General features: G+C 60.2%; 107 protein-coding genes, 1 tRNA gene, 1 pseudogene and 1 riboswitch (2 of these 110 running past the window's edge). Of the genes and pseudogenes, 51 read left to right on the top strand and 58 right to left on the bottom strand.

From position 1 onward, the window contains the following. From ACQZ48_RS02315 to ACQZ48_RS02295, 5 genes are all read right to left on the bottom strand, one after another. Positions 1 to 149, bottom strand: the beginning of a protein-coding gene (locus ACQZ48_RS02315) for a disulfide bond formation protein B (RefSeq protein ID WP_191216699.1). The gene continues 367 nt to the left of window position 1, outside the view; only the first 149 of its 516 coding nucleotides appear in the window; its start codon is at positions 147 to 149; the stop codon falls past the left edge of the window. Positions 150 to 483: 334 nt separating this feature from the next. Next, positions 484 to 2,025 (bottom strand): sugar ABC transporter ATP-binding protein, encoded by a 1,542-nt coding sequence (locus tag ACQZ48_RS02310; protein ID WP_191216698.1) that lies wholly within the window; start codon positions 2,023 to 2,025, stop codon positions 484 to 486. Between the two features lie 4 nt (positions 2,026 to 2,029). Continuing rightward, positions 2,030 to 3,007 (bottom strand): ABC transporter permease, encoded by a 978-nt coding sequence (locus ACQZ48_RS02305; RefSeq protein ID WP_191216697.1) that lies wholly within the window; start codon positions 3,005 to 3,007, stop codon positions 2,030 to 2,032. Between the two features lie 10 nt (positions 3,008 to 3,017). Beyond that, the gene (locus ACQZ48_RS02300) at positions 3,018 to 4,004 is read right to left on the bottom strand and encodes an ABC transporter permease (protein WP_321186449.1); all 987 of its coding nucleotides are present in this window, start codon (positions 4,002 to 4,004) and stop codon (positions 3,018 to 3,020) included. 192 nt (positions 4,005 to 4,196) lie between these two features. After that, positions 4,197 to 5,237 carry a sugar ABC transporter substrate-binding protein gene (locus tag ACQZ48_RS02295; RefSeq protein WP_173990930.1) on the bottom strand — a complete coding sequence of 347 codons (1,041 nt, stop codon included), beginning with the start codon at positions 5,235 to 5,237 and terminating at the stop codon, positions 4,197 to 4,199. A 152-nt stretch (positions 5,238 to 5,389) separates the two neighbouring features. Between ACQZ48_RS02295 and ACQZ48_RS02290 the strand changes: the two genes are divergently transcribed. The 6 genes from ACQZ48_RS02290 to ACQZ48_RS02265 are packed head-to-tail and all read left to right on the top strand — an operon-like array spanning position 5,390 to position 11,444. Next, the gene (locus ACQZ48_RS02290) at positions 5,390 to 6,139 is read left to right on the top strand and encodes a GntR family transcriptional regulator (RefSeq protein ID WP_142912037.1); all 750 of its coding nucleotides are present in this window, start codon (positions 5,390 to 5,392) and stop codon (positions 6,137 to 6,139) included. A 22-nt stretch (positions 6,140 to 6,161) separates the two neighbouring features. Beyond that, positions 6,162 to 6,902, top strand: coding sequence for an SDR family NAD(P)-dependent oxidoreductase (locus tag ACQZ48_RS02285; protein ID WP_149742896.1), 741 nt, complete (start codon positions 6,162 to 6,164; stop codon positions 6,900 to 6,902). Between the two features lie 18 nt (positions 6,903 to 6,920). Continuing rightward, a complete protein-coding gene (locus ACQZ48_RS02280) occupies positions 6,921 to 8,393 on the top strand; it encodes a mannitol dehydrogenase family protein (RefSeq protein ID WP_448728453.1) in 1,473 nt (490 codons plus the stop codon). A 3-nt stretch (positions 8,394 to 8,396) separates the two neighbouring features. Continuing rightward, positions 8,397 to 9,590 (top strand): mannonate dehydratase, encoded by a 1,194-nt coding sequence (uxuA, locus tag ACQZ48_RS02275; RefSeq protein WP_191216694.1) that lies wholly within the window; start codon positions 8,397 to 8,399, stop codon positions 9,588 to 9,590. Next, positions 9,587 to 10,576 (top strand): aldo/keto reductase, encoded by a 990-nt coding sequence (locus tag ACQZ48_RS02270; protein WP_077985159.1) that lies wholly within the window; start codon positions 9,587 to 9,589, stop codon positions 10,574 to 10,576. The genes uxuA and ACQZ48_RS02270 overlap by 4 nt, the downstream gene beginning before the upstream one ends. 25 nt (positions 10,577 to 10,601) lie before the next feature. Continuing rightward, positions 10,602 to 11,444, top strand: a complete 843-nt coding sequence (locus ACQZ48_RS02265) for an amidohydrolase family protein (RefSeq protein WP_077985322.1) — start codon at positions 10,602 to 10,604, stop codon at positions 11,442 to 11,444. Positions 11,445 to 11,505: 61 nt separating this feature from the next. Here the strand turns inward: ACQZ48_RS02265 and ACQZ48_RS02260 are convergent. Then, positions 11,506 to 11,590, bottom strand: a tRNA-Leu gene (locus ACQZ48_RS02260). Between the two features lie 357 nt (positions 11,591 to 11,947). Between ACQZ48_RS02260 and uppQ the strand changes: the two genes are divergently transcribed. After that, positions 11,948 to 12,601: a polysaccharide biosynthesis GNAT family N-acetyltransferase UppQ gene (gene uppQ, locus ACQZ48_RS02255; protein WP_448728452.1), complete on the top strand. Its 654-nt coding sequence runs from the start codon at positions 11,948 to 11,950 to the stop codon at positions 12,599 to 12,601. Positions 12,602 to 12,655: 54 nt separating this feature from the next. On the opposite strand, the gene ACQZ48_RS02250 is transcribed toward uppQ, so the two are convergent. The 5 genes from ACQZ48_RS02250 to secA form a co-directional block, all read right to left on the bottom strand. Next, positions 12,656 to 13,927 carry a GNAT family N-acetyltransferase gene (locus tag ACQZ48_RS02250; RefSeq protein WP_077985157.1) on the bottom strand — a complete coding sequence of 424 codons (1,272 nt, stop codon included), beginning with the start codon at positions 13,925 to 13,927 and terminating at the stop codon, positions 12,656 to 12,658. An 8-nt stretch (positions 13,928 to 13,935) separates the two neighbouring features. Next, positions 13,936 to 15,351, bottom strand: coding sequence for a Wzx-type polysaccharide biosynthesis protein UppV (uppV, locus tag ACQZ48_RS02245; RefSeq protein WP_191216693.1), 1,416 nt, complete (start codon positions 15,349 to 15,351; stop codon positions 13,936 to 13,938). A gap of 57 nt (positions 15,352 to 15,408) precedes the next feature. Next, positions 15,409 to 16,611: a glucans biosynthesis protein MdoC gene (mdoC, locus tag ACQZ48_RS02240; RefSeq protein WP_191216692.1), complete on the bottom strand. Its 1,203-nt coding sequence runs from the start codon at positions 16,609 to 16,611 to the stop codon at positions 15,409 to 15,411. Between the two features lie 81 nt (positions 16,612 to 16,692). Then, entirely contained in the window at positions 16,693 to 17,586 is an 894-nt protein-coding gene (locus ACQZ48_RS02235; protein WP_137411494.1) for a DMT family transporter, read from the bottom strand. 135 nt (positions 17,587 to 17,721) lie between these two features. Further along, positions 17,722 to 20,430, bottom strand: a complete 2,709-nt coding sequence (gene secA / locus ACQZ48_RS02230; protein WP_142912028.1) for a preprotein translocase subunit SecA — start codon at positions 20,428 to 20,430, stop codon at positions 17,722 to 17,724. 242 nt (positions 20,431 to 20,672) lie between these two features. On the opposite strand from secA, the gene ACQZ48_RS02225 reads away from it, so the two are divergent. The 6 genes from ACQZ48_RS02225 (at position 20,673) to ACQZ48_RS02200 (ending at position 24,837) form a co-directional block, all read left to right on the top strand. After that, a complete protein-coding gene (locus ACQZ48_RS02225) occupies positions 20,673 to 21,536 on the top strand; it encodes a peptidylprolyl isomerase (RefSeq protein WP_077985321.1) in 864 nt (287 codons plus the stop codon). Positions 21,537 to 21,621: 85 nt separating this feature from the next. Beyond that, positions 21,622 to 22,863: a bifunctional glutamate N-acetyltransferase/amino-acid acetyltransferase ArgJ gene (gene argJ, locus ACQZ48_RS02220; RefSeq protein ID WP_191216691.1), complete on the top strand. Its 1,242-nt coding sequence runs from the start codon at positions 21,622 to 21,624 to the stop codon at positions 22,861 to 22,863. Positions 22,864 to 22,881: 18 nt separating this feature from the next. Further along, positions 22,882 to 23,658, top strand: coding sequence for a GNAT family N-acetyltransferase (locus ACQZ48_RS02215; RefSeq protein ID WP_448728451.1), 777 nt, complete (start codon positions 22,882 to 22,884; stop codon positions 23,656 to 23,658). Continuing rightward, positions 23,655 to 24,068 carry an 8-oxo-dGTP diphosphatase MutT gene (mutT, locus tag ACQZ48_RS02210; RefSeq protein WP_003522547.1) on the top strand — a complete coding sequence of 138 codons (414 nt, stop codon included), beginning with the start codon at positions 23,655 to 23,657 and terminating at the stop codon, positions 24,066 to 24,068. The genes ACQZ48_RS02215 and mutT overlap by 4 nt, the downstream gene beginning before the upstream one ends. 171 nt (positions 24,069 to 24,239) lie before the next feature. Next, a complete protein-coding gene (locus ACQZ48_RS02205; RefSeq protein ID WP_077985150.1) occupies positions 24,240 to 24,554 on the top strand; it encodes a hypothetical protein in 315 nt (104 codons plus the stop codon). 94 nt (positions 24,555 to 24,648) lie between these two features. After that, entirely contained in the window at positions 24,649 to 24,837 is a 189-nt protein-coding gene (locus ACQZ48_RS02200; protein WP_077985149.1) for a Flp family type IVb pilin, read from the top strand. Between the two features lie 19 nt (positions 24,838 to 24,856). Here the strand turns inward: ACQZ48_RS02200 and ACQZ48_RS02195 are convergent, their stop codons facing one another. Next, positions 24,857 to 25,738: a methyltransferase domain-containing protein gene (locus ACQZ48_RS02195; protein ID WP_191216689.1), complete on the bottom strand. Its 882-nt coding sequence runs from the start codon at positions 25,736 to 25,738 to the stop codon at positions 24,857 to 24,859. Between the two features lie 143 nt (positions 25,739 to 25,881). Between ACQZ48_RS02195 and ACQZ48_RS02190 the strand changes: the two genes are divergently transcribed. The 4 genes from ACQZ48_RS02190 to ACQZ48_RS02175 are packed head-to-tail and all read left to right on the top strand — an operon-like array spanning position 25,882 to position 28,305. Further along, entirely contained in the window at positions 25,882 to 26,673 is a 792-nt protein-coding gene (locus ACQZ48_RS02190) for a ComF family protein (protein WP_077985147.1), read from the top strand. 58 nt (positions 26,674 to 26,731) lie between these two features. Continuing rightward, a complete protein-coding gene (grxC, locus tag ACQZ48_RS02185) occupies positions 26,732 to 26,986 on the top strand; it encodes a glutaredoxin 3 (RefSeq protein WP_191216893.1) in 255 nt (84 codons plus the stop codon). A 33-nt stretch (positions 26,987 to 27,019) separates the two neighbouring features. Continuing rightward, complete coding sequence (locus tag ACQZ48_RS02180; protein ID WP_191216688.1) at positions 27,020 to 27,880, top strand: carbon-nitrogen hydrolase family protein; 861 nt, start codon at positions 27,020 to 27,022, stop codon at positions 27,878 to 27,880. After that, positions 27,877 to 28,305 (top strand): DUF1178 family protein, encoded by a 429-nt coding sequence (locus ACQZ48_RS02175; protein ID WP_191216687.1) that lies wholly within the window; start codon positions 27,877 to 27,879, stop codon positions 28,303 to 28,305. Before ACQZ48_RS02180 ends, ACQZ48_RS02175 begins: the two co-directional genes overlap by 4 nt. A 38-nt stretch (positions 28,306 to 28,343) precedes the next feature. Here the strand turns inward: ACQZ48_RS02175 and ubiG are convergent, their stop codons facing one another. Beyond that, on the bottom strand, positions 28,344 to 29,096 hold the full coding sequence (gene ubiG / locus ACQZ48_RS02170; protein ID WP_191216686.1) for a bifunctional 2-polyprenyl-6-hydroxyphenol methylase/3-demethylubiquinol 3-O-methyltransferase UbiG: 753 nt from the start codon (positions 29,094 to 29,096) through the stop codon (positions 28,344 to 28,346). Positions 29,097 to 29,353: 257 nt separating this feature from the next. Between ubiG and ACQZ48_RS02165 the strand changes: the two genes are divergently transcribed. Continuing rightward, positions 29,354 to 30,076: an SH3 domain-containing protein gene (locus ACQZ48_RS02165; RefSeq protein ID WP_321186448.1), complete on the top strand. Its 723-nt coding sequence runs from the start codon at positions 29,354 to 29,356 to the stop codon at positions 30,074 to 30,076. 137 nt (positions 30,077 to 30,213) lie between these two features. Here the strand turns inward: ACQZ48_RS02165 and ACQZ48_RS02160 are convergent, their stop codons facing one another. Beyond that, a complete protein-coding gene (locus ACQZ48_RS02160; RefSeq protein WP_191216685.1) occupies positions 30,214 to 30,471 on the bottom strand; it encodes a DUF2934 domain-containing protein in 258 nt (85 codons plus the stop codon). A gap of 284 nt (positions 30,472 to 30,755) precedes the next feature. Here ACQZ48_RS02160 and ACQZ48_RS02155 point away from each other — a divergent pair, with 284 nt between their 5' ends. From ACQZ48_RS02155 to ACQZ48_RS02135, 5 genes are all read left to right on the top strand, one after another. After that, positions 30,756 to 31,826, top strand: coding sequence for an enoyl-CoA hydratase/isomerase family protein (locus tag ACQZ48_RS02155; RefSeq protein ID WP_191216684.1), 1,071 nt, complete (start codon positions 30,756 to 30,758; stop codon positions 31,824 to 31,826). A gap of 169 nt (positions 31,827 to 31,995) precedes the next feature. Continuing rightward, positions 31,996 to 32,982 carry a thiosulfate ABC transporter substrate-binding protein CysP gene (cysP, locus tag ACQZ48_RS02150; RefSeq protein ID WP_137411504.1) on the top strand — a complete coding sequence of 329 codons (987 nt, stop codon included), beginning with the start codon at positions 31,996 to 31,998 and terminating at the stop codon, positions 32,980 to 32,982. 57 nt (positions 32,983 to 33,039) lie between these two features. After that, on the top strand, positions 33,040 to 33,879 hold the full coding sequence (gene cysT, locus ACQZ48_RS02145) for a sulfate ABC transporter permease subunit CysT (RefSeq protein WP_077985140.1): 840 nt from the start codon (positions 33,040 to 33,042) through the stop codon (positions 33,877 to 33,879). A gap of 3 nt (positions 33,880 to 33,882) precedes the next feature. Next, a complete protein-coding gene (gene cysW / locus ACQZ48_RS02140; protein ID WP_191216683.1) occupies positions 33,883 to 34,770 on the top strand; it encodes a sulfate ABC transporter permease subunit CysW in 888 nt (295 codons plus the stop codon). Between the two features lie 5 nt (positions 34,771 to 34,775). Further along, on the top strand, positions 34,776 to 35,801 hold the full coding sequence (locus ACQZ48_RS02135) for a sulfate/molybdate ABC transporter ATP-binding protein (RefSeq protein WP_191216682.1): 1,026 nt from the start codon (positions 34,776 to 34,778) through the stop codon (positions 35,799 to 35,801). A 7-nt stretch (positions 35,802 to 35,808) separates the two neighbouring features. On the opposite strand, the gene ACQZ48_RS02130 is transcribed toward ACQZ48_RS02135, so the two are convergent. Continuing rightward, entirely contained in the window at positions 35,809 to 36,906 is a 1,098-nt protein-coding gene (locus tag ACQZ48_RS02130; RefSeq protein ID WP_191216681.1) for a DNA alkylation repair protein, read from the bottom strand. Positions 36,907 to 37,142: 236 nt separating this feature from the next. Beyond that, positions 37,143 to 38,579: an NAD-dependent succinate-semialdehyde dehydrogenase gene (locus ACQZ48_RS02125; RefSeq protein ID WP_142912017.1), complete on the bottom strand. Its 1,437-nt coding sequence runs from the start codon at positions 38,577 to 38,579 to the stop codon at positions 37,143 to 37,145. A gap of 606 nt (positions 38,580 to 39,185) precedes the next feature. Here ACQZ48_RS02125 and ACQZ48_RS02120 point away from each other — a divergent pair. The 4 genes from ACQZ48_RS02120 to ACQZ48_RS02105 all read left to right on the top strand — a co-directional run bounded on the left by ACQZ48_RS02120 (position 39,186) and on the right by ACQZ48_RS02105 (position 43,572). Beyond that, entirely contained in the window at positions 39,186 to 39,692 is a 507-nt protein-coding gene (locus tag ACQZ48_RS02120; protein WP_137411509.1) for a putative pterin-binding protein, read from the top strand. A gap of 21 nt (positions 39,693 to 39,713) precedes the next feature. Then, a complete protein-coding gene (locus ACQZ48_RS02115; protein ID WP_321186447.1) occupies positions 39,714 to 41,636 on the top strand; it encodes an EAL domain-containing protein in 1,923 nt (640 codons plus the stop codon). Positions 41,637 to 41,798: 162 nt separating this feature from the next. Continuing rightward, positions 41,799 to 42,494 carry an FkbM family methyltransferase gene (locus ACQZ48_RS02110; protein WP_077985134.1) on the top strand — a complete coding sequence of 232 codons (696 nt, stop codon included), beginning with the start codon at positions 41,799 to 41,801 and terminating at the stop codon, positions 42,492 to 42,494. Positions 42,495 to 42,735: 241 nt separating this feature from the next. Further along, positions 42,736 to 43,572 carry an alpha/beta fold hydrolase gene (locus ACQZ48_RS02105; RefSeq protein ID WP_077985133.1) on the top strand — a complete coding sequence of 279 codons (837 nt, stop codon included), beginning with the start codon at positions 42,736 to 42,738 and terminating at the stop codon, positions 43,570 to 43,572. A gap of 44 nt (positions 43,573 to 43,616) precedes the next feature. On the opposite strand, the gene ACQZ48_RS02100 is transcribed toward ACQZ48_RS02105, so the two are convergent. The 7 genes from ACQZ48_RS02100 to ACQZ48_RS02070 all read right to left on the bottom strand — a co-directional run bounded on the left by ACQZ48_RS02100 (position 43,617) and on the right by ACQZ48_RS02070 (position 50,988). Beyond that, entirely contained in the window at positions 43,617 to 45,008 is a 1,392-nt protein-coding gene (locus ACQZ48_RS02100; protein WP_191216679.1) for an FGGY-family carbohydrate kinase, read from the bottom strand. Beyond that, positions 45,005 to 45,328 carry an L-rhamnose mutarotase gene (rhaM, locus tag ACQZ48_RS02095; protein WP_137411512.1) on the bottom strand — a complete coding sequence of 108 codons (324 nt, stop codon included), beginning with the start codon at positions 45,326 to 45,328 and terminating at the stop codon, positions 45,005 to 45,007. The genes ACQZ48_RS02100 and rhaM overlap by 4 nt, the downstream gene beginning before the upstream one ends. A gap of 3 nt (positions 45,329 to 45,331) precedes the next feature. Further along, positions 45,332 to 46,342, bottom strand: coding sequence for an ABC transporter permease (locus ACQZ48_RS02090; RefSeq protein WP_077985130.1), 1,011 nt, complete (start codon positions 46,340 to 46,342; stop codon positions 45,332 to 45,334). Next, positions 46,339 to 47,340 carry an ABC transporter permease gene (locus ACQZ48_RS02085; protein ID WP_137411513.1) on the bottom strand — a complete coding sequence of 334 codons (1,002 nt, stop codon included), beginning with the start codon at positions 47,338 to 47,340 and terminating at the stop codon, positions 46,339 to 46,341. Before ACQZ48_RS02085 ends, ACQZ48_RS02090 begins: the two co-directional genes overlap by 4 nt. A gap of 14 nt (positions 47,341 to 47,354) precedes the next feature. Further along, positions 47,355 to 48,890, bottom strand: a complete 1,536-nt coding sequence (locus ACQZ48_RS02080) for a sugar ABC transporter ATP-binding protein (protein WP_448728450.1) — start codon at positions 48,888 to 48,890, stop codon at positions 47,355 to 47,357. Positions 48,891 to 49,099: 209 nt separating this feature from the next. Continuing rightward, positions 49,100 to 50,110 carry a rhamnose ABC transporter substrate-binding protein gene (gene rhaS / locus ACQZ48_RS02075; protein ID WP_077985128.1) on the bottom strand — a complete coding sequence of 337 codons (1,011 nt, stop codon included), beginning with the start codon at positions 50,108 to 50,110 and terminating at the stop codon, positions 49,100 to 49,102. A 47-nt stretch (positions 50,111 to 50,157) separates the two neighbouring features. After that, positions 50,158 to 50,988 carry a DeoR/GlpR family DNA-binding transcription regulator gene (locus ACQZ48_RS02070; RefSeq protein ID WP_448728449.1) on the bottom strand — a complete coding sequence of 277 codons (831 nt, stop codon included), beginning with the start codon at positions 50,986 to 50,988 and terminating at the stop codon, positions 50,158 to 50,160. A 201-nt stretch (positions 50,989 to 51,189) separates the two neighbouring features. Between ACQZ48_RS02070 and ACQZ48_RS02065 the strand changes: the two genes are divergently transcribed. After that, positions 51,190 to 53,286, top strand: coding sequence for a bifunctional rhamnulose-1-phosphate aldolase/short-chain dehydrogenase (locus ACQZ48_RS02065; RefSeq protein ID WP_448728448.1), 2,097 nt, complete (start codon positions 51,190 to 51,192; stop codon positions 53,284 to 53,286). A 51-nt stretch (positions 53,287 to 53,337) separates the two neighbouring features. Further along, positions 53,338 to 54,630 carry an L-rhamnose catabolism isomerase gene (gene rhaI, locus ACQZ48_RS02060; protein ID WP_448728447.1) on the top strand — a complete coding sequence of 431 codons (1,293 nt, stop codon included), beginning with the start codon at positions 53,338 to 53,340 and terminating at the stop codon, positions 54,628 to 54,630. A gap of 196 nt (positions 54,631 to 54,826) precedes the next feature. On the opposite strand, the gene panB is transcribed toward rhaI, so the two are convergent. The 8 genes from panB to ACQZ48_RS02020 all read right to left on the bottom strand — a co-directional run bounded on the left by panB (position 54,827) and on the right by ACQZ48_RS02020 (position 63,716). Further along, positions 54,827 to 55,666 carry a 3-methyl-2-oxobutanoate hydroxymethyltransferase gene (gene panB, locus ACQZ48_RS02055; protein WP_448728446.1) on the bottom strand — a complete coding sequence of 280 codons (840 nt, stop codon included), beginning with the start codon at positions 55,664 to 55,666 and terminating at the stop codon, positions 54,827 to 54,829. Next, positions 55,663 to 56,541 (bottom strand): pantoate--beta-alanine ligase, encoded by an 879-nt coding sequence (gene panC, locus ACQZ48_RS02050; RefSeq protein ID WP_448728445.1) that lies wholly within the window; start codon positions 56,539 to 56,541, stop codon positions 55,663 to 55,665. Before panC ends, panB begins: the two co-directional genes overlap by 4 nt. A 150-nt stretch (positions 56,542 to 56,691) precedes the next feature. After that, positions 56,692 to 57,462 carry an enoyl-CoA hydratase-related protein gene (locus ACQZ48_RS02045; RefSeq protein ID WP_448728444.1) on the bottom strand — a complete coding sequence of 257 codons (771 nt, stop codon included), beginning with the start codon at positions 57,460 to 57,462 and terminating at the stop codon, positions 56,692 to 56,694. Further along, complete coding sequence (locus ACQZ48_RS02040; RefSeq protein ID WP_448728443.1) at positions 57,452 to 58,378, bottom strand: hydroxymethylglutaryl-CoA lyase; 927 nt, start codon at positions 58,376 to 58,378, stop codon at positions 57,452 to 57,454. The genes ACQZ48_RS02045 and ACQZ48_RS02040 overlap by 11 nt, the downstream gene beginning before the upstream one ends. A 1-nt stretch (position 58,379) precedes the next feature. Further along, positions 58,380 to 60,371, bottom strand: a complete 1,992-nt coding sequence (locus ACQZ48_RS02035) for an acetyl/propionyl/methylcrotonyl-CoA carboxylase subunit alpha (protein WP_448728442.1) — start codon at positions 60,369 to 60,371, stop codon at positions 58,380 to 58,382. Positions 60,372 to 60,378: 7 nt separating this feature from the next. After that, positions 60,379 to 61,980, bottom strand: a complete 1,602-nt coding sequence (locus ACQZ48_RS02030) for a carboxyl transferase domain-containing protein (protein WP_448728441.1) — start codon at positions 61,978 to 61,980, stop codon at positions 60,379 to 60,381. Positions 61,981 to 61,989: 9 nt separating this feature from the next. Next, positions 61,990 to 63,162, bottom strand: a complete 1,173-nt coding sequence (locus ACQZ48_RS02025; RefSeq protein WP_448728440.1) for an isovaleryl-CoA dehydrogenase — start codon at positions 63,160 to 63,162, stop codon at positions 61,990 to 61,992. A gap of 80 nt (positions 63,163 to 63,242) precedes the next feature. After that, positions 63,243 to 63,716, bottom strand: a complete 474-nt coding sequence (locus tag ACQZ48_RS02020; protein ID WP_077985119.1) for an Lrp/AsnC family transcriptional regulator — start codon at positions 63,714 to 63,716, stop codon at positions 63,243 to 63,245. A 327-nt stretch (positions 63,717 to 64,043) separates the two neighbouring features. Here ACQZ48_RS02020 and ACQZ48_RS02015 point away from each other — a divergent pair, with 327 nt between their 5' ends. From ACQZ48_RS02015 to gpmI, 5 genes are all read left to right on the top strand, one after another. Next, positions 64,044 to 65,171 (top strand): acyl-CoA dehydrogenase family protein, encoded by a 1,128-nt coding sequence (locus ACQZ48_RS02015; protein ID WP_142912000.1) that lies wholly within the window; start codon positions 64,044 to 64,046, stop codon positions 65,169 to 65,171. A gap of 44 nt (positions 65,172 to 65,215) precedes the next feature. Further along, entirely contained in the window at positions 65,216 to 66,454 is a 1,239-nt protein-coding gene (locus ACQZ48_RS02010; RefSeq protein ID WP_142911999.1) for a 3-methyl-2-oxobutanoate dehydrogenase (2-methylpropanoyl-transferring) subunit alpha, read from the top strand. A gap of 3 nt (positions 66,455 to 66,457) precedes the next feature. After that, complete coding sequence (locus ACQZ48_RS02005; RefSeq protein WP_374637457.1) at positions 66,458 to 67,471, top strand: alpha-ketoacid dehydrogenase subunit beta; 1,014 nt, start codon at positions 66,458 to 66,460, stop codon at positions 67,469 to 67,471. A gap of 2 nt (positions 67,472 to 67,473) precedes the next feature. Then, the gene (locus ACQZ48_RS02000) at positions 67,474 to 68,748 is read left to right on the top strand and encodes a dihydrolipoamide acetyltransferase family protein (protein WP_448728439.1); all 1,275 of its coding nucleotides are present in this window, start codon (positions 67,474 to 67,476) and stop codon (positions 68,746 to 68,748) included. Between the two features lie 213 nt (positions 68,749 to 68,961). Continuing rightward, positions 68,962 to 70,479 carry a 2,3-bisphosphoglycerate-independent phosphoglycerate mutase gene (gene gpmI / locus ACQZ48_RS01995; protein WP_077985115.1) on the top strand — a complete coding sequence of 506 codons (1,518 nt, stop codon included), beginning with the start codon at positions 68,962 to 68,964 and terminating at the stop codon, positions 70,477 to 70,479. Positions 70,480 to 70,556: 77 nt separating this feature from the next. Here gpmI and ACQZ48_RS01990 read toward each other — a convergent pair whose 3' ends face one another. From ACQZ48_RS01990 to ACQZ48_RS01960, 7 genes are all read right to left on the bottom strand, one after another. Continuing rightward, positions 70,557 to 70,994: a DUF6691 family protein gene (locus tag ACQZ48_RS01990; protein ID WP_448728438.1), complete on the bottom strand. Its 438-nt coding sequence runs from the start codon at positions 70,992 to 70,994 to the stop codon at positions 70,557 to 70,559. Further along, positions 70,991 to 71,398, bottom strand: a complete 408-nt coding sequence (locus ACQZ48_RS01985; RefSeq protein ID WP_120649316.1) for a YeeE/YedE family protein — start codon at positions 71,396 to 71,398, stop codon at positions 70,991 to 70,993. Before ACQZ48_RS01985 ends, ACQZ48_RS01990 begins: the two co-directional genes overlap by 4 nt. Continuing rightward, complete coding sequence (gene bigR / locus ACQZ48_RS01980) at positions 71,395 to 71,751, bottom strand: sulfite-sensing transcriptional repressor BigR (protein ID WP_077985112.1); 357 nt, start codon at positions 71,749 to 71,751, stop codon at positions 71,395 to 71,397. Before bigR ends, ACQZ48_RS01985 begins: the two co-directional genes overlap by 4 nt. Then, positions 71,745 to 73,040, bottom strand: a complete 1,296-nt coding sequence (gene blh / locus ACQZ48_RS01975) for a bifunctional sulfur transferase/dioxygenase Blh (RefSeq protein WP_448728437.1) — start codon at positions 73,038 to 73,040, stop codon at positions 71,745 to 71,747. Before blh ends, bigR begins: the two co-directional genes overlap by 7 nt. Before the next feature lie 264 nt (positions 73,041 to 73,304). Next, positions 73,305 to 73,790 (bottom strand): hypothetical protein, encoded by a 486-nt coding sequence (locus ACQZ48_RS01970; protein ID WP_077985111.1) that lies wholly within the window; start codon positions 73,788 to 73,790, stop codon positions 73,305 to 73,307. A 13-nt stretch (positions 73,791 to 73,803) separates the two neighbouring features. After that, positions 73,804 to 74,595 carry an SDR family NAD(P)-dependent oxidoreductase gene (locus ACQZ48_RS01965; RefSeq protein ID WP_443387667.1) on the bottom strand — a complete coding sequence of 264 codons (792 nt, stop codon included), beginning with the start codon at positions 74,593 to 74,595 and terminating at the stop codon, positions 73,804 to 73,806. Positions 74,596 to 74,621: 26 nt separating this feature from the next. Further along, on the bottom strand, positions 74,622 to 75,449 hold the full coding sequence (locus ACQZ48_RS01960) for an alpha/beta fold hydrolase (RefSeq protein ID WP_077985109.1): 828 nt from the start codon (positions 75,447 to 75,449) through the stop codon (positions 74,622 to 74,624). Between the two features lie 128 nt (positions 75,450 to 75,577). Between ACQZ48_RS01960 and ACQZ48_RS01955 the strand changes: the two genes are divergently transcribed. After that, complete coding sequence (locus tag ACQZ48_RS01955; RefSeq protein ID WP_374637469.1) at positions 75,578 to 76,561, top strand: GlxA family transcriptional regulator; 984 nt, start codon at positions 75,578 to 75,580, stop codon at positions 76,559 to 76,561. Between the two features lie 90 nt (positions 76,562 to 76,651). Then, entirely contained in the window at positions 76,652 to 77,383 is a 732-nt protein-coding gene (locus tag ACQZ48_RS01950) for a FadR/GntR family transcriptional regulator (protein ID WP_077985108.1), read from the top strand. Between the two features lie 27 nt (positions 77,384 to 77,410). Here the strand turns inward: ACQZ48_RS01950 and ACQZ48_RS01945 are convergent, their stop codons facing one another. Then, on the bottom strand, positions 77,411 to 78,046 hold the full coding sequence (locus ACQZ48_RS01945) for a LysE family translocator (protein WP_374637472.1): 636 nt from the start codon (positions 78,044 to 78,046) through the stop codon (positions 77,411 to 77,413). After that, the gene (locus tag ACQZ48_RS01940; RefSeq protein ID WP_374637474.1) at positions 78,039 to 78,326 is read right to left on the bottom strand and encodes a hypothetical protein; all 288 of its coding nucleotides are present in this window, start codon (positions 78,324 to 78,326) and stop codon (positions 78,039 to 78,041) included. Before ACQZ48_RS01940 ends, ACQZ48_RS01945 begins: the two co-directional genes overlap by 8 nt. A 10-nt stretch (positions 78,327 to 78,336) precedes the next feature. Here ACQZ48_RS01940 and ACQZ48_RS01935 point away from each other — a divergent pair, with 10 nt between their 5' ends. From ACQZ48_RS01935 to ACQZ48_RS01920, 4 genes are read left to right on the top strand one after another with little or no spacing between them, the layout of a single operon-like run. Beyond that, a complete protein-coding gene (locus ACQZ48_RS01935; RefSeq protein ID WP_020012032.1) occupies positions 78,337 to 79,359 on the top strand; it encodes an ABC transporter permease in 1,023 nt (340 codons plus the stop codon). Further along, positions 79,359 to 80,246, top strand: a complete 888-nt coding sequence (locus ACQZ48_RS01930; RefSeq protein WP_191216660.1) for an ABC transporter permease — start codon at positions 79,359 to 79,361, stop codon at positions 80,244 to 80,246. Before ACQZ48_RS01935 ends, ACQZ48_RS01930 begins: the two co-directional genes overlap by 1 nt. Before the next feature lie 4 nt (positions 80,247 to 80,250). After that, the gene (locus tag ACQZ48_RS01925) at positions 80,251 to 81,087 is read left to right on the top strand and encodes an ABC transporter ATP-binding protein (RefSeq protein WP_077985104.1); all 837 of its coding nucleotides are present in this window, start codon (positions 80,251 to 80,253) and stop codon (positions 81,085 to 81,087) included. Continuing rightward, positions 81,087 to 81,845, top strand: coding sequence for an ABC transporter ATP-binding protein (locus ACQZ48_RS01920; protein ID WP_077985103.1), 759 nt, complete (start codon positions 81,087 to 81,089; stop codon positions 81,843 to 81,845). The genes ACQZ48_RS01925 and ACQZ48_RS01920 overlap by 1 nt, the downstream gene beginning before the upstream one ends. Before the next feature lie 234 nt (positions 81,846 to 82,079). Here ACQZ48_RS01920 and ACQZ48_RS01915 read toward each other — a convergent pair whose 3' ends face one another. From ACQZ48_RS01915 to ACQZ48_RS01900, 4 genes are all read right to left on the bottom strand, one after another. Then, on the bottom strand, positions 82,080 to 83,678 hold the full coding sequence (locus tag ACQZ48_RS01915; protein WP_137411538.1) for an ABC transporter substrate-binding protein: 1,599 nt from the start codon (positions 83,676 to 83,678) through the stop codon (positions 82,080 to 82,082). 81 nt (positions 83,679 to 83,759) lie between these two features. After that, positions 83,760 to 84,389: an SGNH/GDSL hydrolase family protein gene (locus ACQZ48_RS01910; protein WP_173990857.1), complete on the bottom strand. Its 630-nt coding sequence runs from the start codon at positions 84,387 to 84,389 to the stop codon at positions 83,760 to 83,762. Positions 84,390 to 84,395: 6 nt separating this feature from the next. Then, positions 84,396 to 85,544, bottom strand: coding sequence for a mandelate racemase family protein (locus ACQZ48_RS01905; protein WP_077985100.1), 1,149 nt, complete (start codon positions 85,542 to 85,544; stop codon positions 84,396 to 84,398). Positions 85,545 to 85,951: 407 nt separating this feature from the next. Next, complete coding sequence (locus ACQZ48_RS01900; RefSeq protein WP_374637480.1) at positions 85,952 to 87,277, bottom strand: NAD(P)/FAD-dependent oxidoreductase; 1,326 nt, start codon at positions 87,275 to 87,277, stop codon at positions 85,952 to 85,954. A 230-nt stretch (positions 87,278 to 87,507) separates the two neighbouring features. Here ACQZ48_RS01900 and ACQZ48_RS01895 point away from each other — a divergent pair, with 230 nt between their 5' ends. After that, positions 87,508 to 87,984: an Lrp/AsnC family transcriptional regulator gene (locus ACQZ48_RS01895; RefSeq protein ID WP_003506856.1), complete on the top strand. Its 477-nt coding sequence runs from the start codon at positions 87,508 to 87,510 to the stop codon at positions 87,982 to 87,984. Between the two features lie 43 nt (positions 87,985 to 88,027). On the opposite strand, the gene ACQZ48_RS01890 is transcribed toward ACQZ48_RS01895, so the two are convergent. From ACQZ48_RS01890 to ACQZ48_RS01860, 7 genes are all read right to left on the bottom strand, one after another. Then, positions 88,028 to 89,683 carry an ABC transporter ATP-binding protein gene (locus tag ACQZ48_RS01890; protein WP_173990853.1) on the bottom strand — a complete coding sequence of 552 codons (1,656 nt, stop codon included), beginning with the start codon at positions 89,681 to 89,683 and terminating at the stop codon, positions 88,028 to 88,030. Next, positions 89,683 to 90,534 carry an ABC transporter permease gene (locus ACQZ48_RS01885; protein WP_077985097.1) on the bottom strand — a complete coding sequence of 284 codons (852 nt, stop codon included), beginning with the start codon at positions 90,532 to 90,534 and terminating at the stop codon, positions 89,683 to 89,685. The genes ACQZ48_RS01890 and ACQZ48_RS01885 overlap by 1 nt, the downstream gene beginning before the upstream one ends. Further along, positions 90,534 to 91,484 (bottom strand): ABC transporter permease, encoded by a 951-nt coding sequence (locus tag ACQZ48_RS01880; RefSeq protein WP_077985096.1) that lies wholly within the window; start codon positions 91,482 to 91,484, stop codon positions 90,534 to 90,536. Before ACQZ48_RS01880 ends, ACQZ48_RS01885 begins: the two co-directional genes overlap by 1 nt. Positions 91,485 to 91,575: 91 nt before the next feature. Next, on the bottom strand, positions 91,576 to 93,186 hold the full coding sequence (locus tag ACQZ48_RS01875) for an ABC transporter substrate-binding protein (RefSeq protein ID WP_077985311.1): 1,611 nt from the start codon (positions 93,184 to 93,186) through the stop codon (positions 91,576 to 91,578). 93 nt (positions 93,187 to 93,279) lie between these two features. Further along, positions 93,280 to 93,993 (bottom strand): HAD-IA family hydrolase, encoded by a 714-nt coding sequence (locus ACQZ48_RS01870; RefSeq protein ID WP_137411544.1) that lies wholly within the window; start codon positions 93,991 to 93,993, stop codon positions 93,280 to 93,282. 256 nt (positions 93,994 to 94,249) lie between these two features. After that, positions 94,250 to 95,623: an aminotransferase class III-fold pyridoxal phosphate-dependent enzyme gene (locus tag ACQZ48_RS01865; RefSeq protein WP_448728436.1), complete on the bottom strand. Its 1,374-nt coding sequence runs from the start codon at positions 95,621 to 95,623 to the stop codon at positions 94,250 to 94,252. Between the two features lie 14 nt (positions 95,624 to 95,637). Continuing rightward, positions 95,638 to 96,474 (bottom strand): GNAT family N-acetyltransferase, encoded by an 837-nt coding sequence (locus tag ACQZ48_RS01860; protein WP_137411546.1) that lies wholly within the window; start codon positions 96,472 to 96,474, stop codon positions 95,638 to 95,640. Between ACQZ48_RS01860 and ACQZ48_RS01855 the strand changes: the two genes are divergently transcribed. The 3 genes from ACQZ48_RS01855 to ACQZ48_RS01845 are packed head-to-tail and all read left to right on the top strand — an operon-like array spanning position 96,439 to position 98,753. Next, on the top strand, positions 96,439 to 96,798 hold the full coding sequence (locus tag ACQZ48_RS01855; RefSeq protein ID WP_165691333.1) for a hypothetical protein: 360 nt from the start codon (positions 96,439 to 96,441) through the stop codon (positions 96,796 to 96,798). The genes ACQZ48_RS01860 and ACQZ48_RS01855 overlap by 36 nt on opposite strands. Next, a complete protein-coding gene (locus ACQZ48_RS01850; RefSeq protein ID WP_077985092.1) occupies positions 96,795 to 97,463 on the top strand; it encodes a haloacid dehalogenase type II in 669 nt (222 codons plus the stop codon). Before ACQZ48_RS01855 ends, ACQZ48_RS01850 begins: the two co-directional genes overlap by 4 nt. 15 nt (positions 97,464 to 97,478) lie before the next feature. Further along, positions 97,479 to 98,753 (top strand): NAD(P)/FAD-dependent oxidoreductase, encoded by a 1,275-nt coding sequence (locus ACQZ48_RS01845; protein WP_077985091.1) that lies wholly within the window; start codon positions 97,479 to 97,481, stop codon positions 98,751 to 98,753. Between the two features lie 93 nt (positions 98,754 to 98,846). On the opposite strand, the gene ACQZ48_RS01840 is transcribed toward ACQZ48_RS01845, so the two are convergent. From ACQZ48_RS01840 to argE, 6 genes are all read right to left on the bottom strand, one after another. Then, positions 98,847 to 100,304, bottom strand: a complete 1,458-nt coding sequence (locus ACQZ48_RS01840; RefSeq protein WP_077985310.1) for an NAD-dependent succinate-semialdehyde dehydrogenase — start codon at positions 100,302 to 100,304, stop codon at positions 98,847 to 98,849. Between the two features lie 15 nt (positions 100,305 to 100,319). Then, positions 100,320 to 101,363, bottom strand: coding sequence for a tartrate dehydrogenase (locus tag ACQZ48_RS01835; protein WP_448728435.1), 1,044 nt, complete (start codon positions 101,361 to 101,363; stop codon positions 100,320 to 100,322). A gap of 13 nt (positions 101,364 to 101,376) precedes the next feature. After that, complete coding sequence (locus tag ACQZ48_RS01830; protein WP_448728434.1) at positions 101,377 to 102,840, bottom strand: aldehyde dehydrogenase family protein; 1,464 nt, start codon at positions 102,838 to 102,840, stop codon at positions 101,377 to 101,379. 189 nt (positions 102,841 to 103,029) lie between these two features. Next, positions 103,030 to 103,386, bottom strand: a complete 357-nt coding sequence (locus ACQZ48_RS01825) for a cupin domain-containing protein (RefSeq protein ID WP_137411552.1) — start codon at positions 103,384 to 103,386, stop codon at positions 103,030 to 103,032. A gap of 27 nt (positions 103,387 to 103,413) precedes the next feature. Further along, positions 103,414 to 104,337: a 2-hydroxyacid dehydrogenase gene (locus tag ACQZ48_RS01820; protein WP_077985087.1), complete on the bottom strand. Its 924-nt coding sequence runs from the start codon at positions 104,335 to 104,337 to the stop codon at positions 103,414 to 103,416. 23 nt (positions 104,338 to 104,360) lie between these two features. Then, positions 104,361 to 105,485 carry an acetylornithine deacetylase gene (argE, locus tag ACQZ48_RS01815; RefSeq protein ID WP_173990841.1) on the bottom strand — a complete coding sequence of 375 codons (1,125 nt, stop codon included), beginning with the start codon at positions 105,483 to 105,485 and terminating at the stop codon, positions 104,361 to 104,363. Between the two features lie 203 nt (positions 105,486 to 105,688). Between argE and ACQZ48_RS01810 the strand changes: the two genes are divergently transcribed. From ACQZ48_RS01810 to ACQZ48_RS01790, 5 genes are all read left to right on the top strand, one after another. After that, positions 105,689 to 106,567, top strand: a complete 879-nt coding sequence (locus tag ACQZ48_RS01810) for a GNAT family N-acetyltransferase (protein WP_448728433.1) — start codon at positions 105,689 to 105,691, stop codon at positions 106,565 to 106,567. 39 nt (positions 106,568 to 106,606) lie between these two features. Next, positions 106,607 to 106,841, top strand: a riboswitch (cobalamin riboswitch). 158 nt (positions 106,842 to 106,999) lie between these two features. Continuing rightward, positions 107,000 to 108,031 (top strand): ABC transporter substrate-binding protein, encoded by a 1,032-nt coding sequence (locus ACQZ48_RS01805; RefSeq protein ID WP_077985084.1) that lies wholly within the window; start codon positions 107,000 to 107,002, stop codon positions 108,029 to 108,031. 71 nt (positions 108,032 to 108,102) lie between these two features. After that, positions 108,103 to 109,056 carry a FecCD family ABC transporter permease gene (locus ACQZ48_RS01800; RefSeq protein WP_244634983.1) on the top strand — a complete coding sequence of 318 codons (954 nt, stop codon included), beginning with the start codon at positions 108,103 to 108,105 and terminating at the stop codon, positions 109,054 to 109,056. Beyond that, a complete protein-coding gene (locus ACQZ48_RS01795) occupies positions 109,053 to 109,853 on the top strand; it encodes an ABC transporter ATP-binding protein (protein WP_077985082.1) in 801 nt (266 codons plus the stop codon). The genes ACQZ48_RS01800 and ACQZ48_RS01795 overlap by 4 nt, the downstream gene beginning before the upstream one ends. Beyond that, positions 109,850 to 110,329, top strand: a complete 480-nt coding sequence (locus ACQZ48_RS01790; protein WP_077985081.1) for a pseudoazurin — start codon at positions 109,850 to 109,852, stop codon at positions 110,327 to 110,329. The genes ACQZ48_RS01795 and ACQZ48_RS01790 overlap by 4 nt, the downstream gene beginning before the upstream one ends. A gap of 12 nt (positions 110,330 to 110,341) precedes the next feature. Here the strand turns inward: ACQZ48_RS01790 and ACQZ48_RS01785 are convergent, their stop codons facing one another. Beyond that, a complete protein-coding gene (locus tag ACQZ48_RS01785; protein ID WP_077985080.1) occupies positions 110,342 to 111,166 on the bottom strand; it encodes a class I SAM-dependent methyltransferase in 825 nt (274 codons plus the stop codon). A 113-nt stretch (positions 111,167 to 111,279) separates the two neighbouring features. Here ACQZ48_RS01785 and ACQZ48_RS01780 point away from each other — a divergent pair. Beyond that, positions 111,280 to 112,413, top strand: a pseudogene (locus tag ACQZ48_RS01780) (ABC transporter substrate-binding protein). A 96-nt stretch (positions 112,414 to 112,509) separates the two neighbouring features. After that, on the top strand, positions 112,510 to 113,379 hold the 5' portion of the coding sequence (locus ACQZ48_RS01775) for an ABC transporter substrate-binding protein (protein WP_077985078.1). Its footprint extends 270 nt past the window's final position; the window shows 870 of its 1,140 coding nt (coding positions 1-870); it begins with the start codon at positions 112,510 to 112,512; its stop codon lies beyond the right edge, outside the window.

The raw sequence follows: 113,379 nt of genomic DNA, 5'->3' as shown, positions 1-113,379 counted from the left end.
GGATCGCGCTGCAGCAGGCACAGCGCGCAGGGCGTATAACCGCCAATATGCTGAAAACCGAGGGCGGAGCCGACGGTGAAGATCATTCCCGCCGTGACGCCGAGAGCGGCGAGCGTGCGGCTGTTGTCGGCGGTGGTCGCATTGGCCATGTTGTTTTCCTCGAACTTCGAAAGGAAGCAGATATCCCGGACGGGCTTTCAAAAAGGCGGGCGTGATGGCGAAATTAAGTCGCCGGTTTCCACGGTGTAACGGGATTCGTCTAATCCAGTCCGCTGCGTCTGGCAAATGAAAGCCCGGCACTATTGGCGGGATGAACAAGCAAAGTTTTGTGAGGGTTGCGATCGCGGCTGTCATGACGGCGCCTTTTCAAGGGCTTCGTAAAGCGATCGAGGTCCGCGTCGTTACACAAAGCGGGCGCGCACCGCAGCCGCCCCCTTTCCGGGAGGCTGAAACAAGGGCCGACCGTAAGTCTTCGGCGAAGCGTCATGCCGTGAGGAGGCCGGCCTCGCTCTCCTGCGGATGGTGAATGTGTGCCATGATGTGCTGGCTCATATCGGCATAGATGCCGTTGTTTTCGACGATGCCCTTCACCCTGTAACGGTCCATCACGACGATGCGATCCGCCAGTGCCACCATTTCCGGCATGTCGCTGGTAATGATGAGAATGGCGGTGCCGCTATCTGCCAGCTCGCGCAGCAGATCATGCAGATAGGCCTTGGTCTTGATGTCGATACCAACGGAGGGTTCATCGACGATCAGCAGTTTGACATCGGCGGCGAGCCATTTGGCGACACTGATTTTTTGCTGGTTGCCGCCCGATAGATTGCCGACCGTCTGGCTGAGGCTTGGGGTCTTTACTTCGAGCTTTTTAAGGAAAGGCGTCACCGCCGCGCGGATGCGCCCATCCGAAAGCACGCCGAACGCATTCGCGAGCTTGCGCCAGATGGGAACGCCCGCATTGGCAAGAACGGAGTGCTGGAGAATGAGGCCATCGCCCTTGCGGTCTTCGCTGACATAACCGACACCATAGTCGTGGATCGCTTCGGCAACGGAGCGGATGCGTGCCGGCCGGCCCGAAATACGCAGGTCGCCGGCCGTGACCGCGAATTTGCCCATGATCGATTTTGCAAGTTCGGTGCGACCGGCGCCGACCAGCCCGTAAAGGCCGACGATCTCGCCCTTGCGCACGGACAGGCTGACATCGCGGTGACCGATCGCGGTCGATACGTCTTCAAGTTCCAGCACCATCGGATTGTGTTCGACCGTACGTTTGCGCCAGCCGCCGCCGCTTTCGGCACGCCCGATCATCAGTCGCACGAGATCTTGACGTCCAAGCCCTTCCATCGAGCGGCTTTCGCAGGCGTTTTCGCCATCCCGCAGCACCGTCACCCGGTCGCAGATGTCGAGAACCTCCTCCAGCTTGTGGCTGACGAAGACAAGGCTTGCGCCATCGTCGCGCAGGCGGCGCAGAATGCGGAAGAGATTGTCCGTCTCGCTCGGCGTCAACGAGGTCGTCGGTTCATCGAGGAGCAGCACACGACTTTGCAGTGAAAGCGCCTTGGCGATTTCCACGAGCTGCATCTGCGCAACGGAAAGCTCCGATACCGGCGTTGCCGGATCGGTTTCCAGATTGAGCGCCTCAAGCCAGCGGCGCGCATCGCGGTTCAGCGCGGCGTAGTCGATAGGTTTGAGATAATGCGCGCCGAGCTTTTCCATGTGGATATTTTCGGCAATCGAGAAGCGCGGAATGAGGTTGCGTTCCTGATGGACGACACCGATGCCGCGGGCAATCGCCTCGCGCGGATTACCGAAGCGCACTTCCTGCCCATCAACGAGAATCTGGCCGCTGCTTTGATGATGGACGCCGGTGATGATCTTGATCAGGGTGGACTTCCCGGCACCATTTTCACCGAGCAGGGCATGGATCGAGCCGGGTTGCAGCGAAAGATTGACGCCCTTGAGAGCTCTGACGCCGGGAAAGACTTTTTCGACGTTTCGCGCCTGAAAAACGGGTTGTTTGTCCATGATGTCAGGCCTTCCCTGTCTTTTTGCCGAGATGCGTTTCGCGCAGGCGGTTGATGCCGACGGCGGCGAGGATCAGTGCGCCCAGCACCACCTGCACGAGGAACGGATCGATGGAGAACAACACGAGCGCCTGGGTGATGATGGCGACGATGACGACGCCGAGCAGGGTCGCCCCGACGCTGACATGTCCGCCGGCCAGCACGGCACCGCCGATGACGGGGGCGGCAAAGGACAGGATGAGCCAGTCATCGCCGATGGAAGGCTGGCCGATCTGCAGACGTGAAACGAGCAGAATGCCCGCTACCGATGCCAGAAGGCCGGAAATACCATGCGCCACGATCACCGTCATGCGCACCGAAATGCCGGAAAGCTCCGCCGCATGGCTGTTGCCGCCGATGGCAAGGATGAAGCGGCCTATCGGCTGGCGTCGCAGCATGAACCACAGGGCGAAAGCGATGGCGATGGTCGGAGCTGCGAGCCACGGAATAGGCCCGGCAATGAGGGCCGAACCGAAGGCTTTCACCGAGTCGGGTATGCCGTAGAATGGTTCCGCCCGCGTGATGCCGAGGTTGATGCCTTTGTAGATCGACAGGGTCGCCAATGTGATGACGAAGGCGGAAATGCCGGTGATGGCAATCAGCAGGCCGTTGAGCATGCCGCAGACAATACCGATCAGCACGGCGGCAATGGCAGCCACCGGTGCCGGAAGCCCCCAGACCTGCATCAGTCCTGCAAAGGAGATTGCCGCAAGGCCGCCGATTGCGCCGACGGAGAGGTTCATCTGGCCGATGGCGATGATGATCATCTGTGAAAAGGCGATGAGCGCATTGACCGAAATGGCCAGAAGCAGGATCTGGATATTGAAGGAAGACAGGAAGTTGGGGCTGAAGCCACGGATCAGCACAATTGCCAGCACCGTGACCAGCAGGGGGCCGAACCAGTCGGTTCTGGCAAGGCGAAGAAGGGTGTTGTCGGTCGTCATCGTCCAGTCCTCAAGCCAGGTTGCGCCGGGCGAGATAGCTTCGCCGCGCCTTGTCCATCAAAACCGCCAGCAACAGCAGCAGGCCGAGAAATGTCTGGACCCAGAATTCACCGAGCTGGAGCAGCAGCAGGCCGCTGGTCAGCATGGTGACCAAAAGTGCGCCGAGACAGGTGCCGAGAACCGAAACCTTGCCGCCCTGCAACAGCGTGCCACCGAGGACAGGCCCCAGGAAGGCTGGCAACAGCCAGTCCTGCCCGAGTTGGCCGGCCATGGAAGGAATGGCGGCGCCCGTGCGGGTTACCAGCATCAGGGCAGCAAGTCCGGCAAGCAGGCCCGACAGCATGTGGCACGCAATAAAGATGCGGTCGACACGGATGCCGGAAAGTTCCGCCGCTTCCGGGCGTGCGCCTGCTGCCAGCATTTCGCGGCCAAGAACGGTGCGCCGGTAGAGAAAGGACAGGGCGAGGGCCGTTGCGAGCGTGACGAGAAGCAGCGGCGAGAAATAGGTCGCGAGCTTCATCTTTCCGAAGGCTGCGAAGATCGGCGGCAGGCCGCGATAGGCCTCGGCCCGCGTCAGGAAGATCATCACCCCGAAAAAGATGCTCATGGTGGCAAGCGTGATGATGAAGCTGTGCAGCCCCGTGCGAATGACGGTCCAGCCGTTGATGAAGCCGAGCGCTGCACCGGTGGCGAGACCGCCAATAACAGCGAGCGGCCATGGCATGCCAAGCACCTCGATCAGATAACCGCAGGCCATGGCTGCCGAGACGCCGATCGCTCCAACGGCAAGATTGAGGCCGCCGGTCACGATCACCGCCATCATCGACAGGCCGATCATGATGTTGATTGCGGCACTGCGGCCAAGCGTGAACAGATTGAAAGGCGAAAGGAAGCCGCTGGCTGCCACGCCAAAAATGATGGCGAAAACGACGATCAGCAGAATGAGGCCGAATTCATTGGTGAGGAAAAAACGGCTTTGCGAAATGCTCGAGCGCATGCGTTCCTCTGTCTCCTGCGCGCCTTTTGTAAGCAAACTATCGTTCACGGTCATGAAAATGTTCCGGTATTTGTTTGGCCCGCAGACCTCGGCGGTCCGCCTTGACATTGCGCTGCCGCCGGAGCGGGCTTTCGACGACGCGGGATTGCCGGGCGTGATCGCGGCCCGCCCGGCAGGTGTTAAAAAGCCTGATTATTTGCAGCTCAGATACGTCGCATCGAAGTTCGCAAGCAGCTTTTTGGTCTCGGCGCGCATGGCATCGACATAGTTATCGACCTTACTGGCATCGACATAGGCGGTGCCGGAATCGATGAACTTGGTCGTCAGTGCGTTGGACTTGAACGGCGCGTCCGCCTTCACCTTGCAGCCGGACTGAAGTTTGCTCAGTGCAAACGCGCCGATATAACCCTGGCCATAGGGGTTCTGAAGCATCGTGCCGTCGACGAAACCGTCCTTGATCGCTTTCAGCACGACTTCGTCGTGGTCGATGCCGACCATGTGGATGCGCTTGTCGCCGATCTTGCGCAGCGCGTTGGAAGCAACGACCGCCGGAACCCAGGCCGTGGTGACGATGCCATCCACTTCCGAGGCATGGGCGGCGAGGTAAGCGTTGATCTTTTCCTCGGCCGGTTCCGGCGCGTCGATATCGGCGATGACCTGAACGACCTCGGCGCCGCCTTCGTCAGCCGCCTTCTTCACGGCATCGATACGAAGCTGGGTGTTGGGGTCAACAAGGAAGCCGGTGAAATGGGCGATGCGTTTTTTGCCCGTTCCCATTGCCTTTATGAGTTCCTTGGTGCCGAGATAGGCCGAATTGCCGGTATCGGTGCCGAGGCAGAAAGCGGCAGGCGAAGGGTCCTTGAAGCAGCCGGCGCCGGCAATCACGTTTGCGCCGTTGCCGGTCAGTTCCTCGGCTGTGGAGACCGCGCCGACGGGATCGCCGGGGAAAATCAGGAAGCCGTTATACCCCTGGCTCAGAAGGCTTTCTAGAAGCTGGTTCTGCTGTGCCAGTTCCCATTTCTGCGGCACCTTATAGTCGGCGCCCGCCAGACCGAAGTCCTTGGCGGCGTCCTTGCCGGCCTGCTCCCAGGCAGAGAAATAAGGGTGCGGACCGCCTGGAACGAGGGCGACCTTGCTGGCGTCCGCCGCCTGCGCAACACCGCAGGCTCCAGCGCCGATGATTGCGGCAGCGACGAGGCTGCGCATGAAATGCGTCATGTTTTTCTCCTCCATGAAACGGCCTGTTTCTTTAAAAAAGCGACTGGAACCTCCCTTAATCGCTTTTTCTCCCAACAGCCGACTTGCGTAAGCACCATGGACACTAGTATACTTGTATCCAAGTTGCAATCAGATTTTCACGGCGGCCTTTCAAAAGGGGAGCGTTCATGACGAAAAACACCAATGCCGGCTTTGCCGGACGCGGCGGCCATCAGGAGGCCTCGGGCCCTGGAATCGAAAGCGTGGAGCTTGTGGTCAACCGCTATGGATCCGTGGCCGATCAGGTTCATGCGGCCCTGCGTCAGGCCATTGTCGAAGTGCGGCTGGCGCCCGGTGCGCCAATCAGCGAGAACTCCATCTGCCGTCAGTTTTCCGTGTCGCGCACGCCGGTGCGCGCCGCCATCCAGCGCCTGTCTGAAGAGGGGCTTGTGGATGTCTATCCCCAGCTCGGCAGCTTCGTCGCACCGATCAGGCTCGGTGAAATCCAGGACAGCCATTTTATCCGCCGTTCGCTGGAAGTGGCGCTGCTGCGCGAAGTTGCGCCGAAATGGACGAAAGAGATGAGCCGGACGATGCGGGATGTCATCGCCGAGCAGGAAAGGGTCATCGCCGCCAACGACGCCAACGGCTTTTTCCACGCCGACGAGGCGTTTCACCGGCTGCTCGGCACATTCTCCGGCCGCGAGGGCGTCTGGCAGGCAATCCTTGCCGCCAAGGTGACGCTGTCGCGGTTCCATCGCTACTGGGCGAAACCGGAGCGCCTGCCCGCCGTGATCGAGGAGCACCTGGCGGTCGTCGACGCCCTCGATCAGGGCGATGCCGACGCCGCGGAAAGGGCGCTGGTGACGCATCTGGATATGGTTTTCGTGATCTACGAACAGTTGCCCGAAGAAGAGCGCAAGCATTTGTCCATTTGATAGTGGACGTGGAGGAGACGGAATGGAACTGAAACACAAGACCGCGCTCGTGACGGGCGCGTGCGGCGGCATCGGCCGCGCCGTGGTTGCGGCGCTGGTGGCGCAAGGGGCAAGGGTGCTCGCCTTCGATCGCGATATTGAGGCTGTTACAGCGCTCGCGGAGGGGTTCGGCAACGCCTGTGACCCCATTGCCGTCGATCTCGGCGATGCGGCGGCACTCCAGGCCGTCATGAAAGATGTCGCCAATCGTTTCGAAGTCATCGACATTCTCGTCAACAATGCCGGTGTGCTGTCTCCGCACAAACTGGCCGCGACCACGCTTGACGAATGGCACAAGTTGATGGCCGTCAATCTCGATGCTGCCCTGCTGCTGACGCAGGCCGTCGTTCCCGCCATGAAGGAGAACCGCTGGGGGCGGCTGATCAACATCTCGTCTTATGCCTGGAAGTCCGGCGGCCTGACGGCGGGCACGGCCTATTCGGTGTCGAAATCGGCAATGGTCGGCCTCACCTACTCGTCCGCTCGCGAACTTGCGCCCTTCGGCGTTACCGCCAATGCAGTCGCACCGGCCTATGTGGTTTCGCCGATGATCATGGAGCAATTGTCCGAGGAAGACCGTCAGCGGCAACTCGCAGCCATTCCCGTCGGGCGGTTCTGCCAGCCGGAAGAGGTGGCGCATGCCGTGCGTTTCCTTGCCTCGCCGCTGTCCGGCTTCATGACCGGCACTGTCGTCGACATGAATGGCGGCCTGCAATTCGGCTGAGATACGGAGATAACAAACGTGACCAATCGTCTTTCTTCCCTTGCACTGTCCCATCTGCCGCAAGACGTGCTCGTGCAAGCTTATGACCGCAAAGCGGTCACACCGGGCATCGTGCATCTCGGCGTCGGCGCCTTTCACCGCGCCCATCAGGCCGTGTTCATCGATGATTGTCTCGCGCGTGGCGAAACCGGCTGGGGCATTGTTGCTGCCTCGCTGCGCAGCCCCGATACGCGCGATGCCATCGCGCCACAGGACAATCTCTATACATTCTGCCTGCGTGACGGTGAAAACGAGACGCTGCGGATTGTCGGTTCCATCCTCGAGACCATCGTCGCCCCTGAGGAACCGGAGCGGCTGCTGCAAGCCATGATCGATCCGCGTGTCAGGATCGTCACTTTGACGGTGACGGAAAAGGGTTACCTCGCCGATTTGTCGGCGGGCGCGCTTCTTCGTGACCATCCCGATGTCGTTCATGATCTGGTGCATCCACAAAAGCCGCGCTCCGCGCTCGGTTTTCTGCTGGAAGCAACAAGACGCCGGCGGGCCGCCGGGGCTGTGCCGCTGACTTTGCTCTCCTGCGACAATCTTCCGTCCAACGGACGCATCCTGCACCGTCTTCTGGTGGAGATGGCTGGTCTCACCGACAAGGATCTCGCTGCGTTCATCGCGGAAAATCTCTCCTGCCCCTGCGTCATGGTGGACCGCATCGTGCCCGCCACCACGGCTACCGACCGTGAGCGTGTGACGGCGCGTCTCGGCTGTGAGGATGCCTGGCCGGTAATTGCGGAACCCTACTTCCGCTGGGTGATCGAGGATCGCTTTCCGCATGGTCGCCCTGGCATCGAGCTGTCAGGTGCCGAAATCGTTGACGAGGTCGAGCCCTATGAGCATATGAAGCTCAGGATGCTGAATGGCGCCCACACCGCCATGGCCGCAATCGGTCAATGCAGCGGGCTTGAGACGATCGCCGATATCTATGCCGATCCGCGTGTCCGCGGTTACATCGACCGCTACTGGCGGGAGGTCGGTTCGACCTTGAGCCCGGCCGTCAACGGTCCGGACTATGTTGCCGGTCTGCGCCAGCGTTTCGCCAACCCCGCCCTTCGTCATCGCGCCGCCCAGATCGCCTCTGACGCTTCACAGAAAGTGCCGCAACGCATTCTCGCGCCGCTTGCGGAACTGCGTGCCGCAGGCGCGCCGAATACGGCCGCTCTTTTTGCGGTTGCGATGTGGATACGGTCCTGCGCAGCGCTGAACGATAAGGGAGAGGCAATTGTCATGGCCGATCCGGCCTTTGCGGAGTGGGGTGCGACCACCGGGAGCGGCGAGGAGCCGGATGCGGTCATCGACCGGTTTTTAACATTTCGTCGCGTCTTCGGGCCTGAATGGCAGGCGGACGAGGCGTTCGTTACGGCGCTTCTAGCCGCCTATCGCGACATCGTCGAATACGGGGCGCTTGGCGCCATCGAACGGCATTTTTCGGAGGAATAGACTATGAAGGAAACTTGGCGCTGGTTCGGTGAATCGGACCCCATCACCTTGGAGCATGTGCGGCAGACGGGTGCGAGCGGCGTTGTAACGGCGCTGCACCAGATCCCCGACGGCACGGCGTGGCCAGCCGAAGAGATCGCCAAACGCAAGGCGATGATCGAGGCGGCCGGTCTGGAATGGAGTGTCTGCGAATCCATTCCCATGGAACAGTCCGTCAAGCGTGGTGATGCCGATGCCCCGAAGGCGATTGCGCGCTGGAAGGATACGCTCGCCCGTCTCGGCCGCGCTGGCGTTCCCGTCGTTTGCTACAATTTCATGCCTGTTGTGGACTGGACGCGCACGAACCTACGCTGGCAGGCACGTAATACCGGATTGGCGCTGCGCTTCGAAATGGCAGATTTCGTCGCTTATGATGTCTTCATCCTGAAGCGTGTTCATGCGGCGGAAAATTACGATCCTGCGCTGGTTGCGCGCGCCGAAGAGCGTTTTGCGCACATGAGCGAAGAGGAGCAGTTGCTTCTAGAGCGAAACATCATAGCAGGGCTGCCAGGCGGCGCGCTGGTGCAGACGCGCCAGTCCATCGCCGCGCTGATTGCATCGTTCGATGGTATCGACAGCACGACCATGCAGGGCAATCTTCTCGCCTTTCTGCGGGAAGTCGTGCCAGTTGCGGAAGAAGTGGGCGTGCATCTCGGCATCCACCCTGACGATCCTCCATTCTCGCTGTTCGGCCTGCCGCGCGTGGTCTCGACACCTGCCGATATCCGCACCATCCTCTCGGCCGTTGAAAGCCCGAACAACGGCATTACCCTTTGCACCGGCTCCTACGGCGCGCGCAGTGACAACGATCTCGTGGCAATGGCACGGGAGTTCGCGTCCCGCGTCAATTTCGCCCATCTTCGGAATGTGACCGTTGAAGCGGATGGTTCCTTCTTTGAGGACGATCATCTTGATGGCGGAACGGACATGATCGGCGTCATCGAGGCATTGTTGCGCGAGGAGCTGGCCGCCGCCAAGGCTGGCCGCCGCACCAATATTCCAATGCGACCTGACCACGGCCATCTGCTGGGTGATGACATCACCAAAAAGACCAACCCCGGCTATTCCTATATCGGCCGCATGAAGGGTCTCGGCGAACTCCGTGGTGTCATCCGCACCGTCGAGCGCCAGCTTCGCCGCGAGGAGGGGGCCGCATGAAAACCCGCAAACTTGGCCGCACGGCGCTGTCGCTGAGCGAGCTTTCTTTCGGCGCTGCCGGTATCGGCAATCTCTACCGCAGCGTCAGCCGCGAGGATGCGATGGCGACGCTGCAAGCCGCCTGGGACGCCGGTATCCGTTATTTCGATACCGCACCCTATTACGGGCAGGGCCTCTCCGAACGACGCGTCGGGGATTTTCTTCAGGGCAAACCACGCGACGAATTCGTGCTGTCCACCAAGGTCGGGCGGATCCTGAAACCGGCTGAAGCGGGCGTGACACCGGATTACGGTTTTGTCGACGCGCTGCCTTTCGTGGTGGAATACGACTACAGCTATGACGGCATCATGCGCTCACATGAGCAGAGCCTTGCCCGGCTTGGTCTCGGTTCGGTGGATATTCTCTATGTTCACGATCTGGAGGAGACCACGCTTGGAGAGGAAGCCTATCGCCATCATTTCGGAATATTCACCGAAAGCGGCATCGAGGCGCTGCACGAGTTGAAGGCGAAAGGCCTGATCGGCGCGTTCGGCCTTGGTGTGAACGAGGTTCCGGCCTGTCTGAACCTCATGGAGATAGACGAGATCGACTGCATCCTTCTGGCGGGCCGTTATACGTTGCTCGACCGGTCGGCGGCGGCGCGGCTGCTTGGGCGTTGCGCGGAAACCGGCACCGCGCTTGTGATCGGCGGTGTCTTCAACTCGGGCATTCTTGCAACCGGTGCAAAGCCGGGCGCGACCTTCAATTACAATGAAGCCGCGCCTGAAGTCATGGAGCGGGTGCGCGCCATGGAAGATCACGCCGCCAGCCACGGCGTCGCGCTCGCGGCGGCCGCTTTGCATTTTCCGCTGCAAAACGCCGATGTCGCCAGCGTGCTGATCGGCACGGCGAAACCGGACAGCCTCCGGCGCAATCTATCCATTTTCGAAACGGCCGTGCCGGACGCCGCCTGGGCGGGTTTTGACGCGCTCGCTCTTGAAGATTGACGGGCACGACAGGGAGAAGGACGCCATGGACCTCATTGATACCCACCAGCATCTGATCTTGCGGGGCAAACTCGGTTATGCCTGGACGCGCGGCGAGCCGAGCCTTGCGGGAAGCTTCACCCGGGCGGACTATGCAGCTCTTGTCGAGGGCAGCGGTGTCGTCGGCACGATCTTCATGGAAACCGGGGTCGATGACAATGATTATAGGGCGGAAGCCCGGCTTGTGGCCGGCATGGTTGGGGAAGGGACCTTGCCGATGTTCGGCCAGATCGCCAGCTGCCGGCCGGAAACGGATCAGGGGTTCGACGCCTGGCTGGAGGAATGCCGCGACCTCAAAGTGGTCGGGTTCCGGCGTATCCTCCAGGTTATGCCCGACGATACCAGCCGTGCGGAAAACTATCGCCGAAATGTGCGCAAGATCGGCAAGGCCGGGTGGCCGATCGATCTGTGTTTTCATTCCCGTCAGCTGGCCATTGCCGCCGAACTTGTCCGTGCCTGCCCCAATGTCCGCTTCATGCTTGACCATTGCGGCACGCCTGATATCGCCGGAAACGATTTTTCCGCCTGGAGCGAGCGCATGGCCGATCTGGCCCGCCTGCCCAATCTCTTCGTCAAGCTTTCGGGTGTCACCGCCTATTGTGCGCCGGGGCAAACGACTCTGGAAAACGTGAGACCTTACGTGGAAACCGTATTGACGCTGTTCGGCCCCCAAAGAATGGTCTGGGGCGGCGACTGGCCGGTGGTCGATCTCGGTTCCGGCCTGCCGGAGTGGATCGCCATGACGAGAGCATTTCTGTCGGCGCTTTCACCGGATGAGCAGGCAGATATCGGCCATGGCAATGCCAGACGTTTTTATCTGGCGGCATAGCATGATCCTTGACCGGATATGGTCTCGTTCATGCCGATAAAGTCGTGCAAATCGTAAGAGGTGGTGCGGGTGGTCGGGGTCGAACCGACACTCCTTTCGGAACCGGATTTTGAGTCCGGCGCGTCTACCAATTCCACCACACCCGCATTTCGATGCCGATTGTGTTTCAGGTCACTGAGGCAATGCCACGGCGTCTATCACGGGCGAGACCTTGCGTGCAAGCCCAAAAGCAGGAAATTTGCCTTTACGAAAGGCTATCCCAGCGCGCGGTGGCGTAGGGCGAAAATCACGAGCCGACATTTAAAAAAATCGGCGAAATTGCTGTGGCACAGGCATTTCAATCAGTCTCACCTGTTTCAAAACAATACACCTGGGGTTGAATTATTCGGATAATTTTAGATATATCTAATAAAATGGCATATACGCAATTACTAATTGAAACTATGATGCCGATGTGGAGTTTCCACGCGGGGCGGGAGTAGCCAACTCATAGGGAGGAAATTATGAGGGCTCTTTCTCGCAATTTGTTACTGTCTGCCTGCCTGATCCTACCGGTCAACGCCCATGCGCTGGATATCGGGATCGGCGGAGAGAACGGGGTTAATGCTAGCGTGGGTAGCAATGATAGCGGTGGTCTCGGTGTCGGCGCTTCCGTTGGCGGCAGTGGGGGGGGTAATGCCGGTGCTGATATCGGAGGCCGCAGCGGCGGCGGGCTGGGTGCGGATGTCAACGCTTCGGTCGGTGGCAGCAATGGGGTCAATGCGGATGTCAACGCATCCGTCGGCGGTTCCAGCGGGGTCAATGCCGGCGTGAATGCCTCCGTCGGCGGTTCCAACGGTGTCAACGCAAATGTCGGAGCCAATGTGGGCGGATCAAGCGGGCTCGGTGTCGATGTCGGGCTGGGCATTGGCGGCTCAGGTTCGCCGAGTAACCCTGGCAATCCGGGGAACCCGGGAAATCCTGGCAATATCGGAAATCCGAACAATCCCGGCCGGCCGATGACGCCTCGCGCCATGCGTCAGGTCATCCAGTCCTATAACGACATGTCGCGCACGGAGCAGATAAAGCTTGCCCGCCGGTGCGTCGATATTCTAGGTGGCGGATACGATGCCGCTTTGACGCAATTGTGCAAGATGATCAGGACGGCCTCGCGCTAAGACGGGTCCCATCCGCGTCCTGAAATCCGAAGGGCGCTGCCAGCGCCCTTCGGATCAATTGCCCTTGCGTCCGAAGGACAGGATTTTCTGCCGCAGGCTGCGGGCGAGGTTGCGGGTGTTGCGGTACATGTCCACCTGGGTGGAAACCTGCCGCACGTCCCGGTCGCTATTCTGGGCAAGCCCGACAACCAGCGTGCCCATTTCCTGCCGTTCCTGCCAGAAGCGGCTCATGATCGGATGATCGGGCACGGCGCAGCTGTCGCTGCGCAGAATATTGGCGTCATCCAGATGCCAGTCGGTCAGTCTCTGCACCAGCAGCTTGCCGGGAGAAAATTGCGCATAGTTTTCGTCGAAAGCGGTCTTCCACGTATAGGCTTCGCCGGCTGCGATGAAGACGACCATGGAAGCAATCGCGCTGCCGTTGAGATCGATGGTGTGGATACGCACCGCATCCGCTTCGGCCAGATTGGTGATCGCCTCGCGGGCGAAGGCGGCGCGATAACGGTCATTGACCAGCGCGGTGCGCTTGCGGCCTTTCCAGCCGCTCGCCTCCAGCGCCAGAAACTCCTCCATGCGGTAGCGCACGTCCGCTGGCTGGCGGGTAACGGTATAGGAGAGGGGCCCAAGTTTTTCGAGCTGACGCCATTGCCTGTTCATTTCGCGCAAATGGTGCGGCGCAAGGGCGTTTCGCAGATACGCCTTGCCGTCGAGAAGGCTTTCCAGCATCGGCCGGTAATAATTGCCCGTCGTCGTCACCGGCAGGTTGCGGCTGAGCGCGATGGCTTTGAACATTCGGGCAAACGGCCCTTCCAGCCGGACATCCGGCAGAACCAGAACATTCGGCAGACGCATGTTGCTGTCGGACAGCGCATCGAAAAGATTGTCGAGGGTTTCGGCAGCACCTTCGGTGTCGACCAGCGGCGTGCCGAGCGGCCCGAATGGATTGGCCCAGACGCGAATGATGGAGGGACCGATGGAAAAACCCGGCTTTTCCACGGTAAAGGGCATCAGGAAGCGCATGCGGCTTCTGGCGCCGTTCTCGTCGCGAATGAGGGCGAAGCGCACGGACTTGTCTTCGATGCGCGGCATGGCGGGTGCGAGAAGCCTTCCGGTGAAGAAGACATTCGCCTCCATGACGCGATTGGACAGAAAGTCGAGTTCTTCCTGCATGTCATAACCGAGCTGACCCGGATAGATACAGAATTCCCGGCCATCGCGGCCCACGCGTCGGCTGCTGTCGGCCACGGGACGGTCACGCTCCGCAGACGCCATCAGCGCCGCGATGCGCGGATCCTGAAAATCCGGATTCTTTGGATCGCTGGACATGCTTATCGTTACACCGCCTTCCCAGTGTTTTGACCCGCCCGGGGATCGTTGAAGGCAAAAAGGACGATCCCGAGTGTGCGGCGAATGGCAATATGCAATAGCACAGCTTCTATGCACATGGCTATCGCCACTGCTGCCGCGGCCCCTGTCAGACCATAGACCGGAATGAGCGCCATGTTGAGTGCAATGTTGCAACCAAAGATGATAATATAAAGCGCGACGCACAATTTTTGTTTGCCGGCCATGTTCAGCAATGTTTCTCCCGGGCCGATCAGCGCCTTGGCGAGGAAGCCTGCGAAAAGGAAGAACATCAACTCATAGCCCTGAACGAAGCCGGGGCCGAACAGCGACAGCAGGAACGGGCCGGCCAGAAGCACCACGCTGCCGACGGCGAGCGACGGCCAGAAAGCCCAGCGCGCGGCCTGGCTGGCGAAACCGGCAAGCCCCTGCCTGTCATTGGCCGACATCAGGGCGGCCAGGCGCGGGGCGGCGGCCGCCTGCACCGAGAAAAACACAAATTGCATCAGCACGATGGTCTTGGCCGCGGCAAAATAAATGCCGACCTGATCCGGCGGCAGGTAAAGGCCGACGATCACCACATCGGAATTGGTCATCAAAAAACCGATGCCGTCGATCAGGAACATCGGGAAGGCGAAGCTTATCCAACGGCGGAAATGCACCCTGCGGGCCGTGCTGCGGAAATGCCGGTTGAGCCGGCGGTTCATGAAGACGAAATGGAAAAGCGTGGTGACATAGGTGGCAAGAAGCGCCGTGAGCATGGCTGTCGTTGCGGTTTTTCCCGCGCCAAGACCGATTGCCGCCAGCATGAACAGTAGGATAAGCACCGGGCGAACGATGTAGGTGGGGCTGAGAGCGGAGACCGCCCAGCCATTTGCGCGCGCCGTGCCGTTCAGCACATCGCCCAACGCAACCATGGGCAGGGTGAAAAGCGCCAGCGACATGGGAATGAGATAGTAGGAAGCGATGCGCTCGCCGAAGAAATACAGGAAAACGAAGCCGAAGATCGCAAGCGCGCTGGCCGAAAGCATGGCGAAGACACGCGCCGTCGAGGTCAGTCCCATGATCTTGTCGTGGGCGTCCTCCAGACGATAGCCGGGTAAAAAGCGTATGACCGTGGTGTGAAAACCGAGACAGGAAAGATTGCCGAACAGGATCACCAGTACCCAGACAAATGCGAACAGGCCGTATTCGAATTCGCCCATCAGGCGGGCAAGAATGATCTGGGAAATGAAGGCGATGCCGGCGCTGACGATGCGCACCGCAAACGCAACGAGCGCCATACGCTGCGCACGGGAGAGCTCATCTCCGCCGGAAAGAAGAACGGCGACTTTCGTTACCAGCGGCGAAAGCTTCGCGCGCAGGTCTGCGGGTAGGGCTTTTTCCGCCGTGTTGAGGATAGCCATGATCCACACGCCATCATTTCCAGTTGAATAGGCAGGCCGATCATACCCGCTCCATCCTTAACGAAGGGTTTGGGACGCGGCGGCCCGTGTGCCAATATCGTCCATCACGCGTGGCTTGCGGATGCCGTTGAACAGGAAAAGGGCGAGCGGGCTGCAACGTATTGCCTGATGCAGCATATAGGCCACCGCCGTGGTGGCCGCGACGATGATGGTGAATTCCAGGATGGGCGGCAGCGCAATGAGGATGAACAGCGTTCCGAAGGCGTAGATGAGCGGATGGTGAAACAGGTAGATAGTGAAGGATGCATCCGTCATGCCTCTGGCAATCCGGTTCGGCCTGTCGAAATAGCGGCAGGCGAGATCGATCAACAGACGGCTTGTCGCCACCGCCGCAACTGCCGACACCAGCACCAGCAGCGCCGAATTCGAAAAGGGATGTTGCAGGCGCAAGGTCACCGCCGTCGCGATGGCGCCCGCCGCGACGATGCCGGTGGGAAGACCCGTCTGGCGAAAGCGGTGAAAGAGGGCGCGGTCACGCTGCAGAAGCGCGCCGATGAGGAAAAATGGCAAGTAACGCGCATAGGGGTCGGAGGCGCGTTCATAAAGAAGAAAAAGGGGGCTTCCGCTCTTTGCCGCAAGCAGGCCGGATCCGTAGATCGTCAATTCCCATAAAACAGGCAGGATGCACAGCGCCGCAAAAAACAGGGCGGCATGCCGCTGGCGCAGGCTGCCGAACCAGTGTCTGATATGTGCCAATGGCGGACGTTCCGCGAGAAACAGCAGGCCGGCAAGCAGGATCGAATAGAAGATAAGGGCCGGCAGGAACCAAAGATGCATGATCCATTCTTCGCTCGGACGCAGCAGGCCGGGTAGGCTTTCAAGCAGCCGGTCGGCCGGGATGTCGCCTTTGGCGACGCCGGCCAGTTGCAGCAGGAAAAGCTGTGATGGCCCGAGCAGAAGGACCGCCACGACAAAGGGCACGCCGAGACGCAGGAAACGTTGCCTCAGCCAGCGCATCTTGCCCTTCTTGCCGATGACCATGGTGGAGAAGTAGCCGGCAACCAGAAAGAATGACGGCATACGGAAGGTGACGAGCGCAGCACCCAGCGCGCTCAGAAGCGGGCTGGTGTCGAAATCCTTGATGTCCCATGGCAGAGCATGGCTGTAGAGTAGGGAGGCGTGATAAGGGATGCCGAGCAGCATGAGGAGGGCCCTTAGCGGGTCCCAGTAATGCTCGTAATCTGATTTGCCCGGTTGCATTTTCCCCTCGCGCCGTAAGCGCGATCCCGTTTGATCAGTAATGACCAGCACGACTATTGGTGGAAAACGCTAACAAACCCTTCACGCCCCGGAGGGTGTGGGCGGAGCCTTTTTCCTGGGCAGGAGATCGAGAACCAGGGCACAGCCTAAGATGATGATGCCGGCGCCGAAAAGCTGGGGAAGCGAAAGCGGTTCATCCAGCACCAGTGCGCCGATGAGAACCGCCACGACGGTCACGGCGAATTCCACGCTGATCGCCCTGGTTGCACCGATCGAGGAGACAAGCCTGAAATAGGTGATGTAGGTAAGTCCGCTCATGACAACCGCCTGTATGAGCAGATAACCGTAATCGATGAAGCGCGGCGCTCCAGGCAGGGGCACGGCCAGAAGAAGCGGTAAAGTCATCAGCCCGCCCGTGAGGAAGGAGCCGATGGTGATTTCCCACGAACCCACGCCCTTGAGATGGCGGCTGGCATAGTTGCTGCCATAGGCGGCGCAGATGCAGGCGGCAACGCAGGCGGCGCAGCCGATGAAGAAGCTGGTTGTGACGGGAACCGCGGGAAAGCCGACGAGCAGGATAATGCCGCCGAAACCGATGACGAGACCGGCAAAGCCCCGCTGCGTCAGACGCTCAAGACCCCATAGCTGTGAGATGAGCATTGAAAAGAGCGGGATGGTGGCCACCAATATGGCCGCCATGGCGGTACCGACCAGCGGCGTCGCATAGGAAAGGCCGATCAACTGTCCCGCGACGGTTGTTGCGCCGACAACGGCAAAGGCGCGCCAGCTGGCGGAAAATGCAAGCTTTCGGCGGGCCGTAATCGCGATCAGAAACAGGGCGACGGCGGTGACAAGCGAGCGAAGCGTAACCGCGCCGATCCAGCCGAAGGCCTCCACGACATGCAAAAGCAGCAGGAAAGACATTCCCCACGCGAGTGCGAGAAAAACATAAGACGCAAAGTCGCGAGGAGCCATGAAAGCGTTTTCCGAAAGACGATGAGGCTCCCATATTGGAAATTGCCGATATCCGTCAACAGCGATCAAGTGGCACAACGAAAATCGCCCGCAACTGAAGATGCGGGCGATTTCGTTTGACTGTCGGGAACTGCTTCAGGCCTGTTCGTAAACGCCGTGGCAGTGCTTGTATTTCTTGCCGGAGCCACAGGGGCACATTTCGTTGCGGCCGATACGGCCCCAGGTGGCCGGGTTTTCCGGATCACGATCCCCCGCCGGCACGAAAGCGGCCTGCGCGTTCTGTGCCATTTCATCTTCACCTGTGAGAGGGTCGAGATGATGCGCCGTCATTTCCGGCAGCTCGGGCTGCTGCGGTTCCTGCTGCACGAGTTCAACGCGCATCAGCTGGGCGGTGACGGCCTCGCGCAGATTGGCGAGCAGGGCCTGGAACAGTTCGAAGGCTTCCGCCTTGTATTCCTGCAGCGGGTCGCGCTGGGCATAACCGCGGAAACCGACGACAGAGCGCAGATGGTCGAGATTGACGATATGTTCGCGCCACAGATGGTCGATCGTCTGGAGAATGACCGAGCGTTCCACATAGGTCATGATCTCGGGGCCGAAACGTTCCGCGCGCTCGGCGGCGTATTTGTCGGCGGCCTCGGTGACGCGCTGGAGAATATCGTCCTCGGCGATGCCTTCTTCCTTCGCCCATTCCTCCACCGGCAGGTCGAGATTGAGGAACTGCGCGACACCGGCCTTCAGGCCTGCAATATCCCACTGTTCGGCATAGGCATTTTCCGGAATATGCTTGGTGACGAGCGTTTCGATCACTTCGTGGCGCATATCGGCTGCGGTTTCGCCGATATTGTCTGCTTCCATCAGTTCGAGACGCTGCTCGAAGATCACCTTTCGCTGGTCGTTCAGCACATCGTCATATTTCAGAAGGTTCTTGCGGGTCTCGAAGTTGCGGGCCTCGACCTTCTTCTGGGCGCGTTCCAGCGCCTTGTTGATCCACGGATGGACGATTGCCTCGCCTTCCTTGAGGCCGAGCTTCTGCAGCATCGAGTCCATGCGCTCGGAACCGAAGATGCGCATCAGGTCATCCTGAAGCGACAGGTAGAATTTCGAGCGACCCGGGTCGCCCTGACGGCCGGAACGGCCACGCAGCTGGTTGTCGATACGGCGGCTTTCGTGGCGCTCGGTGGCGATGACGTAAAGACCGCCGGCGGCCAGCGCCTTTTCCTTCAGCACCTTGATTTCGGCGCGGATAGCCTCTTCCTTCGCGTCACGCTCAGGGCTGGACTCCATGCCTTCCAGCTCGCGCTCGAGGCGCATGTCGACGTTGCCGCCGAGCTGGATGTCGGTACCGCGACCAGCCATGTTGGTGGCGATGGTAACCGCGCCCGGAACGCCGGCCTGCGAAACGATATAGGCTTCCTGCTCGTGGTAACGGGCGTTCAGAACCTGGAAATCGGTAAAGCCGGACTGACGCAGCATATGGGCCAGAAGCTCGGATTTCTCGATCGACGTCGTACCCACCAGAACCGGTTGACCGCGCTCATGCGCCGCCTTGATCTCGGTGATGATCGCCTGGAACTTCTCCTCGCCGGTGCGATAGACCTCGTCGTCCTCGTCGATACGCTGGATCGGAAGGTTGGTCGGCACTTCGATGACGTCGAGACCGTAGATATTGCCGAATTCTTCCGCTTCCGTCGATGCCGTACCGGTCATGCCGGCGAGCTTGGAGTACATACGGAAATAGTTCTGGAAGGTGACGGAAGACAGCGTCTGGTTTTCCGGCTGGATCTGCACCTTTTCCTTGGCTTCGAGAGCCTGATGCTGACCTTCGGAATAACGGCGGCCCGGCATCATACGGCCGGTGAACTCGTCGATGATGACGATTTCGTCGTTACGGACGATATAGTCCTTGTCGCGGGTGAAGAGCTTGTGGGCCTTCAGCGCATTGTTGATGTGATGGACGATGGCGACGTTTTCGACGTCGTAAAGCGATTCGCCCTTCAGCAGGCCCGCCTGCCGCAGCAGGTTCTCGAGCTTTTCGGTGCCGTCTTCGGAGAAGTTGGCCGAGCGCTGCTTTTCATCGATTTCGTAATCTTCCGGCGTCAACAGCGGAATGAAGGCGTCGATGGTGTTGTAAAGGTCGGAACGGTCGTCCAGCGGACCGGAAATGATGAGCGGCGTGCGCGCCTCGTCGACCAGGATCGAGTCGACTTCGTCGACGATCGCGTAGTTGTGGCCGCGCTGAACCATCTGGGCGCGGTCATACTTCATGTTGTCGCGCAGATAGTCGAAGCCAAGTTCGTTATTCGTGGCGTAGGTGATGTCGCAGGCATAGGCCTCGCGGCGCTGGTCGTCGTCCAGCCCGTGGACGATGACGCCAGTCGTCAGGCCGAGGAAACCGTAGAGCCTGCTCATGGTGGCCGCGTCGCGCTTGGCGAGATAGTCGTTGACGGTGACGACATGCACGCCCTTGCCGGCGAGCGCGTTGAGATAGACCGCAAGGGTCGCCACCAGCGTCTTGCCTTCACCGGTCTTCATTTCGGCGATAGCGCCTCCATGCAAAATCATGCCGCCGGTCAGCTGCACGTCGAAGGGGCGCATATGCAGAACGCGGCGCGATGCTTCGCGGGCAACGGCGAAAGCCGGGATCAGCAGGTCGTCCAGCGTCTTGCCATCGGCAAGCTGCTGGCGGAATTCCGCCGTCTTGGCCGCCAGCGCTTCATCGGAGAGCGCCTTGGTGGCCTCTTCCAGCGCATTGATGGCTGCGATCTTACTTTTATAGGAGCGGACGCGGCGGTCATTTGCCGAACCGAACAACTTGCGGGCTATTCCGCCGAGACTGACCATATTACTGGCCCTTTCTGAAATTCCGTTTTGCCGGGCGCTTTTCTCCGTCACGCCGATTTCAGCATAAATGACGGACTTCGCCCTTCAACGTATCTGGACGCGAGGTTGCGTGACAGATAAGAGGGGGGGCAAATGATGTCAACGGTTCTGCCCGTTACAGAATGGCCACAATCCGGTGTTTGGAAGTTTTTTCAGAGCCGGAAACCATGTCTGGAGCCGGCATTGTCCCCGAAAGGTTCAAAATGTTGCGCTATAATAAAATTGCGGCTGCGGTGATTGTGGCCACGCTCGGCCTCCAGCTTCCGGCTTTTGCACAGGAAGACAAGGTTGTCGCCAAGGTCGGCGATCTGGAAATCCACCAGTCCGAACTCGACCTCGCCATGAGCAATCTCGACCCGCAGCTCGCGCAGCTTCCCGATGAGCAGAAGAAGGTTGCAGCCTTGTCCGGTGCGATCGACGTCAAGCTTCTGGTGAAGAACGCCAGCGCCGAAGGGCTGGAAAAGACTGAAGATTTCAAGAAGCGCATGGAATTCATCCAGGACCGTGAGCTTCACAACGCCTATTTCCGCAAGCACGTGGTCGACGCCGTCACCAATGACGAAGTAAAGGCCCGCTACGACAAGGAAGTCGCAGCCCTGCCGCAGGAAGAGGAAATCAAGGCCGCGCACATTCTCGTCGCCAGCGAGGACGACGCCAAGGACATCATCAAACAGCTTGATTCGGGCAAGGATTTCGCCGCGCTCGCCAAGGAAAAGTCGACCGATTCCAACAAGGATGACGGCGGCGATCTCGGCTGGTTCGGCAAGGGCCGCATGGTGCCGGAATTCGAAGAGGCCGCTTTCGGCCTCGAAAAGGGCGCCTACACCAAGGTTCCGGTGAAGACCCAGTTCGGCTTCCACGTCATCAAGCTTGAAGACAAGCGTATCGCGCCGCCGCCGGCTTTCGAGCAGGTCGAGCCGCAGGTTCGTCAGCTTGTCATGCGTGACAAGTACGTTGCCCTCATCGAAAAGGCAAAGGCTGACCAGAAGATCGAAATCATGGATGAGACGCTGAAGAAGGGCTACGACGAAGCCACGAAGGAACAGCAGGCTCAGCCGCAGCAGTAAAGACAAATGTTACGGGGCGGCTATGGGCCGCCCCGTTTCATCTCAGGCATTCCAGACCCCTTTTCCAGAATTTCAGGCGCTTCCCATGTCCGTTGCCGTTTCCCCGCTCGCTCCGAAATCCTATCCCGACATGCCGGCGCTGCGCGGCGTTCGCATGGCGACGGCCGCCGCCGGCATCAAGTACAAGAACCGCACGGATGTTCTGTTGATGGTGTTCGACAAGCCTGCAAGTGTTGCCGGCGTCTTCACCAAATCGAAGTGCCCCTCCGCCCCGGTCGATTTCTGCCGCGCCAATCTCGGCGGCGGCGTGGCGCGCGCCGTGGTGGTCAATTCCGGCAATGCCAATGCCTTTACCGGCCTCAAGGGCAAGGCGGCGACCGAATTGACGGCGAAATCCGCCGCCGCCGCCGTCGGCTGTGCTGAAGGCGAGGTCTTTCTCGCATCGACGGGCGTGATCGGCGAGCCGCTGGATGCAACGAAATTTGCCGGCGTGCTCGGTGATATGAATGTCAGGGCGGAAGCCGATTTCTGGCAGGAAGCCGCCAAGGCGATCATGACGACCGACACCTATCCCAAGGTCGCGACCCGCACCGCCGAGATCGGCGGCGTGGTCGTCACGATCAACGGCATTTCCAAGGGCGCCGGCATGATTGCCCCCGATATGGCGACAATGCTCTCCTTCGTGGTGACGGATGCGGATATCGAGCCCGCCGCCCTGCAGTCGCTGCTGTCTGCCGGTGTCGGCCCGACCTTCAATTCCGTGACGGTTGATAGCGATACCTCCACTTCCGATACTCTGATGCTGTTCGCCACGGGTGCAGCAGCGGAAGACGGCCAGGTTAAGGTGACGAGCGCCGATGACGAGCGCCTGTCCTCGTTCCGCACGGAGCTTAACGATCTCCTGAAGGATCTCGCGTTGCAGGTGGTTCGCGACGGCGAAGGCGCACGCAAGATGGTGGAGGTCACCGTGACTGGTGCGGAAAACGACGCCGCCGCCAAGAAGATCGCTCTTTCCATCGCCAATTCGCCGCTGGTGAAGACCGCGGTTGCCGGCGAAGACGCCAATTGGGGCCGCGTCGTCATGGCTGTCGGCAAGTCCGGCGAGATGGCAGACCGCGACCGTCTCGCCATCTGGTTCGGCGGCGTGCGCGTGGCCGTCAACGGCGAGCGCGACCCGGATTATTCGGAAGCGGAAACCAGCGCGGTGATGCGTCTCGAAGACATTCCAGTGAAGGTGGATATCGGCCTCGGTCAGGGAACGGCCACCGTCTGGACCTGTGACCTGACGAAAGAATATGTTGCGATCAACGGCGACTATCGGAGCTGACCGTTGGAGCCGAAGAGAATGCAGGACAATAAAGCCGTCAATCTGCCGTTGGTTCGCCGTCTGGAAGCCGTCAGCTTCCGGGCATGGCCCGCGTCGTCAGTGATTTATGACGGCAGCTGGCAAATCCGCCTGACGGGTTCACACCCCTCCAAACGCATTAACTGCGTGGTGCCGCTCGATCCATCCGATTACGGAAACAGCGCGCTGCGGCTGGAAAAGGCACGCAAGCGTTTCGAGGATTTCGGCCGGCCGCTGGTGGTACGCGAAACGACACTGATGCCGCGGCAACTCGTGGATTTTCTGTCTGCTGATGGCTGGTCTGTCTTCGAAGAGGTCATGGTTATGACGGCCGATCTCTCCAGCGTGGAGCTGCCGGAAACGCTGGTCAGTCTTCCGAGCCACGATATCGGCCGGTTTGTCGAAGCCAGCATCAAGGTCAGCGATGGCGATCCGGCGCTGCGCCCGGCAATCGCTGAAATCGTCAGTTCCATCAAACCGATGCTCGGCCTTTTCATCAACGAGGAAGTGGAGGGTAACCCGCTCGCCACCATGATCTGCGTGCAGGATAACGATCTTGCCGGCGTCATCTCGCTTGATGTCGAAAAGTCGCAACGTAAAAAGGGGCTGGGCACGCAGGTTCTGTCGTCGGCACTGCGCTGGGCCAGAATAAGCGGCGCAAAAACCGCCTGGCTGCAGGTCGTCTCCACCAATGCGCCTGCCATCGCCCTTTATCAAAAATTCGGCTTCTCTGAGGCTTATCGTTATCGCTACTGGCGCAAGGGTTCAGGTGAATGAGCGAGGCGGGAAAAAAAATCCTGCTGGTCGCCGCCTGCGCACTTCTCGATCAGGACGGCCGCATTCTTCTGGCGCAGCGTCCCGAAGGCAAGTCGCTTGCGGGCTTATGGGAATTTCCAGGCGGCAAGGTGGAGCATGGCGAGACGCCAGAGGAAACCCTTGTCCGTGAACTGGACGAGGAACTGGGTATCAAAACCAAGGTCGCCTGCCTCGCGCCGCTGACATTTGCCAGCCATACCTACGAGACCTTTCACCTCCTGATGCCGCTTTATGTGTGCCGTCGCTATGAAGGCATCGCCCATGGCCGGGAAGGGCAGGCGATTAAATGGGTCAAACCCCAGGCGCTGCGCGATTACCCCATGCCGCCGGCCGATGAGCCGCTCATCCCCTTCCTCCAGGATTTGCTGTAGAACCGAGGGGGCACTACGGCCCTCCTGCCTTATCCCGTCACAGCTTCGTGAAAACACCTCTCTTCCAGTGCTTTACCGTGCCAAAACGGGGCTTCGTTAAGAGATCGTTCAGCACCCTCTGGCAGATTGTTAAGCTAAAGAAGCGGTAAACTGCGCGAGACGAGGTTGGTCATGAACGAGGATTTCTGGAAGACGGTGGAAGGTCGTCACTCTTATCCTGACAAGTCCCGTCGCACCGGCGTGCTCAATGTGGCGCTGCTTTTCGGCACGGCGGTTATCGCGCTCTCGCTGATCGTCACTCCCATGCTTGCCGGAAAATCCTCCACAAGGGTGGCGCAGTTTCCTGACAATTACGACATGATCAGCACGGGCTCCATCAAGAAGACCGATGTGGGCAAGACCTATTCCATCCGTCGCAGCATCACCCAGCCGATGCCGGAAACGCCCTGCGTGGTCATGGGTTATAGCAACGAGAGCGGTTGCTGATCGTTTACCATCAACGGTAACGGATTCCTCACATCGCCGGCCTAATATAAAGCTGATTTCAACAGGGTGGACGCCGGTTGTCGCAACGCGCCGGATGGCGGATGGGGAATATCCTGTGCTGCATTTTCTTATCAATCTCTGCAAAAACGAAAACGGTGCGACAGCGGTGGAGTACGGCCTGATTGTCGGGGTGATTTCCGCTGCCCTGATCGTTGGCGCAGGCAGCATCAGCAGCAACATCAATGACGTGTTTCAGTTCATCGCAGACACTTTGGCCGAGTAGAAACCTTTTGGCTGATCGCTCAGGACAGCTTCACCTCTGTTGTCTTCAAGGCATCGGCAAGCCGCACCTTGGCGGAACCGGGTTTAAGCGGTTTCTGCTGGCTTTCATGCGGCGCCCAGCCTGATACGTAAATAACCGAAAATGTCGCCCTTATCCGTCCGTCAGGATCGGAATATCGCTCGGCGTAAAGCTCTGCCGCGCGCAGAAAAAAAGCGCGGTTGAGCGGCTTTCTGCTGCGGCTTGCCAGTGGGTTGGCCATGCCCATGGCGCGCAGGTCGCGCATCAGCGGGAAAATTGAATCGTAACGCACCGTATAGCTTTCCGCATCGGTCACGGGGAGCGCAAACCCGGCGCGCTGCAAAAGCGCGCCGACGTCTCGTACATCGGCGAAAGGAATGACACGTGGGCTGGCACCTCCGGTCAGTTCGGCCTCTGCGGTCAGCAGCACGTCGCGCAGTTCCTGCAGGGTACCGCTGCCTGGAATGGCGCCGAGAAACAGGCCGTCCGGTTTTAATGCCCGCCGGATCTGGATCAGCGCGCCGGGCGTATCGTTGGTCAGGTGCAGGGCAAGCGGTGAAACGATGAGATTAGCGGAGGCCTCCTCAAGCGGCAGATGCTCCATGGAGGCGGCCTCGGGAGTATTCGCATCCGTCGCGAAAGAGCTCTCGGTTTCGATACGGCGAATGGTATCCACCTTGCCGGTCTCAGCCAGGCGTCGCGCCGTGACGCCGGTTCCGCCGTGAAGTTCGATCGCGGTCTCGAACTGGCGCTCGACGATGGCAAGCCTGTCGGCCAGCTCTTCGGCTGCCATATCGAGAAGAAACAGGGCCTTGTCGTCGCGCCTGGCCCACGCCCGGTGACGGTTTTGTTCGATCAGGGCCTGGTCAAAGAGAATATCCATCGTCTTGCCTGCTCGGCCTCAAGCGCCTTTGAGATCGGCGGGCCGTATCGTTGGTCTCATGCCGCTTGGGGCATCGTTTTCCCGGTGTCGGGAGGAAACTATCGCTCTCGCAAAGGCACCCGTTCGGCGGTAAAGTCAACCTCATGGGTGCTGGTGAAAGTCTGTTTTCGGGTTTGCTGTCGAAGTCTGCGGCCGTGCCGGCGGCGGCGGGAGACATGTGGCGTGCGGTCTTTCGTATGGTCTATCCGCCAACCTGCGCGGGCTGCACCCGCATGACCGGCGGCGAGGGCGCCTTATGTGCGGATTGCTGGCGGGATGTGGCCTTTATCGATCGTCCTTTTTGCGAGGTTCTGGGCATTCCCTTCGCGCGGGATCACGGAGACGGTTTCGTGAGCGCGCAGGCGATTGCCGAACCGCCGCCTTTTGACCGGCTGCGCGCCGTCGCAAGCCATGAGGGAACCGCCCGCAAACTCGTGCACCGGCTGAAATATCAGGACCGGACCGATCTCGCCCGCCTGATGGCGCTGTGGATGCTAAGGGCAAGCGACGGAACGGTGGATGCCTGCGATTGCATCGTGCCGGTTCCATTGCATCGCAACCGTTTCCTGCGCCGCCGCTTCAATCAATCCGCCGAGCTGGCCCGGCATCTGGCCAGGGTCGCCGGCAAGCCCTTGGCTGCCGGCACGCTGCTGCGTGTGAAGCCGACGGAGCGGCAGGTTGGGCTTTCCGCACTTGCCCGGCGCGACAATGTGCGCGGCGCTTTCTCGCTTGCGCCCGGCCGTGAAGGTGATTTCCATGGCAAGCGCGTGGTGCTGGTGGACGACGTCTATACCACCGGCGCGACGGTGGGTGCGGCAAGCCGCGCCCTGCGCAAGGCCGGTGCCGCGGATGTGACGGTTTTGACCTTTGCAATGGCCATTTCCGGGCCTATATGAAACCTGAATGACGACTTTATCGTGCGTTTTACCGCACGTTTGCGAGGGCTTCGAGAACATGGCACCGGTGACGATCTATACGCGGGATTTTTGTGGTTATTGCGCGCGCGCCAAGGCGCTGCTGGACAGCAAAGGCGTGGATTACGCCGAATATAACGCCACGACGACACCGGAATACCGGCAGGAAATGATCGACAAATCCGGCGGAACGACCTTCCCGCAAATCTTCATCAACGGCCAGCATGTCGGCGGCTGTGACGATCTGCACGCGCTGGAGCGCGCCGGTAAACTGGACGCGCTGCTGGCCGCCTGATCGGCCGCGATTCTCGCGGGTATGGAGGATGTGATGAGTTTCAAGGCTGCCGCCATTCAGATGCGCTCCGGCGTCGATCCGGCAAGAAACGCCGCCGATATGGAACGGCTTGTGCGCGCGGCCGCGGCCGAGGGCGCCGTTTATGTGCAGACCCCGGAAATGACGGGTGCGATTCAGAAGGACAGGCAGGCGCTGCGTGCGCAATTGCGTGATGACGATGGCGATATCATCGTTGCGACGGCCGCCCGTCTCGCCGGTGAGCTCGGCATTCATGTCCATGTCGGCTCGACCGCGATTGCCCGGCCGGATGGGAAGATTGCCAATCGCGGTTTTCTCTTCGCGCCGGATGGTTCGCGCATTTGCAGCTATGACAAAATCCACATGTTCGATGTCGATCTCGACAATGGTGAAAGCTGGCGTGAAAGCGCCGCTTATCACCCCGGCGAAGTCGCGCGTATCGCCGAACTTCCGCTGGGGAAATTCGGCTTCGCAATCTGCTACGACGTCCGTTTCCCGCAGCTTTTTCGCGCTGAAGCGCTGGCCGGTGCAGAAGTTCTGACGATTCCGGCGGCTTTCACCAGGCAGACGGGGGAAGCCCATTGGGAAATCCTATTGCGCGCCCGCGCCATCGAAAATGGCGCTTTCGTCATCGCCGCCGCGCAGGCCGGCGTGCACGAGGACGGGCGGGAGACCTTCGGCCACTCCATCATCATTGACCCATGGGGCAAGGTTCTGGCCATTGCCGGCGGCGCTGGCGAAGAGATCATCTTCGCCGAGATCGATACGTCGATGGTGGCTGCCGCGCGTGGCAAAATTCCCAATCTGCGCAATGCCCGCGAGTTCGGACTGGACACTGTCATTCCCTTGAAACCTGCTGGAGGTGAAGCGGCGTGATCCGTTATGCGCTGGCCTGTGAAAAGGGCCATGAGTTCGAAGGCTGGTTTGCCGGTAGCGACGATTTCGACAATCAGTTGCAGCGCGGTTTCCTGTCCTGCCCGGTCTGCAATTCCGTGCAGGTATCAAAACTACTGATGGCGCCTTCGGTCTCTACCGCCCGCAAGAAAGACGAACGCCAGACGCTCGCCATGGATACGGCCAGAAAAGAGGCGATGGCGAAAATCCGCGAGGCTGTCGCCAATATCCGCGCCAGTACCGAGGATGTCGGCGATAAATTTCCGGAAGAAGCCCGCAAGATCCACTATGGCGAAGCGGATGAGCGCGGCATCATCGGCAATGCCTCTGCGCAGGAAGCCAGGGCCCTGCTGGATGAGGGTATCGAGATCGCGCCGCTGCCGGTCTTGCCTGATGACGTCAACTGAATTTCTTTAGAACGACATCACTCAGATCGCGCCCGGCGTTAGCCTTGCGCCGGTCGTTTCGCCAGCATCATGTAGTTGACGTCCATATCCGGTGAGAGATTCCAGCGATCCTGCAGCACGTTGTAAAAGACGCCGGTGCGGTGGATGATATCCATGCCGCTCGCCACCAGCGGCCGCTCGAGTTCTTCCGGGCGGACCAGCTTTTCATACTGGTGTGTGCCGCGCGGCAGCCAGCGCAGAACGTTTTCGGCGGCGAAGATTGCCAATGCGCGGGCTTTGAGCGTGCGGTTGATGGTGGCCGCGAACATCAGGCCGCCGGGTCGTACCATTTTCGCGCAGGTGGTGACGAAAAGATCGACATTGGCCACATGCTCGACCACCTCCATGTTGAGGATGACGTCGAAGGTTTCGCCGGCTTCCTGCAACTGTTCGGCGGTCATGGCGCGGTAGTCAACGCTTACCCCGCTTTCGCGGGCGTGGGTGGAAGCGATGCCGATATTCTTTTCCGAGGGATCGGCGCCCACCACATCCGCGCCCATGCGCGCAACCGGTTCAGAGAGAAGGCCGCCGCCGCAGCCAATATCCAATATGCGCAGCCCTTCCAGCGGGCGGTGCGCCTTCGGGTCGCGGCCGAAATTGTCGCAGATGCGGTTGCGGATATATTCGAGCCGAACCGGATTGAACTTGTGGAGCGGGCGGAACTTGCCGGTCGGGCTCCACCATTCCGCAGCCATCGCAGAGAAGCGATCCACTTCGCTCTGGTCGACGGTCGTCTGTGCGGTTTCGCTCATGGTTCTGCTCCATATTGCTGTTGCATTGAAGTCGGATGATTGCCCTCCGAAGTCAAGACCGGCCGTCCATTCCGGCGGCGATTTATCGGGCGCTCATTGCCGCAGGTGGAACTGATTGGATGCCTTATTTGTTTCATGCTGCGTTCATGCAGCTGCGCGTATTTTCCGATCGTGGCAGTATGCGGAACGCGTACTCGTCCGTCCAACACGGTTGATGCCGACAAGGGCAAAGCGGGCCTTTGCTTGAGGAGAAAGAAGTGAAGAAAAAACTGTTAGGCGCAATTGCGCTGGTGGCCATGCTCGCCGCGCCGGCACTTGCCGAGGCTGCGACGCGCGGTTTCGCCACCGCGAATGTGAATATGCGCTCCGGCCCGAGCACGGCCTACCCGGCCGTCGTGGTGATCCCGAATGGGGCGCCGCTCACTGTCCACGGCTGCCTTTCCGATACGCCGTGGTGCGATGTCTCGTTTGTGGGCGGTCGCGGCTGGGTAGCCGGGCGTTATATTGCCACGACCTACAGGCAGAACCGGGTCTATGTCGAGCCGCGTTATTATCGCGATCTTGGCGTGCCGGTGATCACCTTCGAGGTCGGCCGTTATTGGGACCGCTATTATCGTGACCGCGACTTTTACCGCGAGCGCGACCGCTGGCGCCGTCCGCCGCCGTCAGGTGGTTACTGGAACGCCACGCCGCCCCGCGCCGACTGGAATCGTCCACGTTCGCGTGACGAGTGGCGTGATAGCCGCCGCGACGACTGGCGTGACGGGCGTCGTGATGAATCGCGCGACAATCGGCGCGATGAACGGCGTGATCCGCGACAAGGCGGGCCGAACGACGGCCGCTGGGAGCGTCGTCATGGGGAATGGAACGAAGGTAATCGCGCACCTGAGCCGCCGCGTGGAGATGCTGGCAGTAGCCAGAACAACGAAGATCGTGATCGCATTCTCCGCCTGAAACGGGATCTTGGGATAGGTCAGTAAGCGTTTTCGGCCATTGTAAAACAACGGGCCTTAAGTGCTGCATCGTCGAACTTCAGTCGACATCCAAAATCATAGGCCCGGCGAGATTTCGTCGGGCCTATTCCATTGAATAGTTGATTGGATTTACTGAAGCGGCGTTATTTTGCAGCGGCAGCCTTGCGGGCGCGAGTCTTGGGTTTTGCAGGGGCTTCCGCATCCGGTCCGGATTCTGCCGCAGCGGCCTTGGGAGCGGCCTTCTTGCGCGTGGCGGGTTTCGTCGCTTCCGATGTCTTCAGCAGCGAAAATTCATGTTTGGCCTGTTCCCAATGGTGCGCATCGCGCCCATGCGGGTGGCCTTCCTTTTCCCAGAGTGTATATGCCCGTTTACTGATCCATTCATGTTCCGAAACCTGCATGCTCGTCTCCCGTTGCTGTTGACAGCGCCTATGAGAAGGCGACATTCCGCTGTGGTCCGGCACACGCTCGACAGGAATCAATGCCGGCATTTCCAGAACCCATTACATGCCATGATTTTCCGGGCGTCAAGCAAACATGCTGCATTGCGAAAACGGATTTCCGGCATTTTCTATCTATTGACGCGGTTTGAGCGAAAGACGTTCCCGCAGGATAAGATCAACATTGCGCGATCGCGCCAAGGCCGCCAAGATGGCGGGATGAATGGGCAGCGGAGGAGACGACCTTGGAACGGAGAGCGGAAGCGGATGCACAGGTCATCATCGAAAAACGGGGAGGGACCGGCATCATTCGCCTCAATCGCCCGAAGGCCATCAACAGCCTGACATTGCCGATGGTGCGCGACCTGTTTCAGGCGCTTCAGCGTTTCGAGGAGGATCCTGATGTTTCCTGCGTGGTACTGACGGGAGAGGGCGACAGGGGGCTTTGCGCCGGTGGCGATGTCCGCATCATTCACGATCTCGGCAAGGCGGGCGACCCGCAGGTGCTTGATTTCTGGCGGGAAGAATTTCCGCTTAATTATCGCATCGCCCGCTTCGCCAAGCCCTATATCGCCCTTATGGACGGTATCGTCATGGGCGGCGGCGTCGGCATTTCAGCCCATGGCAGCCACCGCATCGTTACCGAACGCACAAAACTCGCCATGCCGGAAACCGGAATCGGTTACTTTCCTGACGTCGGCGGCTCCTGGCTACTGCCACGCGCACCGGGCGAATGCGGCACCTGGCTGGGAATGACGGGCAACGCCGTCACCGCCGCCGATGCTATCTATGCCGGTTTTGCCGATTATAGTGTTCCTTCGGACCGTCTCGACGGCCTGGTCCAAGACCTGTCGAAGGCCGCAGATGTGGACAGCATCGAGGCGGCGATCATGGCGCACGCAGTCGAGGCCGATGAAGGCGTTTTATCCATCAATCGGGATATCATCGACGCGACATTCCGTTTCGACACGGTCGAAGAGATTTTCGCCGCCCTTTCGGCGCGTGCGGATGCGTTTTCGCGCGAGACCCTCGAGGTCCTGCAAAAACGCTCGCCCACCAGTCTGAAACTGACCCTGAAGCTGCTGCGTCTCGGCCGCGAAAGCGCGAGCCTCATCGAATGCCTGGAGCGGGAATTCGCCGCCGGCACGGAAATATTGCGCCAGCATGATTTTTACGAGGGCGTGCGCGCGGCGCTGGTCGACAAGGACCGTAATCCCCTCTGGCAGCCGGCGCGGCTGGATGAGGTGCGGGAGGAGGACATTGCGCCTTATTTTGTCGCGCATTCCGGCAATCTGTTTCCCGATCATCGTCTTTAAACCGACGCAAAAGAAATCCGGCTTCTTGACGTATATGAAATGATCGCCTCTGAAATCGATGCTTTTTGGGCTAAATTTCCAGTGAGTGCACCCGGAAAGCATGACTGTTTCTCGCCCCTGTTGCCTTCGCCCGCTATGTTGAGCGTCATTCGAATTGCCGGGGGTATTCATGAAACGTCTTCTCATCATCGGTAGCGCTATTGCTGCTCTCTTGGCAGGTGCGGCGCAGGCGCAATCGCCGACGACCATCCTCAACGCGTCCTATGATATTGCCCGCGAAATTTTTGCGGCTGAGAATGAGGCGTTCATCAAGCAGCATCCGGGCGTAACTGTCGACCAGTCGCATGCCGGCACCTCCAAGCAGGCCCGCGCCATCGTCGAGGGGCTGGAGGCAGACGTTGTCACTTTCAACCAGGTGACCGATGTCGATTTTCTGGTGAAGCAGGGCTTTGTTTCCGCCGACTGGAAGAAGGATTTCCCGAACGATGCGTCGCCGTTCTATTCCTTCCCGTCCTTCCTCGTGCGCGCCGGCAATCCCAAGGGCATAAAGGACTGGGACGACCTTGCCCGCGACGACGTAAAGATCGTTTTCCCCAACCCCAAGACTTCGGGCAACGCCCGTTACACCTATCTCGCCGCCACAGCTTACGCCAAGGAGAAGTTTAATGGCGACGACGCGAAGGTTCAGGCATTCGTCAAGAAAATCTTCGACAATACGCCGGTGTTCGACACCGGAGGCCGCGCCGCCACCACCACCTTCGTTGAGCGTGAAATCGGTGACGTGCTGATCACCTTCGAGGCAGAAACCCGCGGCATCGCCAAGCAATATGGTGCAGACAAGGTGGAAGGCGTCGTGCCCTCCGTGAGCCTGCTGGCCGAATTCCCGGTGGCCGTGGTGGACAAGGTGGTCGACAAGCGCGGCTCGCGTGATCTGGCGAAAAACTATCTCGATTTCCTCTATACCGAGGAAGGTCAGCGCATCGCCGCCGAATTTGGCCACCGCGTCCACAATGAAAAGGTTGTCGGCGAATTCAAGGACAAGTTCCCGGCCGTTCGCCTTGTCAACGTCGATGATGTCTTCGGCGGTTGGGACAAAATCCAGAAAGAGCATTTTGCATCCGGTGCGGCGCTTGATACGCTTTATGGCAGCCGTTAATCACAGCGATACACAACAGGTAAAAGACCCGGCGGGAAACTGCCGGGTCGCTTTTTGATGAATTGGGGGCGGGGTTTGAAGCGGAATGTTCTGCCGGGGCTGAAATTATCCCTTGGCGTCACCCTGACTTATGTCGCCATCATCGTGCTCCTGCCGCTCTCGGCGTTGGTGTTCAAGGCGGCAAGCCTCGGCCCTGCCGAATATTGGTCGATCATCTCTTCACCGCGCGCGGTCGCAAGTTATCGTGTTACCGTGCTTAGTGCCTTGGCCGCCACGCTCTTCAACGTCGTTTTCGGGCTGGCGCTCGCCTGGGTGTTGACGCGTTACCGTTTCCCCGGCTGGCGCATTGTCGACGCAATCGTCGATCTGCCGTTCGCACTTCCCACCGCCGTTGCCGGCATTGCGCTGACGACACTGTTCGCAGGCAATGGCTGGTTCGGCTCGGTACTTGCGCAATTCGGCGTCAAGGTGGCCTACACGCCGCTGGGCATCATGGTGGCGATGGCCTTTACCAGCCTTCCCTTCATCGTGCGCACCGTGCAGCCGGTGCTCGAAGACCTCGATCCGGCGCTTGAGGAGGCGGCGCAGTCGCTCGGTGGTTCCGATTTTGAAATCTTCCGCAAGATCATCCTGCCGCTGTTGACGCCGGCATTGCTGGCCGGCCTGTCGCTGTCCTTCGCCCGCAGCCTCGGCGAATTCGGGGCGATCATCTTCATCGCCGGCAATCAGCCGTTCTCGACGGAAATCACGGCGCTGCTGATCTTCATCCGGTTGGAGGAATATGATTATCAGGCTGCCGCCGCCATCGCTTCCGTACTGCTCATCACCGCCTTCGTGATGCTGGCGGTGACCAATTATCTGCAGGCGCGCGCGCTTCGTTATACGGTGAGGGGCTGAGAGATGAGCGCCGTTTCTTCACATCGCAAGCCGCCGCGTGTCGGTGACGCGCCTCTCGTTCGCCGCAGCCTGATCGGTTTCGTGCTGGTCATCGGCGCGCTGCTGGTCGTGGCGCCGCTTATCGTCATCGGCATCGAAGCCTTTTCGCAGGGCTGGAAGGCCTATTCGGCCACCATCACCCATCCCGATACCCGCCACGCCATCATGCTGACGGTGCTAACGGCGCTGATCGCAGTGCCCGTCAACACGGCCTTCGGGGTTGCGGCCGCATGGTCGATCACTAAGTTCGATTTCCCGGGTCGACGCTTCCTGCTGGTGTTGATCGAAATACCCTTCTCCATCTCGCCGATTGTCGCCGGTGTCGCCTATCTTTTCGTCTACGGCCTGCAGGGGCTTTTCGGTCCGTTTCTCGATGCGCATGACATCAAGATACTGTTTGCGCTGCCCGGCATCGTCATCGCCTCGATGTTCGTCACGGCCCCTTTCGTGGCGCGGGAACTCATCCCGCTGATGCAGGCCCAGGGCCGCGATCTGGAAGAGGCGGCAACCTCGCTTGGCGCATCCGGCTGGCGCACTTTCTTTTCGGTTACCTTGCCGAATATCAAATGGGCGCTGCTTTATGGCGTCGTGCTGTGCAACGCCCGCGTGATGGGCGAGTTCGGCGCGGTATCGGTCGTATCGGGCAATATTCGCGGTCAGACCAATACGCTGCCGCTGCATATCGAGCTGCTCTATCACGATTATCAAGCCGCCGGCGCTTTTGCCTCGGCCTCCATCCTCGCCTTGCTTGCAGTAGTCACGATCATCGCCAAGGTGGCGCTGGAACGACGCGGCGCCGGGCGCGGGGCCAAGAAGACCAACGGCGATGCCGCCATCGCCACGGAGACCTGATTCCCATGAAAATCCGCCTCGAAAATGTGGTGAAGACCTTCGATACTTTCCGCGCCGTGCGCGATGTTTCGCTGGATATCGAAAGCGGCGAACTTCTGGCGCTGCTCGGTCCCTCAGGCTCCGGCAAGACCACGATTTTGCGCATGGTCGCCGGTCTCGAATATGGCGATGGCGGCCGAATCTTTTTCGGCGACGAGGACGCCACCAATATTCCGGTGCGTGATCGGGGCGTCGGTTTCGTGTTCCAGCATTACGCGCTCTTCCCGCATATGACCCTGCATCAAAACATCGCTTTCGGCATGAAGGTCTCGAAGGTGAAGCGGGACAAGGTGGCGATCGACGCCCGCGTCGAGGAGCTTTTGCGGCTGGTGAAGCTCGATGGCCTGGGGGACCGTTTCCCGGCGCAGATTTCCGGCGGGCAGCGGCAGCGTGTGGCGCTGGCGCGTGCGCTTTCGGTCGATCCGAAGGTGCTTCTTCTCGATGAGCCTTTCGGGGCGCTGGACGCCAATGTGCGACGGGATCTTCGCCGCTGGCTGCGCGAAATTCACGATGCGCTGGGCATCACCACGATTTTCGTGACGCATGACCAGGAAGAGGCACTCGATCTCGCCGACCGTGTCGTCATTCTCAATCAGGGCGAGATCGTGCAGCAGGGTACGCCGAAAGAGGTCTGCCGCCAGCCGAACAGCGCCTTCGTCATGCGCTTTCTGGGCGATGCCAACCGGGTCTCCGGCGTGGCGCGCGGCGGTAAGGTCTATGTCGGCGATAACGAGCTGCCTTTCTCCTATGCCCAAGGCGACGGCGCGGTGGACATCTATGCTCGCCCCGGCGATCTCGAATGGGAAGATTTGCATGATGGCATTCCGGCCTCTGTGGCGCGGGTTCTCGACCGCGCGGGCGAGCGTCGGGTGATCGCCAGCACCGATGGCGGCGACCTTCTCGAGTTCGACGTGCCGCCGGAAAACGATGTCGCCGCCGGAGACCGCGGTTCCGTCATCATCCGCCGGGCGAAGATTTTCCCGGCGGCGTGAGCCGCGATCAACCCAGAAGCTCGAAGGCGCTTTCCGCCACAAGCTTGCCGTTGATCGTCAGGTCGACCCTGTGGATGCCCGGATAGTGTTTGCGGGTCGTGAAATCGCGTATGGCGCGGCTGATCGACAACGCGCACGTCTCGTCAGGCTGAAGCTCGATTTCTTTCCACTTGAAGACTTTCGCCGAGGCGTCGCCGCTCTTCTTCACGTAATGCACGGCGTAGTCGATCACCAGTTTCTGCGGGCGTTTCGCCGTTGAGGTGAAAGAGGCTGAAATCCGCACCGGATTGCCGAGCGCAACCTTGTCCGGCGTAACCTGAAATGCCGCAAGGGAAATTTCCGCTTCCTCATGCGCGCCGAGATGGGCAAGGGCGGCGGCGTCGCCCTTCTTGATCAAGGTGCGCAGGGCCTGCCGTGTAATCCAGCGCGTATGCGGATTGTCCTTCGGCCATGCATCGATGAGCGCCAGCACGAAAGCGGGATTGTCCTTGGTGATGTCGTTCAGATGATTGGCGACGGATTTGCGCACATAAAGCGCCTCGTCGGCTTTCATGGCCTCAAGGATCGCGGTGACCGGCGAAGGATCGTCGATGAGAGGCTTGAGCTGGAACGACCATGGCAGGCGCGGCCGGCAGCCCTCGCTCGCCAGCCGCCGCACATGTTCGTTCTCGTGCCGTGACCACGTTTCCATCACGGCAAGGGTGGCGCCTAAGTCCTTCTGCAGAAAATGACGGATAGCGAATTCCGAGGAGCCGAAGCGGGTGAAATAATGCAGCGCTTCCATGGAAAGATCAAAATCATCGAGACCGTAGAGCGCCACATATTCCGGTAACGAAATGGACGCGAAGCCATTGCCGATGCCGGGGGCTGCGGCGGTCAGGATTTCGATGTTGCGGGCATAGTCGCCGGGAAGCGTGGCGTGCAGGCTCGTCGCCACTTGCCGCATGCGTTGCATGATGCCAAGCGCTTCAAGGTTTTCGGTGGCGAGCGCCATGAAGGCGGAAACGTCGAAGGGCGGATGAACCGCCTTGGTCTGATCGGCGATATGCCGCAGTTTTTCGCGGTTGAAGATTTCCTTCAATGCCGGTGCCGCCGTGTCGTTCATAATGCCCCCAAAGTTCACTTTTTGTTCTTTTAGGGGATGGTGAAGTGTGAGGCAAGATAAGGCTGAGCGATTTTCAGGCAGACTGCGTGGTTGCAGCTCGCTTCTTCTCCCCGTCCGGGAAGAAGGGCGCGGCAGCGGGATAAGAGGGCAAGGGTAGCGATAAGTCGCGATCTTGCCCCCTCATCCGACCCTTCGGGCCACCTTCTCCCCGGCGGGGAGAAGAAATTTTGGAACACTCAGCTCATCTGGCTGACGAATTTGGTCTCCAGATAGGCCTGAACCGCCTCCGAGCCGCCTTCCGTGCCGTAACCGGAATCCTTGATGCCGCCGAAGGGGACTTCCGGAAGCGCAAGGCCGTTATGGTTGATGGTCAGCATGCCGGCCTCAACCTGCTGGCCGAGCGCATGTGCGGTCTTGACCGAGCCGGTAAATGCATAGGATGCAAGACCGAAGGGCAGGCGGTTCGCCTCAGTGATGGCGTCATCGAAGCTCGAGAAGCGATTGATGATGGCAACCGGGCCGAAGGGTTCGTCATTCATGATTTTGGCGGTGGTCGGCACATTGGCGAGAACCGTCGGCTCGAAGAAATTGCCCTTGTTGCCGATGCGGCGACCGCCGGTCTTCAATTCGCCGCCATGGGAAACGGCGTCGTTGATGAGGCCTTCCAGTGCCGGAATGCGGCGCTCATTGGCAAGCGGGCCCATGATGACGCCATCTTCGAGACCATTGCCGACCTTGATGGCCTTTGTCGCTTCCACGAAACCCTCAAGGAATCGGTCCGCCACGCCATCCTGAACGAGGAAGCGGGTGGGGGCGACGCAAACCTGGCCGGCATTGCGGAATTTCGCAAGTGAGGTGACCTCTATCGCCTTGTCGATATCGGCATCATCAAAGATCATGACGGGCGCATGGCCGCCAAGCTCCATCGTGGCGCGCTTCATGTGCTTGCCTGCCAGCGCCGCCAGATGTTTGCCGACGGGGGTGGAGCCCGTGAAGGAAATCTTGCGGATGACCGGATGCGGGATCAGATATTCCGAAATTTCAGAGGGAACGCCGTAAACGAGGCCGATGACGCCAGCCGGGACACCCGCATCCACGAAAGCGCGGATGAGTTCGGCCGGCGATGCCGGTGTTTCCTCCGGTGCCTTGACGATGATGGAGCAGCCGGTGGCAAGTGCTGCGGACAGCTTGCGGACGATCTGGTTGATCGGGAAGTTCCAAGGCGTGAATGCCGCCACAGGGCCGACCGGCAACTTGATGGCAAGCTGCGAAACGCCGGTCGCACGCGCGGGAATGACCTGGCCATAGGTGCGGCGGGCTTCTTCCGCGAACCAGTCGATGGTATCGGCGGCGCCCATGATTTCGGTGGCGGATTGCGCCAGCGGCTTACCCTGCTCGCGGGTCATGATGTAGGCGATTTTGTCCTTGCGCTCGCGCAGAATGTCTGCCGCCTTGCGCATGATCTTCGAACGCTCGTAGGGGGAGGTGTCGCGCCATAGCTTGAAACCGCGCTCGGCAGCGGCCAGCGCCAGATCGAGGTCTTCCTTCTCGGCATGGGCAATCGCGCCGATGATCTCGTCGGTTGCCGGATCGGACACGGCGATCGTCTTTCCGGAAACGGCGTCTCGCCATTCGCCATCAATGAGAAGTTTGATGTCGGGATAGGTGTGCATTGGGGCTACCTTCATGATGCGGACGATACGGCGGATGCCGTCCGGCCCAGAGACGTGAACAGAATTTTCCTGGCCGGACGATATCCGGCATCGCGGCTTTCGCTGCGCGGAATATGTGTCTGAATATTTCCGACGGGGCTCGTGGAATTGCCGGAAACGACAGCCTTTATATTAAGGTCCGGGCGACGTGTTTCAACCGTGCACACCGGCAATCGGCACGATTTTTCCGCGGCGGAGAATCTGTCATCCCTCTTTCACCCCGGCGCGCAGACGGGGCGCCGCGTATCCGGCTGCCTCAGACGAATCAGATGAGGTGCGCGGTGAAGGAAAGGTTCTCGACACAATTCGGCCTTTGCCCAACCGGGTGAATTATCGGGAGGGTCTCCGCAGTCTGCCACTTGCGTCATATCGGGGCGTGTGGCCCGAAAAATTACAATAAGGCGAAAAAATTATCCAAAGGGTTTACTCAAAACCTAGAGAAAATACGGATAAAATCTCAGTGAGGATATAACACTGATTCCTGATATATATTACTGGCACCGGTTCACTTGAACTTCAAAGGTTGGCGAAAACCCTCGACCTGAACGTTATCGATGGAGAAAAAGCATGAGTTTCGCCCGGGTACTTCTCAGTGCGTTCTTGTCGCTCGCGTGGCTTTCCTGCGCCGAAGCCGGCGAAATTGCCAAACCGCAAGGAAAACCGATATTAACCATATCCGGAAACATCACCAATACGAATGCCGAAGGCGCTGCGGTGTTTGATCGTGACATGCTGGAAGCGCTTGGCATGGACACAGTGGAAACAATGACACCCTGGCATGATGGCCGGGTCCGTTTCGATGGTGTTTCGCTGGCAAAATTGATGGATCTCGTCGGCGCAAAGGGCACCAGCGTCACGGCAGTCGCTCTCAACGACTATGTCAGCACGATACCTATTGAAGATTTTAAGAAATTTAACGTTATCCTAGCGATCAAGCTGGATGGCAATTACATGACAGTTCGCGAAAAAGGCCCGTTGTTCGTCATCTATCCCTATGACAGCGATCCGGAGCTGCAGAAGCAGACATACTACTCGCGATCAGCATGGCAAGTTGCCAAACTGATTGTGGAATAAAGGTGCCGTTTGCGAAAACTTGTGGCGGTGATCATCTGTTGCTTCGTCCTGGCAACGGGCTATATCGCTTTCGTCATTGCCGAGCGGCAGACTGCTCTGCAGAAATTCGCCCGCTACAACGATTCCTGGGCCGTCAGCCAGACGGTTGCAGAATATCTGCGTCTCCAGAACAAGCTGGCCGTATTCGCCCTTGACCCCGGCAAGATTGATCGGGACGAACTGCAGTTGCGTCTGGATATTATGCTGAGCCGTCTGGAGCTTCTGAAACAGGGAAATCTGGGCGCCTTCATCAATGAGAAACAGCAGTGGCGGGATCTCGTAACCCATCTTGATGCGGTTCTGGTCCATCTTGAGCAGCGGATGAGCGATCTCAATCCGACCGAGGTTCCGGATATTCTTTCCACGATGAGCGCGCTCGACGCGCCGATGACGACGCTCGCCTCGTCTTCCGTCGCTTTTGACGTCAACCTTATCGACACCGCCCATGAGGATGTGCGCAAGCTGCATATCGTTTATACGGCGCTGGCCGGCGGCCTTATACTGTGTGGTATCGCGCTTGTCATATTGCTGCTCCGCCAGAACGATCTCCTGAACCGGGCGCAGAAAAGCATGCGTGGTCTGACGGACGATCTGCGTGCCGCCACGCTGGAATTGCAGGCCAAGAATGTCCGGCTCGAACATGACGCCTATCACGACGCGCTGACGGGACTGCCGAACCGCGCGCTTTTCCGGCGGGAGTTGATCGAGAGATTGCGTCGATCCTTCGGCGGGACTGGAACGACAGCCATCCTTCTGCTCGATCTGGACGGGTTCAAGGACGTCAACGATACGCTCGGCCATGACGCTGGCGATGCCCTGCTTCAGGCCGTGGCGCAGCGCCTGTCCGGCATCGGAGGCGATTATGATATGGTCTGCCGTCTGGGCGGTGACGAATTCGCCGTCGTCTCCGACGATCTGAACGAGGATTCCGCCCGCCGCATCGCCAACAGGCTTATCGACCAGATCAGCCGCACCTACCAGCTTGGCGAGCAGGAGGTCAAAATCGGCACCTGCATCGGCATCGCCATATCGCACGGCGCCGTCGACGCGGATGAATTGTTCAAGCGCGCGGATCTGGCGCTTTATGAGGCGAAAGCCATCGGCCCCGGCCGGGCGAGTGTCTTCAAGGTCCGCATGCAGAAGCAGCTGACCGAGAAAAAGTCCTTCGAGGCTGACTTGCAGACCGCTCTGCAGAACGACGAGATGGAAGTCTATTACCAGCCGCAGGTGGCGACGCAGACACGCAAGCTTTGCGGCTTCGAGGCGCTGCTGCGATGGAAACACCCGGTGCGGGGCGATGTGCCGCCCAGCGTGTTCATTCCCGTTGCGGAAAGAACCGGCCTCATCCATTCGCTCGGAAAATGGGTGATGGAAACCGCCTGCCGCGAGGCGATGGGCTGGGACGAGGACATGAAAGTGGCGGTCAATCTGTCGCCAGTCCAGTTCCACAGCACCAGCCTCATCCAGAACGTCATGGGCGCGCTTGAGAAAAGCGGGCTGGAACCCAGCCGGCTCGAACTTGAAATCACCGAATCGATCCTGCTCAACAAGAGCGACCAGACGATCAACACGCTTTCACGGCTGAAAGCCGTCGGCATCCAGATCGCCATGGATGATTTCGGGACAGGTTATTCATCGCTCGCCAATCTGCGCGGCGTGCCTTTCGACAAGATCAAGATCGACCGCTCGTTCCTGCGCGATATCACCAGCGACCGCGACGCGCTGGCGATCGTGGAATTCGTGGTCGGCGTCGGCCGCAGTCTGCGGATGACGACGATTGCGGAAGGTATCGAGACGGAAGAGCAATATGAATGTGTCAGGCGTCTGGGTTGCGATCAGGTTCAGGGATATCTGATCAGCAGACCGTTGCCGGCCAAGGAGCTTGTGGCCTGGAGTTCCGTCTGAGGTGCGCCTGTTTTGGCGGCGACCGCATCTTGCATTTTTTACCACGTCATAGTGTTGCTTGCGAAAACCGATACCGGTTGCCGCAACGATGCTGTAGAGCATTCCCGGTCGATATGGGATCATTGCGGCAAAGCGGCCGAGTTTTGCGAAAAGGCTTGAGACATGGAAATACTGGACGTGCATGGAATTGCCCTTCCTCTCTCTTCCGATGAGGTGTCGCCGGTCATCTGGCAGGCGCTGACCGACGGCAGCTATGAGGCGAAAGAGGCCCGCAGCGTCCTGAAAGCCATCAAGCCCGGTGATCGGGTGCTGGAGCTCGGCTCCGGTATTGGCATCATCACCTCGATCATTGCCGGCATCGAGGATGTTTCCGTCTGGGCCTTCGAGGCCAACCCCTCCACCGCGGCGCTGGCAGAGCGGGTGATCAAGGCCAATTGCCGCGGCAATGTCGTGTTTTCGCAGGGGCTTCTCACCGCCGATGAGCCTAGCTCCTATCCTTTTTACGTCCGCAGGGATCTCTGGATGTCGTCCATGGACGAAAATCAGGGTCCCTATGAAAAGCGCATCGAAATTTCCTCCGCCAATATCGACGAATTTATCGCCAGCCGGGGCATCACCGCGCTCGTTATGGATATCGAGGGTGCGGAACGCGATCTGCTCGGCAGGGCCGACCTCTCCGGTGTGGAGCGGATATTCGTGGAACTGCACGACCATCTTTACGGTCTTGCCGGAGTTCGCGATATCATGCAGGCGCTGACCGCGAAGGGATATGCCTATGATCCCCGGGGCTCACGTGGGCCCTGCGTCCTGTTCTCCAAGGACGAAAGCCCGAGGGAATACGATCCCGAGGTGGACTGAGGCCGCGCCGAATTCACGGAACCGTCCGCCTGTCCTCTCCGTTCTCACATTTGCATGAGGGCGCGGAGCGGGTCGATGCGCGTATCGTAATCGGTACGCCACGATAATTTCATAAACAGCAATTCATTCCCAATTATTGTTGCAATTGTAGCAACCGTTATCCTGCGTCATCATCCCTCCATCAAACCGGCGCACAAAAGGATGCACCGGAGATGCCAACGCAACCGAAGGAGTAACGATCATGGGCTTTGTTAAGACGACAGACGGAACCGAAATCTTCTACAAGGACTGGGGCCCGAAGGACGCCCAGCCGATCATGTTCCACCATGGCTGGCCGCTCAGTTCAGATGACTGGGATGCGCAGATGCTGTTTTTCCTCTCCAAGGGTTTTCGCGTCGTCGCCCATGACCGCCGTGGCCATGGCCGTTCCGCCCAGGTTGCTGACGGTCATGACATGGACCACTATGCCGCCGACGCCTTTGCCGTCGTGGAGGCGCTCGATCTGAAGAACGCCGTCCATATCGGCCATTCCACCGGCGGCGGCGAAGTGGCCCGTTATGTCGCAAAACATGGCGAACCCGCCGGCCGCGTCGCCAAGGCGGTTCTCGTTTCCGCCGTGCCGCCGCTGATGCTCAAGACCGAGGCCAATCCGGAAGGCCTGCCGATGGAAGTGTTTGACGGCTTCCGCTCTGCGCTTGCCGCAAACCGCGCCCAGTTCTTCCGTGACGTACCGGCCGGCCCGTTCTATGGCTTCAACCGCGATGGCGCGACCGTGCATGAAGGTGTTATCCAGAACTGGTGGCGTCAGGGCATGATGGGCGGCGCGAAGGCCCATTATGACGGGATCAAGGCCTTTTCGGAAACCGACCAGACCGAAGACCTGAAGAATATCAGCGTTCCGACGCTGGTTCTGCACGGTGAAGACGATCAGATCGTGCCGATCGCCGACTCGGCTCACAAGTCGGTGAAGCTTCTGAAAAACGGCACGCTGAAGACCTATCCCGGCTTCTCGCACGGCATGCTGACCGTCAACGCCGACGTGCTGAATGCCGACCTGCTGGCCTTCATTAAGGGCTGATACTTTTCCGACATCAGAATGCGGCCGATCACTCGGCCGCATTTCTATTTGGGCAAGGTGAGATGGCCCCGCCAGGCGGTGCGATAGGAAGTCAGCTCCGGAATATCCCCCGCCGTGAAATGACGCTCTCGACCGGCAACCGGCTTGATACCGGTGAGCAGCGCAGCACCCGCACTGGTCCCCGTCGAGCCTTCCATGGCAATGACGTCGGTTGTGGCAAAAGCGGCGAGTGCCTTCAAATAGAGCGTGTTTCCGGCGAAGGGTCCTTCGACGACAATCGGCCCCCTTCGCTCGACGAGCGAAAGGCAGAATTCCGTCATCAGGGCGAGATAGAGCGAGGTAGTCGCATGTCGCTCCGCCCCCGTTGCATCGCTATCGGCGATCCAGCGTGCCGCGTTTTCCGGAAAGGGGCCGGAGCCGCTGACGACGCTCGGCAGCAGCATCATTCCTTTTTCGATAACCCCGCCGAGCGCGGCGTCAATCTCGTCGATTGTCGCTGCTCCGAATTGCTGCGCCAGCATCTCATATTCCCTGCCACCCATGAAGCGGGAGGAAGGAACGGGTCGCCCGAGGGCATCGACATTCAAAAGCGTATCGCGGCTGGGATCCAGCGCATCCGCCTTCCCGCCAATGGCGAAATTCACCACCCAGGTGCCGGTTGAGACGACGGAAAAATCGCCGTCGCGGCGAAGTAGATGCGGCAGGAGCGACGCGTTGGAATCGTGGATGCCGCAATAGACCGGCATATCAGGTGACAGCCCGGTTTCCTGCGCCAGCGATGGGGCGATCGTGCCCAGCACATCGAAAGCGGAGCGGACAGGCGCCATCAAATGCTCGATGCCGAGACGCTCGACCAGCGATGAAAAGCTCTTCAAGCGTGGGTTCCATAGGTCCGTGTGACAACCAAGCGAGGTGGTTTCGGTTGCCTGAATGCCCGTCAGTCGCCCTGCCCAATATTGCGGGTAAGTAACGATGTCGCGCACCCTGGCGAACTTGTCCGGAAAGGTGGTTTTCTGGAAATGGATTTGTGCGCCGAGGTTCAGTCCCGCAGGAAGCTGCGGCGAGCCAGTCTCTATGAAATCGGGCCTGATCTCGCGATAGGCCTCCTGAACGGGTTCGGGGTAGACATGCTCGTAATCGAGCACTGGCATGGCGAGGTCGCCGTTTCCATCGAGAAGTGCTGCTGAAGCGCCATGGGTGGTGATGGAAATCGCGTCGAAACCCGGCTCGCGGCCAAACCGCTGAAGAGCGGAAAGAATGAAGTGCCAGAGCATCTCCACATCGTAATGCGGGTAGGGGCCATCGCGAAGAACGGGGTTCGTCCGCTTCTCGCCGGCAATTTCCTCGCCGCTGCCGGTGTCGATGACAACCACCTTGGCATTGGTCTTGCCGATATCGATGACCGCGACACGGCCCGGTTTGGTGCTGTCGCTCATGGCAGATGGAACACCGTCACCAGGTCTATTGCAACGGGCGAATTGTCGGGATTGCTCTCCATGATATCAGCCATATGCGCCCACCATTTCTTCATGACGGGGTGGTCGGGCAAGGCCGCCATGCCGTGGTTTTTCGGCCGCGTCAGCACGCCGAACAGAATGTTGGTTTCCGGGTCGAGATGGATGGAGTAGTCGCGGACCCCCGCCTCGTGCAGCAGCGCCACCAGCTCCGGCCATATCTCGTCATGGCGCTTTTTGTATTCGGCTTCCTTACCGGCGAAGAGTTTCATCTTGAAGGCGTGTTTTTCGAGTTCCGGCATGGTTCAGCCTCTCATGGCACGAAGGCGACGGACGACGATGGGGATGGCGATGGTGATGATGAGCAGCAGGCCGACGAAGATCGACATGACGATGCCGGGCACGTTCAGAAGCCCCAGCCCGAAAGTGACGAGGCCCATGACGAAGGCGGCGATGACGACGCCCGCAATGGTGCCGGAACCGCCGAGAATGGAAACGCCACCGAGCACCACCATGGTCACCACCTCAAGCTCCCACCCTTGAGCGATTGACGGGCGCGTGGAACCGAGCCGCGAGGTGAGGCAGACGGCGGCGATGCCGCTCATCAGGCCGGTGAGCAGGAAGAGGATGAACTTCACGCGCTCGACGGGAATACCGGAAAAGCGCGCGGCGAAGGGATTGGTGCCGATGACATAGACCTGCCGGCCGAAATTGGTGGCGTGCAGCAGAATGGCGAAGAGGATGGCCATGACGATGAACAGTACGAATTCGAAGGAGATCACCCAGAACACGTAGCCCTGACCGAAATAGGCGAAATCCGCCGGATATTTGCCATAGGCCTGATCCCCCAGCACCATATAGGAAATGCCGCGAAACAGGCTCATGGTGCCGATGGTGACGACGATGGAGGGCAGCTTGAGCCCGGCGACCAGAAAGCCGTTGAAAGCCCCGCACAATAGCCCGGTGCCGATGCCGATGGCGACGAGGCCTGATGTGCCGACCCCCATCTGCACCGCCGCACCCATGGCGGTGGAGGCAAGCGCGATGATGGCGGCGACTGACAGGTCGATTTCACCGGCGATGATCAGAAGCGCCATGGCAAAGGCGATGATCGCCTTTTCAGTGAAGTTGAAGGTCGCGTCGGAGAGATTCCAGGCGTTGAGGAAATAGGGCGAGGCGAGCGAATTGGCGATGAAGATGAGGATCGCGACACCGAGCAGCAACACTTCCCAGCTGGCCATGATGCGGCTGAGCGGCGTGCCGAGTTTGTCGGGAATGACGCGCGGTGCCTGTGACGGTTGGGAATTCGTGCTCATGCGGATGCTTCCTTGCCATGGTCTGCTGCGGCCCGGTCGCGCAGGATGATACGGCCTTTTCTAGCTTCAGCGCGGGCATTGAAGACGACGGCGAGCACGATGACCACGCCTGATATGGCCATTTGCGCGAAGGGTGAAATGCCGATGACGGGCAGCGCGTTCTTGATGACGCCGAGGAACAGCGCGCCGAGCACAGCACCTGCCACCGAGCCGATGCCGCCCGCAATCGAGATGCCGCCGATGACGTTGGCTGCCACGCTGTCCAGCTCGAAGCCGGCGGCGATATCCACATAAGCGACGGCGTAGCGCGACACCCAGAGATAGCTGGCAAGACCGGCAAGCGCCCCCGACAGGACGAAGGCGAAGAAGCGGGTGCGGCCGACATCGATGCCCGCATAGACGGCGGCACCCGGATTGCCGCCAGAGGCGTAGGCGGAGCGGCCGAAGGAACTGCGGGTGAGCACCAGCCAGGCCCCGGCGATGATGAGAATGGCCACCCAGGAGAGAACCGGCATGCCGAGGACCATCGTGCGCGGCACATTGAGGAAGCTCGGCGAAAACTGATGCGCATTCACCCAACCGCCGCCCGAGAGCACGAAAGCCATGCCGCGATAGATGGTGAGCGTGCCGAGCGTCACAACAATGGGCGGAATGCCAAGCCACCAGACGAGTATGCCGTTGATGGAACCTAGAAACGCGCCGATGCCGACTGCCATGACAATGAGTAGCGGCAGGGGAATACCCGGAAAGGCGGCATTGGTCATCGCCACCGCCATGCCGGTAAAGGCGAGATTGGCGGCGACTGAGAGGTCTATGGATTTCGTGAGAATGACCGCCATCTGGCCAAGCGCCAGGATGATGAGGATGGACGTATCATTGAAAATATTGACGAGATTGCCGGGCCGGGCGAAGCCGGGCGCGCGCAGGGCAAAGCCGGCAATCATGATGATGATGATACCCGCCAGCAGCCATTCGCGATTTTTGAGTAGACGTTGCATGTTTGTGGCCCCTCTCAGGCATTGCCGGTGGCGGCGCGCACCAGCTTTTCCGGAGAAAAATCGGCGCGTTCGAACTGGCCCGCCATCAGGCCTTCGCGCATGACGATGGCGCGGTCGGACATGCCTAGGATTTCGGGAAGTTCGGATGAAATCATGATGATCGACAGGCCTTCGGCCGCAAGTTCGCTGATGAAGCCATGTACAGCGGCCTTCGAGCCGATATCGATGCCCTTGGTCGGCTCATCGAGAATGATGACCTTCGGCTTCGTGGCGAGCCATTTACCGATCACCACCTTCTGTTGGTTGCCGCCCGAAAGCGTGCCAACAGGCACCGAAAGCGCGGCGGCGCGCAGATCGAGCCGCGCGGCATATTTGCGCGCCAGCGCGAATTCATTGGCGGCGGCCAGAAACCCCTTGCGCGAGGTGCGGGTGAGAGAGGGCAGCGACATGTTCTGATAGATCGGCATGTCGAGCGCCAGCCCGTGGCGGCCGCGCTCTTCCGGCACATAAACGATGCCGGCGCGTATCGCATCTTCCGGCGAGCGGATGGAAAGCGGCTGGCCGTTCAGCATTACCTCTCCCGAAGCCGGGCGGGTGATGCCGAACAGCGACTGGCAGAGTTCAGAGCGCCCGGCGCCGATCAGCCCGTAAAGACCGAGAATTTCACCCTTGCGCAGTTCGAGGGAGATATCGCGGAATTCCGTTTGGTGGGAGTAGTTGCGGACCGAAAGAACCGTTGGACCAAGCGTGCCGGCCTGTTTGGGAAAGGCATTCGTCACGTCGCGGCCAACCATCAACCGCACGATTTCATCTTGCGGGGTGGTGGCAAGCGTGCCAGCGCCGACCATTTTTCCGTCGCGGAACACGGCATAATTCTCGGCGATTTCATAGACTTCATCGAACTTGTGGCTGATGAAGAGGATCGCCTTGCCCTGTCGCTTCAGATTTTCGACGATGCGGAAGAGATCATCGATCTCCTTTCGGGAAAGAGCAGCGGTCGGCTCGTCCATAATGACGATGCGTGCCTCGACCGATAGCGCCCGGGCGATGGCCACCAGATGGCGCTGCGCAATCGACAGGTCTTTCAGCCGAATGGAGGGATCGATAGTGCTCTCCAGCTGCTCCAGCAGAACCTTGGCGCGCGCATTGATGGTCTTCCAGTCGATCAGGCCAAAACGGCCTTTTGGCGCATGGCCGAGGAAGATGTTTTCGCCGACGGAAAGCTCATCGAACAGCACGGTTTCCTGATGAATGGCGGTAACGCCGGCATCGATGGCGTCCTGTGCGCTGTGGAAGTGGACGGCCTTGCCATCGAGAAGGATTTCGCCTTCGTTCGGGCGGTAAATGCCGGTGAGGATTTTGACGAGTGTGGATTTTCCCGCACCGTTCTCGCCGATCAGCGCGGTGACCTTGCCAGGATAAAGCGCGATATCGACGCCATCCAGCGCTTTGACGCCGGGGAATATCTGGCTGATGCCGCGCATTTCCAGAATGGGCGTAGCGCTCAAAGCCTCTGTCATGTTGATGGTTTGGGTTACAGCACGCATCATTCCGTCTTACCGGTCTGTTTTGATGAAGCCGCGAGGGGCTCCCCCTCTGCCCTGCCGGGCATCTCCCCCTCAAGGGGGAGATCGGCAAGCGGATAGCACCCTGCCTTATGGATCGAGCGGGTGCGGCACATCGATCTCCCCCCTTGAGGGGGGGATGCCCGGCAGGGCAGAGGGGGGTGCCCTCCACGCACTGCCGTCACTTCTCAAGATCAGAAAATCTTCGAGAACTGATCGATATTCTTCGCGTCATAAACAAACGGATCGGCCATCGCCGCTTCGCTGTTTTCACCAACCTTGATCTTGCCCATACGCCCGGCTTCAATTTCCGAGCCCGGCTTGCCATCCGTTTCGCCCTTCACCAGGCGATAGGCGATCTGGGTGGCGGAGTAACCGAGGTCGATCGGGTTCCAGATGGCGAATTCCTTGGTGGCGCCTGATTTGATGGCGCCGGCCATTTCAGACGGCAGGCCAAGGCCCGTCACATAGACCTGACCGATCTTGCCCGCATCCTTGACGGCCTGCGAGGCGGCGAGAACGCCGACCGTCGTCGGAGCGACGATGACCTTAACGTTCGGTTGCGAGGAGAGCAGTCCCTGCGCTTCGCGATAGCTCTTGTCGGCGAGGTCGTCACCGTAGACCGTGGTGACGAGGTTGAGGCCGGGAAAGTCCTTCAGCTGCTTTTTCATCTCGTCGATCCAGATATTCTGGTTCGTGGAGGTGGTGGTGGCCGAAAGAATGGCGAAATCGCCCTTGCCGCCTTCGAGATGTGCCGCGGCCAGCTGCAGGCACATCTTGCCGATCAGCGCGTTGGAGGACGGGTTGAGCTGGAGAATGCGGCCTTCAGGCGCCACGCCTGAATCCCAGGAAATGACTTTGATACCGCGCTGCGCGGCCTTCTTCAGCGCCGGAACCACGGCGTCCGGGTCATTGGCGGAAATGGCGATGGCATCCACACCCTGCGCGATCAGCGAATTGATCACTTCGATCTGGCCTTCCGCCGTGGTGCTGGTCGGGCCTGTATAGATGATCTGCACGCCGCCAAGGTCTTTCGCGGCCTCTTCAGCACCCTTGTTGGCGGCTTCGAAAAAGCCGTTGCCGAGCGATTTGACCACCAGTGCGATCTTGACGTCGGCTGCCTGGGCAACGCCGCCAAGACCCGCAACGGATAGCGCCGCGCTAAGTGCCAGGACGCTCGTCAATGTTCTGCGTGTAAGTTTCATGTTCCTTTTCCTCCCGTTTTGAACCTGTTCCTCTCCCCGGTGCTTCCTCAAGCGACCGAAGAGGAATCCTCCCCATCAGGCGGGTTGGCTGTCTTGCCATCCCCCACCGCCCCGGCGATCAGCAATTCCACGCCGGCATTTTCCACCATCCTTGCCGCCTCGTCCGAAATCCCGTCATCGGTGATGATGGTCGTGACGTTTTCGAGCGGGCATAAAATCAGGCTGGAGCGTTTTCTGAATTTCGAGGAATCGACCATGACGATCAGCTCCTCGGCCTGACGCATCAGCTTCTGTTCGCTCTGGATTACGAGCGCGTCGGACTCCATGATGCCAAGAGCGCCCACGCCCTGCGCGCCGAGAAAAATCCGTCGCGCATAAAAATTGCGGATAGCGTCATTTTCGAAGGGCGAGAGGATGAGGCTCTGATCGCGATAGATCGCGCCGCCCGGCACATTGACGTTGCACTTGGAATGTTTGACCAGATGCTCGGCGATGGCAAAGGAATTGGTCATCACCTGCAGGCGACGCGCCGCCATGTAATGCACCATCTGGAACGTGGTCGTGCCGCCATTCAGGATGATCGCGTCGCCATCATGGCAGAGATCGACCGCCTTGCGCGCAATTGCGCGTTTCTTATCGATATTGACCGATTCGGAAACACGGAACGGCCGTGCGGCGAGATTGCCAAGCTGCGGCGGATGCACCGCTTCCGCTCCGCCGCGCACGCGCCGCAACTTGCCCTGCACATGCAAAGACGCAATATCCCTGCGGATCGTCGCTTCCGACGCATCCGTCAGTTCGGCAATATCCTGCACCGTCACGACAGCTTTTTCCTGCGTGGCGCTCAAGATGATGCGGTGGCGTTCGCGTTCGTGCATGAGATCCTCCTGACGCTGATTTATTCGCAATCTCTTTACGTTGTCAATCAAGAACGATCAAATTAATCAATACCGCGCTGCAACATGAAAATTTATGATCGTTTTTGATTGACATTGTCCTTTTGAATGCGCGATATCTGCCGTCAAAGGAGGCGGGCCGATATCGGCTTCGCGAATGCAGACAGATATTGGGAGGAACACATGACGGGAACATCCCGCCTTCTCGAAAGCCGTTGGGACGACGCCTACGCCAGAACGCTCGATGAGCCCGGCAAGCTGCTTTATCGCTCCAATCTGCTCGGTGCCGACAAGCGCATCACCAATTACGGTGGCGGCAACACATCGGCAAAGGTGCTTGAGACTGACCCGCTGACGGGCGAAAAGGTCCGCGTCATGTGGGTGAAAGGCTCCGGCGGCGATGTCGGCACCATCAAGCTCGATGGGTTTGCCACCCTTTATCTCGACAAGCTGGAAGCGCTGAAGGGCATTTACAAGGGTGTTGAAGATGAGGACCGCATGGTTGGCTTTTTGCCGCACTGCACCTTTAACCTCAACCCGCGCGCGGCCTCCATCGATACGCCGCTGCATGGCTTCGTGCCCTATGATCATGTCGATCATATGCATCCGGATGCGATCATCGCGATTGCAGCCTCGAAGAATTCGAAGGAACTGACGCAGCAGATCTTTGGCGATGATATCGGCTGGCTTCCTTGGCGTCGTCCCGGTTTCCAGCTCGGTCTCGATCTGGAAGCCTTCGTCAAGGCCAATCCCAAGGCGAAAGGCGTTGTGCTCGAAAGCCATGGCCTCTTCACCTGGGATAACGACGCCAAGGCATGTTACGAACTGACGCTCGCCATTATCAATAAGGCGATCGAATGGTTTGCAGGAAAGACCGAAGGCAAGGTGATCTTCGGCGGTGCCGTGGCCAAAAGCCTGCCGGTTGCCGAACGCCGCGCCATCGCCGCCCGGTTGATGCCGGAAATCCGTGGCCGCATCGGCCGCGAGGAACGCAAGCTCGGCCATTTTGACGATCAGGATGCTGTCCTGGAATTCGTCAATTCAAAGGAACTGAAGCCGCTTGGCAACCTCGGCACATCCTGCCCGGATCACTTTCTGCGCACGAAAATCCGCCCGCTGATCCTCAACCTCGATACCGCAAATCCCGATGTCGATGCGCTGACGGCTGGTCTCGACGCGGCGCTGGAGGCTTACCGCGCGGATTATACGCGCTACTATGAAACCTGCCGCCATGATAATTCACCCAAGATGCGCGATCCGAACCCGGTGATATTCCTCATCCCTGGCGTGGGCATGTTGTCCTTCGCTAAAGACAAGGCGACCGCCCGCATTGCCGGTGAATTTTATGTCAACGCCATCAACGTCATGCGCGGGGCGTCCACCGTATCGGAATATCAGGGTCTGCCTGAGCAGGAAGCCTTCGATATCGAATATTGGCTGCTGGAAGAAGCAAAGCTGCAACGCATGCCGAAGCCGAAAAGCCTTGCCGGCCGTGTCGCCTTCGTCACCGGCGGCGCTGGCGGCATCGGCCGGGCAACCGCGGAGCGGCTGGCAGGCGAGGGTGCCTGCGTGGTTCTGGCGGATATTGACGAGGCGGCATTGGAGGCCGCCAAGGGCGATTTCGTCAAGCGCTACAGCGATGATGCGGTGCGCACCGTCAAACTTGACGTGACGCAGGAAGATGCGGTCATTTCCGCCTTTGCGGAAGCGAGCGTGGAATTCGGCGGCGTGGATATCCTCGTTTCCAATGCCGGCATCGCTTCTTCCGCCCCGGTGGAAGATACGACGCTTGCCATGTGGAACAAGAATATCGACATCCTCGCGACAGGCTATTTCCTCGTTTCGCGAGAAGCATTCCGGCTGCTGCGGCGACAGAATCTCGGCGGCAACGTCGTTTTTGTCGCTTCCAAGAATGGCCTTGCCTCTTCACCCAATGCATCGGCCTATTGCACGGCGAAGGCGGCGGAAATTCATCTCGCCCGTTGCCTTGCGCTCGAAGGGGCGGAAGCGGGCATTCGCGTCAACACCGTCAATCCCGATGCCGTGTTGCGCGGTTCGAAAATCTGGAATGGCGAGTGGCGTGAGCAGCGGGCGGCGTCGTCCAAGATCGAGGTGACCGATCTCGAAGAACATTACCGCAAGCGCTCGATGCTGAAGCTCAATGTCTTCCCGGAAGATATCGCCGAGGCGATCTACTTCCTGGCGTCCGACGCTTCGGCCAAGTCGACCGGCAACATCATCAATGTCGATGCCGGCAATGCGCAGAGTTTTACGCGATAATAAGGGACGGTCATAGGCGGCGATCACGTCGCGTTGGCCGGGGAGGAAAAAATGACCGAAACGAAGATCGCCGCCGATGTGATCGCGGCGGAAAACGAAAAGCGCGCCGGCGCACAGAAAGACGACTATCAGGCGCTGGGCAACCAGCTAGCGCGCCGCAACATCGACATCGATGCCGTTACGGCCAAGGTGGCGGAATTTTTCGTCGCCGTGCCGTCCTGGGGCGTCGGCACGGGCGGTACACGTTTTGCCCGTTTCCCGGGCGCGGGCGAGCCACGCGGCATTTTCGACAAGCTGGATGATTGCGCCGTCATCAACCAGCTGACGCGAGCGACGCCCAATGTCTCGCTGCATATTCCGTGGGACAAGGAAGATCCAAAGCGGCTGAGGGCCCATGCCGATGCGCTCGGCCTCGGCTTCGACGCCATGAATTCCAACACCTTTTCAGATGCGCCGGGCCAGAGCCACTCCTACAAATACGGCTCGCTGAGCCATACGGATGCCGCGACGCGCCGGCAGGCCGTCGAGCACAATATCGAATGTATCGAAATCGGTAATGCCATCGGCTCCAAGGCGCTGACGGTGTGGGTGGGCGACGGTTCCAACTTCCCCGGCCAGAGCAATTTCACCAGAAGTTTCGAGCGTTATCTCGCGGCCATGGCCGATATCTACAAGGCGCTGCCGGATGACTGGCGCATCTTCTCCGAACACAAGATGTATGAGCCGGCCTTCTATTCCACCGTGGTACAGGACTGGGGCACCAATTACCTCATTGCCAATACGCTCGGCGAAAAGGCCTTCTGCCTCGTCGATCTCGGCCATCATGCGCCGAACACCAATATCGAGATGATCGTCGCCCGGCTGATCCAATTCGGCAAGCTCGGCGGTTTCCACTTCAACGACAGTAAATATGGCGATGACGATCTGGATGCCGGTTCGATCGAGCCCTACCGTCTGTTCCTCGTCTTCAACGAGCTGGTGGACGCCGAACATCGCGGCGTGAAGGGTTTCCATCCCGCCCATATGATCGACCAGTCGCATAATGTGACGGACCCCATCGAAAGCCTGATCTCCAGCGCCAACGAAATCCGCCGCGCCTATGCGCAGGCATTGCTGGTGGATCGCATCGCTCTCGACGGTTACCAGCAGGATAATGATGCGCTGATGGCTTCCGACATGCTGAAGCGGGCCTATCGCACCGATGTGGAACCGATTCTTGCTCAGGCGCGGCAATTGGCGGGCGGCGCTATCGATCCGGTCGCGACTTATCGTGCGAGCGGCTATCGCAGCCATGTTGCGGCGAAGCGCCCGGCTTCGGTTGGCGGCAGCGGCGGTATTGTGTAAGTTCGGTGTCGCTAGAATAGAGGGAAGCTAAGGCTGACTACACACCTTGCCTCTATCTCGACGTCATCCTCGGCCTTGTGCCGAGGATCTGCCAGCGTCGCATAAAATCGATAGGTAGCAGATGCTCGGGACAGGCCCGAGCATGACGCAGGTGAAGGTCTTGGTCACGAACTCGCCCGCTCGCTGCGCGCCTTCATTACTTCCCCGAAGGCGATTGCCGTCGCACCTGAAACGTATGCTCCGGCCCGGGAAACGCCCCCGAGCGAACCTCATCGGCATAGGCGGCCGCTGCTTCCGAAACCGCCGGGCCCAGATCGGCGTAGCGTTTCACGAATTTCGGTTTGAAATCGGAAAACAGGCCGAGCATGTCGTCGGAAACCAGCACCTGTCCGTCACAGGCCGGCGATGCGCCGATGCCGATGGTGGGGACGGCAAGTTTTTCCGTCAAATCGCGAGCCAGCGGCTCGACGGTGCCTTCCACGACGATGGCGAAGGCGCCGGCCTGATCGACCGCAATCGCATCGCGCCAGATCTTCTGCGTTTCCGCATCCGAATGTCCGAGCGAGCGGAAGCCGCCGGCGGTGTGGACGAGCTGCGGCATCAGCCCGACATGACCGAACACCGGAATGCCGCGGGCGACCAGAAAGGCGATGGTCTCCGCCATTTCCTCGCCGCCTTCCAGCTTCACGCCGTCGCAGCCGGTTTCCTGCATCAGCCGCACGGCATTGCGGAACGCCTGTTCCTTCGATTCCTGGTAGGTGCCGAAGGGAAGATCGACGATGACGCAGGCATGCTCGACGCCGCGCATGACGGCGCGGCCATGGGCGATCATCATGTCCAGCGTGACGCCGACCGTCGTGTCCATGCCGTAAAGCACCATGCCGAGGGAATCGCCGACCAGGAGCAGATCGCAATGCGGATCGAGCAGGCGGGCAATCGGCGTGGTATAGGCGGTCAGGCAGACGATGCGCGCCTCGCCTTTCATCTGTCGGATGGAGGCCGTCGTCAGCCGCTTATGTTTGCCATGGGCGCTCATTCGACAGCCTCCCGTTGATTGATCCTGTCGCGCCCGATGACACGGTTGTCGAGGAGCCTCGTGCTGCCGAGCCTGACGAACAGCGCCACCAACACCGGCCCCGCCTGCAATGAAGCGACGGGGGCGAGCGTATCGGGATCGCGCACTGCGACGACTTCCGGCGAGGCCAGCGGCTCGGCGGCGATGAATTTTTCTATCGCGGCTTCGAATGCGGCGGGGTCGTCGAAACCCTCGCCATAAAGCCGTTCCGCTTCGTCCAGCGCGCGCGGCACGATCACGGCCGCGGCGCGTTCTACGGGGTTAAGATAGACATTCCGGGAGGAGCAGGCCAGCCCGTCCGCCTCGCGCACGGTGGCGACGGGAACGACCCTGACCGGCTGGGCAAGGTCCTCGACCATGCGGCGGATCAGCGTTACCTGCTGATAATCCTTCTCGCCGAAATAGGCCGCGTCCGGCTGAACGAGATTAAAAAGCTTGGTCACGACGGTCGCGACACCGGCAAAATGCCCCGGCCGAACCGCGCCTTCCAGCTGGCTTCCCAGTTCGGGCACATCCACCACGGTCTGCATCGGGCGCGGATACATCTCGGAGACTTCCGGTGCGAAAAGAATGTCGATGCCCGCCTCTTCCAGCAATGCGCTGTCCCGGGCGAGATCGCGGGGGTACCGGGCCAGATCCTCATTCGCACCGAATTGCAGCGGGTTGACGAAGATCGAAACCACCGTCACGTCGTTTTCCGCCTTGGATTGGGCAACAAGCGTCAGATGGCCGATATGGAGAAAGCCCATGGTCGGCACGAAGCCGATGGTTTTGCCCGCACGGCGAAAGTCGGCGGTGGCGTCCCGCAATTCGGCGACGGTTTTTACAAGCTGCATGGGTCTCCTCCGGCTTCCCCAATCGCCGCCCGGCGAAAGGTGCTGGATAGAACTCGATTTGCCGAACAGGGTCAACGGACGCATCGGGATTATATCGATTAACCCTATGACGACTTTCGAAAGAACCGGAGTTCGGACAGATGACGGCGATCATTCCACCCAGAGCGGTTTCCTTTTTTCGGCAAAAGCCAATCGCCCCTGCCGCGCCTCGTCGCTGACGCTGATCGTGGCGATGACGCTCTCGGCAAAGGCAAGCCGCTCGATGGACGGCATATCGCGCATCTTCAGCAATGCCGCCTTTCCGGCCGCGATGGCGCCCGGAGCATTCTGCCGCAACCGTGCGAGAACATCTTCCACCACGACATCGAGTTCGGCCGAAGGGACAGCCCGATTGACAAGGCCGAGACGCTCCGCATCAGCGGCGTTGATCGCAGTGCCAAGATAGGCCATTTCCTGAAGCTGGCTCAGGGGTATCTTCGCCAGAAGCTTTGCCGCCACCATGGCCGGGAAAAGTCCCACGCGTACCTCAGGCATGCCGAATTCGGCATGGTCGGCGGCATAGGCGAGATCACAGGCGGCAACGAGGCCAAGCCCGCCGGCCAGAACCCGGCCGTTGATGCGGGCGATGACGGGCCTGTCGCAGCCCTCGATGGCGCGCATCACATCGGCAATGGGGTTGGTTCCCTCCCGCGAGAGGAACATGCCGCCGGCGCTTTCTTTCAGATCGGCCCCGGAGCAGAAGCTGCGGTCTCCCGCGGCCGTTATCACCACGGCGCGCAGGCCGCCATCACCGGATGCAGTGCGGATGGCCGTCGTCAGGGCGTCCGTCATCGCGGCATTCAAGGCATTGTGCACCTCCGGCCGGTTGAGCGTCAGCCAGAGAACGTCCTTGCGCCTTTCGCTAAGCAACTCATCCGCCATGCGCGTCACCCTCCTGTCTTGCTGCAAGCAGCGCCTTGCCGGCGCGGGCCGCATTCGGTCTGCCGAGATGCCGGCTGATCCAGTCTCCGGTTTTTGCCACCGCCATCAGGTCGATACCGGTTTTAATGCCAAGCCCCTGCAGCAGATAAAGGACGTCTTCGGTGGCGACATTGCCGCTCGCCCCCGGTGCAAAGGGGCAGCCGCCCAGCCCGGCGACGGAACCGTCGAAGACGGAGATACCTTCATCCAGCGAGGCCAGCACATTGGCGACGCCCTGCCCATATGTATCGTGGAAATGCATGGCAAGTTTTTCACGCGGGATGCGGGCAGACACCCGCTTGATGAGATTGCGAATCTGGTCCGCCGTGCCAATGCCGATCGTATCGCCGAGCGAGATTTCGTAACAGCCGAGCGCGATGAGCGCTTCGGCCATCGCCGCTACGTCATCTTGTGCAACCGTACCGTCATAGGGGCAGCCGGCTATGCAGGAGACGTAACCGCGCATGAGGATATTCCTGCCGGCCGCGGCTGATGCGACATCGCGCAGGCGCTTGAGGCTTTCGGCGCGCGAGCAGCCGATATTGTGCTGGCTGAACCCTTCGGATGCGGAGACGAAAACGGCGATTTCCGTCACGCCGGCATCAAGGGCGGCCTCGAAACCTTTCATATTGGGAACGAGCGCCGGATAGGCGGTGCCGGGTCGCCTTTCGAGGCCCTGGAACACCTCTTTCGAACCCGCCATTTGCGGCACTTTTTTGGGTGAGACGAAAGCACCCGCTTCCACCGCCTCCAATCCGGCTGCAGCCAGCCGTTCGATCAGCTCGATCTTGATGGCGGCTGAAACCTCGACGCTTTCGTTCTGCAAGCCGTCACGCGCGCCCACTTCGACGATTTTTACCTTTCGGGGCCAGCTCATTTCAGCCGCCCTCCGGCTCGAAATCCACCAGCACCGCACCGGCCGCGACCATATCGCCCTCAATGCAATTGATGGCCGTGACGGTGCCTTTCGCCGGCGCGCGGATCGTGTGTTCCATTTTCATCGCCTCCATCACCACAAGTGCCTCGCCGGCCTCAACCGCAGCACCGTTGCTGCTCAGCAAGGCGCGGATGACGCCGGGCATGGGCGCTTCCAGGCCGCCGGTATGGGTAGCGGCATCCGCGATATCGACGGGATCCGGCTGGTCGATGCGATAATGCTCGCCATCCAGAAAAAGAGTGTAACGGCCATCCTCGGCAAAGAAATGGCCCTGCCTTTTCCTGCCTTCCACGGTCGCTTTGAATTTGCCATCGTCCGAGAGGTCCCCATGGACATTGATGGCCCGTCCGTCGATCTCAAACGAAAAACCATCCGCCTCATGCGTGACGCCAACGCTAAGCGGCTGGTTGTCAAAGACGAAACACAGCGTTTCCCTTGCCGGCGCGTTGAGGCGGAAGGCCGCCGTCTTGTTCCATGGGCTATAGGGATCTGCCTGTGAAACAGGCTTTCCGTTTTTCTGCCGCGCAAGCAGCAGGCCAAGCGCGGCCATGGTTATCTCGTTCCCGTCCGTTGCTGCCGGAGCAAACAGCGCCACTTCGTGACGGGCGATGAAGCCGGTGTCGAGATCGGCGTTCGCGAAGGCCGCCAGTCCCGCAAGCCGCGTCAGAAAGGCGGCATTGCTGGTGACGCCACAGATCGCCAGATTTTCGAGCGCCAACCGCAAACGCCGCAGCGCCGATGGGCGATCACGGTCCCAGACGATCAGCTTGGCGATCATCGGATCGTAATGCACGGTGATGGCGTCGCCGGCGCGGATGCCGCTGTCGATCCTGACATGAGGGCCCTGATCGGGGAAAACCAGATGGCTGATGGTGCCGATCGACGGCAGGAAATCATGCGCCGGGTCCTCGGCATAAATCCGCGCCTCGATGGCATGGCCGTTTATGCTGAGACCGGTCCAGTCTTCCGGCAGGGCCTCTCCGTTGGCGACGCGGATCTGCCATTCGACCAGGTCGAGACCGGTAATATATTCCGTGACCGGATGTTCGACCTGCAGCCTCGTATTCATTTCCATGAAATAGAAGTCGCCGGAAGGGTCGAGCAGGAATTCCACCGTTCCCGCGCCGCGATAATCGATGGTGCGGGCGGCGGCGACCGCCGCTTCATACATGCGCTGGCGAAGCGCATCGGGCAGGCCGGGGGCAGGAGCTTCCTCGATGACCTTCTGGTGCCGGCGCTGGATCGAGCAGTCGCGCTCGAAAAGCGAAACACAGTTGCCATGGCCATCGGCAAAGACCTGCACTTCCACATGGCGCGGCCGCTCGAGGTATTTTTCGATCAGCATGCGGTCATTGCCGAAAGCGGCCAGCGCTTCGCGTTTTGCGGCGGCAAGCTCCGCTGCGAAGTCGCGCTTCTGCCGCACGATGCGCATGCCCTTGCCGCCGCCGCCGGCCGAGGCCTTGAGCAGAACGGGATAACCTATGGCGTCCGCCTCGCTGCCCAATCGCTCCTGCGCCTGTTCCTCACCGTGATAGCCGGGAACGACCGGAACGCCGGCCTTTGCCATCAGCGCCTTTGCCTCGCTTTTCCCGCCCATGGCGCGGATTGCCGCTGCCGGCGGGCCAATGAAAACGAGCCCGGCGGCGGCGCAGGCTTCGGCGAAGCCGGCATTTTCCGAAAGAAATCCGTAACCCGGATGAATGGCTTGTGCGCCGCAGACATTTGCGGCGGCGATGATTTTTTCGCCGTCGAGATAGGAGGCCCGCGCGGGGGCCGCGCCGATGGCGATGGCCTCGTCGGCCAGCGCCACATGCATGGCGTCACGGTCGGCATCCGAATAGACGGCAACGGTGCGGATGCCCATCTTGGCGGCGGTGCGGATGATACGGCAGGCTATTTCGCCCCTGTTGGCGATCAGTATTTTTGAGAACATCGTCGCCTCACATCCTGAATATGCCAAAACGGGTGGGTTCAATCGGTGCATTGAGCGCGGCGGAGAGGCCAAGGCCAAGCACGAGGCGGGTATCCTTCGGGTCGATGATGCCATCGTCCCAAAGTCTGGCGCTGGCATAATAGGGATGTCCCTCCCGCTCGTATTTTTCCCGGATCGGCTGTTTGAAGGCCTCTTCCCCTTCCTTGGACCAGTGACGGCCATCGGCCTCGATGCCATCGCGACGGATTTGCGCCAAGACGGACGCCGCCTGTTCGCCGCCCATCACCGAAATGCGGGCATTGGGCCACATCCACAGGAATCGTGGCGAATAGGCGCGGCCGCACATGCCGTAATTGCCGGCCCCGAAGGAGCCGCCGATGATGACGGTGAATTTCGGCACTCTGGCTGAAGCGACAGCGGTAACGAGCTTGGCGCCATCCTTGGCGATGCCGCCAGCCTCATAGGCCTTGCCGACCATGAAGCCTGTGATGTTCTGCAGGAAAATCAGGGGAATGCCGCGCTGGCAGCAAAGCTCGATGAAATGCGCGCCCTTCAGCGCCGATTCCGAAAACAGAATGCCGTTATTGGCGACGATGCCGACAGGATAACCGTGGATGTGGGCGAAACCGCAGACCAGCGTCGTGCCGTAAAGCGCCTTGAACTCATCGAATTCGGAACCGTCAACCAGACGGGCGATGATCTCGCGCACTTCGAATGGTTTGCGCGTATCGGCGGGAACGACGCCATAAAGCTCCTCAGCCGGATAAAGTGGTTCTACGGGTTCGCGGATATCCAGCTCCACCTGTTTGCGACGGTTGAGGGTGGAGACGATCCGCCGGGTCAGCGCCAGCGCGTGCCGGTCGTCGCGTGCATAATGATCGGTGACGCCGGATTGCCGGGAATGCACATCCGCGCCGCCCAGCTCTTCCGCACTCACCACCTCGCCGGTCGCGGCCTTCACCAGCGGCGGGCCGCCGAGAAAGATCGTGCCCTGATTTTTGACGATGACGGACTGGTCGCTCATGGCAGGCACATAGGCCCCGCCCGCCGTGCAACTGCCCATCACCACGGCAATCTGGGCGATGCCTTCCGCTGACATATTGGCCTGATGATAGAAAATGCGGCCGAAATGATCGCGGTCGGGAAACACCTCGTCCTGATTGGGCAGGTTCGCGCCGCCGGAATCCACGAGGTAAATGCAGGGCAGGCGGTTCTCCGTGGCGATTTCCTGCGCGCGCAGGTGTTTCTTCACCGTCAGCGGATAATAGGTGCCGCCTTTCACCGTCGCATCATTGGCGACGATGACGCATTCGCGGCCCGAGACCCTGCCGATGCCGGTGACAATGCCGGCGGCGGGAATCGGCTCGTCATAGACCTCGTAAGCAGCAAATTGCGAGAATTCGAGAAATGAACTGCCGGGATCGAGAAGCGCTTCGATCCGGTCGCGCGCCAGCAATTTGCCGCGGGAAAGATGCCGTTCACGGGCCTTGTCGCCGCCGCCTCTCAATATTTTCTCGACGTGCTGCTGCAGGTCATCGACCAGGCCTGACATGAAATCGACATTGGCGGCAAAGGTGGGGTCGCGGTTCAGGCTGGATGTAAGCTTCATCTTGTGTCCTCACCCGTTGCCCTTGACCAGTTCGCGGCCGATCAGCATCCGGCGGATTTCGCTGGTGCCGGCACCGATTTCGTAAAGCTTTGCGTCGCGCAGCAGCCGTCCGGCCGGGCTTTCATTGACATAACCGGAGCCGCCGAGAAGCTGAATTGCATCCAGCGCCACCTGTGTGGCCCGCTCGGCGGCAAAGAGGATCGCGCCTGCCGCATCCTGCCGCGTGATGCGGCCATTGTCGCAGGCACGGGCCACGGCATAGACGTAGGCGCGCGATGCGTTCATCGCCGAATAGATATCGGCAAGCTTGCCCTGCACCAGCTGGAATTCGCCGATCGGCTTGCCGAACTGCTTGCGCTCGCGAGCATAGGGCAGCACCAGATCGATGGCTGCCTGCATGATGCCAACAGGGCCGGCAGCCAGTACGGCGCGCTCGTAATCCAGCCCGCTCATCAGCACCGTCACGCCGTCATTGAGGCGACCAAGGATGTTTTCCTCCGGCACCTCGCAATCGTCGAATACCAGTTCTGAGGTAGGCGAGCCGCGCATGCCGAGCTTGTCGAGTTTCTGGGCCGGGCGAAAGCCCTTGAAGCCTTTTTCGATCAGGAAGGCCGTGATGCCGCGCGGGCCGGCGGACATATCCGTCTTGGCGTAGACCACCAGCGTATCGGCCTCGTGACCGTTGGTGATCCACATTTTCGCGCCGTTCAGCACATAGTGATCACCTTTGCGTTCCGCCTTCAGCCGCATCGAGACGACATCCGAACCGGCTTCCGTCTCGCTCATGGCGAGGGAGCCGACGTGCTCGCCGGAGACCAACTTCGGTAGATATCTGTGCTTCTGCTCTTGCGTTCCCCAGCGGTGAATCTGGTTGATGCAGAGGTTGGAATGAGCGCCATAGGAAAGGCCGATGGAAGCGGAAGCCCGGCTTATTTCCTCCATCGCCACGCAATGGGCGAGATAGCCCATGTCAGCGCCGCCGAATTCTTCCGAAACGGTGATACCGTGCAGGCCAAGCTGGCCCATTTGCGGCCAAAGCTTGCGTGGAAAACGGTCGTCCCTGTCGATCGCCGCCGCCAAAGGAGTAATTTTATCGTCTGCGAATGCACTTGCGCTGTCGCGCAATGCTGCGATTTCCGGGCCGAGATCGGCATCGAAAATGGCGGCGAGATTCAAACTCATCGCGTCTCCTCCTCCGGACGGCATCTGCCGCCGTCCCTTTTGTCAGCAACCGGCACCTCCTCCGCGCCGGCAACCCTTGATTATGGCGCATCCCCCCCGGTGAAGGCGGCGGAACGGCGCACGAATGTCTTGATGGCGAAATTGGACTGGATGCGCGACACGCCGGGAACCGTGGTCAGGAAATCCAGTAGCTCCTGATAATGCGGCAAATCCCGCACCATGGCGTGGATCAGATAATCGGAACTGCCGCTGGTCTGGTAACCGCCCACAACTTCCGGAATGGAAGCGACGTGGTGTTCGAAGGTGGTCAACGCTTCCTTGATCTGCCGCTCCAGCGTGACGGAGATGAAGACGCCCATGTTGCCGAGCAGACGGTTCTCATCGAACACGGCGGTATAACCGCGAATGATGCCTTCCTCTTCCAGCTTGCGCACGCGGCGCAGCGTCGGCGTGAAGGAGAGACCGATGCGGGCGGCAAGATCCCGCCAGCTGACCCGCCCGTCATCGCCGAGAACATGCAGAATCTTCTGGTCGAAACTGTCGAGCTCAATCATGGATCATTTGCTCTATGATATGACTATTTGTTGGATCAAAGATATCGCCAATCAAAAAACTGTCAATCAAAATAGCTTTGAAATGAATTCGAGATAGTGATAGCGTTCACATCAGTCGCGGTCTGGAGGAGATTTGCGGCGGGCCGGTTCCTCACATCAGGGCTGGCCAAGGGAGGTGAATTTGGCTGTGCATGACCCTGTCGTGATCGACGGGGCCGCCCATGCTTTCGTGGGCAGGCCTCAGAACCAATTCCAGTTTGCGACGTTGCCGGCATCAGGCGACGTCGACGCGTTTCATGCGCTTCTGCTTTTGGGGGAGAGGCCGCGATGATGCTCACCGAAGCCCAGCAACAGATCAGAGATATGGCCCGCGACTTCGCCCGCGAGCGGCTTGCCCCTGGCGCCGCTTCGCGTGACCGGGAAAGCCGTTTTCCCAAAGACGAATTGAAAGCGATGGGCGAGCTCGGTTTCCTCGGCATGCTGGTCTCCGAAGAGTATGGCGGGGCGGAGACCGGCGCCGTTGCTTACGCACTGGCACTGGAGGAAATCGCTGCCGGGGATGGTGCCTGTTCCACCATCATGAGCGTCCATAATTCTGTGGGATGTGTGCCTATCCTAAAATTCGGAACCGAAGGCCAGAAGCAGCGCTTCCTGCCGAAACTGGCTTGCGGCGAATGGATCGGCGGTTTCGCGCTGACCGAACCGCAGGCTGGCTCCGATGCGTCAAATCTCAAGACCAAAGCGCGGCGCGATGGTGATCGTTATATTCTTGATGGCGCTAAGCAATTCATCACATCAGGTAAAAATGGCGATGTCGTCATCGTTTTTGCCGTCACCGACGCGACGGCGGGCAAGAAGGGTATCACCGCCTTCATCGTGCCGACGGACACGCCGGGTTACGAGGTCATAAGGGTCGAAGAAAAGCTCGGCCTGCATTCATCCGATACCTGCCAGATCGCCTTTACCGACATGGCGGTGCCAGCCGAATTGCGGTTGGGCGAAGAGGGGCAGGGGTATCGCATTGCGCTTGCCAATCTGGAAGGCGGCCGCATCGGCATCGCCGCGCAAGCGGTAGGCATGGCGCAGGCGGCCTTCGAGGCGGCGCGGGATTATGCCCGTGAGCGCAAGGCCTTCGGGCAGGCAATCATCGAACATCAGGCGGTCGCGTTTCGCCTCGCGGATATGGCGACGCGCATTCAAGCGGCGCGGCAGCTGGTGCTGCATGCGGCGGCGCTGAAGGAAGCGGGTGAGCCCTGTCTTTCGGAGGCTTCGATGGCGAAGCTCTTCGCTTCCGAAATGGCCGAGCGCGTCTGCTCGGACGCCATCCAGATTCACGGCGGTTACGGCTACATGGCGGACTATCCGGTGGAGCGGATCTATCGCGATGTGCGCATCTGCCAGATTTACGAGGGGACCAGCGATGTCCAGCGAATGGTGATCGCGCGGAACCTTTGAGCGTTGTTTCGCGGTCTGGAGGAGACCGCGACGGGAGGAGTAGAATGGACATAACCGAAACGCCACGTCTCAGCCTGCATGTTCCCGAACCTGCGGTTCGGCCCGGCGGGGAGCCGGATTTCTCCAATGTGAAAATACCCAAGGCTGGCTCCGTGCCGCGCCCGGAGGTTGACGCCGCGCCGGAAAGCATGCGCGATCTTGCCTATTCGATCATCCGTGTCCTCAATCATCAGGGCGAGGCCGTTGGGCCATGGGCAGGGCTGCTTTCGGATGAGGACCTGCTGGTGGGCCTGAAGAATATGATGCGGCTTCGGGCTTTCGATGCGCGCATGCTGATGGCGCAACGGCAGGGTAAAACCTCTTTTTACATGCAGCATCTGGGCGAAGAGGCGGTGAGCTGCGCCTTCCGCAAGGCGCTCTCCAAAGGCGACATGAATTTCCCGACCTACCGGCAGGCCGGGCTGTTGATCGCCGACGACTATCCGCTCGTCACAATGATGAACCAGATCTATTCCAACGAACTGGATCCGCTGCATGGGCGGCAGTTGCCGGTGCTTTATTCGTCGAAGGAGCATGGTTTCTTCACCGTCTCCGGCAACCTCGCCACGCAATATGTGCAGGCAGTGGGCTGGGCGATGGCGTCTGCCATCAAGGGCGATACCAAGATCGCGGCCGCCTGGATCGGTGACGGTTCGACGGCGGAGTCGGATTTTCACTCGGCGATGGTCTTTGCCTCCACCTACAAGGCTCCGGTGGTTCTCAATATCGTCAATAACCAATGGGCGATTTCCACCTTTCAGGGCATCGCGCGCGGCGGTTCGGGAACCTTTGCGGCACGCGGCCTGGGCTTCGGCATTCCCGCACTGCGGGTCGACGGCAATGACTATCTCGCCGTTTATGCCGTGGCGCGCTGGGCGGTGGAGCGGGCTCGCCGCAATCTCGGCCCGACGCTCATTGAATACGTCACCTATCGTGTCGGCGCCCATTCCACTTCCGACGATCCGAGCGCTTACCGCCCCAAGACGGAGTCCGAGGCATGGCCGCTGGGCGATCCGGTTCTGAGGCTCAAAAAACATCTCATCCTGCGCGGCGTCTGGTCGGAGGAACGGCACCGGCAGGCAGAGGCGGAAATTGCCGATGAGGTGCTGGAAGCTCAGCGCGAGGCGGAAAGCCACGGCACGCTGCACGAAGGCAAAAAACCGCCGAAAAAGGATATTTTCGAGGGTGTCTACGCCGAGATGCCGCCGCATCTCGTCCGGCAACGTCAGAAGGCAGGGTGGTAAGGCATGGCAAGAATGACGATGATCGAAGCCGTCCGTAGCGCCATGGATGTGTCCATGGAGCGCAGTGACGATGTCGTGGTGTTTGGCGAGGATGTGGGCTATTTCGGTGGGGTCTTCCGCGCCACGCAGGGGCTGCAGGGAAAATACGGCAAGACCCGCTGTTTCGATGCGCCGATCAGTGAATCCGGCATTGTCGGCACTGCCATCGGCATGGCTGCTTATGGGTTGCGGCCCTGTGTCGAAATCCAGTTCGCCGATTACATGTATCCCGCCTATGACCAGATCACCCAGGAGGCGGCGCGTATCCGTTATCGCTCCAATGGCGATTTCACCTGCCCGATCGTTCTTCGCATGCCGACCGGCGGCGGCATTTTCGGCGGGCAGACACACAGCCAGAGCCCGGAGGCGCTTTTCACCCATGTCTGCGGGCTGAAGGTGGTGGTTCCTTCCAATCCCTATGACGCCAAGGGGCTGCTGATCGCTTCCATCGAAGATCCCGACCCGGTTATGTTTCTGGAGCCGAAGCGGCTTTATAACGGTCCCTTTGATGGCCATCACGACCGGCCGGTGACGCCGTGGTCCAAACACGAGATGGGGGAGGTGCCGGAAGGGCACTACACCATTCCCATCGGCAAGGCGGAGATACGCCGTCCCGGAAACGCTGTGACCGTCATCGCTTATGGCACCATGGTGCATGTGGCGCTGGCGGCGGCGGAAGAGACTGGCGTGGATGCTGAGATCATCGATCTTCGCAGCCTCTTGCCGCTCGATCTCGACACCATCATCAAGTCTGTCTCCAAGACCGGCCGCTGTGTGATGGTGCATGAGGCGACGCTGACCTCCGGCTTCGGGGCCGAAGTCGTGTCTTTGGTGCAGGAGCATTGTTTTTATCACCTCGAGGCTCCCGTCGTCCGCGTCGCGGGCTGGGATACGCCTTACCCCCATGCGCAGGAATGGGACTATTTTCCGGGACCGGCCCGCGTCGGGCGCGCCCTTGTCGATGTCATGGAGGCCTGATTATGGCGGAATTTGTTATCACGATGCCCGATGTCGGTGAAGGTGTGGCGGAAGCCGAACTGGTGGAATGGAACGTCAAACCGGGCGATCTCGTCCATGAGGACATGGTGCTGGCCGCGGTGATGACCGACAAGGCGACGGTGGAAATCCCATCCCCGGTGGCGGGGATCGTCACCTGGCTTGCCGTGACGGTTGGAAATACCGTGCCGGTAAAGGCGCCGCTGCTGCGCATCGAAACCGATGTCGCCGTCGCCGCTCCCAATGGCAGCGCGCCGGAAGCGGAAGTGCCCACCCAGATGACGCAAGCGCCTGCCGACATGATGGACACGCCGCCACCCGTTGAAACCCAACCTGCGGCGCGAGAGGCCGGGGAGGCGCCGCCGGCGCCCGCCGCCGAACCGCATCATAAACCGTTGGCGTCTCCCGCTGTTCGCCAGCGCGCCGACGATCTCGATATCGATCTCACCAAGGTCAAGGGCACGGGGCCGGACGGGCATATCACCCATGCCGATCTCGACGGGTTTTTAACCGTGCGGGGACGGCCGGACCGTCCCGAGCCGATAGCGCCCCACGATAGCGCTGTCGAGGAGGTGAAGGTGACCGGGCTCAGGCGCAAGATCGCCGAGAAGATGGTGCTTTCCGCCTCCCGCATTCCCCACATCACCTATGTCGAGGAAGTCGACGTGACCGATCTGGAGGATTTGCGGGCAACCATGAACGGCAATCGCCGTTCCGGGCAACCGAAGCTGACGATCCTGCCGTTCCTGATGCGCGCGCTGGTGAAAGCCGTTGCCGATCATCCCGGCATGAATGCCACCTTCGATGACGAAAAAGGGGTCGTCAGCCACTATGAAGCGGTTCATATCGGCATCGCCACGCAGACGCCGTCGGGCCTCACCGTTCCGGTCGTGCGTCATACGGAAACGCTCGGCCTTTGGGAATGCGCGGACGAAGTCGCACGCGTCGCCGAAGCGGCCCGCACCGGCACGGCCCATCGGGAAGAATTGATGGGCTCCACCATCACCATCAGTTCGCTGGGAGCCTTGGGCGGTGTGGTCTCGACACCCATCATCAATCACCCGGAGGTGGCGATCATCGGCGTCAACAAGATCATGACGCGACCGGTGTGGGATGGGACGCGGTTTGTGCCGCGCAAGATGATGAACCTCTCATCGAGCTTCGATCACCGGGTTGTCGATGGCTGGGATGCGGCGATATTCATCCAGGCCGTGAAGGCGCTTATGGAAAAACCGGCGCTGATCTTTATCGACGGCTGAAGATTCATTCGTAAGAAGCTTTTCTTCCATGAGGCGCTCCGGCTTCATGGAACTGTTTCGGTGTCGGTATAGGCTTGCGTTCGTTATCTTCGGGTATAGAAGAGAAGAACGAGAAACATGTTTTCTCATCATGATCACAGTGGCGGACGAGGGCGCTCCGGTGCCCGGCGGTCCGCCCTCCGCCGGCAACCGAATGAAGAAGAAGGTCCTCCCATGCGCACTCCCAAACCCGTTGTCCTGACTATTCTCGATGGCTGGGGGCTGAACGAGGACACATCCAGCAATGCGCCGGTGCTGGCGAATACGCCCACCATGGACCGGCTTTTCGCCACCTGCCCGAATGCGAGGCTCACCACCTTCGGCCCGAATGTGGGTCTGCCCACCGGGCAGATGGGCAATTCGGAAGTTGGCCACACCAATATTGGCGCGGGCCGCATCGTCGCCATGGATCTCGGCCAGATCGATCTGGCGATCGAGGATGGCAGCTTTTTCCGCAATGCGGCGATGCTTGATTTCGCCGCCACCGTGAAGGCCGCGGACGGTGTGGCGCATCTGATGTGCGTCGTTTCCGATGGCGGCGTCCATGGCCATATCCTCCACGGCCAGGCGGCGGTGAGGCTGATGATCAGCCACGGCCTGAAAGTGGTGGTACATGCCATCACCGACGGCCGCGATGTCGCGCCGCAATCGGCTGAAGAATTTGTGGCGGCACTGGTGGCGAGCCTGCCGCAGGGGGCAAGCATCGGCACGGTGATCGGCCGCTATTATGCGATGGATCGGGACAACCGCTGGGAGCGCGTCGAGAAAGCCTATGACGCCATGGTTCTGGCGAAAGGAGAACACGCGCGGGATGCGGTAAGCGCCGTTGCTCAGAGTTATAGGAACAACGTCACCGACGAATTCATCCTGCCGACGGTGATCGATGGTTATGAAGGTTTCAAGGCCGGCGATGGCCTGTTCTGCCTGAATTTCCGGGCTGACCGTGCCCGTGAAATCCTGCTCGCGATAGGGGCGGACGATTTCGACGGTTTTTCGCGCGAAAAGCCTGTCCTTTCGGCTATGCTTGGCATGGTGGAATATTCCACCCGCCATAATGAATTCATGACGACGGCTTATCCGAAGCGGGATATCGTCAATACGCTCGGCGCCTGGGTGGCAAAGCAGGGGCTCACGCAGTTTCGTCTCGCCGAAACGGAAAAATATCCCCATGTCACCTTCTTCCTGAATGGCGGCAAGGAAGAGCCGGAAGTGGGCGAAGACCGTTTCATGCCGAAATCCCCGAAGGTCGCGACCTACGATCTGCAGCCGGAGATGAGCGCGCCGGAAGTGACGGAAAAATTCGTCGAGGCGATCGGCAAGGGTTACGATTTGATCGTCACCAACTACGCCAACCCCGATATGGTGGGTCATACCGGCGATCTGCAGGCCGCAATCAAGGCCTGTGAAGCCGTGGATCGTGGGCTTGGTGCCGTCGTTGCCGCTCTTGAAAAAGTGGGCGGCGCGATGCTTGTCATTGCGGACCACGGCAATTGCGAAACCATGGTCGACCCCGTGACCGGCGGCCCGCATACGGCCCACACCACCAATCCCGTGCCGGTGATCCTTTTCGGCGGCCCGGAAGGTGCGAAGCTGCATGACGGCATTCTTGCCGATGTCGCGCCCACCCTGCTGCAACTGATGAATGTGCCGCTGCCGCCGGAAATGACGGGCAAAAGCCTGATTGACCTCTAAATAATCACACGCCGTCGCGCGGGAGCGTTCCAGCCTCGCGCGACGGCCCGTTTCTCCGCCCCGAACGAGCCTTGCCTTCATGGCTGCTTTGCGTAGAGGCGGTCGTGGATCAGCATGCCGGCAATCATGGCGCCGACGAAAAGAACGACCGGCGTCAGCCCGAGGGCGAAAGCCGATAGTGCCGGGCCGGGACAGAAACCGGCAAGCCCCCAACCGATACCGAAAATGGCCGAGCCTGTTATGAGCGGCCGGTCGATGCGGGTTTTTGCGGGAAGGCTGAAACCTTCTGCGAGGACCGGTTTGGCGAGACGCCGGCTGAGCAGCACACCCGGCACGGCGACCATCACCGCACCGCCGAGAACGAGTACCAGGCTCGGATCCCAATGGCCGCTCGCCACGTCGAGAAAGCCGGAAACGCGGGCCGGATCAACCATGCCTGAAAGCGAGAGGCCAAAGCCGAACAGGGCTCCGGCGGCCAATGCCAGGAAAACACTTGCCACGGCTGGATTTTTCAAGACAGGGCTCCAGTTATCGTCGCGGCGCAAATACCGGTAATCAAGAAGGTGGCGGTCGCGGCGATGGAGCGCCGGGAAAATCGCGCCAGCCCCATGATGCCATGGCCGGATGTGCAGCCTGAGCCCATGCGCGTGCCAAAACCCACCAGCAGCCCGGCAATGAGGATGAGCGGCCATGGTGAAACGATGGTGATGGCCGGCAGCCGGCCGAATGCCGCGGCATAGATATAAGGTCCGGCCAGCAAGCCGGCGACGAAGGCGAGATCGGCAAGACGCCGCTCCCTGCCGAGCATTTTGCCTATGAGCCCGCTGATGCCGGCAATACGGCCATTGAAAAGAAACAGCAGAATGCAGGCAAGACCGAGCAGCATGCCGCCAAAAAGAGAGGGCCAATAGGGGCTCACGGGGTCTCCTCCTCTGGCGCGCAGAATATGGTGTAAAGGGCCTCGATCAGTTGCGCTGCTTTCGCTTCGCTCAGTTGGTAAAAAATCTGCTTGGCGTCGCGCCGGGTTTCGACCACGCCGGCTTCCCGCAGCACGCCCAGCTGCTGGGAGAGCGTCGGCTGGCGAATATCCAGCTTGGCCTCCAGCTCGCCGACGGAGAATTCCCCCTGCGCCAGCGTGCAGGCGAGCATCAGCCGCGCCGGGTGTGCAAGCGTTTTCAGAAGCAGTGCGACCTCGACAGCCCTCTCCTCCATGGCGGGAAGGGGAATTTCAGCAATGTGGGGGGGCTTTTCCAGCTTGTTTTCCTTTACCATATGCTTCCCTCCAGCACGTCGAGCGGGAATTTCAGATAACGCTTGCCATTCGCCTCCGGCTCCGGCAGGCGACCGCCGCGAATATTGACCTGCAGGGCGTGGAGAATGAGCTTCGGCATCGGCAATGTGCGATCCCGCGCTTGCCTGAGACAGATGAAACCCTCCTCCGTCACGCCGGCAAGATGCGGATTGCTGTGTTTCTGTTCGCCGACCGTGCTTTCCCATTTCGGCGTGCGGCCGCCGGGCTGATAATCGTGGCCGGTGAAAAGTCGTGTTTCGTCGGGAAGGGCGAGAATGGCCTGAATGGACGCCCAGAGTTCGCTGGCGCTGCCGCCGGGGAAATCGGCGCGAGCGGTGCCGGAATCGGGCATGAAAAGCGTATCGTGCACGAAGGCGGCATTACCTACCACATAGGTGACGGAGGCCAGCGTGTGGCCGGGCGAAAACAGCACGCGCGCTTCAAGGGAGCCGATATTGAACCTGTCGCCCGCCTCGAACAGCCGGTCCCATTGGGAGCCATCGGTTTTTAGATCCGGCCAGTTGTATTTTTCCTGCCAGAGCTTTTGGACGCCGGTGACTTTCGCGCCGATGGCTGTCTGCGCACCGGTCTTCTGCTTGAGATAATGGGCAGCGGAAAAATGGTCGGCATGCGGATGGGTATCGAGAATCCATTCCACCGTCAGGCCCTGGCTCTCCACATAGTCCAGAATGGCGTCGGCATTCATCGTTCCGGTTGCGCCGGATTTCTCATCGAAATCATAGACCGGGTCGATAATGGCGCAGCGCCCGGTCGAGGGATCGGACACGACATATTGCACGCTCCATGTGCGCGGATCGAAGAATGCCTTGACGTGCGGAGCCGCCGCTGCGCGCCGTTCCAGCCAGCGGGTGGCGCCGGAAAGGTCAAAGCCGTGCGCCTTGCCGAAAGCCTCGATATCGTCCCTTTCGATGCGCCCATCCAGAGCTTCCCCGAGAACATGAAGCGTGAGCGCGCGGGCGCCGCCCTTGCAATGGGCAAAAACGGGGCCTTCCGCTTCCGCCAATTTCTGCTGGAAGGCACGGATATCGGCTTCGGTGATGGTTTGGCCGCTGACCGGGATAAAGCCATAATCCATGCCCGCGGCGCTGGCGGCGCTTTTTTCCTGGGAATTGCCCGGCTGGCCGGGCTCTTCACCATCAGGCCGGGCATTGACGATGCTTTTATAACCTTGGGCGGCGAGCAATGGGAAATCGTCGATCATCGGCTGGCCCGCAACTGTCAGACGCTCGTTGATCTTCACGGCATTCATCGGCATCTCCTGTTACTATAACTTAATATATATTATTGTATAATGTATATTGTTTGTTTGCAAGGCCGCAAAGTGGCTTCGTTCCGGATATCTCCTGCTGCATCGTTCAGGAAAGGTTCGGAAGAAAATCCTAGAGATGGGATTTCTTCGTTTTGTGACGGCTGGACGGAGATTGCCTGTCTTCTGTATGCGAAAAATGCCTTGCGGCCTGAATATGGAGGCACAAGGCATTTTCGTGGACACCGGTTCGAATTCGGGCTCGTTTCAGACGACGAGCCTGCGGCGTGTCGCTTTCCAGCCGAGACAGATGGCTGCAACAAGCAGAACCGTCTGGGCGACGACGAAGGGCGGTTCATTGCCGTTCGGCGCCAGATTGTTGAGTGTTTCGACCTTGAGAAATGCCTGAACGATCAACACGAACATATTGAGATAAAGGCTGATCGTAGCGGTGATCGTATAAATAATGCGCGCCCTGCCATTCAGGCCGTATCCATAAAGCGCAACCAGTGCAATTGCCAGAACGAGGGTCGAGATGACGCCGACGCCGAGCGCCGGCGTGAAATTTCCGATTGGAAACAGGAAGCCGGTGAGTGTGGTGGCGAGCGTGGTGACGAGGAAAAGCGCCATCATGCGCGGCATCCATCGCCCCGCCGCATAAGCGGGTAGGGCGATCAGTCCAGCGGCGATGCCGATGAAGCTTAGGCCCACATGCAATGCCGTGAATTGGGGAATGGTCAGTCCGAGGATCATGATACGTCTCCCTCTATTCGGTTTTGGCTGCACGATACCGGCTGGCGGCAAGTGCATGCGACAGATTGGGCCTTAACGCCGCGCGCGCTGCAAGGAAATTTTCAAGATCAGCCGTATCCGGCAGGGACGGAATGGTCAGTGCTTCGCCGAGGTCGAGACCGGCAAGGGCCGCATCCACCATTTCGTAAACATCCATGACCATGGCGGCCGGAATGGCGTCGAGCCGTTCCTCTTCCCAGATCGCGGTGCGGGTGATGCCCGGCAGGACGGCCTGAACTCGCACGCCGGAGGGGGAAAGCTGCGCCTGCAGCGCCTCGGTGAAGGCAAGCACGAAGGCCTTGGTGGCCGGGTAGACGGCGGTGAATGCCGCCGGCATCAGCGCCGTGACCGAAGTGATGTTGATGATCGTGCCCTTGCCATCGTCGGCAAGACGCGGCGCGATGGCCGCTGCGAGCCGGGTGACGGCAAGGATGTTGAGGTTGATCATCGTTGTCACATAGGCCGGGTCCAGCGCCGTGATTGCGCCTTCCCCGGCAATACCGGCATTGTTGACGAGGCCGGTAATCCGCCGGTCGTCGCGCAGCCGCACTTCCACCTTTTCGAGGTCTTCCGCCTTGGCAAGATCGGCGGAGAGAACCTCGACTGCGATGTGATGATCCTTTTCCAACCGTGCGGCCAATGCTTTCAGCTTTTCGGCACGCCGCGCCACGAGGATGAGGTCATGGCCGCGTTTTGCCAGACGTTCGGCATAGACCGCACCGATGCCATCGGATGCGCCGGTGATGAGAAATGTATTCTGTGTCATATCCGTGTCTCCTTTGTGCTGCGGTTTCAGGCGTTGATGAAGGCGAGAAGGTCGGTGTTGAACCGGTCCTGATGGGTCTGCGTCAGGCCATGGTCGGCGCCCTCATAGATTTTGAGCACCGCATGTTTGACTATTCTGACCGTGGAGAGCGCCGAAGCGCCGACCGGCACGATCTGATCGTCATCGCCGTGCAGAACCAGCGTCGGCTTGTCGAAAGCCTTCAGGTCCTGATGGAAATCGCTTTCCGAAAAGGCGCGAATGCTGTCGAGCTGACCTTTCAGGCCGCCCATCATGCCCTGCCGCCAGAATTCGTCGCGGATGCCTTCGGATATCACGGCGCCTTCGCGGTTGTAGCCGTAGAAGGGAATGGTCAGGTCCTTGAAAAACTGGCTGCGATTGTCATAGGTGCCCTTGCGGATGCCGTCAAAAACATCGATTGGCAGGCCGATGGCATTGCTTTCCGTCTTCAGCATCAGCGGCGGCACCGCGCCGATGAGGGCGATCTTGGCGACGCGGGCCGTACCATGACGGCCGATATAGCGCGTCACCTCGCCGCCGCCGGTGGAATGGCCGACCAGAATGATGTCGTGAAGATCGAGCTGTTCGATCAGCTCGGCCAGATCGTCGGCATATTGATCCATGGTATTGTTATGCCAGACCTGATCGGAGCGGCCGTGGCTGCGGCGGTCATGGGCGATGGTGCGGAAACCGTGATTGGCGAAGAACACCATCTGCGCATCCCAGGCATCGGCGCTGAGCGGCCAGCCATGGGAGAAGATGATGGGTTGCCCGTCTTTCGGGCCCCAGTCCTTGTAGAAGATATGCGTTCCGTCTCTGGTGGTGATCGTTGTCATGGCTTTCTCTCCTGTTGCAGGGAGCTTGCTTGCGTCCCGTGGGAATAGAGATACTCTGGAGACAGCCGGGACTGGATTGGCGCTTCTGACAGAAAACGAGCCAAAACTGACAAAACGGGGTGTGGGTCATGGCAGGTGTAACGGGAAGCGCGCTGGAAGTGGGACTGGTCCTCTATAGGGACTGTCAGATCGCCATGGTGCATGGGATCACCGATCTTTTTGCCATCGCGTCGGTATTTTCTCAGGATCGCGGCGGGCCGAAATTGCGGGTCAGTCACTGGAGCATGGGGGAGGGCGGTGAATTCGCGCGCTGTCAGGATACCGATCCAGGGCCGGGGCATCCCGGTATCTTTATCGTACCCGGGAGGCTGACCGGGCCAGCCGAAATCGAGGAAGCGGAGCCTTACGCCCGCTGGCTGCTGGATCGGCATGCGCAGGGGGCGACGCTTGCCGCCAGTTGCGGCGGCTCCTTTATGATTGCGGCAACGGGCCTCCTGTCCGGCCGCCCGGCTACCACCCACTGGTTGTTTGCCGAGCGTTTCCGCGAGCGTTTTCCCGATATCCGGCTGGAGATAGACAAGATCGTCATCGAGGATGGCGATATCATCACGGCTGGCGGGCTGATGGCATGGACAGATCTTGGCCTGCGCATCGTCGACCGGCTTCTCGGACCTTCGGTGATGATCGAGACCGGCAAGTTCCTGCTGATCGATCCCTCGGGGCGTGAACAGCGCCATTATAGCAGCTTCGCCCCAAGGCTGACGCATGGCGACGAGCCGATCCTGAAGGTGCAGCACTGGCTGCAGGCCCGCGCCGGGCGGGCGACGAGCGTTACCGACATGGCCGGCCATGCAGGGCTGGAGGAGCGGACCTTCCTGCGCCGCTTCAAGGCCGCCACCGGCATGAAGCCCATCGAATATGTCCAGCATCTGCGTATCGGCAAGGCGCGGGAACTGCTGGAATTCACCCGCCGTTCTGTCGATCAGATCGCCTGGTCGGTGGGTTATGAGGACGCGGCCGCCTTTCGCCGGGTGTTCCACCGCATTCTCGGCCTCTCGCCGGGTGAATATAGAAGCCGCTTTTCCAGCAGTTCGGCCATGGCTGCGGCGTGAGGGCGGCCGACCGTCCCGGCGGTGCGCGGCCCTTGCAATGTGGCGGGTGTTTGCTAACATGCCAGACAAGTTTGAAACAGGTGGGCCGGAATGGACGTTGAGAGCAACACGAAGCAAGGGGTATCGCTCGCGGCGAAAATCAGTTCGGCATTGCGGCGGGATCTGTCAGAAGGCGTTTTTCGCCCCGGCGACCGTCTTCCAAGCGAAAGCGAACTCACGCGGGAATATTCTGTGAGCCGCACAGTGGTACGCGAAGCCATCGCCATTCTACGCGCCGACGGCCTCGTTGAAGCCCGCAAGGGCGCGGGCGTTTTTGCCGTCGAAGTAAAGCCGGCCAAGGAGCTGCCTTTTAACGATCTGGCCGTGGGACGGATTTCCTCGGTGATCGAGTTGCTGGAATTGCGCACGGTCTTTGAGGTTGAATCCGCCGGGCTTGCGGCATCGCGCCGTTCCGCCGTGCAGGTGGAGGCGATTGTGGATGCGCACCGGCGCGTCGGCGACTGTCTCGCCGCCGGTTTGCCGACGCGGGACGCTGATTTCGAGTTCCATCTGGCCATTGCGCAGGCGACGCAGAACAGGAGGTTTCCCGAGTTTCTTCAGCTCATTCGCACCGGCATCATTCCTCGCGGCGAATTGCAGGGGGCAGCGCCCGGATCGCGTCCGAAGGACTACAACCTGCATCTCCAGGAGGAGCATGCGAGGATTGTCGACGCCATCATCGAAGGTGATGCCGATGGCGCCCGCCAATATATGGCGGCGCATTTGCGCGGCAGTCTTGAGCGCTACAAAGTGCTTCTGCGCTCCCGCACTGCCGCTGAGTGATCCAGAAATTGTTCATGAGTCAATGGGTTAAACGGTCGCTCGCCGATAAAAGGCTAGCGAGGCGGCGAGCGTCAGAAGCGCGCCGCCGCAAATCCGGTCGAGCCACAGGGCTCCGGATTTCCGCAGCAGCCGGACGGCCTGCGAGCCGAGCAGCGCATATCCGAACATCACGATGAAATCGATGGCGGCGAAGATCAGCGCAAGCGCCGCATATTGCTGGAGCTGCGGTGCAGCGGGATCGATGAATTGCGGCAGGAAAGCGGAAAAGAACAGATATCCCTTGGGGTTGGTGACCGCCACGAGAAAGCTTTTGAGGAAAATCGAGGGAACGGAAGCAGCCCCGTTGGCCTCTGCCGGTTGAAGGGCGCCATCGAGCATGCCTCTTGAGCGCAAAAGCATGATGCCGAGGAAGGCTAGATAGCAGACGCCCATCCATTTGACGACACCGAACCAGAATTCGGAAGCGGCGAGCAACGCCCCCAATCCTAGTGCTACTGCGCCGATCAGGACAAAATCCGAGAGAACAGCGCCAGCCATGCCGCTCATGGCGCGGCGTACTCCGAATCTTGAACCATTTGTAAGCGCGAGCAAAACGGTAGGGCCGGGCGTGGCAATGCCGATAAAAGCGACCACGGCAAATGCCAGAAGTGTCACGTCAACCATATTTCTCCCCCCTGAAGGCGCGGGTGTCATCGGCATCATCGCCGGGGCAGGCGTCCGCGCATTCTGCGCGGTGGGAGAATACAGGCTTTTGCTGGCGCCACAATGCATGTGCTTTTCCCAAAGCAGAAAGAAAGCCCGACGGTTTCGGCACGCCTTCAGGTTCCTGGGCAATACGGATTTCGCCGGTACTCGCTTGACAGCCTCCAACACCTGTGACAACTTGTGGATAGTTGTCAGACAGGATTGCGCTTTGGTCACTTGCGCAATCGATCTCTGGCAAGGGAGGAATCATGTCAAAAAGACGCCTTTCGCTTTATGGCCTTTCCGGCCAGATCGGAAGTATTGCGGTTACGCTGCTTGGATTGCTGCTGCTGACCTTTTTTATCGGCCGCCTGATGCCCGCCGATCCCGTGCGGGCGATTGTGGGCGAGGACGCGACGCGCGAAACCTATGAACAGGTCTACCATGCGCTCGGTTTCGACCGTCCGCTCTGGCAGCAGTTCATCTATTATCTCGGCGATGTCTTCACCGGCGATTTCGGAACCTCGATCCGCACGGGCCAGCCCGTCATCCAGGATATCATACGCGTCATGCCCGCGACGATGGAGCTTGCGACCTTCGCGATCCTGATCGGCGCTGGCCTTGGCATTCCCATGGGCGTTTATGCCGCGGTCAATAAAGACCGCTGGCAGGATCATCTGGTACGCGTCCTCAGCCTGTTCGGCCATTCCATGCCGATTTTCTGGACCGGCATGATCGCGCTGATCGTTTTTTACGCCCATCTCGGCCTTGTCGGTGGCGGTGGCCGTATGGACCAGTTTTATATCGGTCTGGTGGAGGAGCGCACCGGCTTTCTGTTGATCGACAGCCTGCTTGCGGGCGATATGGAAGTGTTCTGGTCGGCCATCAACCACCTCATCCTTCCCGCCGCGCTGCTCGGTTATTCCTCCTCGGCCTATATCACCCGCATGACGCGTAGCTTCATGCTGGACCAACTGGGCCAGGAATATGTGACGACCGCCCGCGTTAAAGGCCTGTCGCAACGACAGACGGTGTGGCTGCACGCGTTTGGGAATATTCGCGTGCAGCTCGTCACCATTATCGCCCTTGCTTACGGTTCGCTGCTGGAAGGGGCGGTTCTCATCGAGACCGTCTTCGCCTGGCCGGGATTCGGGCAATATCTCACCAGCAATCTTATCATCGGTGACATGAATGCCGTGATGACCTGCGTTTTGATCGTCGGCGTCATCTTTATCGGGCTCAATCTCCTGTCCGACATTCTCTACCGCTTTTTCGATCCGAGGACCCGCTGATGACGGCCCGCGCAGAAACCTCCTTCCGCCTTCCGGCGCCCTTGAACGCGCTGAAGAACATCGTCGTTTTCCTGCTGAAAAGCCCGACATCGGTCTTCGGCCTGGCCGTCCTGCTGTTGCTCGTCATCGCCGCGATTTTCGCTCCCTGGCTAGCGACGCATGACCCCTACGCGCAGGATCTCGCCAACACGCTGCAGGCGCCGGGTAATGGCCACGTCTTCGGTACGGACGAGTTGGGACGGGATATCTACAGCCGCCTTCTCTGGGGCGCACGCATCACGCTCACCATCATCTCGCTGGTGTCGATCATCGTCGGTCCCGTCGGCCTTCTGGTCGGCACGGCTTCCGGTTATCTCGGCGGCAAGTTCGATACGGTGATGATGCGCATCACGGATATCTTCCTGTCCTTCCCGAGCCTCATCCTGTCGCTCGCCTTCGTCGCAGCACTTGGGCCAAGCCTCAACAATGCGATCATCGCGATCGCGCTCACTTCATGGCCACCGATTGCGCGCCTCGCACGCGCCGAGGCCATGACCTTCCGCAAGGAGGATTACATTGCCGCCGCAAGGCTTCAGGGCGCCTCTCCGCTGCGCATCATCGTCAAATCGATCATGCCCATGTGCCTGCCTTCTGTCCTGATCCGCCTGACGCTGAATATGGCGACGGTCATCCTCACCGCCGCCGGCCTCGGCTTCCTCGGTCTCGGCGCGCAGCCGCCGTTGCCGGAATGGGGAGCGATGATCGCGACCGGACGCCGCTACATGCTCGACAGCTGGTGGCTCGTCACCTTCCCCGGCGTTGCGATCCTTTCCGTCAGCCTTGCTTTCAACCTGCTGGGTGACGGCCTGCGGGATGCGCTCGATCCAAAGCAGATGAACCGGAGATAGGGCCATGGAAAAACCAATCCTCGATGTCGAAAATCTCCGCATTCGCTATGGCGGCTCGCCCACCGAGGCGGTGCGCGGCATCTCCTTCACCCTTGGTCGGGAACGGCTTGGTATTGTCGGCGAAAGCGGCTCGGGTAAATCCACCGTCGGCAGGGCGCTGCTGCGGCTCCTGCCATCGGCGACAATAACCGCCGACAAGCTTGATTTCGACGGTCTCGATCTTCTGTCTCTGAGTGAAAAGGAGATGCTCAAGGTTCGCGGCCGGCGCATGTCGATGATCCTTCAGGATCCGAAATTTTCCCTCAATCCCATCCGCCGTGTCGGCGATCAGGTAACGGAAACCTATCTGCGCCACTTCAAGGCTTCGAAATCGGAAGCCCGGGAAAAGGCGCTGGCCATGCTGGATGCCGTGAAAATCCGCGACGCCGCCCGCGTCTACGAGCAATATCCGCATGAAATTTCCGGCGGCATGGGCCAGCGTGTGATGATCGCCATGATGTTGCTCGCCGATCCAGATCTCGTCATTGCCGATGAGCCGACCTCGGCGCTTGACGTGACGGTGCGGTTGCAGGTCCTGAATATTCTCGACGGTCTGGTGCGGGATCGCGGCATCGGCCTCATCATGATCAGCCACGATCTCAATCTCGTGCGCAATTTCTGCGACCGGGTACTCATCATGTATGCCGGCCGGGTAGTGGAAACGCTCGCCGCACGCGATCTCGATCAGGCGAAGCACCCCTATACGCGCGGCCTTCTGGCGGCGCAGCCGCGCATCGGCGGCAGGCGTGCGCCACTTGCGGTGCTCGACCGCCGCCCCGAATGGCTGGAGGAGAACGTATAATGGCCGTTTCAGTCGAAACCCGCGATCTTTCAATCACCTTCGGCAGCGGCCCTACTGCGCTGAACGTGCTGCCTTCCGTATCCTTCCGCGTCGAGCCGGGCGAATGTTTCGGGCTGGTCGGCGAAAGCGGTTCGGGCAAATCCACCGTCCTTCGCTGCGTGTCGATGCTCAACGATTTCTGGACCGGCGACATCCTCATCGATGGCAGGTCGGTGCGCGATATGCCGTTGATCGAGCGGTGCCGCATGCTGCAGATGGTGTTTCAGGATCCCTACGGGTCGCTGCATCCGCGCCAGTCGGTGCGCACCGTGCTTTCGGAATCGCTAGCCATCCACAAGCTCGGCGACCGCGAAGAGCGCATGCGCAAGGCCATCACGGATGTAGGCCTGCCCGTAGCCTTTCTGGATCGTTTCCCGCACCAGCTTTCCGGCGGCCAGCGGCAGCGTGTGGCGATTGCCCGGGCGCTGATCCTTGAACCGTCACTGCTTCTGCTAGACGAGCCGACGTCTGCGCTCGATGTTTCTGTGCAGGCGGAAATCCTCAACCTCCTCCAGCGCCTGCGGGAAGAGCGTGGCTTCACCTATATCATGGTGACCCACGATCTCGCCGTCGTCGATCACATGTGCGACCGCTTCGCGGTGATGCTGCGCGGTGAAATCACCGAAACCCTGCCGCGCGACGCTATCGCCGGCAATGGCGCGACGCATCCCTATGCGCGCGAACTGATCGGCGCCTCTCTGGAATATGAAGGCGCGTGACGGCTCCAAGAACCTGACCGTCCTCCTCCGGGGCGTTGCGATAACAACATCCTCCTTCCTTGCCCGGCTTCACTGCCGGGCATTTTTTTGGAGTGATGCCGGGCGTGGGGTGAAAAAAGAAAAGGCGCGGGTTTAGCCGCGCCTCAGGGATTGCAGACGACATTCTACTACCATATTGGCTTCCCTCCGCCTTCATCCTCGGGTCAATCCCGAGGATGAAGGCTTATGGATGCATCACCGCTCCTTGCTCACCTCTTCAAACCGCGAAAGCCAGGGGCTGACGATCATGCCCTTGACGTCGCTGCGGAAGGCGGCGGTGTCGATGACTTCGGAGAAGGGCTGAATGGACATGACGATCTCGTCCATATAACCCTGCAGGTCCTCATAAAGCTTTGTCTGTTTCGCCACGTCGCGCTCGACCAGCGCCGCCTCGATCATCTTGTTCAGCTTCTCATCGAAAAAACTGGTGCGCCAGCTCTGGTAATTGGTGAGCTTCGCGTCATCGGCATTGTTGGGATTATAGGCGATGGAGCGCAGATTATTGTCCGGATGCGGCTGCTGGCCGCCGCCGCCGCGGCCGAGCAGCAGTTCGAAATTTCGCTCGCGCATCGCGCCGTAAATCTGATCGCCGGAGCCGCTGATCAGTTCGGCCTGAATGCCGGCCTGGGCCAGCGTGTTCTGGATCGCCGTTGCCGCTTTCATGAAGGGGTCTTCCGAAAGCACACGCAGCGTCGTCTTGAAACCGTTCGGATAACCGCCTTCGGCCAGAAGCGCCTTGGCTTTTTCGATGTCGAGCTTGTAGCCCTGATCCGGAAGCGAACCCATCACACCGGTGCTGAGGGAGCGCTGATGCAGCTTGCCGTAATAGGGCATGACCGCCTTGTCGAGGCCGGCGTAATCGATCAGGTAACGCAGGGCCTCGCGCACCTTCTTGTTCGCAAATTTCTCATCCTTCATCGAAACGCTGAGGTAATAAAAACCGGAGCCGGGCGTGGATTCGATGGTGATAGCCTTGTCGGCCTCAAGCGATTTCAGATCCGGGGCCTGCAAGGAGTAGGCGACGTCGATATCGCCTTTTTCCAGCATCAGCCGCTGCGATTGCGATTCCGGCAGATGGCGCATCAGGATGCGCTTCATGCTGGCCTTCTCCCCCCAATAATCATCGTTGCGGGTGAGGATGATATATTCGTTGGATTTCCATTGCGTCAGCTTGAACGGGCCGGAACCGGCGGAATTCAGTGTCAGCCAAGCGCCGCCGAGATCGCCGTCCTTTTCATTCTCAAGAGCCATCTTGCTGTCGATGATCGAGCCTGGGCCGTTCTGCGCAAGGATCATCAGGAGAAGGTTGGGATCGTCCGGCTTCGGAATATTCAGTACGAAAGTCTGGTCGTTTTCGGCGACGAAGAGCTTGTCGGCCTCTTCCAGCTTGAAACCGCGGGTTTTCAGGAAGGACGACTGCGCCAGATTGCGGGCGAGCAGCCTCTTCAGGCTCCAGGCCACGTCCTTGGCCGTCACAGGGTTGCCTGAAGCGAATTTCGCTTCGCCGCGCAGATGGAAACGGATGGATTTGCGGTCTTCGGCAATTTCCCAGCGTTCGGCAAGGCGTGGCTGGACGCTGCGGTCTTTCGGTGAAAGCACGACCAGCGTGTCATAAACGTTGTTCAGAACCTGCACGGTCTCGCGGCCGGTAATGGCGGCGGGATCGAGGGTCAGGATATTGCTCATGGTCGTGGCGACGATGAGCTGGTCTTTCGGCGTTTCGGCGAAAACACCGAGCGGCATCGCGCCGATCAGCAAGGCGCCAAGCGCTGCGGTTGCAAGAAAATGTTTCATTTTTCCTCCCAATACGGCCGGTTCATACGGCCTTTCCACGTTTTGATCCACGCGCCTGGTTCCTCCACAGGTGTCGCTTGATCAGCCAAGAATCTCTCTGACCTGAGCTGCGAGCGCCCGGCCGATTGCGGTCGTTGCCGGCGCATCCAGATGCACGCCATCCACCGGTGAGGCGCTGGCGACCGACCCGGCATCGAAGAAGGCGTGCCCCAGTTCGGCGGCGAGTTTGCGGTAAAGCGGCGCAAGCCTGAGGGATTGCCCAATATCCCGCCCGCCGGCTGGTTCGCCGCTCGGGCCGTCAACGCAGGGCGGCGGGGCGACGATCAGCAGTTTCGGCACGGCCTCGCGCGGTTTGTAGATGAAGGTCTCGACGATCTGCGCCAGTCGCCGCATACCGGAAACCGCGGCTTCCGCCCGTCCGCCATGCACCGGTTTGATGTCGTTGGTGCCGAGCATGATGATGACGAGATCGAGCGGCATATGGCAGGAAAGCGCGACTTCAAGCGCCCGCGCGCCATTGCGGCAGGCGGGGCCGGTATGATCGTCATAACAGGTGGTGCGCCCGCCAAGGCCCTCGGGGTAAACCTTCGCCTTTCCCGCAAGCTCTGCCTCCAGTACCTCCGGCCAGCGGTGTTCGGCCGGGTGCCGGAGGCCCGTTGCCGGGTTTGCGCCCCAGGTGAGGCTGTCTCCGAAGGCGAGCACGGTTTTCATCGCCCGTTACCTCACCCGGTTGTTGTCGATGAAGGTAAAATCGATGTCCTCGCCAAGGCCCGGCCGATCAGGGACATGCACGAAGCCGTCGCGGTCCATCGGGTCGGACAGCGACTTCAGATAATCGTGGCCGTCATCGTATTCGAGGAAGGGATGCAACAGGCCGCGCTCATACCAGCGGCAATTCTTGGTGGCGGCGACAACATGCAGGTTCATGGCTGTGTTGCCATGCACCTCGCATTCCATGCCGAAAGCCTCGGCCAGATGCATGGTCTTCAGCGCCGGGGTGATGCCGCCGACATCGTTGACGCCAGTGCGCAGAATATCGCAGGCACCGGCCTTGATCCATTCGGCGCGATGCCAATGCTTGCCGGCCGCACTTTCCGGGCCGACGACCGGAATATCGAGATTATCGGAAAGCCATTTGTAGGAGGACAGCGATTGCTCATCCATCGGCTCCTCGATCCAGTCGAAGCCGAGTTTTTCGAGGCCACGGCCCAGCGCCAGCGCGTCGGTGCGGGAATACCAGTGGAAGGCGTCGATCATCAGGCGAATATCGGGGCCGACCGCCTCACGCACGGCCGCGCAGGCCTTGAGGTCCATCTTCACATCCGGCGCCCAGCTGACGGGCGGCATCCAGGTGTGCAGCTTGATGCCCTTGTAGCCGCGCTTCACCAGCGTTTCGGCAAAACGGCCGTAATCTTCCGGCGTCGCCAGCCCGCCATCCAGCTCGTCGCCGCACATGATGGAGCCATAGGCCAGCACCTTGTCGCGATAGCTGCCGATCAACTTGTATACAGGTTGATTGAGCGAGCGGCCGGCAAGGTCCCAGAGTGCGCAATCCACCACCGCCAGCGTACGGTCAGTCAGCTGTGCGGCTGAGCCACGCTGCCAGTGGGCAAGGTCCTGCCACAGCCGTTCCCGGTCGCGATGATCCTCACCAATCAGGACTTTCTTGACGAATTTTTCGATGACATGGGGGCGAACGATCTCCGGCGCGGTGAAGGAATGACCTTCCTGACCATCTTCCGTGCGGATGGTCAGCATGGCCTGTTCCACCTGATGCGCCGGACCCGGATGTGCGTGACCGGCACTGTCCGAGTGCCGACGGGTCGTCGTGCGGAAAACACGGACCTCGACGTCGGTGATGATCATAATTCCTCCCTCATGCCGGTATGGCAGCGTTTGCGGTTGCTGCAATGTCATACATGTATGCGTTATTTGTCAACATGTACGATAATCTGTATTACATGTTGGTGCGGAAAATCAAGACCATTTGCGCACGCTGTTTCACAGGGAATCGGTGAAACTTGGCTCATGAGGGAGGTTTTGCGTCTTGGTGGAAGAAAATCTGGCGGGGCGCATGAGCGCGGCCTGTGCCGAATGGCAGCTATCTCGGCTTGGATGATCTTTCGCGCCGGGTGATGGCGTGCGCATTCTCGGTGCAAATGGTGCGGAAGCCTCCGGCCGGCTTGCCGCCGTCGCGCTCCTTGAGGATCAAGGCGTGAAGCCATCCCGCAACTGACCGGCGCGGATGTGCGTCGCATCCCACCAAGGGAGGGTCAGAAATCCGCGACCTTGCCCCAGGAAGAACCAAGGAAACGGCTGGGGTGATAGGGCGTGGGATCGACGATCGGGCTCGAGCCTGTCACAATATCGGCGATCAGATGGCCGGCGCCCGGTCCGATGCCGAAACCATGCCCACTGAAACCGGCGGCGAGAATGAAGCCGGGCAATTCGCTGGTTTCGCCAATGGCGGGCACGCCGTCGGGCGTGCTGTCAATGAAGCCGGCCCAGGCGGCGGAAATCTGCGTTTTGCCCAGGGCGGGCAGAAGCTCCAGCGCCCTTCTATGGGTCTCGCGGATGGCGGCGGCATTGGGTTTCGGGTCGAGAATACGCACCCGCTCCATGGGTGTCGGCGCATCGAGGCGCCAGTGCTTCAGGGTCTCGTGGCCACCGCGAATGCCCTCCAACCCGCCTGGCCGCAGGCTTCGCCAGCGCTTGAGGAACATCGGGATGAATTCTCGGGCAAACCGCATCTGCTGCGCCGTCGGGTCAATGCGTCCCAGCCCGCTGATGGCGAGTGTGTAACCGCCGTTTTTTCTCTTCGTTGCCGAAACGGCGGCGGTGTGCAGTGCATCCGGCAGGCCTTCAGCACCTGGTGCGACCGACAGGATGGAGGAGCGGACGGACGCCTGCGGGAAACGAATTCCGAGCTGTCGGCAAAAGGACGACGCCCAGGCCCCGCCGGACATGATGGCGGTTTTGGTGCGGATCGTGCCTTTTTCGGTGACGACGGCGCTGACCCGGCCGCTTTCCGTCTCAAGCCCGCGTGCGGCGCAATTCTGATGCACCGTGCCGCCCAGCTTGATGATGGCACGCGCCACGGCGGGTGCTGCCATGGAAGGATCGGCCGTGCCGTCGGTCGGCGAAAACACGCCGCCCTTCCAGCGCTTTCCCGTGGATCGGCCGCGTTCGCTCGCCTCATCGGCGCTCAGCATATGGGTCGTCACGCCTGCGGTAATGGCAAAGTCGCGCCAGCGTGCCCAGCCGGCAAGTTCGGCCTCATTGTCGCTCAGGTAAAACAGCCCGCAACGGCGAAAACCTGTGTCCTCGCCGCTCTCTGCACCAAACTCTTCCCAGAGCGCCAGGCTCTTGGTGGAAATCGGCAATTCGCGGGCATCTCGGTTCTGCTGGCGGCACCAGCCCCAGTTGCGGCTGGATTGCTCCGCCCCGATCAGACCCTTTTCGACCAGCGCCACTTTCAGGCCGCGTCGGGCAAGATAATAGGCGGCGAAGACACCGACGATGCCGCCGCCAATAATAACGGCGTCTGCGGATGTGGGCAGTTCCGGCGATGTCGTGATCTGTTGCAGCGGGGCGGGCATGGTCGGACTCCTTGTATTCGTCCTAATTTACCCTAGCTGACGTGTAAACGCTGCCAGACTCCGCGTCTTGCCGGAATCTCCTGCTGTTGGGTGACGCCTCTGCAACTCTTTATGCTGCATCAAAAAAACATCCCCACGTCGACAGGGCTCGCCCATGTGATAAGATTTCCTTTGCCGCGCCAGAATTTTATGCCGCGTGTTCAAAAAACAAAAAAGGGGTTCCGCACGTGATGAAACTTGATCGGATCGATATCAAGATCCTCTACGAATTGCAGAAAAACGGTCGCATCACCAATGTCGAGCTGGCGGAGCTTGTCAATCTGTCGCCAAGCCCCTGCCTGATGCGCGTGAAGAAGCTGCAGGCGGAAGGTTATATCGAGGGTTATTCCGCGCAGATCAACATCAACAAGCTCGGCCAGACACTGACGGTGTTTACGGAAATCACGCTGAAGAACCATCGCCAGATCGATTTCGCCCGCTTCCTCGGCGTTGTCGAAAAGATCGACCAGGTGGTGGAATGCCACCTCGTTTCGGGCGGTTACGACTATCTGCTGAAATTCGTCACCTCTGGCATCGTTGAATATCAGTCGATCATGGAGCGGCTGACCGATATGGACGTGGGCATCGACAAATATTTCAGCTTCGTGGTGCTGAAATCGCCGATCATCAAATCGCATATGCCGCTGACCAGCCTGTTTCCGCTTTGAGCTGTGAGAAAACGGCCCTTTGCAGGGCCGTATCATTCCATTCTCACCTTTTCGAAAAAGCCCGCACCAGCTCCGCATCCTGCTGAAGATTGTCGAGCCATGTCGGGTCGAGTTTCGGCACCGAGGAGAACAGCAGTTTCGAATAGGGGTGGGAGGGCGATTTGATCGCTTCGGTTTCCAGATGCTCCACCTTCTGCCCGCCATACATCACGACGATCTCGTCGCAGATGGTTTCCACCACCGAAAGATCGTGGCTGATGAAGATATAGGAGAGGTTCAGCTCCCGCTGCAGTTCTCCGAGAAGATCGATGATTGCGGCCGCAACCACGGTATCGAGGGCCGAGGTGATTTCATCGCAGATGATAAGCGAGGGCTCGGCGGCAAGTGCGCGGGCGAAATTGACGCGTTGTTTCTGCCCGCCGGAAAGGCCGGAAGGGTGGCGGTGGCGGACCGAGCGCGGCAGCTTCACCATATCGAGAAGCTCATCGATCCGGGCGTCGCGCGCCTTACCTTTCATGCCGTGATAGAAGGTCAGCGGCCGGCCGAGAATATCCTCGATGGGTTTCGACGGGTTGAGTGCGGTATCGGCATATTGGAACACGATCTGCATACGGCGTAGCTGGTCGCCGGTTCGACGCCGTGCATCCGCATCCAGTTCCCGGCCTTCGAAGATGACATGGCCGCCGGCCGCCGGCAGAATGCCGGCAATGGCGCGCGCCAGCGTCGATTTTCCGCAGCCGGACTCGCCGATGATGCCGAGATTGCGACCGGGATAGACCGAAAGGCTGACGCTATCCACCGCACGCACCAGCGGCATCTTGTCTCCGCCCTTCGTTCCGTAGCCGGCGATCAGGTTTTCGATATCCAGCAGCGGCGTTGCCTGCTCCGGTTTGGCGGGTGTGATGACGCGCGCCTTGTCATGAAAGGCGGTCAGCAGTTCCTTCGTATAGGGATGCCGGGCATTTTCGAGGATATCCGTGGTCGTACCGGTTTCCTGAACCTCGCCGCCTTTCAGCACAACGATCCGGTCGGCGATCTGGGCGACGACGGCGAGATCGTGCGAGACATAAACGCCGCCGATGCCGTTCTCGCGCATTGCCGATTTGAAGGCGCGCAGAACCTCTATCTGGGTCGTGACGTCGAGCGCGGTGGTCGGCTCGTCGAAGATGACCAGCTTCGGATTGCCGATCAGTGCCATGGCGGCGGAGAGGCGCTGAAGCTGGCCGCCGGACACCTGATGCGGGTAGCGCTCGCCGATGGTTTCGGGGTTGGGCAACGACAGCGCCTTGAAAAGTTCTACCGCCCGTCTGCGCGCCTCCTGCGGCGGCATCAGATGGTGGATGCGGGTGACTTCGATGACCTGATCGATGATCTTCTGCGCCGGGTTGAAAGCGGCGGCCGCGCTTTGGGGCACATAGGTCACTTTTGTGCCGCGGACTTTGGCGCGTTCGGTTTCGGAAAGCTGCACCATGTCTTGGCCCGCCACCTTGACGCTGCCGCCGGAAATATGGCAGCCCGGCCGGGCATAGCCCATCAGGCTCAGCGCGATGGTGGTCTTGCCGGAACCGCTTTCACCGATCAGTGCGACGATTTCGCCATCGGCGATGTCGATGTCCACGCCTTTGATGATGTCGATACGGCGGCCAGAATCGGTGGTGGCCTCGACTTTCAGTCCACGGATTTCAACAAGATTGCTCATTATTCGCTCCTGTCGCGGATTTTCTGCGGCAGATTGTCGATCAGCAGGTTGACGCTGATCGTCAGGCTGGCAATGGCCAGCGACGGGAAGATGACGGCGGGGGCCGCAAACGGCAGGCCGCCGATGTTCTCACGCACCAGCGCGCCCCAGTCCGCATTTGGCGGCTGAAGGCCGAGGCCGAGGAAGGAGAGGCCCGACAGAAGCAGCACGATGAACACGAAGCGCACGCCGAGATCGGCCAGTACGGGCCGGACGATGTTCGGCAGGATCTCCGAGCCGATGAGGTAGAACAGGCTTTCACCGCGCACCCGGGCGACCGTGACGAAATCCATGGTGTTGACATTGACGGCCAGCGCTCGCGCGAAACGATAGGCGCCCGGCGTGTAGATGACCGAGAGCGTGATGATCAGCACCGGTATGGAAGAGCCGACGGCGGCGACGACCACGAGGCCGAAAAGCTTGCTCGGAATGGAGTTCACCGCATCGAGAAACCGGCTGAGTGCTGCATCGAACCAGCCGCCGATGACGGCGGCGCACATGCCGAGCAAAACGCCGGAGGTGCAGGCGATGGTGACGGCTGCGAGCGATATGCCGACCGTGAAACGCGCGCCCATGAGAATGCGGGAAAATACGTCACGGCCGAGATAATCGGAACCGAGCCAGAGATCGGATGTCATCGGCCCGAAATAATCGAGATCGACGATTTCACCGACCGGATGCGGAATGAGATAGGGCGCGAAGATTGCGACCATGGCCCAGAAAAAAATGACGAGAAAGCCGAAAACGCCGACTGCGTTGATCTTGTAGCCCAAACGCGAGGTCCCCGAAGTTGTTTTGATATTGTCGGCCATCAGCGCAGCCTCGGATTGGACATGATGGCGATGATATCCGCCGTCGTGATGAGGAGGAGATAACCGACGCAGAAGATCATCGCGCAGCTTTGGATCAGCGGCAGGTCGCGGGTGGCGACGCCATCGACCATCAACTTGGCGATACCAGGATAATTGAAGATCGTCTCGACGATGATGACGCCGCCGACGAGATAGGAGAGCGACAGGGCCACCGCATTGACGATGGGGCCGAGCGCATTGGGAAGCGCATGGCGAAGCACGATGCGCATCCGCGGCGCACCCTTCAAAAGCGCCATTTCCACGTAGGGCGTATCCAGCGTCTCGATCACGGCGGCGCGGCTCATGCGGATCATCTGTGCGGAAACGACGAAGGTCAGCGTGATGACTGGCATTGCATAGACCCGCAGCACATCGAAAAGCGTGTGAACTTCGCTCACCAGCGACAGCGCCGGCAGCCATTTCAGATAGACGGCGAAAAGTAGCACGGCGAGTGTGGCGATCATGAATTCCGGCACCGAGATGACGCCGATGGTCAGCACGGTGACGGCCCGGTCATAAAGCGTTCCGCGCAGCATGGCGGAACTGATGCCGAGGGTCAGCGCCAGCGGCACGGCGATGACGGTGGTAATGCCGGCGAGCTTCATGGAGTTGACGAAGCGCGGACCGATGAGATCGGCAATCGCCATGTTGTTGGCGTAGGACGTGCCGAGTTCACCCTGCAGCAGGCCCAGAAGCCAGCGCACGAAACGCAGCAGGGCCGGATCGTCGAGATGCATGGCGGTGCGCAGGCCGGCCACGGCTTCCGGCGTGGCCGCTTGGCCAAGAAGGATCGTCGCCGTATCCCCGGGCAGCAGGCTGGTGGCCGAAAAGACGATAAACGACACGATAAGCAGCGTCGTCAGCATGACGACCAGCCGCCTGGCGATAAGGGACATTATTTGGCTGTTCATTCCATATGCTCCTGCGACCGACCCTTATTGTGGAGGCTTCCCGCATCGGCGGAAAGGTCGCCGGGCAGTTTATGCCCGGCTCCGTGGTCTATCAGGCTTCGAGCCAGACGTATTCCGCAAAGGCGTAACCCATCATGCCACCCAGCGGATTGGCTTCCAGACCCTTCAGCTTGGAAGAGATGGCGTCCACATTCGATATATAGGCGGGGATGATGGTGCCGGCTTCATCGGCGATCATTCTTTCCATCTCGAAGTAAATCTGCTTGCGTTTCTCGATATCGAGCATGCCGCGTGCTTCAAGCATCATCTTGTCGAATTTCGGCGACTTGTACTGGCTCTCATTCCACGGCGCGTCGGAGGCATAAAGCAGCGAGAACAGAATATCCGGCGTCGGGCGCGGGTTGATGTTGCCGAAGTGGATCGGCGCCTTCAGCCAGTAGTTGCTCCAATAGCCATCCGATGGCACGCGTTGAACGTCCAGCTTGACGCCGATCTGCGCCGCGGAAGCCTGCATGATCATCGCCATGTCGACAGAGGAGCCCGCAGCATCCGATGCGATGACCGGAATGGACTGTCCGATGACGCCGGCTTTTTCGAAATGGAACTTGGCCTTGTCCAGATCGAAGGCCCTCGGTTTGAGGTCCGGGTTATGATACGGGCTCATTGGCGGAACCGGCTGGTCGTTGCCGACTTCACCGAGGCCGCGCAGCGCCGCCTTGACGATCTGCTCGCGATTGATCAGCGATTTCATGCCCGCGACAAAGTCTGTTTTGTTGCCCGGTGATTGATCAAGCCGAATGTTGAGGTTGGTATAATTACCCGATGTCGTCTTGGACAGCACGACACCTTCCTGCTTGTCGAGCAGGCGGAGCGCGCGGGGGTTGATGGCGGCAGCAAGCTGGATGTCGCCGGAAATAAGAGCATTGACGCGGGCATTGTCGTCCGAAATCGCCATGAATTCGAAACTGTCGATGTGTGGGCCGCCGGACTTCCAGTAATTGGTGTTTTTGGCCATGATCGAACGCACGCCCGGCTCGAACTTTTCGAGCTTGAAGGCGCCGGTGCCGTTGCCCTTGGAGAAATCCGTGGTGCCATCGGCAACGATCATGAAATGGTGCAGGGCCAGAATGGACGGCAGGTCGGCGTTCGGGTTCGCCAGCGTGATTTCGACCGTGCTCTTGTCGAGAGCCTTGAAGCCGGTCATCTGGGCGGCGATCTTGGCGACCTTGGAGCCGACGGCCGGATCGAGATGGCGCTTCAGCGAATAGACCACGTCGTCGGCGGTCAGCGCCTTGCCGTCATGGAAGGTGACGCCGGAACGCAGCTTCACGGTCCAGGTCTTGGCATCCTTCGTCTCGATGGCTTCGGCCAACTCCATCTGTGGCGTGCCCGAAGCATCGAGGAAGCTCAGGCGGTTATAGAGCGCGCAGCAACGGACATAGTCCGTCGAAAGCGAGGCTTTCGCCGGATCGAGCGTATCGGCTGTGGAGGAGGACCAGCCGGCGGCTTTCAGCATGCCGCCGGAGACCGGCGTTGCGGCCACGGCATTTGAGGCGCGACCAAGAATGGCCGAACCGGCGGAAAGGGCGACGCCGCCCGCCAGCAGCATGTGAAGCAGCTCACGCCGCGTTGCGCCGCGCCGGATGGCCTGTTCAACGGCGGCATCGTCGGAACGGGTCCAGTTTGTAATCCTGTCACTCATGGTCTTCCCCTTTTGTATGATTTGTTGAAATGCGTCTGAATAAATTTCCGGCATGCCGCATCCCAGTTCGCGGCGCGCCATTGGCGGGGCGGCTCAGCCGCCCGTCTGTCTCAATGCTTCGGCAAGGCCGGCCATCGAGGTGAAGTGGTAGTCCGGCTCGGTAAAGTTTTCCGGCTCTATCGTACCGCCATATCCCTTCTGGGCGTGGCGGCGTTCGATCCAGCAATTGGTCATGCCCAGTTTCCGGGAAATGCCGATATCGTGGTACTGGCTTTGCGCAACATGCAGAATGTCGTCCTTCGATGCGCCCTCGCTTTCCACAAAGGCGAAGACCTTTTCGAAGAAAGCGGGACTTGGCTTTTCGGTGCCGGTGTCATCCGCCGTGAAAGCGGCATGAAAAGGATTGCCGAGTTCCTGCGAGAAATATTCGAAGGCCCAGCGCTGGGCGTTGGTCATGGCGATGAGGCGATGCGTCTTGGCAAGCTCGGCCATGGCGGCGCGGCTGTCTTCAAAGCCTTTCCAGCTTTTTGCCGCATCGCGCAGGCGCTCACCGAATGCGCGTTCCGCCGGCAGGCCGAGTTCGGGAGCGATGATCAGGTACACCCGCACGAGGTCATCCGGAAACAGGTCGGTCGCGTCGGAATAACGGGCCGCACGGTAGAGCGCGAGCGCCTTTTCACCATCGACCTCCACGCCGTTTTCCGCGCCGATTGCGGTCAGCGTCGATTTCAGGCCGCCTTCGAAATCGATGAGGGTCCCCACCACGTCGAAGCTCATATATTTGAAGTCGCTCAGTTTTTTGGGCAATGTCGGTCTCCGCTTTGCCGCCTCGGTCTCCTGGGGAGACTGCGGCAGATTATTCTGTTCCCGGACGGGGTCCTTGCCCCGTTCCCATTTGCGATTACGCCCTTTTTTATGGCGTTTATTGCCGTTTGCATTAATAGTTTGGCACTTTTGGCGCGCCGGATTCGCCGAAATGGAATAGCTCTTCGGCAGAATATTGCGAATATGCGGTGCGTTGCGACATTTCGAGAGGGTGGCGCAACGCCTCCCGGCTATAGCCTCAGGCCATGGCGGCCCGCACCGCGGGGTCTTCGAGCGTCTGATCGAGGGTCTTCAGCGTCCGCTCGATGATGGCGTCGATCTCGCTGTCGGTGCAGCAGAGCGGCGGCGCGTAACCCAGAATACCGTTCGCAAAGGCACGCACGATCAGGCCGTTTTCCCAAGCGCGGTCGAAAACTTTTCGCGCGGGGGCGGCCGCGGTCGGCAAGGGCGTCTTCCTGTCCTTGTCTGTCACGAGTTCGAGGGCGGCGAGCATGCCGCGCCCGCGGACATCGCCGACCAGCGGATGGCTTCTCAGGCTCTCAAGCCCGGCCATCAGCCTTTGGCCGGCGCGGCGGCCGTTTTCCAGCAGCCCGCCCTCGTAAAGTTTCAGCACTTCGAGACCGACGGCGGCGCTGACGGGATGGGCGGAATAGGTGTAGCCGTGCCCGATTGCGGCCTCGCCTGCGAAGTCGGCTATTGTATCATAGACGTGGTCCGCCATGAAGACGGCGCCCATCGGCACGTAGCCGGAGGTGAGGCCCTTGGCGGTGGTGATGAAGTCCGGCACGATATCCTCGTCAGCGCAGGCAAACAGCGGCCCCGTCCGGCCAAAGCCGGTGATGACCTCGTCGGCGACGAAGAGGATGCCATAGGACCGGCAGAGGTCGCGCATGGCCTTGATCCAGCCGGGAGGCGGTACGAGAACCCCGCCGGAACCCTGGATCGGTTCCGCATAGAAGGCGGCGACACGGTCCGGACCGATCGTCTCGATCTTGTCCTTCAGGATTTGCAGGGAGGATGCGATGATGGCGGCCGGGTCGCTTCCCACCGGGTTACGGTAGGCGTAGTGCGACAGGATTTTGTGCTGCCAGTCGTAGGGCACGCCAAAACCGGCATGGAAAGCGGGCAGGGCGGTGAGGCCCGAACCGGCGGTGGTGGAGCCGTGATAACCCTGTTCGATGGAGATGAACTGGTCGCGTTGCGGCTGACCTTTGGCATGCCAGTAGTAGCGGATGAACCGAATGGTGCTGTCCACCGCATCGGAACCGCCAAGCGTGAAATAGACATGGTTGAGATCGCCCGGCGCGCGGTCGGCAAGCTCGGAGGCGAGCCGGATCGCCGGTTCGCTGCCAATGTCGAAATAGGCCGTCGCATAGGGCAATTCCCGCATCTGCTTTGCCGCCGCTTCAACGATGCTGTCGTGACCATAACCGGCATTGACGCACCACAGGCCGGCAAAACCATCGATCAACTGATGGCCGGTCATGTCGGTGACGGTGGCGCCGCTTGCCGATTTCAGCACCCGCACGCCGAGTTTTTCATGGCCGCGGAGGGAGGAGACGGGGTGCACCAGATGGGCGCGGTCCAGTTCGATCAGTGAATTGCTTAACATGGGTCTCTCCGGATTCAGCCGAGTGCCTGGCTGGTCAATGCAAATGTCTTGAATTGTTTGTCGGCTGAGATGTCGGCTTTCGGCCGGCGCATGGCGATGCCGCCGCCCACATGGGCAAGGCCGTGTTCGGCAAGCCAGGGGGCAAGACCCGTATCGACCGTGGTGTCCAAACGCAGGAATTCACCGGCTCGTTCGGAAATGACGAAAGCAATCAAATCTTTCGCAATTTCAACATTTTCCGCCACGACGGGGCCGATGACTTCGCCACGTCCGAAGGCGCGCAGGGCGGCAAAACCCTTGGTGACGCCTTGCTCCTGCACGAGTGCAAAGCGCGCCCTCTCTGCAAGCTCTACAAATAGGTTGCCTCGATCTGCACCAAAGGCCTGCGCATCAATCACTGCAAGTTCGGCTGGCTCAACCCTGTCTGCCCATGCAACGCCAGCCGGTTTTTCTGTGGCGAGTGGAACACCCTGATACTGAAGCACCTGGCCGCAGGCAACAAAGCCCATTTTTTCGTAGAGCGGCAGCCCGTCGGACGTCGCCGTCAGACGGCATTCCCGATTTTCTGCTGCTGCCAGCGCCGCCTGCATCAACTGACGGCCGACGCCGCGGCCACGCATCGCCTCATCGACGATCACCATGTTCACCGTGGCACAACTGTCGCCGAGCAGGCTCGCCATTGCGGTCCCGACGACGCGGCCGTTCTCAACGGCGACGAAACCCTTGCTGATGGAAAGGACCATGGCCCAGTCCTCTTTCCGGTGCGGCCATCCGGCCTGGCGGGAAAGTTCAACGGCCGCGTCGAGGTGGTCCGGTTGAAACGTTTGGATATCGATCAGGCTCGCCTGCATGCCGGTACTCCCTTGTTCTGCTTATTCATTGATAGACCGATGCCGAAAGAAGATTGTCCCGACAAATGGGAAGGTTCGATATGTTTCGCTGTTGCTTTTATCCGCCGCCGCATCTTATGCCGCGTCTTGTTCGCATCGGTCCGGAGTGCCGGAGAGGGGGATCTGCCAGTCCGCCCCGGCGCAACTCTCTGCCAAACTGGCGGCTGGATACGCAACAATCTGCTTCCGCGAACAGCAATTGCGGTGCGCCGATCGGACAAAGGCATCTATGATCTGATTATTGCAGCCACCACCAATCCCCAAGCAAGGATGACGACGAGATGACAATCTTCCGCCCGAAATACATCACTTTCGATTGCTACGGCACGCTCATTCATTTCCAGATGGCAGAGGCTGCCCGCGATCTCTACGGTGATCGTCTGGGAGAAGCGGAGATGGAGGAATTCATCAAGAATTTTTCCGCCTATCGTCTTGATGAGGTCATGCATGACTGGAAGCCCTACGCAGAGGTCGTTCACAATGCCCTGTCGCGCACCTGCAAGCGCAATGGTGTCGCTTTCAAGGACGAGGATGCGGCAATGGTCTACGAGCGGGTTCCGACCTGGGGGCCGCATGCGGACGTTCCGGCAGGTCTTTCAAAGGTCGCCAAGGAGATTCCGCTGGTCATTCTGTCCAACGCCATGAACTCACAGATCATGTCGAATGTTGCAAAACTCGGCGCACCGTTCCATGCCGTCTATACGGCCGAACAGGCACAGGCCTACAAACCGCATTTCAAGGCGTTCGAATATATGTTCGACATGCTCGGTTGCGGCCCGGAGGACATCCTGCATGTGTCGTCCTCCTTCCGCTACGATCTGATGTCGGCGCACGATCTCGGCATCAAGAACAAGGTCTGGGTCAACCGTGGCCATGAACCTGCAAACCCCTATTACGGTTACACGGAAATTGCCGATATTTCCGGCCTTGCTGGCGTTGTCGGACTGTAAGAGAGGACATGGATCATGAAGCTCGTCTCCTATTGGCACGACACGGCGCCCCTCTTTGCGGGGGCGGCACAAGGTCCTGTCGAAGGCCATTATGATGTGGCCGTCATCGGTGGCGGCTTCACGGGTCTCGGTGCCGCGCGCCAGCTTGTGAAAGCCGGTGCGCGCGTCGTCGTTCTGGAAGGGCAGCGCGTGGGCTGGGGCGCTTCGGGCCGCAACGGTGGCCATCTCAACAATGGCCTTGCCCATTCCTATCTCTCCGCCAAGGCGGAACTCGGCAAGGAGCGGGCCATCGCGCTCTACCAGGCGCTTGATTCCTCCATCGATACGCTGGAGGCGCTGATTGCGGAGGAGGGGATCGAGTGCAATTTCCGACGCGCCGGAAAGCTGAAAATGGCGTCGAAACCACAGCATTTCGAAGGACTTGCCAGGAATTTCGAAGCCGTTCACGCCGAGGTCGATCCTGATACGGCGCTTTTGTCCGCCGCTGATCTGAAGGCGGAAATCGGCTCGCCTTTCTACGGCGCGATGCTCTCTAAAAAAAGCGCCATGATGCATATGGGCCGTTATGTCGCCGGTCTTGCCGAAGCCGCCAGCCGGCATGGCGCGGTGATCTTCGAAAATGCAGCCGTGACGAAGCATACTCAGAACGGCAAGCTCCATGAGCTGGAAACCCCGCGCGGCAAGGTGACGGCCGACAATGTTCTGGTCGCGACCGGTGCCTATACGCCTTCCGGCTTTGGTTATTTCCGCCGCCGCATCATCGCGGTCGGCAGTTTCATCATCGCCACGCGGCCGCTGACGGATGCCGAGATCAAGGCTTCGGTTCCGGGCAACCGCACCTACGTCAACACCATGAATATCGGCAATTATTTCCGTCTGGCGCCGGACAATCGCTTGATTTTCGGCGGCCGCGCCCGTTTTTCCGCGACATCGGACCAGCGTTCCGACGCCAAGAGCGGTGCGATCCTGACTGAAAGCCTGCATCGCATCTTCCCGCAGCTTGCCCATGTGCCGATCGATTATTGCTGGGGCGGACTGGTCGATATGACCAAGGACCGTTATCCGCGCGCCGGTTTTCATGACGGTGTCTGGTACGCCATGGGCTATTCCGGCCATGGCGCGCAGCTTTCCACCCATCTCGGCATGATCATGGCTGACGCCATTCTGGGACGGCCGGACAGGAACCCGCTAAAAGGGCTGGATTGGCCGGCGGTGCCGGGGCACTTCGGAAAGCCCTGGTTCCTGCCGCTGGTAGGCTATTATTACAAGATGCTCGACACGTTTCGATAATTCAAGAGCGGCCTCCGGGCCGCTTTTTTGTTGCGTCTGCAAAAAAGAAGGGCCGCAAAGCGACCCTTTAGGCGGGGAGGAAAGAAGTGGGCGTCAGGCAAGCCCACCGATATGAAAGGCCTTGGTTTCCAGATATTCTTCGATCCCGATCTGCGCGCCCTCGCGGCCGAGACCGGATTGCTTGACGCCGCCGAAAGGGGCGACCTCGGTGGAGATCAACCCGGTATTGAGGCCGACCATGCCGAATTCCAGCGCCTCACCCACGCGCCAGGCGCGCTTGAGGTTCTCGGTGTAAAAATAGGCGGCAAGGCCAAAGGGTGTTCCATTGGCGATGGCGAGCGCTTCTTCTTCCGTCTCGAAGCGGAAGAGCGGAGCGACCGGTCCGAAAGTCTCCTCGCTCGCCAGCTGCATCGCCGTCGTTGCGCCCGTCAGCACCACGGGCGCTGTATATTGCGGACCATCAGGCAGATTGCGCGGCTTGGTGATGATCGTGGCACCCTTGGAGACGGCGTCATCGATATGGGCGCGGATTTTCGCGATCGCCGGTTGGTTGATCATCGGTCCAATGGAGACGCCCGCTTCCGTTCCGGGGCCAACGCGCATGGCGTCGACGCGATCCGCCAGCTTCTTCGCAAAGGCGTCATAAACGCCAGACTGCACCAGAATCCGGTTGGCGCAGACGCAGGTCTGGCCACCATTGCGGAATTTCGAAACCAGCGCACCTTCAACGGCGAGATCGAGATCGGCATCGTCAAAAACGATGAAAGGCGCATTGCCGCCGAGTTCCAGCGACAGCCGTTTGATGCTGTCCGCAGCACCGCGCATCAACAGCGAACCGACGCGGGTGGAACCGGTGAAGGAAATTTTTCGAACCGTCTCGTTGGCCATGATTTCATTGCCGATATCAGTCGGCATGCCGGTGACGATGTTGATGACGCCTGCGGGGATGCCCGCCCGTTCGGCGAGCACGCCAAGCGCCAAGGCCGAATAGGGTGTGAATTCCGAAGGCTTGATAACGACGGTGCAGCCGGTGGCGAGTGCCGGCGCGACCTTGCGGGTGATCATCGCATTCGGGAAATTCCATGGCGTGATGATGCCGCAGACGCCGACCGGCTCTTTCAGCACCACGATGCGCCTGTCTGGCGTCGGTGAGGGGATGGTGCCGCCGCCGATGCGCCGGGCCTCTTCCGCAAACCATTTGACGAAGGATGCGCCGTAGCGGATTTCTCCCTTGGCCTCATCAAGCGGTTTTCCCTGTTCGATGGTGAGGAGCAGGCCGAGATCGTCGATATTCTCGATCATCAGCGCAAACCATTTTTCCAGAAGGGCGGCACGCTCCGCATGGGTCTTTTTCTTCCATGGACCGAAGGCCGCGTTGGCAGCCTCGATTGCCGCGCGGGTTTCCGCGCCGCCCATATCAGGCACGGTGCCGATAACCGCCTGTGTCGCCGGATCGATGACATCCACCACCTTGCCCGATGCTGCCGCCTTCCATGCGCCACCGATCAAGCCCGTCTGGCGAAAGAGTTCCTTGTCCTTCAAGCCTTGCATCATAAGTCTCCGAAATCAGGCGAGTGCCGCGAGAACCGCGGCGGTGATGGTGTCCGTCTTGTCCTTGCCCGGCACGGTGCCGATGCCGCGAGCGGTCGCCGTTTCCAGCGCCGTCATGATCCTTGCTGCCGCATCCTTTTCGCCAAGATGCTCCAGCATCATCGCGCCGGACCAGATGGCGGCGATGGGGTTGGCGATGCCGAGATGGGCGATATCAGGGGCGGAACCGTGCACCGGCTCGAACATCGAGGGCGCGCTGCGGTCGGGATTGATATTGGCGGAGGCGGCAAAACCCAGACCGCCCTGAATGGCCGCGCCGAGATCGGTCAGAATGTCTCCGAAGAGGTTGGAGGCGACCACGACATCGAGGCTTTCCGGCGCCATCACCATGCGCGCCGCCATAGCGTCGATGTGATAGCTTGAAACTTCGACGTCAGGATATTCCGCCGCGAGCTTGTGGGTCACCTCGTCCCAGAACACCATCGAATATTTCTGGGCATTGGACTTGGTGATGGATGCGAGCTTGCCGCGACGTTTTTGCGCCTGTTCGAAACCGAAGCGCAGGATTCGCTCCACGCCCTTGCGGGTGAAGATCGACGTTTCGACAGCCACCTCGTCGTCCGTGCCCTGATGCACGCGGCCGCCGGCGCCGGAATATTCGCCTTCCGTGTTTTCGCGGATGCAGAGAATATCGAAGCCGTCCGCCTTCAAGGGCCCTTGCACGCCGGGCAGCAACCGGTGCGGGCGGATATTGGCATATTGCACGAAAGCCTTGCGGATCGGCAGCAGTAGACCGTGCAGCGACACCGAGTCAGGCACTTCCGCCGGCCAGCCGACCGCGCCGAGCATGATGGCGTCGAAGCCGCGCAGCGTTTCGATGCCGTCCTTCGGCATCATCGACCCGGTTTCCTTGTAGAAGGCGCAGGACCAGGGGAATTCGGTTCCTTCGAGCGCAAAACCGGAGGTTTGGGCGACGGCATTGAGGACCTGCCACGCCGCGGCCGTCACGCTTTGGCCGATGCCGTCCCCGGGAATGAGTGCGATGCGATGCGTTTTCAAGAGAATTCCCCTGTTACAGTCCGATGAGGACGCTTTTGCTCTTGCGGTTGGCGAAATAGGCTTCCCGACCGAGATCCTTGCCGATGCCGGAGCGTTTGTAGCCACCGGTCGGCAAGATGTGATCGCGCGAACGTCCGTAGCGATTAACCCAGATCGTTCCGGCCTGGATCGCGCGAGACAATCGCAGGACACGCGAGACGTCTCGGCTGAAAAGACCCGCCGCCAGACCGTAGGTCGGATGATCGGCAAGCGCCAGAGCCTCTTCTTCCGTGCGGAAGGTCTGTAGTGTCAGCACCGGCCCGAAGATTTCCTCGGTGACGGCAGGGGAGGTCTGGTCGACATTGGCGATCAGCGTCGGCTGATAGAAATAGCCGGGGCCATCCATCACTGCGCCACCCGTCAGGCATTCGCCGCCATGGGCGACCGCCGCCTGCACGATGCCATCGATGCGCTTGCGCTGCACCTCGGAGATGATCGGGGAATATTGCGTCGTCTCATCCCAGGTCGGGCCGGGCCTCACCGTTTTCATGCGGGCGATGATCGCGGCGGAAAGGGCGTCGGCCGCACTTTCCTCAACGATGATGCGCGAGCCGGCGACACAGGCCTGTCCCGCATTGGAAAGAATATTGCCGGCGATCGCTGCTGCCGCCTTTTCAATATCGGCATCGGCAAAGACCAGCTGCGGGCTTTTGCCGCCGAGTTCCAGCGTCATGGGCTTGATGCCGGTGCGGGCGACATTGGCCATGATGGCGGCACCGGCGGCGGTTGAGCCGGTGAAGCTGACCTTGGAAATCTCGGGATGGCCGGTGATGGCGTTGCCCGTCACGGGCCCGTCGCCGAGTACGATGTTGATGAGGCCGGCGGGCAGGCCGGCCTTGATGGCCAGTTCAGCCATGAAAATGCTGGAGAAAGGCGTCATTTCCGATGGTTTCAGCACCACGGCATTGCCGGCCGCGAGCGCCGGGCCGAGTTTCCAGCCCGCCATGGAGACGGGGAAATTCCAAGGGGTAATCGCGCCGACCACGCCATAGGGTTCGGTCATGATCATGCCGAGGCTCGTATCGTCGGTCGGTACGAGATCGCCGCCTTCCTTGTCGGCGAATTCGGCGAAGAAGCGGATCTGTTCGGCGGTCACGGCAATGTCCCCGGCAATCAGCTGGCCGACGGGCCGCGTGGAGGACAGCGCTTCGATCTTCGCCAGGGTCTCGGCTTCCTGCTCGATCAGGTCGGCCCAGCGCTGCAGGGCCTTCGTGCGTTCGCGCGGGCGCACGCCACCCCAGTTGCTGCTTTTCAGCGCGGCCTTGGCAGTCTGCACCGCTTCATCGACCAGCGCGGCATCCGCCCTGGGGCAGCCGGCATATTCGACGCCGTCCGAAGGGCGATGCATGTCGATGCCGTTTTGAGCCGGGATCAGCTGACCGCCGATGAAATGGCCGATCGGCAAGGACAGGCTGTCTGGATCGAAGCTGAGCGTCATGGGAAACCCTCTGTGGACATGCCTCAAACCTAGTCCCTGATGGCAAGCAGCATCGACCGACTGCGGTGGGGGCGGTGAACGAAAATCCTGTTTTGCCGCCGGCGGACAGCGCAATCTTCGGTGCGTGTGTCCGCCGGTATTTTCCCGGCACAAACCCTGACGGGCGATGCCGGAATGCGGGATCTCAGCTCATCCGTTCACGGTGACGTAAATCTTGCGCACGGTCTCGATGGTCTTCCACACGCCGACGAAACCCGGCTTCATGACGAAGCTGTCGCCCGCCGTGTAACGCAGCGGCGCGCCGCCCTCCGGCGTGATTTCGATGACGCCTTCGAGAATATGGCAGAATTCGAAGGTCTCGCCCTTGATGGATCGGGTTTCGCCCGGGGTGGCTTCCCAGATGCCGGTGTGGACGGTGCCGTTGCGGGCTTCGTCCAGCGCCCAGGTCTTGAAGGCCGGATCGCCGGCGATGAGGCGTTCAGGCAGGGCCTTGGAGGCCTTGGGTTCGAAGGCGGGATTGGTGTCTATGGTCTTGAGAAGCGGCATGGGTGTCCTTTCCTGGAACGGTGTGGGTTAGTATCCGCGGTTACGATCAACGAGGCCGAGCGGCTCGAGACCGGACTGGTATCGTTTGATGTTCTCGACAACGGTGCGCGCTGCCGAATGCGGCTGGGTGACGCTGGCGATATGCGGCGTCAGGAGAATTTTCGGATGGGTCCAGAAGGCATGGTTTTCCGGAAGCGGTTCCGGATCGGTGACGTCAATCATCGCGCCCGAAAGCAAGCCCCGATCCAGCGCATCGATAAGGGCGTCGTGGTCGAGCTGTTTGCCGCGCCCGGCATGAACCAGCCCCGCGCCCTCGGGCAGCATCGCCAGACGTTCGCCGTTCAAAAGCCCGGTGGTCTCTTCGGTCAGCGGTAGCAAGCAAACGAGAATATCGCTTGTCGAGAGGATGGTGGCCAATCCGGTTTCCCCATGATGGCAGGTCACGCCGTCGATCTCGCGCGGTGAGCGGCTCCAGCCAGAAAGCGGAAATCCGAAGGGTTTCAGCTGTTCCAGCGCCGCAACGCCCAGCATGCCGAGGCCGAGAACGCCCACCCGGCACTCTTCCGCCTGACGCTGCGGCAGGGCCTTCCAGAGTTGCTGGCGCTGCTGCTTCAAATAAACCGGCAGGTTGCGGTGAAGCGCCAGCACGCCGAGGCTCACATATTCTTGCATCATGCGGATGATGCCGTCATCCACCATGCGCACGACTTTTACATGCGCAGGGACGGCTTCGATGTGGAACTGATCGACGCCAGCACCGATGGAAAACAGGATTTCGAGATTGCGGTAGCGGCCGATATCATCAGGTACAGTCCAGGTGATGAGGTATCGAACCGCATCCGGATCAACGCTGGCTGCATCCATCGAAAAAGGCAGTTCCGGCAGGTCGCGTGCCAGAGCCTGCCGGAAAATCTCGCCGCGCTTCGCGTCGGAATTGAAGAAGAAAGTCATCTGAAATCCGTGGTTCCGAAGGTTTAAACCGTGCAGCGGTTCGCCAGTGTTTCCAGCATTGACTGGCAAGCCGACAGTTCACCGACCGTTATGAATTCGTTCGGCTTGTGGGCGCGGCCGATATCGCCCGGGCCGCAGATGATGGCGTCGATGCCAGTCGCCTGAAAAAGCCCGGCCTCCGTGCCGTAGCTGACGGCGGCGATGCATGGCGCGTCGGTCAATTCTTCCAGAAGCTTCACGAGCGGTGCATTGGCGGCAAGGGACAGCGCCGGATAATCGCTCATCGGCGTCCATTCAATGTCGATGCCCTCGGCGGCAAGCGCTTCGACGCCGTCGCGCACCGGCTGGAGCAGAGCCACCGGCGATACCCCGGCAATTGCCCGCGCTTCCAGTTCGATGGCGCAGAGATCGGGGATGATATTGATCGCCTGTCCGCCTTTCATCGTGCCGATCTGCAGGGAGGAATAGGGCGGCTCGAACGTCGCTTCGAAGGGCCCCTCCGTGAGAGCCCGTGCGGTCTCGACCGCCTTTGCCATGATGCCGGTCATCAGATGAATGGCGTTCACGCCCTGATCCGGCCGTGAGGAATGGCCGGAGCGGCCGCGAATGGTGATGCGTGCGGCGGCCTTGCCCTTGTGGGCGCGCACGGCGCGCAGATTGCTCGGTTCGCCGATGATCGCGCCCGCCGGTTTTGCGCATAGTTCCGGCAATCGGGCGATCATGTGCGGCACGCCGCGACAGCCCGCCTCCTCGTCATAGGAAAAGGCAATATGCACGGGCCGCTTCAACGCCATGCGCGAAAATGCCGGTGCAGCGGCGAGAACCGTGGCAAGAAAACCTTTCATGTCCGTGGTTCCGCGCCCGTAAAGACGCTCGCCTTCGGCTCTCAGCGTGAAGGGATCGGAGGACCATTCCGGCTCACCGGCAGGCACCACATCCATATGGCCGGATAGGATGTATCCGGCGACATCCGTCGGGCCGAAGCTCGCGAAGAGATTGGCGCGGTCGCCCTCCGGGCCGGCAAGCAGCGATACTTTCGCGCCGTGGCTTTCCAGATAATCGGCGATCCATCCGGCGATATCGCCATTGGCGGTTCCGACGACCGATGGGAAGCCGACAAGACGCTCCAGAATGTCGATTGCGTTCATGGCTGTCTCCGTCGCTTCAACGTTGAAAAGCTTAGAGCGGCCTGCGGCGTTTATCTGCTGAAATAGGGGTGATTTCAGTAGATTGTTGTGTCCTTCCAGCGCTTTCGGAAAATTCCTGCCGGCAAGGCTGGCTATCTTCGGATGTCGTGGGCTGGGTTGCCGGGATCAAGGTTCCGCGCCGGAGGAAATGAGAGCCGTTTGTCATGGAGCTGCTCAAGGTCGATAGTTTCGAGTTGCGAACCGTGGATATCGCCGATGTGGAGGCCGATCATCTGCACGCCCTCTCCATGGCTGTCGGGTGGCGATATCACGCGAATGAATGGTGTTTCCTGCGTCAATGTGGCGTCGGTCTTGCCGCGCTTGACGAAATCGACCGCGCTGTCGCAACTGCGATGCTGTTTCGCTATGATGAGGGTTTTGCGACGCTCGGCATGGTCATCGTTTCGCCGCGCCTTCAGGGGCAGGGCGTGGCACCATGGCTGGTGCGGCGGCTTCTGGCGAAATTCCCTGCCATATCCCTGAGGCTCAACGCCACGGACGAGTCGAGGCGGTTGTTTGCCGGGCTGGGTTTTGCCGGAGAGACGGAAAAAGTACATCTCCTTCGGGGCAAGGCGCGTTGCCTTCCCGAGATGCCGGCGCTCGGAAGAAAACAGAGGATCAAGCCACTTTCGGAGGACCATTTGTCCGCTGTTGCGGATCTGGATGAGACGGCTTTCGGTGTCTCGCGCCGGCGCGTCCTGCAGCGTCTCCTGCGGGAAGACGAAGGTTATGGCCTGTTTGAGGCGGATCGTCTTGAGGCATTTGCATTGCGACGCGCAGCGGGGCGGGGCCATATTGTCGGCCCGGTCGTTGCGGGCGACGAGACGGCGGCCATCGCGCTGGTCAGGCGGCATTTTTCCGATTTGGACGGTCAGCTTGTCCGTCTTGATGCCGTTCGTGACAGCGGTCTTCTGACCGACTTCCTGGCGCAATCCGGGCTGGTGGTGATCGAAACGCTCACCACCATGTCGAAAGGCGCGCCGCAACCGGCAGGCTGCGGTTCCGCAATGATTTTCGCCCTGGCAGGCCCGTCTTTGTGCTGAGGTGCGGCACTATCGCAATTGACGCCCCGCTTCTTGCCCCTTATGTGAGAAAGCGACGGTTCCTGCAGCCGAAAGGCGAAGGGATTAATAGGGAACATGGTGCGGGCGATCTTTTTCGCCCAATGCCGTGGCTGCCCCCGCAACTGTAAGCGGATTGTCGTTCATCCCCGTGACGCTTCAAGGCGTCATGCCACTGTATTTTTCGGAATACGGGAAGGCAGATGAGAGACGCAAATCCGTGAGCCAGGAGACCTGCCGTCAAAATATGAACCATCGTTACGGGCGGGGAAGCCCGGAGGAGGATTTTGTAATGTTATTTCATAACATTTCGTTTGCGTCCTATTACCGTTCTCCGTACAAGACGTCCCGCTGTTGCTGCGCGTTCTGACGCCTGCTGCTCTGGAATAAGTTTTACTTTCGACTGGAGAACACATGTTTCATTCTAGACGCCTGCCGGTTCACGCCGGCTTTCTGGCAACCGTGCTTTCGGTTTTGCCTGTGGTCGGCGCCAATGCCGCCGAAACCACCTATCCCCTGACAATCAACAGCTGCGGTCAGGAGATCACCTTCAAGCAGGCGCCCACCCGCACCGTTTCCGTTGGCCAGAGCACGACAGAGGTTCTTTACCTGCTTGGCGTTGCGGACAAGGTCGTCGGCACGGCGCTGTGGATCGGTCCGGTTCTGAAGGGCTACGAGGAGGCCAATGCCAAGGTCGAGCGACTGGCCGATAATGATCCGAGCTTCGAGGCGGTCGTCGGCAAGAAGCCGGACCTTGTCACGACGCAGTTCCAGTGGCAGATCGGTCCCGAGGGTGTTGTCGGAACGCCGGCGCAATTCGCCGAACTCGGTATTCCCGTCTATACCTCGCCTGCCGATTGCGTCGGCAAGGACAATTCCGGCGGTGGTGATGGTGTACGCAACACCGGCTTCACCATGGAGTTGATCTATCAGGAAGTCCGCGACCTCGCCAAAATCTTCGACGTGCAGGACCGCGGTGAAGAGGTCGTTGCCGACCTGAAGAAGCGTGAAGAAGCCGCCCGTGCCAAGATCGCCTCAGCCAATGGCAAGCTTTCCGCCGTCTTCTGGTTCTCGAGCGCCGAGCTGGATATCGATCCCTATGTCGCAGGTCGCAATGGTGCTCCCGGCTACATCATGTCCGCGCTGGGGTTAAAGAACGTCATCGAAAGCGATGAAGAATGGCCGACCGTCGGCTGGGAAACCATCGCCAAGGCCAATCCGTCCATCATCGTCGCCGGCAAGATGGACCGCCGCCGTTTCCCCGCCGATGATATTGCCGTCAAGCTGAAGTTCCTCGCCACCGATCCCGTGGCCAGCATCATGCCCGCCGTCAAGGAAGGTCATGTGTTCGAGATGGATGCGCAGGCGATGAACCCGACCATTCGAACCATCGAAGGTATTGAAACGCTGGCCGAGGCGATTTCGGCCGCTGGCCTCGCCAAGTGAACCGTCTCACCACCCATCTTGGTAGGGCGGGGCTGGCATTTGCCGCGCTCGCCCTGCTGCTCGTCGCGCTGATGGCCGGGGCGGCCATCGGCGAGACTGCCATCCCTTTGGATGTTGTAGCAAAGACGATTGCCAACCGCGTTTTCCACGCGGGTTATCCGCTTGAACCGCTGGATGAAGGCATCGTCTGGAGTTACCGCCTCAGCCGCGCCGTTGTTGCCGCCTGCTGCGGGGCGTCGCTGGCGCTCGCCGGAGCAGTGCTGCAATCTCTTTTACGCAATCCGCTTGCCGATCCCTACATTCTCGGAATTTCTGCCGGTGCCTCCACCGGTGCCGTCGCCGTGGCACTTCTGGGCTTCGGCGCGGGCTTTCTGACGATGCCGGCGGGCGCGCTCATCGGCGCTTTTGTCGCTTTTTCGCTGGTCAGCCTTCTGGCCGTGCAGGCGGGGCATGGCAACAGCGCCATCATTCTGGCGGGCGTTGCCGGTTCGCAACTGTTCAACGCCATGACCTCCTTCATCGTCACCAAATCCGCCAATGCTGAACAGGCGCGCGGTATCATGTTCTGGCTGCTCGGCAATCTTTCCGGCGTGCGCTGGCCGGATGTCTGGCTGGCGCTACCGGTCAGCCTTGCGGGCCTTATCGTTTGTCTCTGGTACGCGCGGGCGCTCGATGCCTTCGCATTCGGCGGTCAGGCCGCAGCCTCGCTCGGTATTCCGGTGCGCTGGGTCTATACCGTGCTGATCTCGGTTTCGGCGATCATGACGGCTGCGATGGTGTCGCTGGTCGGCTCCATCGGCTTCGTGGGCCTCGTCATTCCGCATGCTGCGCGCATCTTCGTCGGCGTTCGCCATGGTATCTTGCTGCCGGTGACGGCGCTGACCGGCGCGGTTTTCATGATCGTCGCGGATATTCTCTCTCGCATCGTCATTCCGGGCCAGGTGCTGCCCATCGGCGTCATCACCGCGCTCGTCGGCGCGCCCGCCTTTGCCTTCATCCTCGGGCAGAAGAGGGGGCGTTCATGAAACTGTCCGCCCACGACCTGCATTTCCACGCCGGCAATATAGACATCTTGCGCGGCGTTTCACTCGATGTCGGTTCCGGTGAGTTTCTCGGTGTCATCGGACCGAACGGTTCCGGCAAAAGCACGCTGCTCTCCATGCTGGCAGGCATTCGCAAGCCGCGCCGGGGTCACGTTACGCTCGGAGATGAACCGCTTGCCTCGCTGGGACGGCGAGACCTTGCCCGCCGGCTCGCCTTCGTTGAGCAGCAGGCTGAAACCACCGAACGCATCACCGCACGACAGGCCGTGGAGCTTGGACGCACGCCCTACCTCGGGCCGCTTTCCGCCTGGTCGCAGCAGGATGACGCCATCGTTGACGCAGCACTCGCCAATGTGGATATGGCTGATAAGGCGGAGCGCAGCTGGCACCATCTTTCCGGCGGCGAACGGCAGCGCCTGCATATCGCCCGCGCGTTGACGCAGGAGCCGCATGTCCTGCTTCTGGACGAGCCGACCAACCATCTCGACATAGGTCACCAGATCGGCCTGCTCGATCTGGTGCGCCGACAAGGCCTGACCGTTGTAGCGGCGCTGCACGACCTCAATCACGCCGCCATGTTCTGTGACCGCGTCGCCATCATGCACCGGGGCGAGATGATCGCGGTCGGTCCGCCGCGCGAGGTGCTGACACCGGCGACAATAGCCGCCGTCTTCGGGGTGGAGTGCGTGGTCACCACGGATGAGGGGGGCTTTTCCCATATTCGTTTTTTGCCGGCCCATGGGCGGGCCGAGCATGCAAGGAAAGTATTGGCACGATGATGACAGTCATTACGTTCGCAAGCTCTGCTGCAAAGGCCAGACGGTTTTGTGCCGCTGCCGCAATCGCCGTTTCGGCCGCAGGGTTTCCCCTTCACGCTTTGGCCGAGACCTTCGAGGTGAAGATGATGAACAGGGGCGAAAAAGGCCCGATGGTGTTCGAGCCCGATTTTCTCGAGATCGCCCCCGGTGACCGCGTGCGCTTCGTGCCGACCCACAAGAGCCACAATGCCGCGACCATTGACGGCATGGTTCCAGAAGGTGTCGAGGGTTTCAAGAGCCGGATCAATGACGAATTTGAGACCGGCTTTGAAAAACCGGGCTTTTACGGCATCAAATGCTCGCCGCATTATGGCATGGGCATGGTCATGCTGATCAAGGTCGGCGAGGCCACCCTGCCGCAGAGCTACCGGACTGTGGACGTGCCCGTCCGGGCAAAGCCAAGGTTCGAGGACCTCTTCGAGCAGGCGGAAAAATAAAGGGATACCGCCTCACCCCTTTACGGAAACACCCGGCTTCACCGCGCAGACCGCATAACGGTGCTGCAGCCCGCGCAGAATGCCTTTCAGCAGGCTGAAGTTTTTCGCCTGGGCGCGGTGAATGGCTTGAAGCTCCTGATCGATTGCAACAGGTTCGAAGCCAGCCGCACGCAACAGCGCCGCGACATCGCCGGCCCTTGCGCCCTTCGAAAAATAAACGCGGGAAAGAATGCTGTTGAAGGTATTTTCCGGGTCCGCCGGCTTGTGCGGCTGGTCCGGTTTGACGAGGCCGATGCTCTCCAGGCCGGTGGCCAGTTTCTTCACCAGCTTTTCGCGCCAGCCGGTATTCACGAAATCGCCGTCGACGATCAGAAGCCGCCCGCCGGGTTTCAGAACACGGAACCATTCGGCAAAGCTTGCCTGCGGGTCCACCAGCGTCCAGACCAGATGGCGGGTGATGATGACGTCGGCGCTTTCATCCGGCTCCATCGTATTTTCGGCATCGCCGACAAAAAAGCGGATGCTGCGCCCACGGCTTTTTGCCTTTTCCCGGGCAAGCCCCAGCATCGTCTCCGACCAGTCCATACCGGTGACCTGAAAACCGAGATCGTCCATCAGGTGCGAGATGACGCCGGTGCCGCTGGCAAGATCGAGCGCCTTGCGGCCTTCTCCGTGGCCGAGATGTTTCAAGATAAGCGCGTGCCAGGCCTCGCGCTCGTCTTGGGAGAAAATTTCATGTCCGGGGGAAAGGTCGAAAGTCGCGGCGCGGCCGGACCAATAGGATTTGATTTCGTCTCTCAGACTGTCGTTCTTGCCATATTGGGTAGTATCGATCATCGGCCTTAAACTCATATACCGGTCAGTTAAGAATGGCTCTAAAACATAAATGTTGACTAGTACAGTCAGAAAATAATACAGCCGCGCCAGTCAACACTGGAGAGCAATATCCGATGCGCATTTCAGCCAAATCCGCGGCACTTGCCCTTGGCCTTCTCGTATCCGCCGCATGGCCGGCTTTCGCCGAAAAGGTCACCGTCAAGGATGTGACGGGCCGCGATGTCGAAGTCAATGTGCCCGTTTCGCATGTGATCCTCGGCGAAGGCCGTCAGATCTATTTCCTGGCTGCGCTCGACAAGGAAAATCCTTTCCAGCACGTCGTTGGCTGGCGCGACGACCTGGCGAAAGCCGACCCGGAAACCTATGCAGCCTATCTCGCGAAATATCCTGAGATTGCCAAGCTGCCGACTTTCGGCGGCATGAAAGACGGCACCTTCGACATAGAACAGGCTGTCGCACTGAAGCCTGACGTGATCCTGATGAACATCGACGCCAAGACGGCGACCGAAGAAGCGGGCTATATCGAGAAGCTCGCCAAGGTCGGCATTCCGCTGGTCTACGTCGACTTCCGCGAAAAGCCGATGGAAAACACCGAGCCGAGCATGCGCCTCATGGGCCAGCTGACGGGCAAGGAAAAGATCGCCGAGGACTTCATCAAGTTCCGCGCCGACTCCATCGCCAAGGTCACAGATACGCTGGAAAAGGCCAATCCGAAGAAGCCCGTCGTGTTCATGGAGCGCGCCGGCGGTTACTCCGACGATTGCTGCATGTCTTTCGGCAACGAGAATTTCGGCAAGATGGTGGAGCTTGCCGGCGGCATCAACATGGCCAAGGACATCATTCCCGGCACCTTCGGCACCGTCAACCCGGAACAGATCATCGCCTCCAATCCAGAACAGATCATCATCACCGGCGGCAACTGGAACGGTTATGTTCCGGGCGGCAACTGGGTCGGCGTCGGTTATGGCGCGGATCTGAAGGAAGCCCATCGCAAGCTTGAAAACCTGACCAAGCGTCCAGCTTTCACCGGCGTGCAGGCGGTGAAGGACGGCAATGTCCACGCCATCTGGCATCAGTTCTACAACAATCCCTATTAGTTCGTGGCCATTCAGGAAATTGCCAAATGGCTGCATCCGGATCTCTTCAAGGACCTCGACCCCGAGGCCACCTTCAAGGAGCTGCATGCGCGCTTCCTGCCGCTTGACTACAAGCCCGGCTACTTCGTGTCGCTGAAGGACGGGAAGTAATTCAGGGACGGTGAAGGGGAGCGCCGTCCGATCGATGGATGAAGCCGCAGCGCTGCGGCTTCATCGTTCTGCTTAGGAACTCAGTGAGGATTTCTCATGCGGCTCAACGCTCTCAGGCATCTTGCGGTGCTGGCATTTTCCCTTCTCGCCATGACGGCACATGCCGGGGAGATTACCGACGTCGCCGGGCGCAAGGTCGAGCTGGACCTACCGGCCAAGCGCATCATCGTCGGTGAGGCCCGCCAGGTGCATGTGATCGCTGCGCTCAAGGGCGACAAGACCTTCGATACCATCGTCGGCTGGCGTGACGATCTTCTCAAGAAGGATCCCGACAGCTATGCCGCTTATGTCGAGCGTTTTCCGCAGATCGAGAAACTGCCGCGTTTCGGCTATGTGCCGCAGGGCGATTTCAGCCTCGAAACCGCCATCACCCTTTCGCCAGATGTGATCACCCTCAATCTGGAGGCTGAGAAGTCCGCGAAGGAAAGCGGTTTTGAAGACAAGGCCGCCGCCGCCGGTATCAAGGTCATCTATCTCGATTTCCGCATCGATCCTGAAAAGAACAGCGAAGCCTCGGTTGAAATTCTCGGCAAGCTGTTCGGCGCCGAAGAGCGTGCGAAGGAATTCATCGCCTATCGCCGCGCCGAAATCGCCCGCGTGACCGACCGGCTCGCCAGCGTCAAGGACCTGAAACGCCCGAACGTCTTCATTGAACGCGCCCCCGGCATTTCCGGCGAAAACAATTGCTGCCGCACTTTCGGACCGGTCAATTTCGGCGCGATGGTCGATCTCGCCGGCGGCCAAAACATTGCCGACGGCATCATCAAGACGACGTTCGGCGACCTCAATCCCGAACAGCTCGTGATTGCCGATCCCGACCAGGTCATCGTCACCGGCTCCAACTGGGCAGCCGAATCCGACATCAACCAGTTCGTTCCGGTCGGACGCGGTGCGGATATGGTTCTT

This window comes from Agrobacterium sp. 22-209-1 (assembly GCF_053522485.1).
This window is presented reverse-complemented; position numbering and strand designations above follow the sequence as displayed.

Coding starts and splice junctions, on each gene's coding strand:
- ACQZ48_RS02310 (WP_191216698.1), bottom strand. CDS start 2,025: ATGGACAAACAACCCGTTTTTCAGGCGCGAAACGTCGAAAAAGTCTTT.
- ACQZ48_RS02305 (WP_191216697.1), bottom strand. CDS start 3,007: ATGACGACCGACAACACCCTTCTTCGCCTTGCCAGAACCGACTGGTTC.
- ACQZ48_RS02300 (WP_321186449.1), bottom strand. CDS start 4,004: ATGCGCTCGAGCATTTCGCAAAGCCGTTTTTTCCTCACCAATGAATTC.
- ACQZ48_RS02295 (WP_173990930.1), bottom strand. CDS start 5,237: ATGGAGGAGAAAAACATGACGCATTTCATGCGCAGCCTCGTCGCTGCC.
- ACQZ48_RS02290 (WP_142912037.1), top strand. CDS start 5,390: ATGACGAAAAACACCAATGCCGGCTTTGCCGGACGCGGCGGCCATCAG.
- ACQZ48_RS02285 (WP_149742896.1), top strand. CDS start 6,162: ATGGAACTGAAACACAAGACCGCGCTCGTGACGGGCGCGTGCGGCGGC.
- uxuA (WP_191216694.1), top strand. CDS start 8,397: ATGAAGGAAACTTGGCGCTGGTTCGGTGAATCGGACCCCATCACCTTG.
- ACQZ48_RS02270 (WP_077985159.1), top strand. CDS start 9,587: ATGAAAACCCGCAAACTTGGCCGCACGGCGCTGTCGCTGAGCGAGCTT.
- ACQZ48_RS02265 (WP_077985322.1), top strand. CDS start 10,602: ATGGACCTCATTGATACCCACCAGCATCTGATCTTGCGGGGCAAACTC.
- uppQ (WP_448728452.1), top strand. CDS start 11,948: ATGAGGGCTCTTTCTCGCAATTTGTTACTGTCTGCCTGCCTGATCCTA.
- ACQZ48_RS02250 (WP_077985157.1), bottom strand. CDS start 13,927: ATGTCCAGCGATCCAAAGAATCCGGATTTTCAGGATCCGCGCATCGCG.
- uppV (WP_191216693.1), bottom strand. CDS start 15,351: ATGGCTATCCTCAACACGGCGGAAAAAGCCCTACCCGCAGACCTGCGC.
- mdoC (WP_191216692.1), bottom strand. CDS start 16,611: ATGCAACCGGGCAAATCAGATTACGAGCATTACTGGGACCCGCTAAGG.
- ACQZ48_RS02235 (WP_137411494.1), bottom strand. CDS start 17,586: ATGGCTCCTCGCGACTTTGCGTCTTATGTTTTTCTCGCACTCGCGTGG.
- secA (WP_142912028.1), bottom strand. CDS start 20,430: ATGGTCAGTCTCGGCGGAATAGCCCGCAAGTTGTTCGGTTCGGCAAAT.
- ACQZ48_RS02225 (WP_077985321.1), top strand. CDS start 20,673: ATGTTGCGCTATAATAAAATTGCGGCTGCGGTGATTGTGGCCACGCTC.
- argJ (WP_191216691.1), top strand. CDS start 21,622: ATGTCCGTTGCCGTTTCCCCGCTCGCTCCGAAATCCTATCCCGACATG.
- ACQZ48_RS02215 (WP_448728451.1), top strand. CDS start 22,882: ATGCAGGACAATAAAGCCGTCAATCTGCCGTTGGTTCGCCGTCTGGAA.
- mutT (WP_003522547.1), top strand. CDS start 23,655: ATGAGCGAGGCGGGAAAAAAAATCCTGCTGGTCGCCGCCTGCGCACTT.
- ACQZ48_RS02205 (WP_077985150.1), top strand. CDS start 24,240: ATGAACGAGGATTTCTGGAAGACGGTGGAAGGTCGTCACTCTTATCCT.
- ACQZ48_RS02200 (WP_077985149.1), top strand. CDS start 24,649: ATGGCGGATGGGGAATATCCTGTGCTGCATTTTCTTATCAATCTCTGC.
- ACQZ48_RS02195 (WP_191216689.1), bottom strand. CDS start 25,738: ATGGATATTCTCTTTGACCAGGCCCTGATCGAACAAAACCGTCACCGG.
- ACQZ48_RS02190 (WP_077985147.1), top strand. CDS start 25,882: ATGGGTGCTGGTGAAAGTCTGTTTTCGGGTTTGCTGTCGAAGTCTGCG.
- grxC (WP_191216893.1), top strand. CDS start 26,732: ATGGCACCGGTGACGATCTATACGCGGGATTTTTGTGGTTATTGCGCG.
- ACQZ48_RS02180 (WP_191216688.1), top strand. CDS start 27,020: ATGAGTTTCAAGGCTGCCGCCATTCAGATGCGCTCCGGCGTCGATCCG.
- ubiG (WP_191216686.1), bottom strand. CDS start 29,096: ATGAGCGAAACCGCACAGACGACCGTCGACCAGAGCGAAGTGGATCGC.
- ACQZ48_RS02160 (WP_191216685.1), bottom strand. CDS start 30,471: ATGCAGGTTTCGGAACATGAATGGATCAGTAAACGGGCATATACACTC.
- cysP (WP_137411504.1), top strand. CDS start 31,996: ATGAAACGTCTTCTCATCATCGGTAGCGCTATTGCTGCTCTCTTGGCA.
- cysT (WP_077985140.1), top strand. CDS start 33,040: ATGAATTGGGGGCGGGGTTTGAAGCGGAATGTTCTGCCGGGGCTGAAA.
- cysW (WP_191216683.1), top strand. CDS start 33,883: ATGAGCGCCGTTTCTTCACATCGCAAGCCGCCGCGTGTCGGTGACGCG.
- ACQZ48_RS02135 (WP_191216682.1), top strand. CDS start 34,776: ATGAAAATCCGCCTCGAAAATGTGGTGAAGACCTTCGATACTTTCCGC.
- ACQZ48_RS02130 (WP_191216681.1), bottom strand. CDS start 36,906: ATGAACGACACGGCGGCACCGGCATTGAAGGAAATCTTCAACCGCGAA.
- ACQZ48_RS02125 (WP_142912017.1), bottom strand. CDS start 38,579: ATGCACACCTATCCCGACATCAAACTTCTCATTGATGGCGAATGGCGA.
- ACQZ48_RS02120 (WP_137411509.1), top strand. CDS start 39,186: ATGAGTTTCGCCCGGGTACTTCTCAGTGCGTTCTTGTCGCTCGCGTGG.
- ACQZ48_RS02110 (WP_077985134.1), top strand. CDS start 41,799: ATGGAAATACTGGACGTGCATGGAATTGCCCTTCCTCTCTCTTCCGAT.
- ACQZ48_RS02105 (WP_077985133.1), top strand. CDS start 42,736: ATGGGCTTTGTTAAGACGACAGACGGAACCGAAATCTTCTACAAGGAC.
- ACQZ48_RS02100 (WP_191216679.1), bottom strand. CDS start 45,008: ATGAGCGACAGCACCAAACCGGGCCGTGTCGCGGTCATCGATATCGGC.
- rhaM (WP_137411512.1), bottom strand. CDS start 45,328: ATGCCGGAACTCGAAAAACACGCCTTCAAGATGAAACTCTTCGCCGGT.
- ACQZ48_RS02090 (WP_077985130.1), bottom strand. CDS start 46,342: ATGAGCACGAATTCCCAACCGTCACAGGCACCGCGCGTCATTCCCGAC.
- ACQZ48_RS02085 (WP_137411513.1), bottom strand. CDS start 47,340: ATGCAACGTCTACTCAAAAATCGCGAATGGCTGCTGGCGGGTATCATC.
- ACQZ48_RS02080 (WP_448728450.1), bottom strand. CDS start 48,890: ATGATGCGTGCTGTAACCCAAACCATCAACATGACAGAGGCTTTGAGC.
- rhaS (WP_077985128.1), bottom strand. CDS start 50,110: ATGAAACTTACACGCAGAACATTGACGAGCGTCCTGGCACTTAGCGCG.
- ACQZ48_RS02070 (WP_448728449.1), bottom strand. CDS start 50,988: ATGCACGAACGCGAACGCCACCGCATCATCTTGAGCGCCACGCAGGAA.
- ACQZ48_RS02065 (WP_448728448.1), top strand. CDS start 51,190: ATGACGGGAACATCCCGCCTTCTCGAAAGCCGTTGGGACGACGCCTAC.
- rhaI (WP_448728447.1), top strand. CDS start 53,338: ATGACCGAAACGAAGATCGCCGCCGATGTGATCGCGGCGGAAAACGAA.
- panB (WP_448728446.1), bottom strand. CDS start 55,666: ATGAGCGCCCATGGCAAACATAAGCGGCTGACGACGGCCTCCATCCGA.
- panC (WP_448728445.1), bottom strand. CDS start 56,541: ATGCAGCTTGTAAAAACCGTCGCCGAATTGCGGGACGCCACCGCCGAC.
- ACQZ48_RS02045 (WP_448728444.1), bottom strand. CDS start 57,462: ATGGCGGATGAGTTGCTTAGCGAAAGGCGCAAGGACGTTCTCTGGCTG.
- ACQZ48_RS02040 (WP_448728443.1), bottom strand. CDS start 58,378: ATGAGCTGGCCCCGAAAGGTAAAAATCGTCGAAGTGGGCGCGCGTGAC.
- ACQZ48_RS02035 (WP_448728442.1), bottom strand. CDS start 60,371: ATGTTCTCAAAAATACTGATCGCCAACAGGGGCGAAATAGCCTGCCGT.
- ACQZ48_RS02030 (WP_448728441.1), bottom strand. CDS start 61,980: ATGAAGCTTACATCCAGCCTGAACCGCGACCCCACCTTTGCCGCCAAT.
- ACQZ48_RS02025 (WP_448728440.1), bottom strand. CDS start 63,162: ATGAGTTTGAATCTCGCCGCCATTTTCGATGCCGATCTCGGCCCGGAA.
- ACQZ48_RS02020 (WP_077985119.1), bottom strand. CDS start 63,716: ATGATTGAGCTCGACAGTTTCGACCAGAAGATTCTGCATGTTCTCGGC.
- ACQZ48_RS02015 (WP_142912000.1), top strand. CDS start 64,044: ATGATGCTCACCGAAGCCCAGCAACAGATCAGAGATATGGCCCGCGAC.
- ACQZ48_RS02010 (WP_142911999.1), top strand. CDS start 65,216: ATGGACATAACCGAAACGCCACGTCTCAGCCTGCATGTTCCCGAACCT.
- ACQZ48_RS02005 (WP_374637457.1), top strand. CDS start 66,458: ATGGCAAGAATGACGATGATCGAAGCCGTCCGTAGCGCCATGGATGTG.
- ACQZ48_RS02000 (WP_448728439.1), top strand. CDS start 67,474: ATGGCGGAATTTGTTATCACGATGCCCGATGTCGGTGAAGGTGTGGCG.
- gpmI (WP_077985115.1), top strand. CDS start 68,962: ATGCGCACTCCCAAACCCGTTGTCCTGACTATTCTCGATGGCTGGGGG.
- bigR (WP_077985112.1), bottom strand. CDS start 71,751: ATGGTAAAGGAAAACAAGCTGGAAAAGCCCCCCCACATTGCTGAAATT.
- blh (WP_448728437.1), bottom strand. CDS start 73,040: ATGAATGCCGTGAAGATCAACGAGCGTCTGACAGTTGCGGGCCAGCCG.
- ACQZ48_RS01970 (WP_077985111.1), bottom strand. CDS start 73,790: ATGATCCTCGGACTGACCATTCCCCAATTCACGGCATTGCATGTGGGC.
- ACQZ48_RS01965 (WP_443387667.1), bottom strand. CDS start 74,595: ATGACACAGAATACATTTCTCATCACCGGCGCATCCGATGGCATCGGT.
- ACQZ48_RS01960 (WP_077985109.1), bottom strand. CDS start 75,449: ATGACAACGATCACCACCAGAGACGGAACGCATATCTTCTACAAGGAC.
- ACQZ48_RS01955 (WP_374637469.1), top strand. CDS start 75,578: ATGGCAGGTGTAACGGGAAGCGCGCTGGAAGTGGGACTGGTCCTCTAT.
- ACQZ48_RS01950 (WP_077985108.1), top strand. CDS start 76,652: ATGGACGTTGAGAGCAACACGAAGCAAGGGGTATCGCTCGCGGCGAAA.
- ACQZ48_RS01945 (WP_374637472.1), bottom strand. CDS start 78,046: ATGGTTGACGTGACACTTCTGGCATTTGCCGTGGTCGCTTTTATCGGC.
- ACQZ48_RS01935 (WP_020012032.1), top strand. CDS start 78,337: ATGTCAAAAAGACGCCTTTCGCTTTATGGCCTTTCCGGCCAGATCGGA.
- ACQZ48_RS01930 (WP_191216660.1), top strand. CDS start 79,359: ATGACGGCCCGCGCAGAAACCTCCTTCCGCCTTCCGGCGCCCTTGAAC.
- ACQZ48_RS01925 (WP_077985104.1), top strand. CDS start 80,251: ATGGAAAAACCAATCCTCGATGTCGAAAATCTCCGCATTCGCTATGGC.
- ACQZ48_RS01920 (WP_077985103.1), top strand. CDS start 81,087: ATGGCCGTTTCAGTCGAAACCCGCGATCTTTCAATCACCTTCGGCAGC.
- ACQZ48_RS01915 (WP_137411538.1), bottom strand. CDS start 83,678: ATGAAACATTTTCTTGCAACCGCAGCGCTTGGCGCCTTGCTGATCGGC.
- ACQZ48_RS01910 (WP_173990857.1), bottom strand. CDS start 84,389: ATGAAAACCGTGCTCGCCTTCGGAGACAGCCTCACCTGGGGCGCAAAC.
- ACQZ48_RS01905 (WP_077985100.1), bottom strand. CDS start 85,544: ATGATCATCACCGACGTCGAGGTCCGTGTTTTCCGCACGACGACCCGT.
- ACQZ48_RS01900 (WP_374637480.1), bottom strand. CDS start 87,277: ATGCCCGCCCCGCTGCAACAGATCACGACATCGCCGGAACTGCCCACA.
- ACQZ48_RS01895 (WP_003506856.1), top strand. CDS start 87,508: ATGAAACTTGATCGGATCGATATCAAGATCCTCTACGAATTGCAGAAA.
- ACQZ48_RS01890 (WP_173990853.1), bottom strand. CDS start 89,683: ATGAGCAATCTTGTTGAAATCCGTGGACTGAAAGTCGAGGCCACCACC.
- ACQZ48_RS01885 (WP_077985097.1), bottom strand. CDS start 90,534: ATGGCCGACAATATCAAAACAACTTCGGGGACCTCGCGTTTGGGCTAC.
- ACQZ48_RS01880 (WP_077985096.1), bottom strand. CDS start 91,484: ATGAACAGCCAAATAATGTCCCTTATCGCCAGGCGGCTGGTCGTCATG.
- ACQZ48_RS01875 (WP_077985311.1), bottom strand. CDS start 93,186: ATGAGTGACAGGATTACAAACTGGACCCGTTCCGACGATGCCGCCGTT.
- ACQZ48_RS01865 (WP_448728436.1), bottom strand. CDS start 95,623: ATGTTAAGCAATTCACTGATCGAACTGGACCGCGCCCATCTGGTGCAC.
- ACQZ48_RS01860 (WP_137411546.1), bottom strand. CDS start 96,474: ATGCAGGCGAGCCTGATCGATATCCAAACGTTTCAACCGGACCACCTC.
- ACQZ48_RS01850 (WP_077985092.1), top strand. CDS start 96,795: ATGACAATCTTCCGCCCGAAATACATCACTTTCGATTGCTACGGCACG.
- ACQZ48_RS01845 (WP_077985091.1), top strand. CDS start 97,479: ATGAAGCTCGTCTCCTATTGGCACGACACGGCGCCCCTCTTTGCGGGG.
- ACQZ48_RS01840 (WP_077985310.1), bottom strand. CDS start 100,304: ATGCAAGGCTTGAAGGACAAGGAACTCTTTCGCCAGACGGGCTTGATC.
- ACQZ48_RS01830 (WP_448728434.1), bottom strand. CDS start 102,840: ATGACGCTCAGCTTCGATCCAGACAGCCTGTCCTTGCCGATCGGCCAT.
- ACQZ48_RS01825 (WP_137411552.1), bottom strand. CDS start 103,386: ATGCCGCTTCTCAAGACCATAGACACCAATCCCGCCTTCGAACCCAAG.
- ACQZ48_RS01820 (WP_077985087.1), bottom strand. CDS start 104,337: ATGACTTTCTTCTTCAATTCCGACGCGAAGCGCGGCGAGATTTTCCGG.
- argE (WP_173990841.1), bottom strand. CDS start 105,485: ATGAACGCAATCGACATTCTGGAGCGTCTTGTCGGCTTCCCATCGGTC.
- ACQZ48_RS01810 (WP_448728433.1), top strand. CDS start 105,689: ATGGAGCTGCTCAAGGTCGATAGTTTCGAGTTGCGAACCGTGGATATC.
- ACQZ48_RS01805 (WP_077985084.1), top strand. CDS start 107,000: ATGTTTCATTCTAGACGCCTGCCGGTTCACGCCGGCTTTCTGGCAACC.
- ACQZ48_RS01800 (WP_244634983.1), top strand. CDS start 108,103: ATGGCCGGGGCGGCCATCGGCGAGACTGCCATCCCTTTGGATGTTGTA.
- ACQZ48_RS01795 (WP_077985082.1), top strand. CDS start 109,053: ATGAAACTGTCCGCCCACGACCTGCATTTCCACGCCGGCAATATAGAC.
- ACQZ48_RS01790 (WP_077985081.1), top strand. CDS start 109,850: ATGATGACAGTCATTACGTTCGCAAGCTCTGCTGCAAAGGCCAGACGG.
- ACQZ48_RS01785 (WP_077985080.1), bottom strand. CDS start 111,166: ATGATCGATACTACCCAATATGGCAAGAACGACAGTCTGAGAGACGAA.